At 52.8% G+C, this 115343-nt stretch carries 109 protein-coding genes and 1 riboswitch (1 of these 110 running past the window's edge); of the genes, 81 read left to right on the top strand and 28 right to left on the bottom strand.

The annotated features are described in order from the left end of the window. The 7 genes from CHH75_RS14475 to CHH75_RS14505 form a co-directional block, all read left to right on the top strand. Positions 1 to 219: hypothetical protein (locus CHH75_RS14475; RefSeq protein WP_217989078.1), on the top strand; the 219-nt coding region annotated here is incomplete at its 5' end. A gap of 67 nt (positions 220 to 286) precedes the next feature. Continuing rightward, positions 287 to 538: a hemolysin XhlA family protein gene (locus tag CHH75_RS14480; protein WP_255223036.1), complete on the top strand. Its 252-nt coding sequence runs from the start codon at positions 287 to 289 to the stop codon at positions 536 to 538. A gap of 9 nt (positions 539 to 547) precedes the next feature. Then, positions 548 to 832, top strand: coding sequence for a phage holin family protein (locus tag CHH75_RS14485; protein ID WP_095398524.1), 285 nt, complete (start codon positions 548 to 550; stop codon positions 830 to 832). Then, positions 813 to 1541 (top strand): N-acetylmuramoyl-L-alanine amidase family protein, encoded by a 729-nt coding sequence (locus CHH75_RS14490; RefSeq protein WP_095398525.1) that lies wholly within the window; start codon positions 813 to 815, stop codon positions 1539 to 1541. The genes CHH75_RS14485 and CHH75_RS14490 overlap by 20 nt, the downstream gene beginning before the upstream one ends. Before the next feature lie 400 nt (positions 1542 to 1941). Beyond that, the gene (locus tag CHH75_RS14495) at positions 1942 to 2301 is read left to right on the top strand and encodes a hypothetical protein (protein ID WP_141235849.1); all 360 of its coding nucleotides are present in this window, start codon (positions 1942 to 1944) and stop codon (positions 2299 to 2301) included. A 4-nt stretch (positions 2302 to 2305) separates the two neighbouring features. Continuing rightward, positions 2306 to 2767: a hypothetical protein gene (locus CHH75_RS14500; RefSeq protein WP_095398527.1), complete on the top strand. Its 462-nt coding sequence runs from the start codon at positions 2306 to 2308 to the stop codon at positions 2765 to 2767. A gap of 2 nt (positions 2768 to 2769) precedes the next feature. After that, the gene (locus CHH75_RS14505) at positions 2770 to 3333 is read left to right on the top strand and encodes a hypothetical protein (RefSeq protein ID WP_095398528.1); all 564 of its coding nucleotides are present in this window, start codon (positions 2770 to 2772) and stop codon (positions 3331 to 3333) included. Positions 3334 to 3482: 149 nt separating this feature from the next. Here the strand turns inward: CHH75_RS14505 and CHH75_RS14510 are convergent, their stop codons facing one another. Then, the gene (locus CHH75_RS14510) at positions 3483 to 4271 is read right to left on the bottom strand and encodes an ATP-dependent DNA ligase (protein WP_369680149.1); all 789 of its coding nucleotides are present in this window, start codon (positions 4269 to 4271) and stop codon (positions 3483 to 3485) included. A 415-nt stretch (positions 4272 to 4686) separates the two neighbouring features. Beyond that, positions 4687 to 5748, bottom strand: a complete 1062-nt coding sequence (locus CHH75_RS14515) for a hypothetical protein (protein WP_095398529.1) — start codon at positions 5746 to 5748, stop codon at positions 4687 to 4689. A 270-nt stretch (positions 5749 to 6018) separates the two neighbouring features. Here CHH75_RS14515 and CHH75_RS14520 point away from each other — a divergent pair, with 270 nt between their 5' ends. After that, the gene (locus CHH75_RS14520; RefSeq protein WP_255223037.1) at positions 6019 to 6249 is read left to right on the top strand and encodes a hypothetical protein; all 231 of its coding nucleotides are present in this window, start codon (positions 6019 to 6021) and stop codon (positions 6247 to 6249) included. Positions 6250 to 7317: 1068 nt separating this feature from the next. Then, complete coding sequence (locus tag CHH75_RS14530) at positions 7318 to 7776, top strand: SAM-dependent methyltransferase (RefSeq protein ID WP_095265912.1); 459 nt, start codon at positions 7318 to 7320, stop codon at positions 7774 to 7776. 104 nt (positions 7777 to 7880) lie between these two features. Here the strand turns inward: CHH75_RS14530 and CHH75_RS25320 are convergent, their stop codons facing one another. Together CHH75_RS25320 and CHH75_RS14535 are read right to left on the bottom strand one after the other, a co-directional pair. Next, the gene (locus tag CHH75_RS25320) at positions 7881 to 8003 is read right to left on the bottom strand and encodes a hypothetical protein (RefSeq protein ID WP_255223038.1); all 123 of its coding nucleotides are present in this window, start codon (positions 8001 to 8003) and stop codon (positions 7881 to 7883) included. 161 nt (positions 8004 to 8164) lie between these two features. Continuing rightward, the gene (locus CHH75_RS14535) at positions 8165 to 8623 is read right to left on the bottom strand and encodes a DinB family protein (protein WP_095265913.1); all 459 of its coding nucleotides are present in this window, start codon (positions 8621 to 8623) and stop codon (positions 8165 to 8167) included. Between the two features lie 312 nt (positions 8624 to 8935). On the opposite strand from CHH75_RS14535, the gene CHH75_RS14540 reads away from it, so the two are divergent. From CHH75_RS14540 to CHH75_RS14585, 10 genes are all read left to right on the top strand, one after another. Beyond that, positions 8936 to 10681: an ABC transporter ATP-binding protein gene (locus CHH75_RS14540; protein ID WP_095398590.1), complete on the top strand. Its 1746-nt coding sequence runs from the start codon at positions 8936 to 8938 to the stop codon at positions 10679 to 10681. Continuing rightward, positions 10678 to 12513: an ABC transporter ATP-binding protein gene (locus CHH75_RS14545; RefSeq protein ID WP_095398531.1), complete on the top strand. Its 1836-nt coding sequence runs from the start codon at positions 10678 to 10680 to the stop codon at positions 12511 to 12513. Before CHH75_RS14540 ends, CHH75_RS14545 begins: the two co-directional genes overlap by 4 nt. A gap of 387 nt (positions 12514 to 12900) precedes the next feature. After that, positions 12901 to 14475: a catalase gene (locus CHH75_RS14550; RefSeq protein WP_095265915.1), complete on the top strand. Its 1575-nt coding sequence runs from the start codon at positions 12901 to 12903 to the stop codon at positions 14473 to 14475. A gap of 326 nt (positions 14476 to 14801) precedes the next feature. Then, positions 14802 to 15827 (top strand): LacI family DNA-binding transcriptional regulator, encoded by a 1026-nt coding sequence (locus tag CHH75_RS14555; RefSeq protein WP_176475573.1) that lies wholly within the window; start codon positions 14802 to 14804, stop codon positions 15825 to 15827. Positions 15828 to 15903: 76 nt separating this feature from the next. Continuing rightward, a complete protein-coding gene (locus tag CHH75_RS14560; protein ID WP_095398533.1) occupies positions 15904 to 17913 on the top strand; it encodes an ABC transporter substrate-binding protein in 2010 nt (669 codons plus the stop codon). Between the two features lie 124 nt (positions 17914 to 18037). Beyond that, positions 18038 to 19036 carry an ABC transporter permease gene (locus tag CHH75_RS14565; RefSeq protein WP_095265918.1) on the top strand — a complete coding sequence of 333 codons (999 nt, stop codon included), beginning with the start codon at positions 18038 to 18040 and terminating at the stop codon, positions 19034 to 19036. Between the two features lie 2 nt (positions 19037 to 19038). Beyond that, complete coding sequence (locus CHH75_RS14570; RefSeq protein ID WP_244908204.1) at positions 19039 to 20283, top strand: ABC transporter permease; 1245 nt, start codon at positions 19039 to 19041, stop codon at positions 20281 to 20283. Continuing rightward, positions 20247 to 21368, top strand: coding sequence for an ABC transporter ATP-binding protein (locus tag CHH75_RS14575; RefSeq protein ID WP_255223039.1), 1122 nt, complete (start codon positions 20247 to 20249; stop codon positions 21366 to 21368). The genes CHH75_RS14570 and CHH75_RS14575 overlap by 37 nt, the downstream gene beginning before the upstream one ends. Next, a complete protein-coding gene (locus tag CHH75_RS14580) occupies positions 21361 to 22389 on the top strand; it encodes an ABC transporter ATP-binding protein (protein WP_095265919.1) in 1029 nt (342 codons plus the stop codon). Before CHH75_RS14575 ends, CHH75_RS14580 begins: the two co-directional genes overlap by 8 nt. Before the next feature lie 229 nt (positions 22390 to 22618). Next, positions 22619 to 22894, top strand: coding sequence for a phage holin family protein (locus CHH75_RS14585; RefSeq protein ID WP_095398534.1), 276 nt, complete (start codon positions 22619 to 22621; stop codon positions 22892 to 22894). 60 nt (positions 22895 to 22954) lie between these two features. Here the strand turns inward: CHH75_RS14585 and CHH75_RS14590 are convergent, their stop codons facing one another. Then, the gene (locus tag CHH75_RS14590) at positions 22955 to 23185 is read right to left on the bottom strand and encodes a hypothetical protein (RefSeq protein WP_095398535.1); all 231 of its coding nucleotides are present in this window, start codon (positions 23183 to 23185) and stop codon (positions 22955 to 22957) included. A 3-nt stretch (positions 23186 to 23188) separates the two neighbouring features. Continuing rightward, complete coding sequence (locus CHH75_RS14595) at positions 23189 to 23758, bottom strand: 5' nucleotidase, NT5C type (RefSeq protein WP_095265922.1); 570 nt, start codon at positions 23756 to 23758, stop codon at positions 23189 to 23191. A gap of 134 nt (positions 23759 to 23892) precedes the next feature. Here CHH75_RS14595 and CHH75_RS14600 point away from each other — a divergent pair, with 134 nt between their 5' ends. Together CHH75_RS14600 and CHH75_RS14605 are read left to right on the top strand one after the other, a co-directional pair. After that, positions 23893 to 24432, top strand: a complete 540-nt coding sequence (locus CHH75_RS14600; protein WP_095265923.1) for a GNAT family N-acetyltransferase — start codon at positions 23893 to 23895, stop codon at positions 24430 to 24432. Between the two features lie 121 nt (positions 24433 to 24553). Further along, positions 24554 to 25615, top strand: coding sequence for an NAD(P)-dependent alcohol dehydrogenase (locus CHH75_RS14605; protein WP_095398536.1), 1062 nt, complete (start codon positions 24554 to 24556; stop codon positions 25613 to 25615). Positions 25616 to 25731: 116 nt separating this feature from the next. On the opposite strand, the gene CHH75_RS14610 is transcribed toward CHH75_RS14605, so the two are convergent. From CHH75_RS14610 to CHH75_RS14620, 3 genes are all read right to left on the bottom strand, one after another. Then, positions 25732 to 28641, bottom strand: coding sequence for a WIAG-tail domain (locus CHH75_RS14610; protein ID WP_095398537.1), 2910 nt, complete (start codon positions 28639 to 28641; stop codon positions 25732 to 25734). A 489-nt stretch (positions 28642 to 29130) separates the two neighbouring features. Continuing rightward, a complete protein-coding gene (gene tatC, locus CHH75_RS14615) occupies positions 29131 to 29907 on the bottom strand; it encodes a twin-arginine translocase subunit TatC (protein WP_095265926.1) in 777 nt (258 codons plus the stop codon). 31 nt (positions 29908 to 29938) lie between these two features. After that, entirely contained in the window at positions 29939 to 30190 is a 252-nt protein-coding gene (locus tag CHH75_RS14620) for a MerR family transcriptional regulator (protein ID WP_095265927.1), read from the bottom strand. A gap of 274 nt (positions 30191 to 30464) precedes the next feature. On the opposite strand from CHH75_RS14620, the gene CHH75_RS14625 reads away from it, so the two are divergent. The 4 genes from CHH75_RS14625 (at position 30465) to CHH75_RS14640 (ending at position 33495) form a co-directional block, all read left to right on the top strand. Next, positions 30465 to 32075 (top strand): flavin monoamine oxidase family protein, encoded by a 1611-nt coding sequence (locus tag CHH75_RS14625; RefSeq protein ID WP_095398538.1) that lies wholly within the window; start codon positions 30465 to 30467, stop codon positions 32073 to 32075. A gap of 101 nt (positions 32076 to 32176) precedes the next feature. Beyond that, positions 32177 to 32722, top strand: coding sequence for a RidA family protein (locus CHH75_RS14630; protein WP_095398539.1), 546 nt, complete (start codon positions 32177 to 32179; stop codon positions 32720 to 32722). A gap of 87 nt (positions 32723 to 32809) precedes the next feature. Further along, positions 32810 to 33019 (top strand): twin-arginine translocase TatA/TatE family subunit, encoded by a 210-nt coding sequence (locus CHH75_RS14635; RefSeq protein WP_095265930.1) that lies wholly within the window; start codon positions 32810 to 32812, stop codon positions 33017 to 33019. A 272-nt stretch (positions 33020 to 33291) separates the two neighbouring features. Next, complete coding sequence (locus CHH75_RS14640; protein ID WP_095266048.1) at positions 33292 to 33495, top strand: CsbD family protein; 204 nt, start codon at positions 33292 to 33294, stop codon at positions 33493 to 33495. Positions 33496 to 33548: 53 nt separating this feature from the next. On the opposite strand, the gene CHH75_RS14645 is transcribed toward CHH75_RS14640, so the two are convergent. Continuing rightward, positions 33549 to 34040, bottom strand: coding sequence for an AraC family transcriptional regulator (locus CHH75_RS14645; RefSeq protein WP_095398540.1), 492 nt, complete (start codon positions 34038 to 34040; stop codon positions 33549 to 33551). A 415-nt stretch (positions 34041 to 34455) separates the two neighbouring features. Here CHH75_RS14645 and CHH75_RS14650 point away from each other — a divergent pair, with 415 nt between their 5' ends. Together CHH75_RS14650 and CHH75_RS14655 are read left to right on the top strand one after the other, a co-directional pair. After that, complete coding sequence (locus CHH75_RS14650; protein ID WP_095398541.1) at positions 34456 to 35127, top strand: NAD(P)H-binding protein; 672 nt, start codon at positions 34456 to 34458, stop codon at positions 35125 to 35127. 84 nt (positions 35128 to 35211) lie between these two features. Beyond that, positions 35212 to 35592 carry a RidA family protein gene (locus tag CHH75_RS14655; protein WP_095265933.1) on the top strand — a complete coding sequence of 127 codons (381 nt, stop codon included), beginning with the start codon at positions 35212 to 35214 and terminating at the stop codon, positions 35590 to 35592. Between the two features lie 107 nt (positions 35593 to 35699). On the opposite strand, the gene CHH75_RS14660 is transcribed toward CHH75_RS14655, so the two are convergent. Then, complete coding sequence (locus CHH75_RS14660) at positions 35700 to 35894, bottom strand: PLDc N-terminal domain-containing protein (RefSeq protein WP_095398542.1); 195 nt, start codon at positions 35892 to 35894, stop codon at positions 35700 to 35702. A gap of 221 nt (positions 35895 to 36115) precedes the next feature. Between CHH75_RS14660 and CHH75_RS14665 the strand changes: the two genes are divergently transcribed. From CHH75_RS14665 to CHH75_RS14675, 3 genes are all read left to right on the top strand, one after another. Continuing rightward, positions 36116 to 39217 (top strand): DEAD/DEAH box helicase, encoded by a 3102-nt coding sequence (locus CHH75_RS14665; protein ID WP_095398543.1) that lies wholly within the window; start codon positions 36116 to 36118, stop codon positions 39215 to 39217. Between the two features lie 88 nt (positions 39218 to 39305). After that, positions 39306 to 40052, top strand: a complete 747-nt coding sequence (locus CHH75_RS14670; protein WP_095398544.1) for a hypothetical protein — start codon at positions 39306 to 39308, stop codon at positions 40050 to 40052. A 366-nt stretch (positions 40053 to 40418) separates the two neighbouring features. After that, the gene (locus tag CHH75_RS14675) at positions 40419 to 41273 is read left to right on the top strand and encodes a M15 family metallopeptidase (RefSeq protein WP_095265936.1); all 855 of its coding nucleotides are present in this window, start codon (positions 40419 to 40421) and stop codon (positions 41271 to 41273) included. Between the two features lie 174 nt (positions 41274 to 41447). Here the strand turns inward: CHH75_RS14675 and CHH75_RS14680 are convergent, their stop codons facing one another. Then, a complete protein-coding gene (locus tag CHH75_RS14680; protein ID WP_095265937.1) occupies positions 41448 to 41828 on the bottom strand; it encodes a hypothetical protein in 381 nt (126 codons plus the stop codon). A gap of 391 nt (positions 41829 to 42219) precedes the next feature. Here CHH75_RS14680 and CHH75_RS14685 point away from each other — a divergent pair, with 391 nt between their 5' ends. From CHH75_RS14685 to CHH75_RS14710, 6 genes are all read left to right on the top strand, one after another. Further along, the gene (locus CHH75_RS14685) at positions 42220 to 43002 is read left to right on the top strand and encodes a zinc ribbon domain-containing protein (RefSeq protein WP_095265938.1); all 783 of its coding nucleotides are present in this window, start codon (positions 42220 to 42222) and stop codon (positions 43000 to 43002) included. Between the two features lie 91 nt (positions 43003 to 43093). Next, on the top strand, positions 43094 to 43942 hold the full coding sequence (locus CHH75_RS14690) for a TrmB family transcriptional regulator (RefSeq protein ID WP_095265939.1): 849 nt from the start codon (positions 43094 to 43096) through the stop codon (positions 43940 to 43942). Positions 43943 to 44130: 188 nt separating this feature from the next. Then, the gene (locus CHH75_RS14695) at positions 44131 to 44433 is read left to right on the top strand and encodes a hypothetical protein (protein WP_095266050.1); all 303 of its coding nucleotides are present in this window, start codon (positions 44131 to 44133) and stop codon (positions 44431 to 44433) included. Positions 44434 to 44488: 55 nt separating this feature from the next. Next, positions 44489 to 45592: a metallophosphoesterase gene (locus CHH75_RS14700; RefSeq protein WP_176475574.1), complete on the top strand. Its 1104-nt coding sequence runs from the start codon at positions 44489 to 44491 to the stop codon at positions 45590 to 45592. A 242-nt stretch (positions 45593 to 45834) separates the two neighbouring features. Beyond that, a riboswitch (purine riboswitch) is annotated at positions 45835 to 45935 on the top strand. 146 nt (positions 45936 to 46081) lie between these two features. Continuing rightward, positions 46082 to 46651, top strand: a complete 570-nt coding sequence (locus CHH75_RS14705; protein ID WP_095265941.1) for a xanthine phosphoribosyltransferase — start codon at positions 46082 to 46084, stop codon at positions 46649 to 46651. Between the two features lie 34 nt (positions 46652 to 46685). After that, the gene (locus CHH75_RS14710) at positions 46686 to 48050 is read left to right on the top strand and encodes a nucleobase:cation symporter-2 family protein (RefSeq protein ID WP_095265942.1); all 1365 of its coding nucleotides are present in this window, start codon (positions 46686 to 46688) and stop codon (positions 48048 to 48050) included. 178 nt (positions 48051 to 48228) lie between these two features. Here the strand turns inward: CHH75_RS14710 and CHH75_RS14715 are convergent, their stop codons facing one another. From CHH75_RS14715 to CHH75_RS14730, 4 genes are all read right to left on the bottom strand, one after another. Continuing rightward, a complete protein-coding gene (locus CHH75_RS14715; RefSeq protein WP_095265943.1) occupies positions 48229 to 48567 on the bottom strand; it encodes a DUF4870 domain-containing protein in 339 nt (112 codons plus the stop codon). A 111-nt stretch (positions 48568 to 48678) separates the two neighbouring features. Continuing rightward, the gene (locus tag CHH75_RS14720; protein WP_095265944.1) at positions 48679 to 50631 is read right to left on the bottom strand and encodes an electron transport protein; all 1953 of its coding nucleotides are present in this window, start codon (positions 50629 to 50631) and stop codon (positions 48679 to 48681) included. A gap of 71 nt (positions 50632 to 50702) precedes the next feature. Beyond that, positions 50703 to 50978 carry a transposase gene (locus CHH75_RS14725; protein ID WP_095265945.1) on the bottom strand — a complete coding sequence of 92 codons (276 nt, stop codon included), beginning with the start codon at positions 50976 to 50978 and terminating at the stop codon, positions 50703 to 50705. Between the two features lie 96 nt (positions 50979 to 51074). Then, a complete protein-coding gene (locus CHH75_RS14730; RefSeq protein WP_095398545.1) occupies positions 51075 to 52097 on the bottom strand; it encodes a serine hydrolase domain-containing protein in 1023 nt (340 codons plus the stop codon). Positions 52098 to 52438: 341 nt separating this feature from the next. Between CHH75_RS14730 and CHH75_RS14735 the strand changes: the two genes are divergently transcribed. From CHH75_RS14735 to CHH75_RS14835, 20 genes are all read left to right on the top strand, one after another. After that, the gene (locus CHH75_RS14735) at positions 52439 to 52627 is read left to right on the top strand and encodes a hypothetical protein (RefSeq protein WP_095265947.1); all 189 of its coding nucleotides are present in this window, start codon (positions 52439 to 52441) and stop codon (positions 52625 to 52627) included. Positions 52628 to 52813: 186 nt separating this feature from the next. After that, the gene (gene map, locus CHH75_RS14740) at positions 52814 to 53569 is read left to right on the top strand and encodes a type I methionyl aminopeptidase (protein WP_095398546.1); all 756 of its coding nucleotides are present in this window, start codon (positions 52814 to 52816) and stop codon (positions 53567 to 53569) included. Positions 53570 to 53957: 388 nt separating this feature from the next. Next, a complete protein-coding gene (coxB, locus tag CHH75_RS14750; protein ID WP_095265950.1) occupies positions 53958 to 55007 on the top strand; it encodes a cytochrome c oxidase subunit II in 1050 nt (349 codons plus the stop codon). A gap of 83 nt (positions 55008 to 55090) precedes the next feature. Next, the gene (gene ctaD, locus CHH75_RS14755; RefSeq protein ID WP_176475580.1) at positions 55091 to 56938 is read left to right on the top strand and encodes a cytochrome c oxidase subunit I; all 1848 of its coding nucleotides are present in this window, start codon (positions 55091 to 55093) and stop codon (positions 56936 to 56938) included. After that, on the top strand, positions 56935 to 57558 hold the full coding sequence (locus tag CHH75_RS14760) for a cytochrome (ubi)quinol oxidase subunit III (protein ID WP_095398548.1): 624 nt from the start codon (positions 56935 to 56937) through the stop codon (positions 57556 to 57558). The genes ctaD and CHH75_RS14760 overlap by 4 nt, the downstream gene beginning before the upstream one ends. Before the next feature lie 3 nt (positions 57559 to 57561). After that, on the top strand, positions 57562 to 57882 hold the full coding sequence (locus CHH75_RS14765; RefSeq protein WP_095265953.1) for a cytochrome C oxidase subunit IV family protein: 321 nt from the start codon (positions 57562 to 57564) through the stop codon (positions 57880 to 57882). A gap of 98 nt (positions 57883 to 57980) precedes the next feature. Further along, positions 57981 to 58886, top strand: coding sequence for a cytochrome c oxidase assembly factor CtaG (gene ctaG / locus CHH75_RS14770; RefSeq protein WP_095265954.1), 906 nt, complete (start codon positions 57981 to 57983; stop codon positions 58884 to 58886). A 24-nt stretch (positions 58887 to 58910) separates the two neighbouring features. Beyond that, complete coding sequence (locus CHH75_RS14775) at positions 58911 to 59375, top strand: DUF420 domain-containing protein (protein ID WP_095265955.1); 465 nt, start codon at positions 58911 to 58913, stop codon at positions 59373 to 59375. Between the two features lie 200 nt (positions 59376 to 59575). Continuing rightward, complete coding sequence (locus CHH75_RS14780) at positions 59576 to 60307, top strand: hypothetical protein (RefSeq protein ID WP_255223040.1); 732 nt, start codon at positions 59576 to 59578, stop codon at positions 60305 to 60307. A gap of 70 nt (positions 60308 to 60377) precedes the next feature. Beyond that, complete coding sequence (locus CHH75_RS14785; RefSeq protein ID WP_095265956.1) at positions 60378 to 60779, top strand: GntR family transcriptional regulator; 402 nt, start codon at positions 60378 to 60380, stop codon at positions 60777 to 60779. A 2-nt stretch (positions 60780 to 60781) separates the two neighbouring features. Beyond that, positions 60782 to 61684, top strand: coding sequence for an ABC transporter ATP-binding protein (locus tag CHH75_RS14790; protein ID WP_095398549.1), 903 nt, complete (start codon positions 60782 to 60784; stop codon positions 61682 to 61684). Positions 61685 to 61700: 16 nt separating this feature from the next. Then, positions 61701 to 62603, top strand: coding sequence for an ABC transporter ATP-binding protein (locus tag CHH75_RS14795; protein WP_095398550.1), 903 nt, complete (start codon positions 61701 to 61703; stop codon positions 62601 to 62603). Further along, on the top strand, positions 62596 to 63900 hold the full coding sequence (locus CHH75_RS14800; protein WP_095398551.1) for an ABC transporter permease: 1305 nt from the start codon (positions 62596 to 62598) through the stop codon (positions 63898 to 63900). Before CHH75_RS14795 ends, CHH75_RS14800 begins: the two co-directional genes overlap by 8 nt. Positions 63901 to 63999: 99 nt before the next feature. Next, positions 64000 to 65208 (top strand): TraB/GumN family protein, encoded by a 1209-nt coding sequence (locus tag CHH75_RS14805; RefSeq protein ID WP_095265960.1) that lies wholly within the window; start codon positions 64000 to 64002, stop codon positions 65206 to 65208. Between the two features lie 224 nt (positions 65209 to 65432). Beyond that, positions 65433 to 65792, top strand: coding sequence for a hypothetical protein (locus CHH75_RS14810; RefSeq protein WP_176475575.1), 360 nt, complete (start codon positions 65433 to 65435; stop codon positions 65790 to 65792). Positions 65793 to 65897: 105 nt separating this feature from the next. After that, the gene (locus tag CHH75_RS14815) at positions 65898 to 66272 is read left to right on the top strand and encodes an ArsR/SmtB family transcription factor (protein ID WP_095265962.1); all 375 of its coding nucleotides are present in this window, start codon (positions 65898 to 65900) and stop codon (positions 66270 to 66272) included. Between the two features lie 197 nt (positions 66273 to 66469). After that, positions 66470 to 68668, top strand: coding sequence for a heavy metal translocating P-type ATPase (locus CHH75_RS14820; protein WP_095398552.1), 2199 nt, complete (start codon positions 66470 to 66472; stop codon positions 68666 to 68668). A gap of 312 nt (positions 68669 to 68980) precedes the next feature. Beyond that, on the top strand, positions 68981 to 71650 hold the full coding sequence (locus CHH75_RS14825; RefSeq protein ID WP_095398553.1) for a Tn3 family transposase: 2670 nt from the start codon (positions 68981 to 68983) through the stop codon (positions 71648 to 71650). 221 nt (positions 71651 to 71871) lie between these two features. Next, on the top strand, positions 71872 to 72996 hold the full coding sequence (locus CHH75_RS14830; protein ID WP_425320447.1) for an acyl-CoA dehydrogenase family protein: 1125 nt from the start codon (positions 71872 to 71874) through the stop codon (positions 72994 to 72996). Between the two features lie 212 nt (positions 72997 to 73208). Then, positions 73209 to 73976, top strand: a complete 768-nt coding sequence (locus CHH75_RS14835) for a MerR family transcriptional regulator (protein ID WP_095398555.1) — start codon at positions 73209 to 73211, stop codon at positions 73974 to 73976. A 117-nt stretch (positions 73977 to 74093) separates the two neighbouring features. Here CHH75_RS14835 and CHH75_RS14840 read toward each other — a convergent pair whose 3' ends face one another. Next, positions 74094 to 75524 carry an NAD-dependent malic enzyme gene (locus tag CHH75_RS14840; RefSeq protein WP_095398556.1) on the bottom strand — a complete coding sequence of 477 codons (1431 nt, stop codon included), beginning with the start codon at positions 75522 to 75524 and terminating at the stop codon, positions 74094 to 74096. A 189-nt stretch (positions 75525 to 75713) separates the two neighbouring features. Between CHH75_RS14840 and CHH75_RS14845 the strand changes: the two genes are divergently transcribed. The 7 genes from CHH75_RS14845 to CHH75_RS14875 all read left to right on the top strand — a co-directional run bounded on the left by CHH75_RS14845 (position 75714) and on the right by CHH75_RS14875 (position 84365). Continuing rightward, complete coding sequence (locus CHH75_RS14845; RefSeq protein ID WP_095265968.1) at positions 75714 to 76013, top strand: hypothetical protein; 300 nt, start codon at positions 75714 to 75716, stop codon at positions 76011 to 76013. A 471-nt stretch (positions 76014 to 76484) separates the two neighbouring features. Then, positions 76485 to 77522, top strand: a complete 1038-nt coding sequence (locus CHH75_RS14850) for a lytic polysaccharide monooxygenase (RefSeq protein WP_095398557.1) — start codon at positions 76485 to 76487, stop codon at positions 77520 to 77522. 419 nt (positions 77523 to 77941) lie between these two features. Then, positions 77942 to 79909 (top strand): methyl-accepting chemotaxis protein, encoded by a 1968-nt coding sequence (locus CHH75_RS14855; RefSeq protein WP_095265970.1) that lies wholly within the window; start codon positions 77942 to 77944, stop codon positions 79907 to 79909. 331 nt (positions 79910 to 80240) lie between these two features. Next, entirely contained in the window at positions 80241 to 81107 is an 867-nt protein-coding gene (locus tag CHH75_RS14860; protein ID WP_095265971.1) for a transporter substrate-binding domain-containing protein, read from the top strand. Between the two features lie 198 nt (positions 81108 to 81305). Then, complete coding sequence (locus CHH75_RS14865) at positions 81306 to 82526, top strand: ABC transporter substrate-binding protein (RefSeq protein ID WP_095265972.1); 1221 nt, start codon at positions 81306 to 81308, stop codon at positions 82524 to 82526. Between the two features lie 154 nt (positions 82527 to 82680). After that, complete coding sequence (locus CHH75_RS14870; protein WP_095265973.1) at positions 82681 to 83547, top strand: carbohydrate ABC transporter permease; 867 nt, start codon at positions 82681 to 82683, stop codon at positions 83545 to 83547. After that, positions 83547 to 84365 (top strand): carbohydrate ABC transporter permease, encoded by an 819-nt coding sequence (locus CHH75_RS14875; protein WP_095265974.1) that lies wholly within the window; start codon positions 83547 to 83549, stop codon positions 84363 to 84365. The genes CHH75_RS14870 and CHH75_RS14875 overlap by 1 nt, the downstream gene beginning before the upstream one ends. 148 nt (positions 84366 to 84513) lie before the next feature. Here CHH75_RS14875 and CHH75_RS14880 read toward each other — a convergent pair whose 3' ends face one another. The 6 genes from CHH75_RS14880 to CHH75_RS14905 all read right to left on the bottom strand — a co-directional run bounded on the left by CHH75_RS14880 (position 84514) and on the right by CHH75_RS14905 (position 90573). Then, the gene (locus CHH75_RS14880; protein ID WP_095398558.1) at positions 84514 to 85353 is read right to left on the bottom strand and encodes an undecaprenyl-diphosphate phosphatase; all 840 of its coding nucleotides are present in this window, start codon (positions 85351 to 85353) and stop codon (positions 84514 to 84516) included. Positions 85354 to 85414: 61 nt separating this feature from the next. Next, positions 85415 to 86026 carry a DedA family protein gene (locus CHH75_RS14885; RefSeq protein ID WP_095398559.1) on the bottom strand — a complete coding sequence of 204 codons (612 nt, stop codon included), beginning with the start codon at positions 86024 to 86026 and terminating at the stop codon, positions 85415 to 85417. A 55-nt stretch (positions 86027 to 86081) separates the two neighbouring features. Beyond that, a complete protein-coding gene (locus CHH75_RS14890; RefSeq protein ID WP_095398560.1) occupies positions 86082 to 88022 on the bottom strand; it encodes an ABC transporter permease in 1941 nt (646 codons plus the stop codon). Further along, on the bottom strand, positions 87997 to 88767 hold the full coding sequence (locus tag CHH75_RS14895; protein WP_095398561.1) for an ABC transporter ATP-binding protein: 771 nt from the start codon (positions 88765 to 88767) through the stop codon (positions 87997 to 87999). The genes CHH75_RS14890 and CHH75_RS14895 overlap by 26 nt, the downstream gene beginning before the upstream one ends. A gap of 112 nt (positions 88768 to 88879) precedes the next feature. Continuing rightward, positions 88880 to 89875 (bottom strand): sensor histidine kinase, encoded by a 996-nt coding sequence (locus CHH75_RS14900; protein WP_095265979.1) that lies wholly within the window; start codon positions 89873 to 89875, stop codon positions 88880 to 88882. Beyond that, positions 89872 to 90573: a response regulator transcription factor gene (locus CHH75_RS14905; RefSeq protein ID WP_095265980.1), complete on the bottom strand. Its 702-nt coding sequence runs from the start codon at positions 90571 to 90573 to the stop codon at positions 89872 to 89874. The genes CHH75_RS14900 and CHH75_RS14905 overlap by 4 nt, the downstream gene beginning before the upstream one ends. Positions 90574 to 90832: 259 nt before the next feature. On the opposite strand from CHH75_RS14905, the gene CHH75_RS14910 reads away from it, so the two are divergent. The 3 genes from CHH75_RS14910 (at position 90833) to CHH75_RS14920 (ending at position 93553) form a co-directional block, all read left to right on the top strand. Further along, positions 90833 to 91615 carry a pirin family protein gene (locus tag CHH75_RS14910; protein WP_095265981.1) on the top strand — a complete coding sequence of 261 codons (783 nt, stop codon included), beginning with the start codon at positions 90833 to 90835 and terminating at the stop codon, positions 91613 to 91615. 424 nt (positions 91616 to 92039) lie between these two features. Continuing rightward, complete coding sequence (locus tag CHH75_RS14915; RefSeq protein WP_230875603.1) at positions 92040 to 92798, top strand: C40 family peptidase; 759 nt, start codon at positions 92040 to 92042, stop codon at positions 92796 to 92798. 203 nt (positions 92799 to 93001) lie between these two features. Next, positions 93002 to 93553 carry a hypothetical protein gene (locus CHH75_RS14920; RefSeq protein ID WP_244908206.1) on the top strand — a complete coding sequence of 184 codons (552 nt, stop codon included), beginning with the start codon at positions 93002 to 93004 and terminating at the stop codon, positions 93551 to 93553. 108 nt (positions 93554 to 93661) lie between these two features. Here the strand turns inward: CHH75_RS14920 and CHH75_RS14925 are convergent, their stop codons facing one another. Together CHH75_RS14925 and CHH75_RS14930 are read right to left on the bottom strand one after the other, a co-directional pair. Next, the gene (locus CHH75_RS14925; protein WP_095265984.1) at positions 93662 to 94027 is read right to left on the bottom strand and encodes an AMP-dependent synthetase and ligase; all 366 of its coding nucleotides are present in this window, start codon (positions 94025 to 94027) and stop codon (positions 93662 to 93664) included. A gap of 76 nt (positions 94028 to 94103) precedes the next feature. Next, positions 94104 to 94595: a GAF domain-containing protein gene (locus CHH75_RS14930; RefSeq protein ID WP_095398562.1), complete on the bottom strand. Its 492-nt coding sequence runs from the start codon at positions 94593 to 94595 to the stop codon at positions 94104 to 94106. A 208-nt stretch (positions 94596 to 94803) separates the two neighbouring features. On the opposite strand from CHH75_RS14930, the gene CHH75_RS14935 reads away from it, so the two are divergent. Next, the gene (locus tag CHH75_RS14935; protein ID WP_095265986.1) at positions 94804 to 95109 is read left to right on the top strand and encodes a hypothetical protein; all 306 of its coding nucleotides are present in this window, start codon (positions 94804 to 94806) and stop codon (positions 95107 to 95109) included. A 97-nt stretch (positions 95110 to 95206) separates the two neighbouring features. Here the strand turns inward: CHH75_RS14935 and CHH75_RS14940 are convergent, their stop codons facing one another. Beyond that, positions 95207 to 96211: an alpha/beta hydrolase gene (locus CHH75_RS14940; protein WP_095398563.1), complete on the bottom strand. Its 1005-nt coding sequence runs from the start codon at positions 96209 to 96211 to the stop codon at positions 95207 to 95209. A gap of 373 nt (positions 96212 to 96584) precedes the next feature. Here CHH75_RS14940 and CHH75_RS14945 point away from each other — a divergent pair, with 373 nt between their 5' ends. The 11 genes from CHH75_RS14945 to CHH75_RS14995 all read left to right on the top strand — a co-directional run bounded on the left by CHH75_RS14945 (position 96585) and on the right by CHH75_RS14995 (position 110848). After that, a complete protein-coding gene (locus CHH75_RS14945) occupies positions 96585 to 97166 on the top strand; it encodes a GNAT family N-acetyltransferase (protein WP_095265988.1) in 582 nt (193 codons plus the stop codon). A 19-nt stretch (positions 97167 to 97185) separates the two neighbouring features. Continuing rightward, positions 97186 to 97944: an energy-coupling factor transporter transmembrane component T family protein gene (locus tag CHH75_RS14950; protein ID WP_095398564.1), complete on the top strand. Its 759-nt coding sequence runs from the start codon at positions 97186 to 97188 to the stop codon at positions 97942 to 97944. 189 nt (positions 97945 to 98133) lie between these two features. Next, positions 98134 to 98664 carry an ECF transporter S component gene (locus CHH75_RS14955; protein ID WP_095398592.1) on the top strand — a complete coding sequence of 177 codons (531 nt, stop codon included), beginning with the start codon at positions 98134 to 98136 and terminating at the stop codon, positions 98662 to 98664. Between the two features lie 6 nt (positions 98665 to 98670). Continuing rightward, positions 98671 to 100311 (top strand): ABC transporter ATP-binding protein, encoded by a 1641-nt coding sequence (locus tag CHH75_RS14960; RefSeq protein ID WP_095398565.1) that lies wholly within the window; start codon positions 98671 to 98673, stop codon positions 100309 to 100311. Positions 100312 to 100480: 169 nt separating this feature from the next. Further along, the gene (locus tag CHH75_RS14965) at positions 100481 to 102019 is read left to right on the top strand and encodes an MDR family MFS transporter (protein ID WP_095398593.1); all 1539 of its coding nucleotides are present in this window, start codon (positions 100481 to 100483) and stop codon (positions 102017 to 102019) included. A gap of 276 nt (positions 102020 to 102295) precedes the next feature. Next, complete coding sequence (locus CHH75_RS14970) at positions 102296 to 104068, top strand: sensor histidine kinase (RefSeq protein ID WP_095398566.1); 1773 nt, start codon at positions 102296 to 102298, stop codon at positions 104066 to 104068. Continuing rightward, positions 104065 to 105696 (top strand): response regulator, encoded by a 1632-nt coding sequence (locus tag CHH75_RS14975; protein WP_095398567.1) that lies wholly within the window; start codon positions 104065 to 104067, stop codon positions 105694 to 105696. Before CHH75_RS14970 ends, CHH75_RS14975 begins: the two co-directional genes overlap by 4 nt. 102 nt (positions 105697 to 105798) lie before the next feature. Further along, a complete protein-coding gene (locus tag CHH75_RS14980; protein WP_095398568.1) occupies positions 105799 to 107487 on the top strand; it encodes a type 2 periplasmic-binding domain-containing protein in 1689 nt (562 codons plus the stop codon). A gap of 347 nt (positions 107488 to 107834) precedes the next feature. After that, complete coding sequence (locus CHH75_RS14985; protein ID WP_095265994.1) at positions 107835 to 108725, top strand: ABC transporter permease; 891 nt, start codon at positions 107835 to 107837, stop codon at positions 108723 to 108725. 23 nt (positions 108726 to 108748) lie between these two features. Then, the gene (locus tag CHH75_RS14990; protein ID WP_095265995.1) at positions 108749 to 109627 is read left to right on the top strand and encodes a carbohydrate ABC transporter permease; all 879 of its coding nucleotides are present in this window, start codon (positions 108749 to 108751) and stop codon (positions 109625 to 109627) included. 165 nt (positions 109628 to 109792) lie between these two features. Further along, the gene (locus CHH75_RS14995) at positions 109793 to 110848 is read left to right on the top strand and encodes a glycoside hydrolase family 53 protein (RefSeq protein WP_095398569.1); all 1056 of its coding nucleotides are present in this window, start codon (positions 109793 to 109795) and stop codon (positions 110846 to 110848) included. 27 nt (positions 110849 to 110875) lie between these two features. Here CHH75_RS14995 and CHH75_RS15000 read toward each other — a convergent pair whose 3' ends face one another. Beyond that, the gene (locus CHH75_RS15000; protein WP_095265997.1) at positions 110876 to 111337 is read right to left on the bottom strand and encodes a MarR family winged helix-turn-helix transcriptional regulator; all 462 of its coding nucleotides are present in this window, start codon (positions 111335 to 111337) and stop codon (positions 110876 to 110878) included. A 259-nt stretch (positions 111338 to 111596) separates the two neighbouring features. On the opposite strand from CHH75_RS15000, the gene CHH75_RS15005 reads away from it, so the two are divergent. Next, positions 111597 to 112328 carry an ABC transporter ATP-binding protein gene (locus tag CHH75_RS15005; RefSeq protein ID WP_095265998.1) on the top strand — a complete coding sequence of 244 codons (732 nt, stop codon included), beginning with the start codon at positions 111597 to 111599 and terminating at the stop codon, positions 112326 to 112328. Between the two features lie 19 nt (positions 112329 to 112347). Then, positions 112348 to 113640: an ABC transporter permease gene (locus tag CHH75_RS15010; protein ID WP_095398570.1), complete on the top strand. Its 1293-nt coding sequence runs from the start codon at positions 112348 to 112350 to the stop codon at positions 113638 to 113640. Between the two features lie 35 nt (positions 113641 to 113675). On the opposite strand, the gene CHH75_RS15015 is transcribed toward CHH75_RS15010, so the two are convergent. Further along, positions 113676 to 114950: a BaiN/RdsA family NAD(P)/FAD-dependent oxidoreductase gene (locus CHH75_RS15015; protein WP_095398571.1), complete on the bottom strand. Its 1275-nt coding sequence runs from the start codon at positions 114948 to 114950 to the stop codon at positions 113676 to 113678. Between the two features lie 214 nt (positions 114951 to 115164). Between CHH75_RS15015 and CHH75_RS15020 the strand changes: the two genes are divergently transcribed. Beyond that, positions 115165 to 115343, top strand: the beginning of a protein-coding gene (locus tag CHH75_RS15020; RefSeq protein WP_095398572.1) for a two-component system sensor histidine kinase NtrB. The gene runs 1561 nt beyond the window's last position; only the first 179 of its 1740 coding nucleotides appear in the window; its start codon is at positions 115165 to 115167; the stop codon falls past the right edge of the window.

A 115343-nucleotide genomic window follows, 5' to 3' on the forward strand; every position in this document is an offset into this window, starting at 1 on the left:
CGCCTTGAAAGGGGGTGCCCTATGGCAAGTATGACAAGAGTGGAACTGCTTATCGATCTGACGACTCCGGTTGAAGAAATTACAGCGGTGATTAACATCATGCTTCAAGCGCATCCGGACAAGCAGCTCGAAATCTTACAAGCAGTTGATCAAAATATCGGCGAGGCTCTTGCTACTTTGCAAGCGTCCGAACCAGAAACGGATCCAGTATCCGAATAATTTCATTTTACTGTCTGTTGTTTGCTGTGGAGTGGTCCACAGTTTTATTTGGATAGGGGGAAGGACGATGGTGGACAAAGTGCAATCTGAAATGCTTCAGCGCATTACAAGAGTCGAAACTGAAGTCGTCAGTATGAATGAGAAATTGGACAGAGCTTTAAACGTTAATGAAACGGCGGTGAAGGCATTATCATCTGCAAGCTCGGCACAAAAAAGACTCGACAAAATCGAAGATGCTCAGAAGTGGCTCTGGCGTACATTCGTCGGGGCTTTTGTTTTGGCCGCAGCCGCCTTTATTATTTCTGGCGGTCTCAAATAATGATTTTAAATGGACTGGAGTATGATTTTTGAACTGATTGATCCGCGACTGCTTATTGTAGTCGCCGCATGTTGGGTGCTTGGATACATCATCAAGCAGACGCCACGGGTGCCGGATTGGAGCATTGTGTATATTGTCCTGATCATCGCTGTTTGGCTGACAATCGGCCTGCTCGGGTGGTCGGTTGAGGCGCTGATCCAGGGCATACTCGCCGGGGCCTTTGCTGTATTTGGTCATCAGGCAGTGAAACAACCAGTGAAGGCGGTGAAGGATCATGAAGAAAGTATGGATTGACGGCGGGCACGGCGGTAAAGATCCTGGAGCAGTCGGGAACGGCTTAAAGGAAAAAGATATCGCCTTGAGGATATCCCAGGGCGTCAAACAACGACTCGAGGCCGAATACGAGGGCGTACAGGTGCAGCTCTCCAGGTCAACGGATGTATTCCTTGAGCTCAAGGAGCGGACCTATGCGGCCAACAAAGCCGGCGCGGATCTCCTGGTATCCATCCACTGCAATGCCGGCGGCGGGGAAGGGGGCTTCGAGTCTTTCAGGTACACGTCCGCATCGTCCGCCTCGCGATCTCTTTCTCTTCAAAATGTACTGCATACTGAAATCATGGCGGCGCTCAAGCCGTATAACGTTAGGGATCGTGGTCAAAAGGCAGCCAACCTGCACATGGTAAGGGAGTCAAAGATGCCTGCAGTCTTGACCGAGAACCTGTTCATTGACGTTGCTTCCGACGCGGCCAAGCTGAAGCGACAGGATGTCATTGATGCATTGATCACTGGCCATGTCGTTGGGATCGCTAAGTATCTGGGACTCAAACAGAAGGAGGGAAAGTCGATGGACAAAGAAAGAGATATCAACGTTGTCAGCCCTTGGGCAGCGTCTGCATGGGAGGCTGCCACCAAACAAGGGTATTTTGACGGGAGCCGCCCGGGGGCGGCTATAACTCGTGAAGAAATGGCGGTTGTAATCATGCGGATGGAAAGCAAAAAGTAATTTGAGTTACTGAAGAAATCTGTAAAAACGACCCTGCTGGATTAGATTGGCAAGGTCGTTTTTTCTTCCGAAAACCATCCGAAAACCATCCGAAAACCATCCGAAAACCATCCGAAATAACCTCTTCATGGTGGTTAGATTGATCTAAAATATATTTAAATCAAACAAATGTTCGGCAGGAAACTGCAATGCTTCCGAAGAAGATATTTTAAGGCGAAAAAAATACTTGTTTTTTCTATCCATTTTAGATATATTATAAAAGTTTGTTGAAAAGTAACTACATACGGTTATAATAAGGATATCAATTATAGTGAGAAATCGCATTATAACTAGAGAGGTCACTATGACGAAAAATTTACCGAAATTAAGGTATGTTATGGTTATTGAGGATGCAACTGTGATGACCACAAAAAATGATCCAAGGTTAATGTTGGTTCAACCAGTTTTGAATTTTACTGTTCCTTTTGTGCCCACCCAATTAAGTTTCAGCATAGCTACGGCTATTTCTCATTTTGATCGAGGGGAAAAATACCACATCGCTCTTTTTGTTAAGAATAGTAAAAGCGAAAAGTATTTGACTTCTACGACATGGGAGGTTCATGAGATGGGGCCGGAACGTGACATACCATTAGCCGGGGTTGTAATTACTAACATCAAAAACATGCTGATCGAAAATGAAGGCGAGTATGTAATAGAAATTTTCGCTGATAATCAAAAGATTGGCGAGGATTATTTTGGGGTTTATAGAGTGGAGGGGTGATCTTATGCCAGCTTTAGAGGAAATGGTCTTTTCTGGGAATAGAAGAGCTGACATTTTTACTGAAAGAAAAGATGTTCTTCCTAGAGCGTTGAAAATCGGCCTAGGAGCAGCTATCTTCTTTTCCCCTGTTGTACAAGCCCAAGGGAATTCCTCGCAAATAAATGTCGTAAGTGCTGTTAACACTGCGTATAATGTACGGACGACAGTTTACACTAATAAAGAATTTAGTGATGATTCGGAGGCGATTCTTAATATGACAAATGAACGCCAGAATACCGTTACTGTCCAGATACGTAATGCAGGAGTTAAAAGCCACGCATTGGTTATTCCTGAAGACGATTTTTACGAAGATGATGATGTTATTGAGTTGATCCCTTCAACGTCTAAGTCAGTCACTGTTAATGCCATCATTCATCGCTCCAGTTACGGTAAGAATAATACTCTCGATTTTAAGGATGAGGTATAGATATGAGCGGATGGTTTGATTTTGTTCCTCCAGGAAGCATGCTTCAACAGGGTGATATTCTTTATGAATGCCCTGTTTTTTTTCCGAATCCAGATATTGATTATCGAACCCTATCTGACCCTGCATCAGTTGAGTTTAAACTCGAGTATACGGACGTTATCGTCATGACTCAATCATGTGACATTCAACAAGGTTCGCCTGAACTAAGTATTCTACTTTGCCCTATAGTAGGGATTGAGCAAATTAAGAAGGAAGGGCATCTTGGGAATTTGGTAAACGATAAAATTGGCTACTTACATTTACTTAATAAACATGAGTCCGGTAACAACTTGATAGACTATAAGATAGTTGATTTTAGACATGTTTTTACAATTCCTCTTGGTGTCCTGAATAATTGGAAAATATCTAAAGGGACGGAAATCCCTCGTTTACGAGCCCCATATGCGGAGCTCATGGCCCAGCGTTTCGCTATAAAACTAATGAGAATTGGAACTGATGATAATTTGAAAGTAGATTTATCTGAGCTAAAGGCGAGATGGGCTACTCTAAGATCTGTTCCCTCCTAGAATGATGAAAAAAAGCTCCTTGGTTATATAAAGGAGCTTTTTATTGTTTAGCGAACCGCTGCACATTGATAATTGTACTAAATACTAGCCGATAAACCCTGTAAGTACTGGCGTCCGGAGTCTACCGGACTTTGTCCAATTCCGGAACTTCACCCGCCCATACAACTTCGGATCCAAGAAGACAAACTTTTATCCTCGCCTGTTACAAACTCCCGACTCTTCAAATAAAACTCACTTTTGGTCATTTGTGTTACATACTCCACAATTCCAGCTGGCCGGAGCCGACCAGACTCATCAAGGACAGCTGTAAGCAATCCAAATTCGTCTTTACGATACCCTGTGATCATCACGTCGGTATATGACCAGTTGATTACCTTTTGCCAGTCTGACGATCGCCGGCTCACGTAAAGACTGTTTTTTCGCTTGCCGACCATTCCTTCAAGTTTCCGAGACACCATCTGTTCAAACAAAGCCTCGCCTGCGCCTTCCACAAAAGGAATAATACCAAAATGGTGGTTCGGCATTTTTATGCCGGCAAGGATCTCTTTACGGTGCATCAGAGGCAATTTCCGAAGATCCTGCCCTTTGTATCGCAGGATATCAAAAACGACATATGTCACGGGCGATATGCCCATGAGCTGCCGGATGCGCTGATCCTTCTTGGTCTGGAACCGAGCCATAACTTCCTCAAAGTCCACCAGCCCCGTATCCGAATCGGTACAAGCCACTTCACCGTCCAGAAGGATATCATCTTCAAACGGCGTCAGGAGCTCAGGGTATTGCCGTGTACAGTCCGTCTCATGCCGGGTATATAACCGGATCCGATCACCCACCTGAGAGAACAGGAGGCGGTGACCGTCAATTTTGGGCTCATAGATGTAATGCGGATCGGAATACGGTCTAAGGGGCGGTCGCAAGTAGCATGGTTCGATGAACATAAAACACCTCTTTACCGAATTATAGCGCTTGGCATACGGCAAGGAGATGGTAAATGTCGGCAAAACTTTATTAAGCACAGACCTAAGCCTGATGTATACTTCAGCCCCTTATTTTTGAGGCTTCATCTTATTCACATTAAATTACTGTTGAATATTACCAAAATAATATGCATAATATGAGTATTGAATAAGGAGGTGTCAAAAGTGAAGAGGAAAAATGAAGTGAGAAGAAAAAATAATCTCCTCCATTTCATATCTAAACTTGGCACCTACATGTTTTTATATGGTTCTATACACTTGTTACTTCAACTAACAGTCGGACAGATACCAGTGATTAAAAGTGCAATTATAACTGATGGAGTACCTGTCACTCTTCCAATATTTATAGTGGTTACTATCTTAATAATCTTCAAATTCATTCGGATTTCTTCTCCGTATCAGAAAAATCGTTAATCATCTCTTCATTTGAAGGGGGTTTTTCATTCGGAAACTGTAATGCTAATTTATCCTTCAAGTAAGAAAGATCATGCTCCAATCTAAGTTTTTCTAATTCGTGTTGTTGATCTAATTTTTTCATCTTTAATTCATGACGTTGTTGGCTAATTTTATCAAAGTATCCCTTAACACCATCTGTTTTTATTTTTTGTCCAAGAATTGAAAAATCAACACCAAAAATTACACCGATAAGTCCACCCGCAATAAGCATAAGAAGCCAATGATTAGTTAACAATTCTATAGTTCCTGGTGATTGAACATTTATTTTTAACTTAATATCATCATATGTGTATTTAACATCTGAAATACCCATTTCATTTACAATGTCGATTGACTTATTAATTCCGTCAATCAAATCCCTAAACTCTTCTAGTGATAAATTATCTTCTGTTTTTACATCAATTATGTAGTGAGTATTATCACCTTTAATATAAAAATCATGAATTGTTCTGTCGATAAATGAACCATATTGGTCAGCGTTACTAATTGTGTTGTGAGGTCTTACCATTGGATACAGTCTTGGGTCCATTTGGTTTCTGCTAACTTCTTTTACCCAATCCACTTTTCGGCGTTTTTGAAATAAGCAGGTATCGTTTTCTTCCTCTTTTTTAGTATAAACTTCTGATTTAATTATACCGAAGGCGATTGTGTTTGAACTTATTCCAGGAATCATTACCACATCGTTGATAGACATCTGGTTATAGAATCTCTCAATTTGATTGTATATTTTTCCTGGTTTTGTTACATCATACAAATTTAAGATGAATTCATAGGCTTTTTTTCTCTCTAAAGATAGTAATTCCTGTACATTATCAATTTCATTGTAACCTATAGCTATGAAGTTATTATGAAAAAAATCGCTATAGTATTGACCACCTTCTGTTCTTAAGAACCAGTATCTTCTGTTTTCTGGAATTTGAACAACTGGTAAATTAAATTCTTCAATCAATGAGCGAATTTCCTGTTCCATTTCATTCTCCATTCGTTCCTCATCGGTTGAGGGATTTGCTGTAAAGTTTAGTCGAAATCATTCTACTACAAAAGTCTCCTTTTGGCGATATGTGGAAGTCTAAGGACCCTACCGAGTCTTCATGGTAGGGTCTTTGATATAATATATTTTCTTTATCATTCGATAGGCTCATTTGAGGGTTCTCTAATCGATGCAAGGTTATTTCCTTCTCTTTACATTGATTAACGAATTAATGTTCGTATACAATACAAACAAACATTCTTGTTTCGGAGGCGAACAGCGATGAATAAATACGTTGGGAATGTTGTGGAAATCATTTACATGGATCGCAAAGGGAGAATAACTCATCGTAAGATTGAGGTGCTTGCTGTTAAAGATGGGCGGATACGTGCGAAGATGCTTGCAGAGTGGGGGACCGAGATTGTTCCTGGCGGAGAATATCTTGGCCGTGCAGCCGGCGGGAGGAAGTCGCTATGCTTCCTGACCGGGAACGGAAGCTGCTCCGGATCCTGATCAATTATCCCAGTCCACTACATCAAACGCGCATGCCGAACTGGGATCGGTTAGAGACTATGACTGGACGAAGTCAGCAGGAGATAAGAGCGTCGCTCAACTATTTGGAGGAGCATGGTTATATTATCTGGCCGGATAAGTCCACGACTAAAGAGATCCAAATCATCAAAATTGACGTTCTAAAAAAGTCGCGGCCGAAACAGAAGAATACAGAATACTGGACCAGGTATTAATGCATGGAATAACCTGCAGCCTCTTGCTGGCGGGTTTTGCTCTTCTAACAGAACTTCTAAAAAAACTTCTAACGTCCACGAAATATTTCAAGAACCTTAAACGTACCTAGACGCATAAACACCAATAATTTAAAAACTACGGGAACCCTGAAAAACCTTGCCGAAACCTACGGTGTCGCACTCGTAATGCGTAGGTCGGGGGTTCAATTCCCTTCACCAGCATTGTACGTTAATACCGCGCAAAGTCAGCGTTGAATGTACTGTTAGGGTTGTCGGTAGGGCTACGCACTCCCCGCCATAAAACGGACGAACGTCGGTGCTAATTTGCGTCAAAATACGGAGCCTTCTACGAATAACGTAGAAGGTTTTTTATTATGGGGACAGACCCGCGTGAAGGGTTCTTTTTCGTTTTATGCTCAGAGGAAGTATAGTAAAATATAGCCATTATCTAAACTGTTCACTGTGCGAGACGGAGAATCCTCTGCCAAGTTTATAGGATTTCTTAACGGCATCTTTATACAACTCCCACTGTAATATCAGAAATGTGAATTCTACGGAAAATAGCATGGGATGGGAGACTACGGTATCATCACGCAGCGTGTACGTTTAAATATGCGGAGTAAAATCTGCGGTCGATTACATGTATTGGGGAACTTTTGAATATGATTCGGCTCAATTCTGCCTAAATGGTCACATTGTATGTGATTATATTTACCAATCGTATCCACCCCCAAATAGAACCTCAATTCATGTTATAATCTGGAAGAGTCGGATCCCCGATTCTTTTTCCATGTATCATGATAGTAAATGCTAAGTGACTGAAGGAGGACGCGTGATGTTTGAAATGCAGCCGATTGGAACGGTCTACAATGAAAGAAAAGCGGTAGAGGATGATCACTGGGGAAATATCATTTCCGAGATCAAACTTGATGATCATTGGGAGGAAAGCTGTCTGGATGGCATTGAAAGCTTTAGCCATTTGGAAATTTTCTATAGGTTTCATCTTGTGAAAGACGAAAGCATTCAATACACGGCCAGACATCCGAGGAATAACGAAAGTTTCCCCAAGGTGGGCATCTTCGCACAACGTGGCAAGAACCGTCCTAACAAGCTGGGGGCAACGATGGTGGAAGTGGTCAGAAGAGAAGGGCGCTCGGTGTTCGTGAAGGGGCTTGACGCGATTGACGGCACCCCGGTTGTGGACATCAAGCCTGTGATGAAGGAGTTTCTTCCGAAGGGCGACATTAGACAGCCGGACTGGGCTACCGAAATTATGAAACGCTACTGGGAGTAACCACAGGGATATAGCAGGGTGCGACATTACTCTGAGCATGACAGTAAAAAAAGTGACCGCTACAGCTACAGAGCTTTAGCGCGATCACTTTTTTTGCTGATGCCTCATTTCAGCAGCTTCATAATCCACCGCGGTATATAGGTTACCGCTTCTAAAATGATGGTGGTGTAATCGCCCCATCGTTCCACCCACGCTCTGTTAAACTTTCTCCAGTTCCACTTCATCATCTCATCCCCTTGCTTTGAATTGGATGCAGCAGGTTCGTAGAAGATTGACATTATTCTATTCATATCCATACGTAGATTCAAATAGAAGGTGGCGGAAAAAAGACCGCTTCGTCCTCACCCAGCCTGAAGAAATGTTTACGACTTACAGCACTGCTATACAGCTAGAACAGTGGACCGCCAAAGCCATTTAACCGGGCGATGAGGCCGATTTGACCGATGTGATACGTCTCATGGTCATAGATATGATGGAAGATCCAGCGCATCGTTGGCGGGGATGGCGGCTGCCATCCATCTGAGTAAGTCGGCAGGGGGAGGACGGGATCGGATTCGCTGAACTTGAGTGAGTCAAGCACACGATCGGTTCGATGCCGGATATCGATATAGGCTTGAAGCAGCTGCTCGGGGGTGTCCAGTTTTCCGGGTAGCGTTAACTCCCCTTGCAGCCCAATGACATGAATCCAATCGTCCTCGCTGCGAGCGATATGTTCGATGATCCATGCAATGGAGTTCGGATGGTCGCGATGCACCGCATACCATTGGTCCTCGCTGAGCAGCTGCAAATAAGGAATAAGCACTTTACGAGCATCGTTGCGATAAGGAAAGAAACTTGAAAGGTTCATCTTTAGTCTCCTGGGAATATGATTTGAGTCTCATTCTATCAAATGAACACGGCAAAGTCACATAGCAAGATCACTTCTACAAAACCGAACGTATGTGCTATAATGAATGGAAACCACTGGGGGGCGGTATGCCCTCCGCTCGGTAAAGGCTTCAACAGTCTCGCTTTAGCTGGAGCATCGATCGGAGAAAATGTTCATAATTATTTTTTACCTATTCAATGTTACCGGCTATCGTGTAGACTGATCATAATTTCGGCTTTATGACAACAAGGAGAGCCGGCACTATTTTGCATACATATGGGGGTGGGCGATATGCCCAAACAAGAGAAGCTGTCGATGTCATGGCTGCTTCGGTATTTAAAGCCGGTTAAGGGCAGGCTGACGATCCTGCTCATTCTGCTGCTGTCCTCCACCGGACTTCAGCTGATTCATCCGCAGATTATTCAACGCTTTATCGATTCGGCTGTCGGCGGGGATGGGATGCCCATCCTGCTTCGTCTTGCGGGCCTGTTCTTGATAGTGGCGGTGGTGAACCAGCTGATCACGGTAGCGGTCAGCTATCTCGGCAACGACGTATCGTGGCGGGCAACGAACCGGCTTCGCGGTGATTTGCTCAGGCACTGCCTGAAGCTGGATATGCGGTTTCACAACGTGAAAACGCCAGGGGAAATGATTGAACGGGTTGACGGAGATGTTACGAATATTTCGAACTTTTTTGCGATGTTTATTGTTCAGGTCATCGGAAGCTTTGTGCTGCTTGCAGGCATCCTAGGCTTCATGTTTACCGTTAATGTGCCGATCGCCCTGGTGATGACGGTATTCACACTTGCGGCGGTGCTGTTCATGATGTTTATCCGCAATCTGGGAGTGCAGTCCTCGAAGTCGGAGCGCGAGGCGAGCGCTTCACTCTTCGGGCTGATCGAGGAGCGCATTGCCGGAATTGAGGATGTTCAGGCCAACGGCCATGTGCCGTATGTGATGAATCGATTTCATCGCCTGATGCGTACGGTATTTCTGCGAGGGCGCAAAGCGTGGATGCTGCGTGTGGTGCCGTGGAATACAACCGTCGTGCTGTTTGCGCTGTCGGTGACGGCCGTGCTACTGCTCGGGGTGCACAACTACATTATTGGAGAACTCACGCTGGGCACCTTGTTTCTGATCTACCAATACACCCAGATGCTGAATGATCCGATTGAGATGCTTGGCGATCAGGTTCAGGAGTTCCAGAAGGCGAAGTCGGGCATGCTTCGTTCCAGAGAGCTGCTGGCGAATCGGAGCGAGATTGTGGACGGGGAGCTGGATGAGCTGCCGGAGGGTCCACTTGGCCTGGAGTTTGAAGGAGTTCACTTCCGTTATAACGAGGATAAACCGGTTCTGCAGGACGTTACGTTCGCTGTGAAGCCGGGTGAGCGCCTGGGCATTATCGGGCGCACAGGCAGCGGCAAGTCAAGCCTCAGCCGGGTGCTGCTTCGTCTGTATAACATCGATCGCGGAGTCATTCGGGTCGGCGGAACGGATATCACGAAGCTGAAACTTCCTGCCCTGTATAAACGGGTGGGGATGGTGACGCAGGACGTGCAGCTGTTTGATGGGACACTGCGCGACAATCTGACGCTGTTTAACAGCGACATTCCGGATGCGTATATATTGGAAACGACAGAGCAGCTTGGCCTGCGTCACTGGATTGACGAACAGCCCGAGGGCTTGGATACTCATCTGGCGGCGGGCGGCGCCTCGCTGTCTGCCGGGGAAGCGCAGCTGTTCGCCTTGACCCGGGTCTTTCTGACCCAGCCGAGTCTGGTCATTCTGGATGAGCCGTCATCCCGGCTGGATGCAGCTACGGAAAGCGTGCTTCAGGAAGCGGTGGAGCGATTGCTGAGCCAGTGCACAGGGATCGTGATTGCCCACCGTCTTGCGACACTGGAGCAAGTGGACAAAATTATGGTGCTTGGCGATGGGCGAATTCTCGAATTCGGTGACCGCAAGGCGCTTGCGAATAACCCGGATTCACATTATGCCAGATTGCTGGCCAGTGGAAGAGAGGAGGAGCTTGCATGACGGTTGCCGGTTTTATCGGCCGTTTATTTCGGTTTCGGCCGCTGTTGTTTCTGATCAACGGCGTGCTGTGGTGCATATTCCATTCCCTGCCGCTGGCGATCGGCCTCGGGATGCAGTGGTTTTTCGACCGAGTCGCGGCGAGCACAGATACGACGCCATACATGTGGCTGGCTGTGCCGCTGATTATGATCGCTGCTGTGAGGCTAGTACGGGTCGGTGCGTTTTTTGCGGCGTTCTATAAATGGGTGACCTATATCTATCATATCCAGGCCATTCTGAGAACGAATATGCTGGCCGGCATTATGCGCTGGCCGGGACGCAACCTGCCGGCTTCGCCGGGGGAAGCGATGAGTCGGTTCCGCGATGATGTCGAGGAAGTGGTAGAGTATGTGGAATCATGGGTGGATTTCTGGGGGCGGTTCGTGTTTGCGGTCGTGTCCGTGATCATTATGGCTAATATTAACTGGCAGATTATGCTCGTGTCCGTTCTGCCACTCGTCATTGTTACAATGCTGAACAATCTGTCCGGCAACCGGGCGCGGCGTTATGGGCAGATGAACCGGGAAGCGACGGGGCGGATCACCAGCTTCATCGCGGAAACATTCGGTGCGGTACAGGCGCTGAAGCTGGGTCAGGCGGAGGATCGGGTACATGACCGTTTTGCCAAGCTGAACGAAGACCGGCGGCAGGCGGCCCTCAAGGACAATCTGTTCAAGCAGTGGATGAGGTCGCTCAATCAGCATGTGATTGCCATCTCTACGGGACTTATCCTGCTGATGTGCGCATCCGAAATGCAGGCCGGGCGGTTTAGTGTCGGGGATTTCGCACTGTTCACGACCTATCTGGCCAACATCGGGTTCAGTATCTCGCTGTTCGGTTACATGGTGTTTCAGCACAAGCGGCTCAAGGTGTCGTTTGACCGGATGCGGAAGCTGTTCCGGCCTGGCGAAGAGGACATGATCATGGAATTCAGGGAGACCTATCTGTCCAAGGAGCCGCCGCAGCCTGCGGTTTCCGTCAGGGAGCCACAGGACCGACTGCAAAGTCTGGAGGTCAGCGGACTGTCCTACCGCTACCCGGGATCGGATAACGGGATTACCGATATCAGCTTCCAGCTGGAGCGGGGCAAGTTCCTCGTAGTAACCGGGCGCATCGGCTCAGGCAAGTCGACGCTCGTGCGGACCTTACTCGGCTTGCTGCCGAAGCAGGAGGGCTCCATTCGCTGGAACGGACATGAGGTGGATCCGGCGAGGTTCCTGATGCCGCCGAGAGCGGCTTATACTCCGCAGGTTCCGCGTCTATTCAGCGATACGCTCAGAGAGAACATTGTGCAAGGGAAACAGGGCGATGCAGAAGCGGAGCTTGCACGCTCGATCCGCCTGTCCGTCATGGATAAGGATATTCGCGATCTGGACCGGGGGCTTGAGACGTTTGTCGGGCCGAGGGGCGTTATGCTGTCAGGCGGACAGATCCAGCGGTCGGCGACAGCGCGGATGCTGATGACAGGCGCAGACTTGTACATTTTCGATGATCTGTCCAGCGCGCTGGATGTGGAGACAGAGCAGCAGGTGTGGGAAGGGCTGTTTCGGGAGCAGGACGTCACCTGTATTGCCGTATCCCACCGCCGGGCGGCATTGTCCAAGGCGGATCATATCATCGTCCTGAAGGACGGCCGGATCGAAGCGGAAGGCAGCCTGAATGAGCTCCTTGCCTCAAGCGAGGAGATGCGGCTGCTGTGGGACGGCGAGCTGTCGGACGAGAAGACGTCCGGTGAAAGCACGCCTGGTGTCCCGGACGCGCAAGATCCAGGCAAGGTGAAAGTGAATAGCTAAGTGAATCATTATGTGAATTATGAACGGCACCATATCCTATCATCATCAGTATATGACGGATCTAGCGGCCTTTCCCCGAGCCCGGGGGAAGGCCGCTTTTTAGATATGACAGGAGGTGATAATCCAAGTCAGAAGTATACCGGTTCGGAAGGGCGTTCTCTTCCGCCTCGAGATAGCCCCCGATCACTCCTGCTTAGGCAGAAAGGGTCGGGGCTTTTTTAGCTGCTGGTGGTTGATCCAAGCCTCCCTGTCCTTCGTGTTTATGGGCTGCCATCAACGATTGTCATGGGAAGGTTTAAATTTCGGACAATTAGTGTACTACTTGTAGTATAGATGCTAATAAACATAATCTAACAATCGAATCCCAAATGAGAGGAGCATTTTCACGTGGATGGTAACAAACCAAAGCAGGATGAGGACAATCTGACATTAACCACGAGACAGGGCCATCCGGTACGGGATAATCAAAATATCCGGACCGTTGGCAATCGGGGCCCAAGCACGCTGGAGAACTATCACTTTCTGGAGAAGATGTCGCACTTTGATCGCGAGCGTATTCCAGAGCGGGTGGTCCATGCGCGGGGCGCGGGTGCTCATGGCGTGTTTACCGCCTATGGTAAGGTAGGGGACGAACCGGTCTCCAAATACACACGTGCAAAGCTGTTCCAGGAGGCGGGCAAGGAAACGCCTGTTTTTGTGCGTTTTTCGACCGTAATTCATGGGGGGCATTCCCCGGAAACACTGCGTGATCCTCGCGGATTTGCTACCAAATTTTATACGGAGGACGGAAACTGGGATCTGGTTGGCAACAACCTGAAGATTTTCTTTATCCGTGATCCGCTCAAATTTCCGGATATGGTGCATGCCTTTAAACCGGACCCGATTACGAATGTTCAGGATATGCAGCGCTTCTTCGATTTTGTTTCAATGAGCCCGGAAGCGACCCATATGATTACCTTCCTGTTCTCGCCATGGGGGATTCCGGCCAACTATCGGCAGATGCAGGGTTCCGGCGTCAACACTTACAAATGGGTCAATGCGGAAGGTAAGGCCGTGCTGGTGAAATACCACTGGGAGCCGCTCAAGCAGGGCATCAAAAACCTGACTCAGGCCGAGGCGAATGAGATTCAGGCGAAGAGCTTCAATCATGCTACGCTTGATCTTTATGAAGCGATTGAGCGCGGCGACTATCCGGAATGGGAGCTGTGCGTTCAGATTATGGAGGACGGAGAGCATCCGGAGCTGGATTTTGACCCGCTGGATGACACGAAGCTGTGGCCAACGGACAAGTTTCCGTTCCTGCCAGTCGGCAAGATGACGCTCAACCGCAACCCCGAGGACTACTTCACGGAGGTGGAACAGTCTGCGTTCGGTACGGGCGTATTGGTGGACGGTCTGGACTTCTCGGATGACAAAATGCTGCAGGGCCGCACATTCTCCTACTCGGATACACAGCGTTACCGGGTAGGCGCCAACTATTTGCAGCTGCCGATCAATGCGCCGAAGACGCATGTGGCCACGAACCAAAGCGGTGGACAGATGCAGTATAAGGTCGATCGCGCGCCAGGCCAGAACCCGCATGTCAACTATGAGCCGTCTTCTATGGGCGGGCTTCAGGAGGCGCCTAAGCCAGGCAAAGACCATGAGCCGGAATATAACGCCAGACTTGTGCGTGAGCCGATTGACCGTCAGAACAACTTCGGTCAGGCGGGTGAGACGTATCGCTCCTTCGAGCCATGGGAGCAGGATGAGCTGATTGCGAACCTGGTGGATGCGCTCAGCCAGTGCAAGCAGGATATTCGCGAGCGGATGATTTCCTACTTTACCCAGGCCGATCCGGAATACGGACGCCGTGTAAAGGAAGGCCTGGAGAACGTGGGCGATATCGAAAGCGGCCAGATCGACCCGCAGCAGGGTGTCGATCTGTCGCATGAGAAAGGCAAGGAAGCTGATCCGTATTAAGCATCGGCTTAAATGAAGCGTGAACCGGTACCGGTGATCATACCAACCCCGCCGTCAGGGATATTCCCTGGCGGTTTTTGTCGTTTGCGGGAAGCACGGCGTTTACGTTTGTTTTCGTCATGGAAGCATCTGGATAAACCTTTGTTGCAGCAACGATTCCACCTGAGACCGTGCTTTTCTCAATGAAACTAGTTTACAAACTGAAGCAATAGTTATGCTGCAAATTTTACGGTGAATTGAACTAGATAAACATTCTGAAAACACGGGATTTACAAAACCAGTTTAATATGGAATGCGAAGTGGAGGAAAATAATGTTATGGCAAACATGGGTGACGTAGCAAAAGATGCCGGTGTATCGAAGAGCACCGTATCCAATGTGTTTAGCGGGAAACGTTCGATCAGTGAGGCGGTGAGACAGCGGGTGCTTGAATCGGCCAATCGGCTGAATTACAGGCCCAATTACTTTGCGAGAAGCATGGTGACGAAGGAAACGCGAATTATCGGGCTGGTCATGGACAGCCGAAAGGTCAAGTTTAACCAGTACAACTTGTCGTTCATCAACGGCGTGCTCCGGGAATGCAGCTCGCAGGGCTACAGACTGTTGATCGATACACTCCCCAGCTCGTTCCGCAACAAGGTGACGCAGATGACTTCGGAGCCGGTAGACGGGGAGATCATTCTGGACCCGCTTACGGTGGACGAGCGTGTGGAGGAGCGGGTGAAGTCCGGACGGCTGATGACGATCATCGGGAAACCGCCGCGTAAATACGAAGCCGCGCTTCCTTATGTGAACAACGACAATGTTCAGGCAGCGGAAACGGCAACATCCTATCTGCTGGAGCTGGGGCATCGGAACATCCTGATGATTAATGCCGTGAAGAAGCATACCGTGAGCCAGGACCGCAAAGCCGGATTCATGCTGTCATACAGCAAGCGCGGCTTGTCGCCGGACGAGGAACTGATCGTGTATCGCGATGATGCTGTAAGCTCGGCAGAATTCGGATACCGCACGGTGATGAAATGGATGGAGAAGTTCCCGGATATTACGGCGGTGATTGCGGACACAGACCAGATTGCCCTTGGCGTATACCGGGCGGCGATGGAACTGGGCCTAAGCATACCGGATGACCTGTCGGTGATTGCGTTTAACAACGATACCGTATATCCTGGCGAATTCCATCCCCCATTAACGAGCGTGGAGCTCAATGGCGAGATTTTGGGGCAGGAGGCAGCCAAGCTGCTGATTGAGCAGCTGGTGGCCAAGAACAAGCTGGTGAAGCAGGTAACCATTCAGAGCAGGCTCGTGCTCCGGGCGTCCTGCGGCCCGATTAAGCAAGGTTTTCCCGTCTGACTTACCCTGCCCTGGTGGAGCAGCTCGACGTGAAAATAGATAAGTTCAATCAATGCATATTGGGAGGGAGATTCAATTGCGTCAAAAGTTAAGCTTAATCGGTTTGGTTGTACTGCTGATGCTTTCCACATTGACTGCCTGTATGGGCGGAGACAGCGGAACGGCAGGCAACAACAGCACGGTGGAAAGCCAGCAGACTGATAATACAACCGCTACGGCGGAAGCTGCCACAGCTCAAATTCCGGACATTAAGAGCGCGGCGGAGCTGACAAGCTTCCAGGAAGCTCCAATGCTGGCCGAGCTGGTCCAGGCCGGTACTTTGGAGCCGGTTGAGGCACGGATGCCGGTTAAAGAGGACATTATGATCGAGCCGGTATACGAGGAAATCGGAAAGTACGGCGGAGAGTGGAACTTCCCATGGAACGGGCCGGATGACAAGTGGGGAATCGGCATGGCCACCGAGGAAGCGATGTTCCGCTTTACGGAGGACGGCAGCGGCGTGGAGCCGAACGTAGCGAAAGGCTATGATGTCAATGCGGATTCAACCGAGTTCACGATCTATCTTCGCGAAGGCATGAGATGGTCCGACGGCGTGCCGTTTACGGCCGATGATGTCGTGTTCTACTGGGAGCATATGCTGATTCCTGAGACGTTCAGTAAAGCGCTGTATGACTGCTACTATTCGGTGGATCCGGTGACGGGCGAGAAAGCGCGCGCTGACGTAACTAAAGTGGACGATTACACGGTCAAAGTGACGTTCAAGCATCCGAATGTCATGTTCCTGGAGCGCCTGGCAATTGATAACAAATGGTTCTTTGCTCCGGCGCATTATTACAAAACCGTTCTTCCTGAGTTCATCGGGGAGCAGAAGGCGCTGGAAGTGGCCAAGGAATACGGGTTTGAGGACCTGAACACCCTGGGCATGTGGACAGGCTACTACTACTGGCTCTACCCGCAGCGTCCAACCCTTCGCGCATGGGTAGCCAAAAACGATATGAACAGCGACCGGTTTATTATGGAGCGCAACCCGTATTTCTTCAAAGTGGATGCCGCAGGCAATCAACTGCCGTATATGGATCGCATTGTCCTGACGAAAATGCAAGATCCGAGCCATAAGCTGCTTGAGACGATGGCCGGCAAGATAGAGATTACAACATTTGGCTTTACGGATTTCACGGTGCTTAAAGAAAATGAGCAAAAAGGCGACTATCGGGTCATTCAATGGACCACCCCAAGCTGGTCCAGCACGGGCGTGCAATTGAATCAGACGACAGAAGATCCGAAACTGCGCGAGCTGTTCCAGGACATCCGTTTCCGTGAGGCGCTGTCGGTAGCGGTGGACCGCAGGGAAATTTCGGAGATGATCACTAACGGTCTCGGTGAGCCGATCCAGGCTTCGGTGCCGGAAGGGCTGCCGAACGAGCAGGCAGGATGGGCGCAGCAGTGGGCGGAATACGACACGGCGCGTGCAGAGCAGCTGCTGGATGACATCGGATTGAAATGGGATGCGGAGCGCAAATTCCGCACATTCGCGGACGGATCGAACCTGACGTTAACCATCTATCAGGAAGATACGGCAGATGATCCGCGGTTTATCGAACTGCTGCGCAAGTACTATCAGGCGATTGGGATTCGCACAGATGTCAAAATTGTGGATCAGGGAAGTTATTTTGATCTGAAATATGCCAATAAAATTCCGGTATCCGTCAAGTCGGTCAACATTGTCAGCCTGGCTTACCGTCCGGACGAGCTGGTTCCGCTTCGCGTCATTACGCCTTGGTTCGGTCATTACGGACTGTTCACGTCTTCCGGAGGCAAGGAAGGGGTTAAGCCTGAAGGCGATGTTGCGAAGATTCTGGAACTGTGGGATAAGGTCAAGGGCTCCAAGACGAGAGAAGAAGTTCAGGAATGGACTGACGAAATCGTCAAGCTGCATCAGAAGAACCAGTGGGTCATCGGCTACAGCGGCCCTACACCGGTGCTCGTCGTGGCTAAGAACAACCTGAGAAACGTGCCTTCGCTTGTGTTCTCGGATGAATTCCGCGGCATCGGCCATGCGCATCCGGCCCAGTTCTTCCTGAAGTAATTCGTTTTGTCTAACCGAATAACTACAAGCCAGGGAGAGCTACAGCTTAGGCGGCTGCATGTTCTTCTCCCTGGCTGATTTTTTTGAAATACGAGATGTAAGGAAAGGAGCGGCATAGCCCCCTATGATTCGGTATATTGCCAAGCGCACGCTGGTGATGATCCCTGTGTCACTTGCAGTTTCCATGATTGTTTTCTTCATCATTCAGCTCCCTCCGGGAGACTTTATCAGCGGTTATGCAGCGAAAATGTCGGCTAGCGGAGAAGTGATGGACGCGCAGGCGCTCGCGAAGCTCCGTGAAAACTATGGGCTGGATCGGCCGTGGTATACGCAATATTTTTCCTGGATATGGGGGATTCTGACCAGCGGTGACTTTGGATACTCCCTGAGCTATAACCGTCCGGTGTCGGAGATTATCGGCCAGTACATGGGCATCACCGTTATTATTTCTTTGGCAACGATGATTTTTACGTACGTGGTTGCTATTCCGATCGGCATTCTAAGTGCTGTTAAGAAGTATTCCTTTTTTGATTATTTCGCAACCGGGGTCGGATTCCTGGGCATGGCGACGCCAAACTTTTTGTTTGCGATCATTCTGATGTTCCTATCCTTTCAATGGTGGGGCGATCCGATGCTTGGACTGTTCTCTCCCGAATTTGCCGATGCGCCGTGGACGGCCGCGAAATGGATGGATTTGCTGAAACATATGATCATTCCGGTCATCGTGATCGGAACGTCCAACACATGCGAGCTGATTCGGGTCATGCGGGGGCAGATGCTGGATGAGATGTCCAAGCCGCATATCGTGACCGCGCGTGCCAAGGGGCTTCCCGAGTGGAAGATCCTGCTCAAATATTCGATGCGTGCAGCGGTGAATCCGGTGATCAGCACGATCGGGTGGTCGCTGACAACGATCTTTACAGGCTCGACGATTACGGCTATTGTGCTGAATCTGCCGACCCAAGGGCCGATTATGCATCGGGCGCTGCTCAGTCAGGATATGTATCTGGCGGGAAGCTGGCTGCTGTTGATGGCGATATTCACCCTGATTGGCACCCTGTTGTCAGATATACTGCTGGCCTGGCTGGACCCACGAATCCGGCTGGATCGGAAGGAGGCATAACGGTGGCACAGTTGAAGTTGATACAACGCTGGCAGGGCAGACATCACCGCAAGACCGGACAAGACGGCTTGAACGGAAAGCCGGGCGAAGAACTGGGCAACGCGTCCCACTGGAGGCTCATGCTGCGCGAGCTCAAACGCCACAAGCTGGCCCGCATCAGTCTGATCGTGCTGGCTGCGCTCTATACCGTGGCGCTGTTCGGCGCATTTATCGCACCGCAGGGACTGGAGAGCTATAACAGCGAGTATATGAACAGCCCGCCGACCAAGGTCCGGTTTGTGGATGAGCAAGGCAAATTTCATTGGCAGCCTTTTGTGTACGGCCTGAAATCCGAGCGTGATCCGGAGACGCTTCGCAAGCGATTCGTTGAGGATACAGCCGAGAAGTACAAGATCAAGCTGTTCAGCAGAGGGGAAAGCTATTCCTTCCTCGGCCTGTTCCGGACAGATATCCATCTGTTCGGCGTGGAAGAACCGGGAAGAATCTTTCTGTTCGGTACAGACGGCATGGGCCGCGATCTCTTCTCCCGGGTTGTGCTCGGCAGTCAGGTCTCGCTGACGGTACCGCTCGTTGGCGTCAGCATCAGTTTTATACTCGGTCTGTTGATCGGGGGCATATCGGGCTATGCGGGTGGGCGCGTGGATGCGGTCATTCAGCGTTTCATTGACATCGTGCGCTCTTTCCCGACGTTGCCGCTGTGGATGGCGCTGGCTGCGGCGATTCCACCCGGCGTTGGGGTGGTGGAGATGTTCTTCTATATCACCATCATTATGGCCTTTATTGAATGGACGGGGCTTGCGAGGGTCGTGCGAAGCAAATTCATCGCGCTCCGGGGTGAGGACTATGTGGCCGCAGCGAAAATTGCGGGTGTCAGCGATATTAAAATCATTTTTGTGCATCTGATTCCAGGCTTCATCAGCTATCTGGTCGTAGCGGCTACGCTGGCCATTCCCGGCATGATTATCGGGGAGACGGCAATGAGCTTTCTCGGCCTGGGCATTCGTTCTCCGGCTACGAGCTGGGGGGTGCTGATGCAGGAGGCACAGCAGATTGAAAATGTGGCCCTGTATCCGTGGAAGCTGATTCCGCTGCTGTTCGTAATTATGACAGTGCTGGCGTTCAACTTCCTCGGGGATGGGCTGCGCGATGCGGCCGACCCGCACAGCCACAGTCATAGGCCGGCATCCGTCAAGGGAAAGGAGAAGCGCAGATGGTTCAAACGGAAGCACAACAATCAGGCAGCCTAATGCGGGCAGCATCGCCCCTGCCTGGAGCAAGGAAGGCGCTGGAAGTAAGAAACCTCCGGGTGGGCTTTCCTACGGAGGAGGGCATGGTTCAGGCTGTCGGCGGCATTGATCTGGAGATCGAGCGCGGGCGTACGCTGGCGCTGGTAGGGGAATCGGGCTGCGGCAAAAGCGTGACAGGGCGGGCGCTGATGGCATTGCAGCCGAAGCATGCCGAGGTGTCGGGAGAGATCTGGCTGACGCCGGGACGGCAAGAAGCACAGCTGGATAGAAGGCTGCGTGCCAGCAGCGAGAACGGCTCCTTCAACCTGCTCCAATTCAAGCCTGGCGGCAAGGAGATGCGCCACGTGCGCGGAGGCTTGATCTCAATGATCTTTCAGGAGCCGATGACGGCGCTGTCCCCGCTGCATACGATTGGAGAGCAGATCATGGAGAATATTCTCCTGCATCGCACGAAGAACCGCAAGGAAGCGCGGAGCATTGCCCTGGAAATGATGGAGCGGGTCGGCATCGGCAATGCCCAGCGGCGGCTTGATCAGTACCCGCATGAATTCTCGGGCGGGATGCGCCAGCGGGCGATGATTGCGATGGCGCTGTCCTGTCAGCCGGCGCTGCTGATTGCCGACGAGCCAACCACGGCGCTGGATGTGACGATCCAGGCGCAGGTGCTGGAGCTGATGAAGCAGCTTCAGCATGAGCTCGGCATGGCGATTCTGTTCATTACGCATGATCTTGGCGTTGTGGCGGAAACGGCGGATGAAGTGGCTGTCATGTACTTGGGACGGATTGTGGAACGCGCTCCGGTGCGAGAGCTGTTCCGCAATCCGAAGCACCCGTATACGAAAGGGCTGATGCGTTCCATTCCTCGCATCGGCGGCGTCGGAGGCCGGCTCGCCTCGATTGAGGGCACGGTGCCGCTTCCGCTCAATCGCCCGCCGATGTGCGGCTTCTATGAGCGCTGCTCCGAGCGCATCGAGGGGGTCTGCAACCGGCAGGATGTGCCGGAGAGCGATGCCGGCCCTGGACATAAGGTCCGTTGTTTCCTGTACAGCGAACCGGAGAAGAAAGGGGACAATCCGCATGAATGATAGGATGCTTCAAGTGGAAGGGCTGACGAAACAGTACCGGGGACAGCGCAGATCCGAATGGATTCGGGCGGTATCGGACGTATCCTTCGATATTAGACGAGGGGAGGTCATCAGCCTCGTCGGAGAGTCCGGCTGCGGCAAAACAACGCTTGGCCGCTGTCTGGTCCGCGGGCTGAAGGCGAGCGAGGGCCGCTGCATGTATTATCCGGAGGAGGGCGCGCCTGTCGATATTGTGTCTGCAGGTCATCGGGAATTCAAACGGGTGCGCAAGGATATCCAGCTGATTTTTCAGGACCCGTACTCTTCGCTTAACCCGCGAATGACCGTCTTTGATATTATTAGCGAGCCCTTGCGGGCCAATTTCAAGCTGAGCCGCCGCGAGCTGGAGGAGCGGGTCGCCTCCATCGCCGAGAAGACCGGCCTGAATCCGTCCTACTTGCAGCGGTACCCGCACGCCTTCTCCGGCGGTCAACGGCAGCGCATCGGCATCGCCCGGGCGCTCGTGACCAATCCGAAGCTGGTCGTGTGTGATGAAGCGGTATCGGCGCTGGACGTCTCGATCCAGGCTCAGATTATGAATCTGCTCAAGGATCTGCAGGAGCAGCTTCAGATGACCTACCTGTTCATCTCGCATGATCTGTCGGTTGTAGAGCATCTGTCCGACCGTGTTGCGGTGATGTATCTCGGACGGATTGTGGAGCTGGCCCCGAAATCGGAGCTGTTCACAAGACCCCGACATCCTTATACCGAGGCGCTGCTGTCGGCGGTGCCGATTCCGGACCCAGACGGCAAGCGCGAGCGGATTCTGCTTGACGGGGAAGTGCCCAATCCGGCCGCTCCCCCGTCCGGCTGTTCGTTCCATCCGCGCTGCAGCTACCGGACCGAGCGCTGTGCGCTGGAGCAGCCGAAGCTGCGGGAGATTGCCCCAGGGCATCTGGCAGCATGCCATTATGCAGAGGAACTGATGCTTCGCAGCACCCATGAACAAGTCAAAGAGAACGTGACCTCTGAAGCAGGATAAGCTGTAATAAGGCAGCCGGTTACGTTGTATTCGGACTGTATGTTCGCCGGGTGGCAACCATGAGGAAACGGCTCGATGGCCGGTCCAGCGTCCTGTTTCTATCAAAATTCGGAATAATCCCGCCAAGGTTCCGCATACTCTACTAATAGTCTGATATCTATTCGGACAAACGATAGTTTTGCCGCATAGAATATGAAGAGACTCAAGGCATAGAAGGGCAGGGATACCGATGGAATGGGGCATTATCTTTCAATTGATTGATCCTCGGCTGTTCATGGTGGTTGCCGCCTGTTGGGTTATCGGTTATGTGCTGAAGCAGACACCGAGAGTTCCGAATTGGAGCATCGTTTATGTGGTGATCATCGTATCGATTCTGCTTACAGTCGAACTGATCGGCTGGAGCGTGGAGAGTATTATACAAGGCATTCTTGCGGGGGCTTTTGCGGTGTTTGGTCATCAGGCGGTGAAGCAGACGGCGGAAGCGATTACCCGACTAAGAAAATAGCACCGGCAAGCACAAAAAGCGCGCGATCCTGCAGGGATCTGCGCGCTTTTTGGACAGGGGCTAGATGCGCTGAAACATGACGGTGTCACGGTTATAGCTTGTTCGGGAGCCGGATGCCACATTTCGTACATGCACGACTTCGGGGGAATAGCCTTCGATAAAGCCGCGTTCGATTTCGATATATACACCTGCGGGATCTTCCTCCCAGACCGTAACGAGCGTCTCCGACAGCGCGGCGGTAAAAAAGTGAATATCCTGCGAGAGGTATTGGCCATTGCGCTCTATAGTCATCGCTTACTCCCTCCCGTCCGGCTTCTCGGACAGCAATTCCCCGACCAGCTCATACATGCCGTCCCACGAGTCTTTGAGCACATAATCCTTCTGGATATGCGCATTCCACGGCCTCGGAATCAGGATAGTCTGCTTGCCGGCCTCTCTGGCGGCGATCACATTATGAGGACCGTCGTCAATGAGAAGATCGAAATCAACTAAATATTTGCGTTTGGCTACAAAAAAATTGTCATACGGAATAAATGGCAGGTGCTGCTGCATCCATTTCCACTTCTCGGGAACCGAGGACGGGCGCGCGGCGGTGATGACGATCACATCATAGTCGGTCATCATCTTCCGAATTTCCTCTACGGTATGCTCATCAAATATATCGAGCTCCTCATACAGTCCGGGTCTGCCGAAAAACACATCCTCGGTGCACTGCGGATGCCAGATGCCATGCAGGTTGAAGCTTGTAATGTGTTCCATGGCCAGCTGAGGCTGATCGTACTGGGCATTGTGATAGCTGATCGCTTTCGGGATGAGGTGGCAGATCGTATCGTCCATGTCGATGGCCACGATTTTTTTACTCATAATTACGCTCCTGTAATAACTCAACATAATGGTGATTTTCCGTTATTGTAACGGATGGAAGAGACCAAAGGCAAACGTTGTCTGATATAATGAAATACATGAGTTGAGAGAATAGCATATCTAAAGGAGAGTTCATGTATACAGATCAAGAATTGACTATCCGCCCGATCGGCGAGCCGGATTTATATCATCTATGGACCTTAATCTATAAGGAAGAACAGCCGGAGTGGAAGAAATGGGATGCTCCCTATTACCCGCATAAGACGATGAGCTATGAAGAATTTCTGACCTCTGCCGACAAATGGGTACAGGCCGACGATTTCTGGGTTATTGAAGTGGACGGCGCAGTCAGGGGGACCGTCTCTTATTATTGGGAGCACGAGCCCTCCCGCTGGCTGGAGATGGGCATTGTACTCTATGAGAATGAATCATGGGGAAGAGGACTGGGAACCCGGGCGTTAAAGTTATGGATGGCTCATTTGTTCCGGACATTGCCGCTGGTTCGGGTTGGCATTACCACCTGGTCAGGCAATGAGCGAATGATGCGGGTTGGAGACAAGCTGGGCATGCAGATGGAGGCCAGAATTCGCAAAGTCCGCTATTACAACGGACATTACTATGACTCGATCCGGATGGGGATTTTGCGGGAGGAGTGGCTTCAGCTGCAAGGATAGGATAGAACGTTCCGATGCCGGGGCGTGATTTCGCAAGACAAGCCGCAAGTCTGACGAAGCGAGCCCGAATCGTGTAGAATGGAGGAGTAAGCGATTACTTTATCGAGAGGTGGGGGAATGTATGTCACAAAAACCGATGATGTCAGCAGCGGTGCTTGATCGTCCGCTGTCGATCGAAGTCAAGCAGGTCCCTGTCCCTGAACCGAAGCCTGACGAGGCTCTGATCCGGGTCCATTGTATTGGCATCTGTGGCTCGGATGTCCATTATTACGAGCATGGACGAATTGGAAGATATGAAGTGAAGGAGCCGCTTATTCTAGGGCATGAGCTGGCCGGGGTCGTTGTGCGGACAGGAGAGAACGTGACGAACGTCGCGCCCGGGGATCGGGTGGCCGTCGAGCCAGGTGTTACATGTGGACGATGCTCATACTGCAAAAGCGGAAGATATAATCTGTGTCCCGATGTTGTCTTTATGGCTACCCCGCCCGTGGATGGGGCTTGGGCCGAATATGTTGCGGTTCGCAGCGATTTCCTGTTCCGCCTGCCGGATGAGATGAGCTTTGAGGAAGGGGCGCTGCTGGAGCCGCTCTCGGTAGGCATTCATGCGGTGCGGCGGGGCCGTATACGCCCTGAGGATCGGGTGCTGGTGCTTGGCCTAGGCCCGATCGGTCTGCTTGCCATTCAGGCTGCCCGGATGGCTGGCGCATCAGCCGTGTACGGCAGCGATGTGGTGGAGTTCCGCCGCAAGCTGGCGCTGCAGATGGGAGCGGCCGGCGTCATCGATCCGCAGCAGGATGATGTGAGCGAACGGATTCAGGAAGTAACCGGTGGCGAGGGCATCGATCTGGTTATCGAGACATCGGGCAATGCAGGAGCGGTTGCAGGCTCCATCGGTTATGTCAATCGCGGAGGGCGGATTGTGCTGGTCGGCTTGCCAACCCGGGATGCCATTCCAGTGGATATCGGCGCACTGGTTGATGCTGAGCTGGATGTGTATGGCGTGTTCCGTTATGTGAACACGTACCCTGCTGCAATTCGGATGCTGGAAGGCGGTAGTCACCGGATTCGAGATATCATAACACATCAATTTTCGCTGAACGAGATCAAGGAAGCGATCGAGCTTGCCAGAACCCAGAAGGACAGCAGTGTGAAGGTGATGATCTATCCTCATTCAACTTCTTGAGGGAGAGACGAACGGAAGAGGTTCGATACGTGAGCTTGCTAGCGATTGCTGAATCCTAGATATAAAAGTAACAGGCATGCTTCCAAAAAAGGAAGCATGCCTGTTACTTTAGGATGTCATGAGCAGGGACCGACAGCGATCCAGGAGATAAACCCATAGGATAGATTGCAGTCCGGCTGCCGTACAACCTCCAGTTCTGCGGTGTGCTTGTGTTGAGATTTGATAGAGAACTGGAAGCCAAGACTATTGCTCATCCCAACGATAACATAATTGATGTCTGCAAAAGGCTCATCAAAATTCACGTTTACGTTGATCTGAGTTTCTGTTCCAGTCAGAACAAACGGTGTAATGCCGAACTGCTGGAGCTTTGCCTGCCCCCCAGCTGTACTGCGGATAGGAGGGAAGGTTAGGTGTTCGAAGGAAACGATACCCTTGTTCAGATGCTGGCCGGATACAGCACCTTCTGCCAGATGCTTGCTGTCGACAGCTCCTTCGGATATATGCTGCGACGTAACGGTACCTGTTGTCATGTGATGGGCTTGGATCGCCCCGGCTGCAATATGGTTATCCTTAATCTCCCCGTCTTGCACATGCTGAGCCATAATGGATTGGTCTCCAATATGCGGGGAGCGCACACTGCCTGCTTGCAGATGCTCTGGGGCAATCGAGCCCGGATGGATCTTGCCGCTGCTGACAGCATGGTCCTGCAGATTGTCCTCAGCCACCGATCCAAGGGAAAGGTGGTTGTTCGAGATCGACTGAGGTGCAAGCTTGATTCCTTGTATGCTGGCATCGGCATAATGCTCTGGAGAACGAAGTTCATCGGCAAGGTGCTCCAAAGTGATGGCTTGCTTTTGTAAGTGGGAGCCGCTGATGGAGTTCTGTGCAATATGCGCTCCGCTGATGGCTTCCCTTTCGATATGGCTGCCGTTCACGGCTTGAGGAGCGATTTTATCCGAGCTGATTGCACCGTTCCGAATCGCTTCTCCAGCGACAGATTCCGCAGACAGGTGAGTGCCTTCGATCGCATGGGCGGCTATTTTGTCTTTAGTAATGCTGCCTTCTGCCAGCTTGGAGGACGTAACGGCCAGATCGGCAAGCTTGTCGGTTGATACGCTTTCCGGGGACAGCTTCAAGGAAGTGACTGCATAATCTGTTAGGTGACGCGGAAATACAGCACCCTCCCCAATCAGGGATTCCGTAACCGCGCCAAGCGAAATCTTCTCTGAGGTGATCGAGCCGTCGGCAAGCGCACTGGTCTTCACGCTCCCCTGCTGCATATGCCGGCTTTCAATGGTCTCGTCTGCGATATGCCACCCTTGCACAGCCTGCTCCTGAATCGAACCCGAGCCGACACTGCCGATGTTCAGATGATGTTCCTTGATGGATTGCTTAGTGATGTGCTCTGAGGTGACGCCTTCTGGAGCGATATTAGTTCCACCGACGGATCCGAAAGCCAGCTTGCTGGCGGTCACACTTCCCGAGGCGAGCTTATCTTCGCTGACGGCCCCTTGTTTAAGGTGCTGGTCGGCTATAGCTGCATCCGCGATGTGGCGCTCTTCAATCGCCTTTGGCTGAATGGCGTTCCTATTGACGCTATTATTTCCGAAGTGGGCCGGAAGAAGGCTTCCCTCGGCGATATGGGCAGAGCCGATTGCGTTTACTGTCAAGTGCTGAGTCTGAATCGATTGCGGCGCTATATGGGCGGCCTCGACCGATCCTTTGGCCAGATGTCGGGCTTGAACCGCTTCGTTAGCAATTTTCTGCGGCAGAATGCTCTGGTCGGCAATTTTCGAAGCTGTTACCGCATGCTCCACCAACTTAATGGTTCCGACGGACTGATCCGCCAGCTTCGGACTCGTCACGCTGGCATTTCCGAGATGACTGCTGAGTATGGCCTCGTTGCTGATTTGCTCCGAACCGACCGAGCCCTTCTGAATTTGTTCAGGTCCGATGGATCCTTTGGCCAGGTGGACGGATTGAATGGCTCCGTTCTGGATGTGAGGGGATTGCACGGCTTCCTCGGCTATTTGCGCCGGACCGATGCATTCGGGAGCCAGGTGCTCGCGGTTCACGGCGCCATGCCCAAGATGGTCTCCATGGATGGATTGAGCCGTAATATGGCTGCTGCCGATAGCTCCCGGTTCGATTTTGTCCCCGGTTACGGCGAAGTCGCGAATTTTGGAGGTCGTTACCGCCTGTTCTGCGAGCTTGGAGTTATGGACCGCCCCGTTTGCCAGATGGCGTGTCTCCACTGCGCTCGAAGCGATTTTGTCGTTGGTTACGGCTTGATCATCCAGAATTTCGCTTGTAATAAGCAATTGGCTGATATGACGGGCGGTAATGCTGCCGTCAGCGATTTTGTCCCCCGTGACGGCGCGGTCTGCCAGCTTCTGAGAGGTGATGCTGCTATCCTTTATTTTACTTGTGTTAATCGAGTTGTCCCGAAGTTTGCGAGTGGATAGGGATCCGTCAACGATATGTTCACCCGAAATGGACAAAGGAGCGATTTTCCCGGATGTTATCGTGCCTTCGGCTAAATGAACGCTGGTGATCGCATAATCTTGGATTGCTTCTGAGCCAATGGCCCCGGGCGCTAATTTTGACGCAGAAATTGCATGGGGAGCGATTCGGCTCTCGGTGACGGCAAACTCGCCGATATCCTCGGTGAATATGAAAGCTTCCTTCAGCTCTGGCATTTGTTTCTCAGCCAGTATCTTTTGGACCGGCTTCTCTCCTTCTACCGCGGATTCCGCCTCCTGGTTCAGAACTGATTTGGATTCGCTCCGGTCTCTGTCTAGTATACTTACATCGAACCCAATACCCGATTCATTGTCGAAATGTTCATGCTCGACAACCTGCTCTTCGGCTACGGCCGCTCCCATAATCTTTGCAGGCTTCTCCTGTCTATGGACCGGTGTCATTCCATTGCCCAGAAAATCCAACTCCCTTGTATTGGCATCGACGATATATCGTTTATCTGGCGTTGAGGCCGAAGAGGGCTTCTGCTTTTTTCTTTTTTTCAAGGCTGCTCGCTCCTTTTCGAAAATACGGTTATCTTCGGTATCATATGCACGCTAGTGGGCCGCTGTCACCGTGAGGAACTCGCATATATTCATAATTTTCCACTTATAAAATGAAAGGACCCGGCGAATTCGCCGGGTCCAGCATGTTGCGCTTATCCATGCGCTATGAAATTTAACCCCTGCCCCTCCCATGACGGGTGTTCAGACGGTTCCGTGTTAGAAGTTCATATCAGGAAGACAGCTTCCAAAACAACAAAAGCCCTGCCTCTCTTTCGTCCTTGCGGCTCCGATGACCGCTCCAGTGTGAATCAGAAAACGTTCCAATAAAACTCATACTTGTTGGGTTATTAAATAGGAATTTTACACTTCGTGATAGTTATAGAATTAACCTTGTTGAGGAACTTACGGGGTTAAACTTCGGATAACAATTACTTATTATACACTATACTCTGCTCAAAAAGCAAATCGGGGTCTTATGCTCCGCTGAATCTATGCGGTTTGACCCGCGTGATCGGCCGGATCCGGCTGCAGCTGCAACTGCTCCCGTGCGATCTGCCTGCGGTGCATTCTGTGTGCCAGCCAGGCGCTCAGCTCGTACAGGGCGATTAGCGGTATGGCGACGAGCAGATGAGATACCAGGTCCGGTGGCGAGATGAGCGCGGCGATGATGACAAGGACCAGGTAGGCGTAACGGCGCATCGTTCTGAGAAGCGCGGGCTGAAGCAGACCGATCCGGGTGAGGAACAGCACGACGACCGGCAGCTCAAACGCAAGGGACAGCGGAATCACAATGCTGATCATGAAGCCGAAGTACTGGGACACCCCGTACGTTTCAGCTAGGTTCAGCTGGGCGTTGATGCTGCCCGTGAAGGCAAGACTCATCGGGAAAACGACAAAGTAAGCAAAAGAAATCCCGGCCACGAAGCACACAGCCGAAAACGGAACAAAGCGCAGTGTTGCGGACTTCTCCTGCCTGCTCAAGCCCTCCTGTACAAACCGCCAGGTCTGGTAGAATGCAAACGGAAGGGTCGGGGCCAGCGAGAGCACCATTGCAATGCTCATATAGATCCGAAGGCCGTCCCAGGGGGAGAAGGCATTCCAATTCACCTGAAAGGCGGGCGAGTGCAGCTTGAGAAAGCTCAGAAGATGCGGCGCGGCAGCCAGCCCGATGCCCATCGACAGCACGAATACCAGCAGGATTAGCAGGATCCGCTTTCTAAGCTCGGCGATGTGCTCCAGGATCGTCATCGTTTTGTTGTGCTCCATCAGGCTCTCCCTCCTCTATCATTTTCAGTTTTCAGCGGTACGCCGGCGCACAGCGCTTGGTTTTTGGCGAGATTATTTCTTTCAGTTCAAATGTATTAAATCCCTCCTGCATCTTTTGGTGGATTTCCTGCAATTTTTGTACATCCTCAAAGGAATAGCGCCGATTCCCTCCTTTCGTGCGGGCTGGAAATACCAGCTTTCGCTCCTCGTAGTAACGAATTTGCCTTTCCGACAGTCCGGTTAACTCACACACTACCCCGATGCTCATGACCTTACTTTCCATTCATATTACCTCCTGTGTAACTATTATTAACCCAAACGGAAGCGTAATGCTTGGGGAGTACACCGAATTGAAAGCTGGTTGATAAGGATGTGGATGTCAACGCTTGTTAGCGGAAGATTTTATGACATTGATTTTATGAAAAACGGTTAAAAAAAGCAATTGTTTTTCAAAAAATAAAAATTGTGTAAGAAATCCTGACAAGATTTAAGTCAAAACCCATTTTCTTTGTTAATATCGGCTCATAACCTGACTACATAGCCGAGGAGTGATCGCGATGGCAACAAAGGAACAGTCAAAAGAGATGACCCGCAGACAGTTTTTGAACACCGTGGGCAAGCTGGGCGGCTCCGTCGCTGTCTTCAGCCTGATGGGCACGATGGGCCTTCTCACTCCCCAAACGTTGAAGGCGGCTGAATTTACGCCTCCCGGTCGAAATGATCTTCAGCTAAGCGGACGCACCGGCCAGAAAATTATCATACTCGGGGCAGGTATTGCAGGCTTGACCGCCGCCTATGAGCTGGGACTGGCTGGTTACGACTGCACGCTGCTGGAAGCGAAAGGTCATGCCGGCGGACGATGCTGGACCATCCGGAAGGGAACGGCCGCCAGTGAGATCGGCACGGGTCTTCAGATCGCCCGCTTCGACAATGACCCGGGACTGTATTTCAATGCCGGGCCGATGCGGATTCCGCAGTTTCATGTCACGATGGAATACTGCCGCACTCTAGGGGTGGCCATCGAGCCGTTCAACAATGTGAATGAGAGCGGCTATTACTATAACGAGAATGCAGGGCCTCTGTCCGGCCAGCGTGTGCCCAAGCGTGCAGCCAAGGCGGATATGCGCGGGTATGTCGCGGAGATGCTCGCCAAGGCGGTCGATCAGAAAGCGCTGGATCTGCCGCTTGGACCCGAGGAAAAGGCAAAGCTGGTGGAGTATTTGCGGGCGGAGGGAGATCTGAGCCCGGACCTGTTCTACAAGGGGTCATCCCGCGGCGGCTACAAGACCGAGCCGGCCAGCCGGCTCGATGCCGGTGTGCGTCGTGACCCGTTCGATCTGAAGTCCATTGTGAATTCAGGCTTCGGTAACTATTTCAGCAACGAATACAGCTACGATCAGCAGATGCTCATGTTCCATCCCGTTGGCGGCATGGATGCGATTGTTAAAGCCTTCGAGAAGCATGTCGGGGACCGGATCAAATACCGGACCGAGGTGCAGGAGATTCGCCAGTCTGCATCCGGCGTGCGCGTCGTATACAAGGATCTGGCGACCAAGCAGGAGCATGAGATTGCCGGTGACTACTGCATTTGCACCATCCCGTTATCTGTCCTCAAAAAAATCCCCGCTGATTTCTCCCCGGACATGGCCAAGGCCATTAACAGTACACGTTATGCCTCTGCAGGCAAGATCGGGTTGCAGTTCAAACGCCGGTTCTGGGAGGAGGATGAGCATCTGTACGGCGGCAGCAGCCTGACCAATATGGACATTACGCAAATCTATTATCCGTCCAACGATTATTTCAGCAAAAAGGGAATTCTGCTCGGTTACTACGCTTACGGCGGCATTGCAGATAAGCTTGGCGGGATGTCCTATCAAGAGCGCGAGAAGCTTGCGCTGACCCAAGGAGCGAAGATTCATCCGCAGTATATGAAGGAGTTTGACGCTTCCTTTTCAATTGACTGGAAGCGAGTGCCGTACCAAGAAGGCGGATGGGTGTCCTACTCCGCAGACGATCGCCAGACCTTCTACAAGACGCTGTGCAAGCCGGACAACCGGATTTATCTGGCAGGCGAGCATATCAGCTACATTACTGCGTGGCAGGCGGGAGCCATGGAGTCGGCAAGGGTGGTGGTGAGCGATCTTCATCAGCGCGTCATGCAGGCTTAACAGCAGGCTGTCGTTACTGGACCGGATAAATCGGTGCAGAGGCGGCGCATGGCGGCGGGCATCCTACCCTGGTTTAATGAAGAGAGGAGTGTTTTTTTATAATGAAACGTAAATGGAGATCTATAGCCCTTCTGACCTTGATGTTCAGCGCTGTCAGCATGGTCGCTTATGCTGATTCGCCTTCCGATGTGGCGGAGAAGCCGTCGATTGCGGCAGGTTCGCCGCCGATATTTTATGGCAGCCCGACCTCATCTATCGCAAGTGGTGTGATCGTTCCTGAAGGCGCAGCCTATCTATACACGAGCGGCACCGTTCCGCCTGTCATTAACAGGAATGGGAAGACGGTGTACGGGCGGTATGGCGATACGAAGACACAGGCCATCGGGACGTTGAAGGCGATTGAGCGGCAGCTCAAGGAGCAGGGGCTGTCCATGAAGGATGTGGTGTATTTGCGGGCCTATCTAACGCCTGATGCTGCGATGGATGGTGCTTTTGATTACAATGGCTGGTTTGAGGCGTATGCCCAGTTCTTCAACAATGAACAGAACCCGGTGAAGCCTGCGCGCTCTACGGTGGGCGTGGCAAGCCTGGTTAATTCAGATTGGCTGATCGAGATCGAGGCGGTTGCGGTGTATTCGAGTAAATAAGAGAGAACCTCACTTTAGCTGTGCAGGCAGGCTGTCGCATGATGTGTGGATCAGATGTTTCGGAAATGGTGAAAGGAGAGGATAGCGATGTTTCAAAATGTTGGCTTCGTCGGCATCATGATGATCTTGGTGGTCGTGCTCATTCTGTTCGGTCCTTCCAAGCTCCCGGAGCTGGGAAGAGCGGTGGGGCGCACCCTGTCGGAGTTCAAGTCCTCGGCCAGGGAACTGGTGGGCGATGATAAGGAGCAGGAGAAGGAGAATGAGGGCGAGTCGTCGGTCCTTAAGTTGAAAGGGTAATGTTTGAAAGGCGCAGGCGGTCAGGGGAAGCTCCCCGGGCCGCCTGCGCCTGTTCTGCCTGTTCGATGTCGATTCAGAACGGGGAGATGCGGGTAAAGACGTGTAGACGCTGATCAGCACAAAAACAGCATAGGCATCGATGTTGCCCATAACGAACATGGACCATCAGGGATGGTCATGAATCGTGGCAATAGACATGCAGACTTCCCCGGAGGCGCACAAGAGATCTCTGATGAGAGGTACACCATCTTCTACAAGGAGGACTGATGATCATGGATAACAACGTGTTCAAAGGGAAATGGAAACAGATGAAGGGTGAAGCCAAGAAACAGTGGGGCAAGCTGACGGATGATGACCTTGATGTCATCGACGGTGAGAGAGAAAAGCTCGTAGGCAAAATCCAGGAGCGCTACGGCCGCTCCAAGGATGCGGCAGAGCGTGAATATATGGAATGGACCGATCGCTATCGCGATTAACCGGTTGATGTGGCCGGGCTGAGGTGCAGAGATGCCCCTCAGCCCGGCTGTTTTTATCCGGTAACCGGGACGCATAGCTCACAGTAGCCTTCGCTCACGAGATCCTCAGAATAACGTTCAATAACTGGTTTATGATCCATACGGTAACCATGATGCTCCATGGCTTGAAAGATCCGCTTCCAGGCCTGTTCGATGTGTTCGGCCGTATGTTTGATTTTGCACACCAGATATTCTCCTTCCGCCAGCTTTCCTTGGTGAATGTGATCATCCCACGGCATCGGAATTTCCTTTGAAAGAAGACGGCCTTCGTCTGAATCTGCGTCCGGAAGAATTATCCCTGCATCATAGCGGCAATGTTCCGGTGGCGTGATGTCCGGATTGTCCTGCGCGATTCCAAGTATCGCAGTCGAATGATGAAGCAGTTTGTGCGCTCGGGCCCACCCTTTTAACGCCTCCATGGTCTGGATATTTCCAGCGCCATAAGGGCCCCTGCGCCGAATGTAGGCTATGCGCCAGGAAGGCCATCTTTCGAATCGAATCTCCATGATTTTCTATCCCCTTTTCCCCAGTAAGTTAACGTTCCTCTGTAAGTTAACATGTTATAAAACCAAAAACGACCTTAATTTTTAAAATTATCCACAATTATTCATTTCAATGACAGGTGCGAGGTAATGATGACTTGCCTGCCATTAGTTTATCGCGCCCCCCCTCTTCCAGGCAGGTGATCTTCCGGGTTAAGGCGAATAGTATGGGATGGGCAATGAATAGCGGATAGGCAGACAGATGACCTGGGCGTAGCCTGACATGCCAGGTCATGTTTGTTGTAGCAGGGGATGCGGTGTAGAATGAGTCGGAGAGCAAGATGCAGGCCATGCTGATTCCGTGCTGATGATACATAGGGCCTGCTTGGCGGTGGTGACCGTGTTCGGAACGATTGGGGAAAGGGGGATGCTAGGCGCTATGGGGCAAATTGCACTTGTGGTGGGAGCGACAGGACTTGTCGGCGGACTTGTTGTCAAGGAGCTCTTGCAGCAGGAGGAAATTGTGGAGGTGCGCGCTCTGGTTCGCAGGCCGTTTGAGATGACGCATCCCAAGCTGAAGGTGATGCAGATCGACTGGGATCGGCTCGAGATGTATACTGCGTTTTTTGCGGATGTTCATAGTGTGTACTGCTGCCTCGGAACGACGATTAAGCAAGCGGGTTCTCAGGAGCAGTTCCGCAAGGTAGATCTGGACTACGTCCTGAAGACGGCGCAGCTTGCCAAACGAAGCGGGGTGCGTCAATTTATGGCGGTTAGTTCGGCGGGCGCAAGCCCGAAGGTCCGCAATTTCTATCTTCGCACGAAGGGCGAGATGGAAGAGGGGCTCGCCAGCATCGGATTTAGCGGGCTGCATCTGTTTCGGCCGTCGCTGCTTCTGGGGGAGAGGACGGATACGCGATTCGGTGAGCGACTGGCAGCTGTGCTGATGACGTCGCTGGATGTCGTCTTTCGAACGCCGAGGCTGGCGCCTTATCGGGCGATCCCTGCAAGCAAGGTTGCCCGGTCGATGGTGGTGATCGGTCTGTCGAATGTGTCCGGCAGCCATGTATATACGAACGAAGTGCTGCATGTGCTCGGTTCGGAAGGCTAAATGTTCAAAGTCGTTTGCCAAGGTATGCCGATGGGATTACAATGAGAATACGTACAAGTTGTTGAATAGGGAAGGGGAATACGGATGAGCAAAAATATAATCTCGACCTCAAGTGCGCCAGGCGCTATCGGGCCTTACAGCCAGGCGGTGGAAATCAACGGGTTCGTCTACACATCCGGTCAGCTTGGCCTGAATCCGGAGACGGGCGAATTTGGAGCCGATGTGCAGGAGCAGACCAAGCTGTCGCTGCAAAATGTGAAGGCCATTCTCGAAGCGGCCGGAGCAAGCCTGGACCAAGTGGTCAAAACGACGGTGTTTTTGAAGGATATGAACGATTTTGCAGCGGTGAATGAAGTGTACGGAAGCTTTTTCTCCGAGCCGTATCCGGCGCGCAGTGCCGTGGAAGTGGCCCGTCTGCCGAAGGACGGACTCGTGGAGATTGAGGTAATTGCCGTTAAGAAGTAATGATCACACGCATGATCAAGAAGCTCTTGGCGTTAGGCTTATAGCCGCGCGGAGAGCTTCTTTTTTTGTGCCTGACGGGCGATTCTGCTGCATGCCATATCCTGACGCTAGCTGTTGCGAATCAGCAGATAGATAATGGGGCCGACGACAGGGAAAAACAGCATGCCGAGAACGACCAGAAGAGCGAACTCCGGGCTCCGTCCCATCCGGCGTGCATCGTTATAACCCCAAATACAAATGGCAATGTGAAGAAGAAATAATAAAGGAATAATCAATAATCCCAAGCTAAACATAACCGCCATGTTACATTCCCCCTAATCCTCTCGTTCATATCTGTAAAAGGATACGTATCATCCCACATCAGGTTGCATTTGTAACCGAACAGCACGGCGCCTTTGTTGCTGCGGAAGACGGTCTTTATCATCTTTTTATCGGCAGAATGTCCTGGAATGTTTTGAAAATAGGCGGTGATCGTATAAGATAGTAATAATATCTAAAAAGCAGGAAAAGACGGGAGACTATCATGAATCAACCGCTTTATGGCGTATGGTTAGGTGACGTATTCTTTTGTTTTTCGGGCGAGGTGTCAGAGCCGCGGGTCGATGCATGGAGCCGGGTGGTGAAGGCCCTTCGCCTTCAGGACGGAAGCCGTCCTTATACAGGCGCTGTTCTCCGGCTGGCCGAGCTGAGGTACCCGCTGCAGACCATGGAGCCCAAAAACGGAAGGCGGCCGGAACGTAAGCTGCTGGGCGGACGCATGCTGGAAGGACTGGCGCTTTCGCCTGCCGATGCATTCCGGATGCTGCTGTTCTTGGACAGCGATCACTATAGAAGCCAGGGCCTGGAGACGGGGGAGGAGATGCGATTTTGGGTCAAGGCGAGCCAATTTGCGATGGAGCTGCTGCTGCGCGGCAAATTGGCGCCGTCCTCGGCGGAGGTGCGCCCTACCGGCCGGCGCCGAACATCAACCGAGAGCATTCGGGCGGTATGGAGACCGCAGCTTGATGGGGAGGATCGGGAGCGGTTCCTGCAGCTTGCAGCCAATATGCCGCCGATATGCTTGGGGGCCCCGGCGGCCTTTGCGGGTCACGAGCCGGCGAGCCGGGAAGAAGCGGGGGCCATCGTGCTGCATTCTTTCCTGAGCGCGATCATCGACAGTGAATCCAGGCAATCGGTGCAGGAGCTGGAGAGCAAGCTGTCCGCTCATCTCGCTGCCTACAGGCGGGGACAATCCCCGCTGGTCGAGCTGTGGTGGAACAGTCTGCTTACGGTCAGCCGGGAAATTCCCGTTCAGGGAACGCCGGAAGAGATCGGCGGTCTGGTCAGCAGCGTGGAGGCAGTAAGCCAGGCGGGCATGCCTTATATGGAGGGAGAGGAATTGCCTCCTGAGGACGGAACCCTCCGGCTTGGTCTGAGGCTGGAGCCTCCGCTTGAACCTGGGGCCGAGGAGTGGCGGATCTCGTTCTGGGCTGGCAGCGTGGAGGATGAAGGCGTCTGGCTGCCTGCCCGAAGCATATGGGGCGGGAAGGAGCCGGATCGGATGATTCGGGGACGGGTGTACCGCAGCGTGCGCGACCAGTATTTAATGAGGCTTGGCGAGGCGGCAGAGCAGGCCCCGGATCTCGCGGAGGGCCTATTCGGACCGGCACCCGAAGGTGTCGTTATTCCGCTTGGCCGGCTTGCGTCTTTCATGAAGGAATCAGTTCCGCAGCTGACGGCCGGGGGAGTGAAGATCCAGATGCCTTCCAGGTGGACCAGAGAAGGCCGCCGCCGCGTCGGACTGTCCCTGAAGATGCAGCCGGATGCCAGGCTGACCGGGGAGGAAGGCGCAAGGCCGGTGCTCGGAATGAAGCATCTCGTGGAATTCCAGATCTCGGCCTCGATGGGCGGGCAGCCCATCACCCGGGAAGAGCTGCAAGCGCTGGTGCAGCAAAACCTGCCGTACGTGCAGTTCCGGGGAGAATGGATTGAGGTGGACCTGAAGGAGATCAACCAGGTCCTCCGGTTCATGAAGCGTCATGAGCAGGGGGAAATGGAGCTGGCCGAATGGGTCCATCTCGCCGCCGAACAGGACGGGGAGCGAATCTGGAAGGGGCTGCTGATCGAGGAGCTGGAGACGACAGGACTGCTGTCTTCGCTGCTGGCCGGCGATGGCTTGCGCGAGCTTCCGGAACGACCTGTTCCGGCTTCCTTGCACGGGGAGCTAAGGCCTTATCAGGAACGCGGCTTTCAGTGGCTCAGCCTGATGCGCGATATGGGATTCGGGGTCTGTCTGGCAGATGATATGGGACTTGGAAAGACGGTTCAGGTTATTACCTGTCTGCTGGACAGTACAAGGACTGCTGCAGGCCGGGGACCGGCGCTCATCGTATGTCCGACTTCGCTGCTTGGCAACTGGCAGCGGGAGTTCCAACGTTTCGGCCCGGATTTGTCGCTGTATATCCATCATGGGACCCGCCGCCTGAAGGGGGAGGCGTTCCAGGAGGAGGTCCGGGAGTACGACGTTGTGCTGACGACCTATCATTTGGCAGGGCGGGACGGCAGTGATCTGGCAGCCGTATCCTGGTCGAGCATCGTGCTGGATGAAGCGCAGTACATTAAGAATTACCGGACCAAGCAGGCGCAGAGTGTCATGAAGCTGTCAGCGCCTCACCGGATCGCCATGACCGGTACGCCGGTGGAGAACCGGCTGGCCGAGCTGTGGTCGATTTTTCATTTTCTCAACCCCGGTTATCTCGGCTCCTTCAACGGATTCCGGCAGCGTTACGCCGCAGGCGACGGGCAGCAGGAGCGGCTGCGTGAACTGCACAGGCTGATCTCGCCCTTCATGCTGCGCAGATTGAAGAGTGATCCGGACATCCGCAAGGATCTGCCGGAGAAGCTGGAGGTAAAGTCCTACTGCAGGCTGAGCGAGATGCAGGGGGCGATGTATCAGGCGGTCGTCGACGAAATGCTGGGGCAGATCGAGAATCGGACAGGTCTGGCGAGGAAGGGGCTGGTGCTGTCCTCGCTGACCAAGCTGAAGCAGATCTGCAATCACCCGCAGCTCATTCGCGGGGAGGACAGCCGCACTGTACGCATCGAGCAGTCGGGCAAGCTGGAGCGGATGCTGGAGATTCTGGACAGCATTGCCGATGTAGGCGAATCGGCGCTTATATTCACCCAGTATGTTGCGATGGGAGAACTGCTGGTCAGCGTGCTCACCCGGAGGTACGGGAAGCAGCCGCATTTCCTGCACGGCGGCGTAGCCAAGCGGGACCGCGACGAGATGGTTCGGGCCTTTCAGGCGGGCGAGGGCTCCGAGTTCTTCGTGTTGTCCCTGAAGGCCGGCGGCGTCGGGCTCAACCTGACCCGGGCCAACCATGTGCTTCACTATGACCGCTGGTGGAATCCGGCGGTGGAGAATCAGGCGACGGACCGCGTGTTCCGGATCGGGCAGCATCGTGATGTGCAGGTGCACAAGCTGATTGCCCAGGGAACGCTGGAGGAAAGAATTGATGAGCTGATCGAGCAGAAGAAGGCGCTGTCTGAGCAGGTGGTCGGGTCAGGCGAAACCTGGCTGACCGAGATGTCGGACCGTGAACTGCGCGAATTGATCGAGCTGCAAAGTCAGGATTGGCTGTAGCTGCAAGTGAAGGCAAGAGCCTTCTGGCAGCGGTAGAACCCAGGCCCCGAGAGGAGTGCCTGGAAGCTTAAGAGGAGGTTGTGCCACCATGGAGCAGCAGGAAGCCCCTGAGCGGGGACAGGTGAGGCTGGATTTCACCCCAGGTCTGATCAAAGGGGCAGTTCAGCGCGCGGATGATGAAACCGAATCGGCGCTGGTGGAGGTTCCGGTGGACGTGCTGACACCGGAAGCCAAGCAGGCGCTGGTGGAGCGTCTCGGCCTTCGGCCGCTGACGCTGTACCGCCTGCTTGCCGGGCGTCCGGCCGCCGAGGCGGACGCCGGGCTTCCATCGCCTTCGCTTGAAGGCGATGGATCGGCCGCGCGCTGCTCCTGCGGGCGCGCTGCCTGCAGCCATGCCGCCGCCGTGCTGGATGCCGCACGGCAGCGGCTGGCAGCGGAGCCGCTCCAGCGGCTGGCGCTGCTGGGGCTGCCGCGTGAGGCGCTGCTGGCCGGCGTCTACGACGCCTGGGGCCAGACGGCCGGGAACGCGGCAGGCGGCTCCGCCGACGAGGCGGCCGCACGGGCCAAGGAGAAGGGAGCGCCGCTCCCTTCTCCAGGCGAGTGGCTGGCCGAGGCGGCGGCCGAGGGCCGGCTGCACCGGCCCGGCCCGCAGCTGGATGAGGTGGAGGTGCGGCTTTCGCCGCCGCCTCCACCGGAGGAGCTGCGCCCGGCCGGGGACTGGGCCGGGCTGCTGCCGGGCGTGCGCGGCGCCTCCAAGGCGCTCGGCCTGGTGGTCCGCCAGACGGCGGCCCGGGCCGAGCAGCTGCGCCGCCAGCTGCCGCGAAACGGCGACTGACCGCCGTTTCGCGGTCCGCGCCGCGAGGGCCGGGAGCGGCGCCCATGCCGCAGGAGTGCCCGGCGCCCATGCCCCGGCAGGGCGGCCCATGCCGCAGGAGTGCCCGCGCCCATGCGCTGGCAACGCGGTCCCATGCCGCAGGTACGCCCGGGGCTGAACGGCCTCGGCAACGCGGCCCATGTGCACTCGGCGCCCATGCCGCAGGTGTGCCCGGCGCCCATGCGCTGGCAACGCGGCCCGCGTGCCCCCAGCCTCTCCCCAGCCCGCTAGAGCCCATCAATGACATGAAATGATGGTTTGTCCTCACATTTCGATATGAGGTACAATGGGGAGAGGAAACAATTCATTTGAAGGGAAGAGCGGCAGATGAGCGCAAGAAGAACAAGTTGGACAACCCTGCTGCTGTCATCGCTGCTGGTAGCGGGAATGGTGCTGGCTGGCTGTCAGTCGAAGGATGCCGGGTCAGGGCAGGAGCAGGGACAGGAGCTTCAGTCGCCTGCCGGGGAGCAGCAGGAGAATACGATCCCTGAGGGTGAGGCAGGAGCGGACGATGTGCCGTCCGATCCGGTGATGGCGAAGCGGACCGAGAATGCGCTCCAGGCTACCGTGAAGGAAGAAGGCGGCAAGCAGGTCGTTATCAACGCTGAAGCGATCCCGGTCGTGGTGAACAAGCAGCGGAGCCTGCCGGACGGCTATGCGCCGAGCGATCTGGTAGAGCCGAATGTGCCATTCTCCTTTGACGAAGCGCATGAGAAGCGCCACATGCGCCGGGAAGCGGCGGAGGCGCTGGAGGAGCTGTTTGCAGCTGCCCAGGCCGACGGCATTGAACTTCGCGCCGTGTCCGGCTATCGCTCCTATGAGCGCCAGAAGGTGATATATGAGAACAATGTGCGGACCAAGGGTGAGGAAGAGGCGTCGCGCGTCAGTGCAGTTCCGGGGACGAGCGAGCATCAGACGGGACTTGCCATTGATGTATCCAGCCCGAGTGTCGGCAATGCGCTGGAAGAAGTATTCGGACGTTCAGCGGAGGGCCGGTGGCTCGCCGAGCATGCGGCGGCATTCGGATTCATTATTCGTTATCCGGAAGGCAAGGAAGGCATTACCGGCTACGTGTACGAGCCTTGGCATATACGGTATGTCGGAAAGGACCTTGCGCCGGATATTGCCGACAGCGGATTGACGCTGGAGGAATATTTCGACGAGTCGAATATCAAACTGTAATTCCAGGTCCGAAGAACTGTATGGAAAAAGGGACTGAAGTCTACCCTCATCAGGGACTTTATGTACTTGCGGTCTCCTTGTTCAATCGCTAATGTTGAATTGGAATCCGCAAGGTTCGGGCATATGAACGTGTTGAACTGTCATAAATCCCGGAGCATCCGCTCCGGGATTTTTTCAATTCTCCGGCGGTTTGTTCGTCGGTGAGCCGGCGTAGCCGGGATGGTCATAGCCGGTATCGTTCATTTTGTCGATGATGTTCATATCATTAATCAGTTTGCGGCTGTTCTCATCGCCATGCTCATAGAGGAAGCTGTACAGCTCGATCGTCCGGTCGTCGAACTGCTTGGCCGCATCATCATGATCTGCGGACTTATAGGGGACAAAGGTGCGCCGAAAGGCGTATTTGTCGCTTTTTGCCACATCGTTCAGCAGATCGCGAAGCCTGGTCAGCTCATCCTCGCTCAATCGGACGACAAATTCAACGGATTCATGCGGAGTTTCTTGGATTAAGTTATGTTTGACCGAAACATAATAGGTCGTTTTCTCGTAATTCATATCAAATCCCTCCATTTCCGCATCTGTCGATGGGTTTGTATATGTTTACACGCAATCGCGCAGGGCTGAATCAGCGAAAGTGGCACGGGGATGCTTGTCGGCTTGCCTGGGAATCCCTCCCTTTTTCCAAACGGGAAGCAAATTTGGTATGATAGGTACACGGAAAAGCCCCGCAGCTTCGGGTCTGGCATTTTTACGGGAAAAATGACGGATGATGACCAGTGGGCTTCCCATCGGCAGCGATAGGCGAGGCGATTCAGTACGTCTGTCTGATCTGGCCTGAAGCGGCCCGAATCGAAATTGAAGTGATTGCCTGGAATATGTAAATAAGACCGAACATATATCGGAGAATATTGGAGAAACGGACTAGCGATAGAAAGGGATGAGACGGATGAAAATTTTGCAAAGACTGAAGGATGGAGCCAATAAAGCGACGGAGAAAGCGCAGCATGTGGTGGAAATCAACAAAATGAACAGTCAGATCGCTGAAATAGAGCAACAGAAGAACGCTTATTTTCAAGAGATGGGCAAAGTGTTTTATGAGGGCTACCGATCCCAGGATATGTCGGTCGCCGAGAAAGAAATGGTTGAACTGGCACAGGTCTGTGACGGTTTGCAGGAGCAGATTCACACGCTGCGCAACCGGATTGCCATTATGAAAAACGAGCGGCTGTGCGAGTGCGGGCGTGTCGTTGGACTGGATGCCAACTTCTGCCCATACTGCGGGAACAAGCTCGAGAAGCTGACGAGAAACGAGCCTAAGCCTGAGGCGCAGCCGGTGCAGAGGGAACGGGAGCGGGTGCTTCCGTTTGAGGATGAGCATGAGCATGAGGAAGAACATGCGGTGCAGGAGCGATTTGAATACCGTCCGGTGTCAGGGCCGGCAGAGCCGGAAGCCGAGATCGATCCGGAGGTTGAGGTCGATCCGGAGCAGCTCTTCAGAGAAGAGGAAGAACGCGAACGGGAACGCCGTCACCTTGAGGAGCTTGAGCGGGAGCGGGAGCGGCAGCTGGAATTGGATCGCCGCATCCGTTTCTGGCAGGAGAACAATCAGTTTCAGGACCAGAAGCCGGACGAGGAGAGTGCGCGCGATACGGTGAAATGCCAGATTTGCAGCGTTGATCTGGCCAAAGGCTCCAAATGGTGTCCGCGCTGCGGGGCGGAACAGATCTGAGCGGTAACGGGGACTGCCATATTGCGCAGCTAGCACGAGCGGTGTGTGCGGGTGAAGTTGGCGTTCAAGCATCTTTGGGGGGACTGGGTTAATGGAACAACTACTGCATCATTTGCGCAATCTGGGTTTTACCGAAATTGAGTCGAAAATTATGGTCGATCTGGCTGAGCATGGACCGGCCGGAGGCTACGAGGTAGCCAAGCGTCTTGGCGCTTCCCGCTCGAATGTATATGCGGCCATGCAGCGCCTGGAGCGTCAGGGAGCGCTGGAGCGCATGTCCGGGGAACCGCTTCGTTACCGGGCGCTCAAGCCCGAGGAGCTGACCCGGACGATCTCGATGCGGGTGGAAGCGTCGCTCGCATTCGTGGAGAAGAGCCTGCCCCGGGGAGCCGGAGCGCCGTTTCTGAGCATGGAAGGGGACAAGGCGGTGCTCGATATTTTGTCCCGCGAGATTGGACGTGCCAAGCGGGAAATTATCGTGGACGTATGGCGGGAGGAAGCGGAGCTGCTTCGCGAACCGCTTGCCGAGGCGGAATCCCGGGGGGTTAGGGTGGTTTGGGCCTGCGACGGTCCGGACCACGGACTGGCCCGGACGCTGGCTTGGTCCGGCTGGGATGACCTGGGTGCGCGGAGCCGCGGCGGGCGAAAGTTCTCGTTCGTTGTGGACCGCAGCTGGTGCATGCTCGGCATGCGCGGCGGAGAACAGGAGACCGGCGCGGTCATTACCGAGCATCCGGTCATGGCGGAGATGCTCCTGCATCACTTCACGCAACAGATGGTGCTGTTCCATCTGGAGCAGGATATGGGAGAAGAGCTTGAAGAGCGCTACGGCCCGAATTTTGAAAACATCCAGCGCGAGTATATCTCGTCCGGTTTTGTGGAGGACCGCGGTATCGATCAGCGATCTGATAAACCGGCAGAAACAGAATCTGAGGAATGAAGTGTGGAAGTGACTTTTGTCACTTCCAGTTGCTTTTTTATAGCGTATGCTGGGTATAGGGGAATATAGCTGGGAACCGGTCCTGGCATTGTGCGGGATTCGCCCCATGTTCCCTGAATGAACGCTGCTCCGGCAGGAGATCATGAATAGGGATGGACACTGGAAGAGGAAGGGAGCTGTTATACAACATGGAATGCATCGTCCGTTTTACAGTGAACCATGCAGAAGGGCCGAAGAAGCTGCGCGGACTTATTTTCGTTGATGAGGGAAAAGCGCCGAGCACGGACCAGCTGCTGGATATGTTTCGCGATTTGGAATATGAGGTCGTGCCCGATGAGCAGGACGAGCTGTTGTTCAAGCCTGTGAATTCGAACGAGACCTACCATTCGATTCGGGTGAACGAGCTGGATATGGGTCAGGAGAAATACACGGAAGACCGCAATCTCAAAGCGATATTGAATAATCTGCTGCCGAAGCAGAGAGGATTGTAAAGATGATCTCCTCCGCCTTCTTTGATATAATATTTATTGGCGGAAGGAGATGGAGATGTTTATATTTATAGCGATTGCAATGCTTGCTGTTTACGGTCTGCTTGTCTATTATGTTGGTCGAAGCGTATGGAAGTGGGTGAACCCGCGTCCATCCCTGGTGTTGAAGATCATTTATGCGGTGGTTCTGGCCGTGGTGGCGACCTCGTTTATTACAGGCCGCTTTATCGGGAGCGTACCGCTTCTAAGCATGATCGGCTCGTACTGGATGGCGGTGTTCTATTTGCTGATCATTCTGATACCGGTTATGCATATTGTGCTGCTGCTGCTCAAGCTGACCACGTTGCCAAGACATACGGTGCAGAAGGCCGCAGGCTACGCCGTGCTGGTGCTGCTGATCGGCCTGATCAGCTACGGATCCTACAATGCCTACAGCCCGGTCGTGCGTACATATGAAGTGAAGATTGAGAAGAATGCAGGGGGGCTGGACAATCTGAACGTTGTCCTTGCTTCGGACATGCACTTTGGCCTGCTCTCGGGCAAGAGCCATGCAGAGCGGATGGTGAAGGAAATCAACGCCCTTCAGCCGGATCTCATCCTGTTTCCCGGGGACATTATCGACGATGATCTGGACGCGTATTTGCGCCAGGGCATTGACGAGGTTCTGACGGGTCTTGAGGCCCGGTACGGCGTGTATGCTTCTCTGGGCAATCACGACCGTGATCCGGTTGGAATGCAAGCGTTGATTGACACTTTGGAACGCAGCGGGATGACGGTGCTCTATGATGAATCGCTTGTGGTGGAAGATCAATTGACGCTGGTCGGACGCAAGGACTACTCGGATCGTAACCGGTCTGATATGGCGACGCTGATGCAGGATGTGGACCTGTCGAAACCGGTGATTGTGCTCGACCATCAGCCGAATGCGCTGCAGGAGGCCAGAGAGCAGGGCGCCGATCTGATCGTTTCGGGCCATACGCATCGCGGCCAGGTCTTCCCGGCTCATCTGATTACCCGAGCCTTGTTCGAGAACGATTACGGCTATATGCAGCAGGGATCGTTTCATTCGATTGTCACTTCGGGATACGGCTTCTGGGGACCGCCGATTCGGCTCGGTTCGCAATCGGAGATTGTCATGATCCAGGTTGCGTTTGAAGGATAGCGTTGAAGTATAGAACGGACCGATTGTTTATCGGGAAGATAAGAAATCGTTTCTTTGGCCTGGGGGCTGTGCTCCTTTATGGCTTAAGAAGCGGTTTCTTTTTTTGTGTGGAATAGTTTGGAAAGATGGTTTTCGCAAATTTTCACTTTATTTATTCATAGAGAAGCGGTATACTTCTTTCATTCGGATATAACACGTTCTGTTACTTTAAGCGATGAGAGCAAGGTTGTAATCTAAAGCTCTATCATAATAGTACATCTTCTCGTATATGTGCAGGGATTGGCCTGCATGTTTCTACCCGATCACCGGAAATGATTGGACTACGGGATATTGCAGCGCGGCGATCAGCAGCAGCCTTGTATTTCGGGCTTCGTGTGGATCAGCCGTTGTGTCTGCTTTAGCCCATGGATTCCTTTTTTCGGAGACGGAGAGGATGAAGATGGGCTTTTTTGCTTTTGGGAATGTGGACAAGGATGAAGGGGGAGCATCATGCAATTACTGCAAAACAAAGTTAAAGAGGAAGGTATTGTGCTTAGCAATCAGGTTCTGAAGGTCGATTCGTTCCTGAATCACCAGATGGATCCGGTGTTGATGCGGGAGGTGGGCAAAGAGTTTACACAGCGCTTCAAGGAGCACAACGTCACGCGGGTATTGACCATTGAGTCCTCGGGTATTGCACCGGGCATCATGACCGCGCTTGAGCTGAACGTGCCTCTGATCTTTGCGCGCAAGCAGAAGTCGCTGACGCTCCGTGAAGATATATATGTCGAGAAGGTGTACTCATTCACCAAGCAGGAGAGCAACGAAATTACCGTCTCCAAGAAATTCATCAATCCCGGCGACAAGGTGCTGATCGTGGATGACTTTCTTGCCAACGGCGAGGCAGCTTTCGGTCTGGCCCGGATCGTGGAGCAGGCGGGCGCTGAGGTTGTGGGCATCGGGATTGTCATCGAAAAAGCATTTCAGCCGGGCGGACGTCTCTTGAGCGAAGCCGGTTATCGTGTCGAGTCCCTGGTCCGTATTGCATCGCTTGAGGATGGGAAAGTGACATTTGCATAATCCAACCATTTCATTCAGAAGGAGTTAAGAAATCATGGAAGAAGCGAAGCAAGCGGTGACAGAACCGATTTTTGATAAGAATCGTGCACCGGGCAAAACCATTTCCCTCGGGATCCAGCACGTGCTGGCCATGTATGCCGGAGCGATTATCGTTCCGATAATTGTAGGCAATGCCCTCGGACTGACGACCGAGCAGCTGACCTACCTGATCGCGATTGACCTGCTTGCCTGCGGGGTAGCGACCCTGCTGCAGGTGTTTGGGAACAAATATTTTGGCATCGGGCTTCCCGTGATGCTCGGCTGTGCATTCCAGGCGGTTGGTCCGATGATTATCATCGGCATGCAGTACGGAATGTCGGCGATTTATGGCGCGATTATCGCATCCGGATTGTTTGTGGTGTTATTCTCCGGCTTGTTCGGGAAGCTGATTAAGGTGTTCCCGCCGGTCGTGACCGGATCGGTCGTGACGATCATCGGTTTGACGCTCATTCCGGTGGCCTTGACGGATCTTGGGGGCAGCCAGAATGCCGGCGATGAGTTCGGGAGTGCCTTGAATCTGTCCCTCGGCTTTGGCGTGCTGCTGTTTATCATCCTTATGAATCGTTTTGCTAAAGGGTTCCTGCGCTCGATCTCCGTCCTGATCGGACTGATTCTGGGGACGCTCGCGGCTGCTGTGTTCGGGGGGCTGGATCTTGCTCCGCTGAAGGAAGCCGGATGGTTCCGCGCTCCGCAGCCGTTCTACTTCGGAACGCCGACATTTGAACTGATGCCGATCGTGACCATGATTCTCGTGGCGATTGTCAGCGTGGCAGAGTCGACAGGCGTATTTATGGCGCTTGGCAAAATCGTCGGTCGCGACATCAATTCGAAGGATCTGACCCGCGGCTATCGCGCCGAAGGAATTGCCATTGTGGTGGGCGGCTTGTTCAACTCGTTCCCGTACACCACCTATTCGCAAAATGTCGGGCTTGTACAGATGAGCCGCGTAAAAACGCGCGACGTCATCGTGGTGGCCGGCGGCGTGCTGGTGCTGATCGGACTTATCCCGAAAATCGCTGCGCTGACGCACCTGGTTCCACCTTCGGTTCTGGGCGGCGCGATGGTTGCCCTCTTCGGGATGGTCGTGTCCTCCGGAATCCGGATGCTGGGCGATCAGGTGGACCTGAACCGTCATGAGAATCTGTTCATTATCGCTTGTTCCGTCGGCGTCGGCCTGGGTGTGACCACCGTGCCGGAACTGTTCGCCAAACTGCCGGATTGGATTCGCATTCTGGCTGATAACGGAATTGTGGCAGGAACGGTCACAGCGATCGTGCTGAACCTGCTCTTTAACGGCCTCAAATCAACGCCGCCTGTCCGCAAGGAAGATGAGGAAGCGCTGGAGGGGAAAGTAGCCTGAAGGCACGAGCAGGCACTGTAAGACATACCGGTTCGGCGAATCCTGCCTAACCGGAGAACGGCCAGAAGCCGGCAGAATTCGTTCTGCCGGCTTCTCTGTGTTCACCCGGGTGCATTCACCCTGAAGAGGGAAGAAGAAAGTGCTGTTTGTCCATCGCCGCATCCTGGGCATGCGGCTGCTATAACCGCTGGATCTGCTGCTCGGCGAAGGGGCCGATCCAGGGCAGCTTGAACCATTTGCCCTGGAGCGCATTGAAGATAAGGATGAGCCACATTAATACGCCAAGCAGGGCGAGCAGCGCCGAGGCCAGCAGGCCGATAATCGGCACGGCGCCGGCCAGTACGTGGGCCATGCCCAGTATGCCGTAGGCGAACAGGGATTGCAGGGCATGGAACATGACGTAGCGGCTTCTTTTTTCAAGGGAAAGAAACAGTATCCCTCCGACCATCGGGAACAGATAGCATAGTGCAGCCGCCAGGTTTTCGGGAAGCCCTGTGGACGATTTAAAGGGTGACATTCATACCAGCTCCTTGTCTTTAGAACACTTCATAGGGCAAGTCTTATACCTTAACCATATGAGCGTGTCGGACAAAGTATGATGATATGCTGAAGGCCTATGCTCCCTGTTCTACTTGAGCTTCAGGTTGAGCAGGTATTGAATGAGCGCATCCTGCTGCTCCTTCGTGTACCCCGTGGATTCATCCACCCAATATTCATGCCCCTGCCCGGTGACACTCGTATCCTTCAGCCGTTGATCCTCACGGTTGGCTTTCACTACGAGCTCGCGCAGGTTTCTGTCCACCATCGCTTTGAGGCTGTTGTAGGGATCGGGGGAGATTCCTTTCATCAGGGTTGCGGAAACCCCCACCTGCGTCAATTCCGGACCGACCGCTACGCCTCCGTCATGAAGATAGGGTGCGGACCAACGCAGTCCGATCAGGCCCTTGACTTTATAGCCACCGCCGGTGTTCTTGTGTCCGAGCCCCAGCGTCAGCTGATCCGGTTCGACATCGCCGGATGGCACCTCAACCACTTTGGCATCCTTTGGCAGAGGCACCGGTGTGTCCGGAGGATAGAACAGGGACTTGCCGAAATCGTTCTCTGTCGGAAAGAATGCCCGCGCACGGGCGGGTTCCGTGCCGATTTCCTTGACCGGCAATATCCGGTGGTTGTTGAAGGCGTCTCCTGCGTGGCAGGTGATGCACTGCGCTTTCCGGAAAATTTCCTTGCCAAGCGCCAGCGTCTCAGGCTTGGGTGTTTGTTTCGGCACAGGAGGTCTGATGACGTTCTGGTAGGCGGACATAGCGTTCACCTGCTCGCCGACCTTGTAGCCGGGCGTGTTGACGTACAGACCATTGGGGGCAAACGCCGATACTTTCGGGTAATTCGGAATTTTGATGACTTCATTGGCCCCGGCGGTGCCCGGGTTGGGGTCAAGCGTATCAAAAAACACCGAAGGCTTCATACCGCTTTTCGGATCGTATCGGTATTTCGGATTGGCGGCATTCTGCAGAATCGTGCCCACATAGACCTCTTTATCTATGCCAAAAAAGCTGTCGCTGACATCCATCTGGCTTAGCGAATCGGTGTTCTGGGCATGCACATTGTTCGTGAACGAGCTGAGCCCCTTGAACGGGCCGATCGCGGCAAATCCGCTCCAACTGTACGGATAGTCGCCCTTGGTGAACATATCGGGAATTTGCGTAATATCGCTGATCAAATCCACCGTTGTGTCAAAGTAACCCGGCGCCCATTTCACGAGATTGTCGTCAACGGCCTTCTCCAGCAGCTGGGCATCCGGCAGCGCTTCCTTCCCGCCTTTGGAGTTGGGAATTAAAGGGCTGGAGTCCTTTACATACTGGACCAGATTGTCAACATCGGTATGCGTGAAAAAAGCGGCGCTATTCGGTGCCAGTGCAAGAACGAGCCCCAGATTCAGATCGGCGTTGGGGGCGCCTTCGACCAAGCGCCCTGTCTCGTCGTTCACCGTCGCATGACAAGCCATGCAGGTGACGCCGACCTTGACGCGGCCTTCCTGATACTTTACGGTCAGGCCGACCGGCATATAGGAGCCTTTTGCCACATCGAATCCGGTCTTGATGATATCTCCTTTTTTAAAGGAAAGGCCTCCAACCGTAATATCTTCTTCCAGCGCTACCTCCAGGTTGCTCGTTCCCGCCCCCTTCAGCTTGGCAATCGCCTTCGAGATGCTCTTGATCGTTAACGGACCGCTGACGATGCCAAGCACATCGGAGAGAAAGATCTCATTGCCGAATGATTGCTCGTACAGTGTCTTTCGGCCAAGCTCAAGCATATCGGGGGTGATTTCAACGGCGCCATCGTCGGGAGACAGTGAGGAAGGAGAGGGCTGCCGGGAGTCCGCGTGAAGCTTGACCGACTTGCCCCACACATCGAATTGCCTAACCGGGCCATGCTGCGATGAGCGAAGCTCAGGCTTGTTCTCCAGCTTGCCGATAGGAGGGGTGTAGGAATATTCAGGTTCCAGCAGATAAAGAGTGAGCCAGACTGCGCTTATAGCCAGTACCGGGACGATAAGCCACAGCCATCTGGATTTTCTCATATCGGATCATCCTTTGTGAGCAGGCTTATGCGTATCGTGTGAACGCTCTGCTGTTCCTTGATCGAGAAGAGCTAGTCCACTTCAACATGACGCATTGGAGATTCTGCGTTGACTTGCGTATCCGGTCCTTTTTCTTTGCGGACCAGACGTTCGTCGGTTCTTCCTTCATGGTGGTTCTCAAAATCGTATTCGGTCAGATGCCAAGCGGTTGACCCTCCCTGTGGATCAAACGGGAATCTCTCCCCGCGCTTCAAATATTGTTCCCGGCCCCACTCATTCGTGTAGGTGCCGTCAACTTCAACCTCATCTCGTGAAATCGGGGGCAGATCTTTATCTTTACCGGACATGTTATCAAACTCCTCTCATTCATTTATAAAGAAATCATATATGGCATAAAGTAACCATAATGGAGCATTAATATCCGCTCAAAGCCATGCCGGAGCTCAATCAGGCTGCATGGCTTTCAAAATATACCGCTCCAGCAGCATTCTCGGATTTCTCCAGCGGCTGACCCTGCTGTCGGCTGTGAAAACAACAACAGCGTCCAGCTCCGGAAAGAGATACATTTGCTGTCCGCCATGCCCGTGGGCCAGGGCATAGCTGAACCCTGAGAGCTGTCCGTTCCACCATTGATACCCGTAATCGCCGAAAGCGCCGTACCCTTTGGTTTGAGGCGCAAGGGCTTCCTCGAGCCAGTCGGAGGGGATGACGGCCTGCTGATTCCAGCGACCGCCCTCCAGGCAGCATACACCGATTTTGGCCATATCTCTTGAAGTCAGATACAGGCCAACATGACCCATCGAGTGCCCTTCCGGGCTCGGGGACCAGACGGCGTGGCGAATGCCGAGGGGGCTGAACAGATGCCGGGTCGCATAGGCGTGTGCGGGAATGCCTGTGCTCTCGCTAATGACAACGGACAGCAGATAGGAGTCGATGCTGCGGTACTGGAACTGGCCGATCTCCGCTTCCTGGATCGGGAGGGACAGAGCGAAGGCTGTCCAGTTCCGGGAGCGGTGAAAGCGGCGGATGAGCGGCTCGCCGAGTTTGGTGCCCGTCTGCCAGGCGAAGCCGGAGGTCATGGTCAGCAGGTGGCGGATCGTAATCCGGCCGAGCATGGGCGAGGCGTGCGGCGGCACAAACCTTGATAGTACGGAAGAGACGGATGTTTCCAGTGGCGGAAGCTCTCCGCGTGCATTTGCAATACCGGCAAGCAGGGATGTCACGCTTTTGGTCGCTGATCGGAGATCATTCAGGGAAGCGAGCGCATGACCGCCATAATAGCGCTCATAAATCAGCTTGCGGTGGCGGATGAGCAGGAAGCTGCGCATACGGGGATAACGCTCATGGATGAGCGCATCGGTCTTGTCCAGCATGCGGCGATCGACAGCGCATTCCTCTGGATCCGCACACGAAATAGAGGGGACGGCCTCCGGAGGGCAGATGAATAAAGAGCTGGGAGCATCCATGATGAACCTCCTTTCCGATTGCAGGCTTGGGCAATTCTTAGCCATATCTTAACCAGAAGACGGCTGAATGCTTGCATAGGATGCCGATCTAAAAAAATCAGCCTGGAAAAACATTTTTTGGGAAAGATGAAACAATCCGAAGAATATGATACAATAAATTAATGATTCAGCTGTTTGCTTTCAGGTTATTGTAGTGTCAGGTGCATTGGTAAGTTGCTGAATATCAACCTAATCGTTCACCACAAGAACTGCAGTAAGGCTTCACAACTCAATTTAAGGTAGATCTTTTCGGCATTCTCTAAACGGAGCAGTTTATTTCCACGTTTTGGGAGGGATCCATCATGGCAACGAAAGGTCACAATGAGGTAAAGGAAAGTCTGCGGGAAATGACACGAATTTTCCGGCCTAAAGATCCGAAAAAATTTGTAAAGGAGTACGTCCGGAAATATCATATTATGGGAGGGTACGAAGAAGAGCTCACTCTCGTCGTGGAGAACGAGTTGGGTAAATTAAATTCCTCTGTTTCGTAATATTGATTGCACCTGGATAAGCATCGCTGAAAGCATCATGTAGACATTGATTTTATGGTTTGAACCATTTGGTCTTGAATATGGTTAACCGTTTTTGGGGTGAATGCCCTGGAAACGGTTTTTTTGCTTTTTCCTTGCATATATTGGTTAGAAGTCAATTCAGAAGGCGAGGGGAAGCAAGTCAACATGGGAAAAGTAACGCTGAAGAGTGCGGAGGAGATCGGCTATATACGGCAGGCAGGTTCCTTACTGGCGGCATGCCATCAGATGATCGCCAAGCGAATCAAGCCGGGGGTGACAACACTGGAAATCGACCGGCTGGTGGAGCAGTACCTGGAGCGTGAAGGGGCTTATCCGGAGCAGAAGGGATATAAAGGGTATCGCTTCGCGACCTGCGCATCGGTCAATGAAGTGGTGTGCCACGGTTTTCCGGATGATCGCCCGCTGGCGGACGGGGATGTCGTAACGATAGATATTGTGGTGAACAAGAACGGCTGGCTGGCCGATTCGGGCTGGACCTATGAGGTTGGACAGGTGGCACCGGAGGTTAAGCGGCTGATGAACCGGACCAAGGAAGCGATGTACAAAGGTATCGAGAAGGTGCGCCACGGCGTTCCGCTGGGTGATGTCGGTCATGCAATGGAGACCGTGGCAGAAGAGGAAGGCTACGGTATCGTTAAAGCGCTGGTCGGACACGGCATCGGTCGAAGCCTGCATGAGCCGCCGGATGTGCCGAGCTTTGGAACACCGGGGAAGGGGCTCATGCTGAAAGAGGGGATGGTCATCACCGTGGAGCCCGTATTTACGCTCGGTCCGACAGGAGCTGTATACTGGGGCGATGATGGCTGGACGATCACGTCCGCGGACAGAAGCGTCGGCGTTCAATATGAGCATACCGTCGCCGTGACGAGAAATGGCCCCATCATCTTAACGGGATTATAAGATGATGAAAAATATAGCATAATGAATAGGAGGATCTTCAGTGCCGATTATGGGGCGAGAAGACCCTCCTTGCTCTATGATTGCTGGAGCGAAAGTTCGGGTAAACAGTGAAAGGGCAATCAAAGGAAGAAACGAATGTCGAAAAAAGGCGAAAAGGGGGTTGGATCGAGGGTGGAAGCGATTGCAAACCCGCGTCTGGCGCGACTTTGACGACTTTTCGAACAATTTGTGAATTCCCTGTGAATGATTGACAAAAGTTACCCATGAACTTATATTTAATAAGTGATTGTTTTAATTGACAGGATTACTTCATCCGTGATTGTGCAGGTAGATTACCGCTGTTTGCGCCGGATGGTAGTCTACGAAAATCGAAAAGTGGGGTAGATCAATGATGAAACGGTGGCAGGCAGTAAAGCGTCTTCTTCCCTTGTTAGCCATGTTTGCTTTGGTGTTATCCGGCTGCGGTCGCGAGGATCTGTCGGTCTTGAGACCACAAGGCCCGGTAGCGCAGGGCCAGCTGGATTTAATTAAGCTCTCCATTTCGATCATGGTTGTCGTTATGGTTGTGGTATTTGCAATTGCTGCTTACGTACTTGTAAAATTCCGCAGAAAAAAGGGACAAGACGAAGTACCTGAACAGGTTGAAGGGAACTTCAAACTGGAAGTGATTTGGACGGCGATTCCGCTGCTTCTCGTGCTTATCCTTGCAGTTCCTACCATTCAAAAGGTATTTGCATACGACCAGATTGATTGGAACGATCCGGAGGCCGTGAAGGTAGAGGTTACAGGACACCAGTTCTGGTGGGAATTCTATTATCCTGACCATGATATCAGAACAGCGCAGGAGCTTGTTATTCCTGTAGGCAAGAAAATTGCATTTCAATTGAAAACAAACGATGTGCTTCATTCCTTCTGGGTTCCATCTCTTGGCGGTAAGAGAGACACGAATACGGAGGGCACAGTGAACTACCTGACGCTGATTGCCGATAACGAGAATACATACATTGGCAAGTGTGCGGAGCTGTGCGGTGCGTCTCACGCTTATATGGAATTCCGGGTGAAAGCGGTTGATGATGCTACGTTTGATGCATGGGTTAATGCATTCAAACAGCCGGCCGTGCTTCCTGCAGATACGGAGCTTGCTGAGAAATTCAGAACCAACTGTCTTTCCTGCCACGCTGTGGGCGACCAAGGTGGTCCGATTGGACCGAGCCTGACCGGCATCGGATCGCGTGAGACCATAGCAAGTATCTTGCTGAACGATATAAGCGGCGCAGAGGGCAGCAAGCCGGTAAAAGACAACCTGGTGGAATGGCTGATGGACCCACAGGCTGTTAAACCTGGCAACACGATGCCTGATCCTAAGGATCTCGGATTCAGCGACGAGGAAATCGAGCAGATTGCTGAATACCTGGCCAATTATAAGTTGGATTATTAATACAGCAAGAACTTTTAAAGGGGGTACACACCTTGGCTCATGCTCATGCTCACGGCCATAGCGTAAAACGCTACACGGGGTTGATGGACTGGATTACGACCGTCGACCATAAGAAAATCGGAATACTGTACCTGCTTGCGGGAGCTTTCTTTTTTGGCATCGGCGGTATCGAGGCAATTCTGATCCGGATCCAGCTGATCAAGCCGATGAACGATTTCGTCTCCGCACAGGTATTCAATGAATTGATTACGATGCACGGAACAACGATGATCTTCCTGGGCGTCATGCCGATCATCTTTGCATTGATGAATGCGATCATACCGCTTCAGATCGGCGCGCGGGACGTTGCGTTTCCGTTCCTGAACTCGCTCGGCTTCTGGACATTCTTGTTCGGCGGACTTCTGCTTAACCTGAGCTGGATTATGGGCGGTGCACCGGATGCGGGCTGGACGGCGTACACGCCGCTCTCCTCCACGGAGTATTCGACGACACGAGGGGTCGACTTCTATACGATCGGCTTGCAGATTGCCGGTCTCGGCACCCTGATCGGCGGTATCAACTTCCTCGTGACCATCATTACGATGCGCGCACCGGGAATGTCCTTCATGAGAATGCCGATGTTCACTTGGACGGCGTTCATTACATCGGCGATGATTTTGTTTGCTTTCCCTGCAATTACGGTAGGACTTGTACTTCTCAGCTTTGATCGTTTGCTTGGCGCGAATTTCTTCGATGTCGCATCTGGCGGTAACCCCGTATTGTGGCAGCATATTTTCTGGATTTTCGGCCATCCTGAGGTATACATTCTGATTTTGCCGGCCTTCGGTATTATTTCAGAGGTTATTCCGACCTTCTCGCGCAAGCGTCTGTTCGGATACAGCTCCATGGTGTTTGCAACCATCCTGATCGCCTTCCTCGGCTTCATGGTATGGGCTCACCATATGTTCACAACTGGTCTCGGACCTGTTGCGAATGCGCTCTTCTCCATCGCAACGATGCTGATTGCCGTTCCGACAGGGATCAAGATCTTCAACTGGCTGTTTACGATGTGGGGCGGTCAGATTCGTTTCACAAGCGCGAACTTGTTCGCGATCGGATTTGTCCCAACATTCGTCATGGGTGGTGTAACCGGGGTTATGCTTGCTTCGGCTCCGGCTGACTTCCAGTTCCATGATACGTATTTCGTTGTTGCTCACTTCCACTACGTTATCGTAGGTGGTCTGGTGTTCGGCCTGTTCTCGGGTCTGCATTACTGGTGGCCGAAGATGTTCGGACGCATTCTGGATGAAAGACTTGGTAAATGGACGTTCTGGACGTTTGCAATCGGCTTCCATCTGACATTCTTTGTACAGCATTTCCTTGGTCTTCTGGGTATGCAGCGGCGGATTGTATCCTACTTGCCGAATCAGCACTTTGATACGCTCAACTTGATCAGTACGATCGGCGCATTCCTGATGGGTGTCGGTGTCATTCTGTTCCTGGTGAACGTGGTGCTGACAACGAAGAAGCCAGCCGGTGTTGCGAACGACCCTTGGGAAGACGGTCGTACCCTGGAATGGAGCATTCCATCTCCTCCGCCGGAATATAACTTCAAGCAGATTCCGCTCGTGCGCGGTATCGACGCATTCTGGAAAGAGAAGATGGCTGGCAACAAAGGCATGACGCCTGCTGAACCGGTAGGACCGATTCATATGCCGTCTCCGAGCATCCTACCATTTGTGATGTCGGTGGGGCTGTTCATCGCGGGTCTTGGCTTCATGTTCAGTACGGAGGACTTCTCCAACGCATTCATGAGCCTGATCTTCAATAAATACATCGTTATGATTGTCGGACTTGTAATCACCTTTGCGGCTATGGTTGCACGTTCCCTGTACGATGATCACGGCTATCATATTGAAGTTGAAGAACTGGAAGAGGAGGGGAAAGCATGACATCACACGCTGAACATGTAAACGGCGAACTTCCTCATGAGCCCGAAAAAGCAACGCTGGAGGGCCGTAATAAGGTCCTGGGCTTCTGGCTCTTCCTTGGCGGTGAAGCCGTGCTCTTCGGAACACTGTTCGCAACGTTTCTGGCGCTTCGCAACCAGAATAACGAAGGGCCGACGGCGGGTGAACTGTTCTCGCTGCCGATTACAGCCGTTGCAACGCTGATCCTGCTTGTCAGCAGTTTGACCTCGGTGTTCGCGATTCAGGCGATGCATCGCCATAATGTGAAATCGTTGATCAACTGGCTGATCGTAACCGTTGGTCTCGGCCTCGCGTTCCTGGGTCTTGAAATTTATGAGTTTTACGAGTACATCGTTCATGAATCCTTTGATATGAAGACAAGTGCTTTCTCGTCCGCATTCTATACCCTTGTCGGATTTCACGGCGCTCACGTAGCATTCGGTGTCGCCTGGATTGGAATTTTGATCGGCCAGCTGTATAGAAAAGGATTGAACGTTGTTACAGCGCCGAAGGTATATGTGTCTGCGATGTACTGGCACTTTATCGACGTTGTGTGGGTGTTCATCTTCTCGGTCGTATACCTTCTTGGAAAGGTGGCCTAAGAAATGACTGCAAATCAACAATCTAATGAAGTTACTGTGAAGCATCGTCATCGTCCGGAAGGCCCGGAAAAGCACATTTTGGTGTTCATCTTCTCGATCATTCTGACTGCAATCGCATTTGCGGCGGTGATGGCTGGCGGAGTAAATGCCACGTTTGCTGTAATTCTGCTGCTCGTGATGGCAGTTCTGCAGGTGTTCGTGCAGATGGGATACTGGATGCACTTGAAGGATAAGGGGCATCTGATGCCGATCCTGTTTATGATCGGCGGCTTTTTCGTAGCGAGTACGGCGATTGTCATGGCGTTGTTCTGGGTTTGGTGGTAAAATGAAAAAGAGGAGGCTAATAAGCCCCCTCTTTTTTTAAATCGTGGACATATGTCACAATATCGACAGAATTTAACCCGTTTCGGGGAGGTTTTCGAATGCTGGGCTTAGAATATTTTACTTTCGCAGATAAATGGAGTCCGCTGTTCCTGGCTTTCATGCTGGTTCTGACGGCGGTCTACTTCCTGATTGTTGGACCGCTCAGCAGCCGCTTTGAAGGCAGCGCTCCGGTATCGGCGGGCCGCAAGGTGCTGTTTGTCAGCGGCATGGCTGCTTATTACTTGGCCCAAGGCGGACCGATTGAACTGCTGGGGCACATGATGTTCTCTTTTCATATGATCAGCATGGCCTTGTCCTATCTGGTAGCGGTACCGCTGATCATTTTGGGTATTCCTGTATGGTTGTGGCGGGCCTTTGACCGGGTGAATCCGTTCAGGAAGCTCGGGTTCCTGGCGCGGCCGATTGTGTCGGCTGTGGTGTTCAACGGCTTGTTCTCGTTCTACCATATTCCGGTTGTACATGACTTTGTCATGCTCAATTTCACGGTGCACAGAATATATTTCCTAATTCTGTTCATCACCTCAATGCTCATGTGGTGGGCGATTCTGAATCCGATCCCGGAAAAGGACAAGTCGTCGGGCCTGATGAAAATGGCGTACATCTTTCTGAACATGGTGCTGTTAACGCCAGCCTGTGCGCTTATTATTTTCTCAAGCCATCCGATGTATGCGACTTTCAGCGATCCGGCTGTATGGGCGAAAGCGATGGGGTACTGTGTTTCGGATACTTCTACACTTCTGACAAGCTTCAGCGGTCCGCAGGATTTCGGATATCTGGATCCGCTCATTGATCAGCGGGTAGGAGGTATTATTATGAAGTTTTTCCAGGAGATCATTTTCGCTTCGATGCTGGCTTATGTGTTCTTCCATTGGTATAAGCGAGAGAACAAGGAAGATGATCCATTGCCGGGAGACATCCCGCCTGGAAATTTGAATCAAGCGTAAGCGGGTTACTGAAGGAGGACAGGCATGGATATTTATACGATCTTTCCCACGATTAGTACAGCATTTATCGTCATCAGCGCTGTGCTGGTGGCGATTGGCTGGAGACTGATTATTCAGGGAAAGCGCGAGGCTCATAAGAAAGTGATGATATGGGCGGCAATCGCAGCGATTATTTTCTTTATTATTTATTCGTCCCGTACGATATTCGTAGGGAACACGACGTGGGGCGGGCCGGATGATCTGAAGCTTTATTATCAGATTTTCCTTGTCTTCCACATTATATTGGCTACAGTGGCAGCTGTGTTCGGGATTACAACGCTTGTCCTTGGGTTCAAGGAGAAATATGCGAAGCACCGGAAATGGGGCCGCGTGACATCGGTCATCTGGTTCTTCACTGCCATTACAGGGGTGGCGGTATACACACTGCTGTATGTGCTGTACCCTGGCGGACATACGAAGCCGGTATGGGAAGTCATATTCGGGATATAAGTAACACAAGCACTTGTCAGAGGAATCTGACAGGTGCTTTTTTTTCTTGCAGAGGAAAATTTTATGAGGGGAATTGACAGTGGAAGAAGCACACTATATACTGTGTATAAAGATATACACAGTGAGCACAGTAATCACACTAAGCACAGTGTTTCTTATATGCAACAACTTCGATTAGATAACGTTAACGACCAGGGAAGGTGAGTAGCTTGCATAACATTCGAATGGCGATGAACATCATTGAGAAGGACTTTCGCAGTGATAAGTTTCAAGTATTGTGGACGCTCCTATTCACGCTGTATATGGTTCTCGTCACCGGCATTACAATCGGGCAGCAGTTTGAGGATTTGGGCAACGTTTTTCCTTTCGTGGACTTTATATTGTTTTTCTATGTACCGATGATGGGCCTCTGGTTCTCCAGACGTTCATTCCGTTATCTTAACGAGGATTCATACACCCAGATGCTGTATTATTATCGGACACTTCCGATTCCGGTGCCCGTCATTGTTTATAGCCGTCTCATCATGGGGCTGATGGCATTTCTCTTTAACGGGTTGATCTACTATGGCAGCATCTATCTGATTTCGCCCGCCACGAGAGCGATTATGGACATTCCGAGTTACCTTGCATTTGTAGGGATATGGCAGGGGATAGGATTTCTCGTCTCAGGCTTCTACATTTACTGGGAGTTCATGGTTAGCGGCAAGGCATATTTCCACAGGGCGTTGCTGCTCATTCTGATAACCTCGATTGCAGTTGTATCGATGAGCATGATGGGATTTAGCCTTTTCAAATTCTCGGCCGAATCTGCCATGCGCTGGAAGCTGTTATCGCCAGTGATGTGGGGATCGCTGATTATCGGGTTGGGGACTTTCCTGCTGTTAGGGAGACGGACGCTGCATATGCTGAAGAACAAGCGAGATTTGGCATGAACGAATCTGGAAGTTTGGGGAATGAGAGAGGTTCCCATCGGATCGTTTCTGAATAAGTGAGGTGATAGAGGTGCGAATTCCTATTCAAATTAATGAAAACAGTGCAGAGCCCTTGTATCACCAGATTGAGACACAGCTGCGTTCGCTCATTATTAGCGGTCAGATCGAGGAGGGGACACTTTTGCCATCGATTAGAGAATTCGCCGGAAATCTGAACTGCAGCGTCATCACGGTTCGCAGAGTGTATCAGGATCTAGAGAATGAGGGGCTGCTTCGCACAAGGCAAGGAACCGGCACTTTTGTCGCCGGTGTCGGAGCAGAGGAAAGAGAGCAATACAAGAAGAAAGAGGTTGTTGAGGCGCTGACAGCCGCTATTGAGAAGGGACTGGCCGTCAAGCTTGAACAACACGAGCTGATTCAGTTGTTTAACGAGATTGTGCAGAAGAAATATCAACCGAAGGGGGATGTATGATTATGGAACCGGATGTGATTTCATTCCGTAATATTCATAAGCGACGGCGAACCAAAACCATCGGTCCTATCGATATGTCGATTCCATCAGGATACATCGTGGCTTTGGTTGGGCCTAACGGATCGGGTAAGAGCACGCTGCTTAATATGATTATGCAAACGGTGTTTCCTGACGAGGGAGAAATCAGCTGGTTCGGTCAAGCCTATCCGGATGGACTGCCGGTGTCGGTCAGACAGCAGATCGGCTTTGTTCCTGAACAGTTGAGCCTGGAAGAGAAGAATTTGACGGTAGATGAGGCAGCGGCCTTTCGATCGATCTGGTATGACAATTGGGACGGGTATTTATTCGATGAGCTGCTGTCACGCTTCGATGTTCCGAGGGGAGTCCGGCTGACCAAAATGTCGAAGGGCGAGCGGCGCAAGTTTGAAATTGCTGCTGCAATGGCCCCGAGGCCGAAGCTGCTCATACTTGATGAACCGTCATCGGGGCTTGATCCCTTTGCCTGGAAATTGATGATCGAGCAGCTCCACAAATGCATGCGAACAGCGGATACGAGCATCCTGCTGTCCACCCATATTGTGGATGAGATTCGGCGCTTGGCGGATTATGTGGTGCTGATGCATCACGGAAAACAGCTGGGTATGGTCGAGAAGGATTCCTTGCTGGATAACTGGAAGGAATGCTGGGTCGCTCAGAATGCAGCAATCCTGCAAGATTTGCCAGGCATCGTAAGCAGCAGACAGGAGTCTGCAGGCACGATCTCGTTCATAACGACCGAATGCTTGGAAGTGGAACGAATTCTGCATTCCGCCGGGATCGGATTTATTCAGACCCGGTCGCTCGAACTGGATGAAGTGCTCGGATTGTGGATTGATGGCTATAGTCCTGCCGGTATGAGGAAATAAGAGAGGAGATTGACGTATGCTGCGATTGCAATTGGAAGATGTAGTGAAGATTTATGCTGACAAAACCGCGGTCAACCGGATTTCGCTTGAAGTGGAGGAAGGGGAGATCTACGGCTTGCTGGGGGCCAATGGTGCGGGTAAGACCACAACGATGCGCATGGTTCTCGGCCTGATCTACCCTGACGAAGGAAAGATTCTGTACAATGGCAAGCCGTACAACAAGGAGCTTCGCCGTCTGATGGGATATCTCCCGGAAGAACGCGGACTGTACCCGAAGGTGAAGGTAAGCGAGCAGATCACGTATCTGGGTCAGCTGCGGGGAATGTCAGCCAAGGAAGCGGACAAGAGTCTCAAATATTGGCTCGAGAAGTTCGAAGTACCGGATTACTATGACAAGAAAATCGAGGAGCTGTCCAAAGGGAATCAGCAGAAGATGGGCTTTATAGCCGCGGTCATACACAACCCGCAAATTCTGATTCTGGACGAAGCCTTCAGCGGTCTTGATCCGGTCAATGTCGAGCTGCTGAAGTCCACGGTGAAGGAGCTGCGGGATAACGGAGCCAGCATTCTATTCTCGACTCACCGGATGGAGCATGTGGAAGAGCTGTGCCGGAACATTACGATTCTGCATCGTTCCAACACCGTGGTGAAAGGGAACCTGAAGGAGATCAAGTCCCGTTATCCGCGTGAGGAGGTTGTGCTCGGCACGGAAGGGGAAGTGCAGGGCCTTGACAAGCTGTCAGGCGTCACGGAAGTGACGCGCACCGAGGGAGGATATTTGATCCGCATCAGCAAGCTGGAAGCGGCCCAGAGCATTCTGAATACAGCGATGTCCCAAAGCGTCATTCATAAGTTTGAAGTGAAGGAACCGACATTGAACCAAATCTTTATTAAAGCGGTAGGTGAATCCAATGAATAATACATGGACCGTAATCCGATTTACATTCATGAACAAGGTCAAGACGAAGTCCTTTCTTGTCACCACCCTGATATTTGCCATACTTCTCTCCGTCGGCATCAATCTTCCATATCTGATCCAACTGTTCACAGGAGACGGGGATTCGGGAAGCAAGGCAGCTGAGCGGATCGGACTCGTATATAGTCAACAGCAGGAGCTCGCGACGGAGCTGGAGTCTTCCTGGGGCCAGCTGACTACCAATTATGAGCTTATCCCTTATGAGACAGAGGATCAGCAGCTTCTGAGCCAGGATATGGACAATGGCCTTATTGAGGGGTATCTGAAGTTCGAGGAGCAGGAGGGCGGACTGTTCCCGGCGGTTGTCTACACAGCAGGCGAAGACAGAATGGAGCTGGAGCTTCAATCCAATCTTCAGGCCGCGCTCCAGATTATTAAAACGCGCAGCATCGCGCAAGGGTTAAACTTGACGGAGGCGCAAATTACCGAGATTAATACCCCGGTACAGATCGAATCGCGGAGTCTCGATGCAGGCAATGCTGGCGATGCCGAGGGAGAAGGTGCAATCCCGGGCTCTTCCGCTGAAGCGATGGATTATGTGCTGGTATACGCACTGGTGATTCTGTTCTTCTTCACGCTGATGAGTACAGGGAATATGATTGCTTCCGAGGTAACGACGGAGAAGAGCTCCCGGATTATGGAGATTCTCATTACCAGCGTATCGCCGCTCAGCCAGATGTTCGGCAAGGTCATCGGCATGCTGCTGCTCGGATTGTTTCAAATCTTGTCCTTCGGTGTGGTCGTGGCGATTAACCTGATGCTGCCGCATAATATTGAGGTGCTGAAGGACCTGAATCTGGATATCTCGGCGATCGATCCAGCGCTCTTGATTCTGGGGCTCGTGTTCTACATCCTGGGTTACTTCCTGTATGCGGTACTGTATGCAGCCGTCGGCTCAATTATTAGCCGTACGGAGGATCTCGGGCAGGCAATCATGCCGCTGACGATGGTCTCGCTGGTTGCGTTCTATATTGCGATCTTCAGCTTGTCGACACCGAACTCCACCTTGCTTAAGGTGTCCTCCTTCATTCCATTTACCTCGCCGACAACGATACTGGTGCGGGTAGGACTTGGCGATGTACCGATGTGGGAAGTAGCGGCATCGTTGGTCATTTTGATCGTATCAATTCTAGCCTTTGGCTGGCTCTCGGCCAAGATTTACCGGACTGGCGTTCTGCTGTACGGCAAGCGTCCATCCTTCAAGGAACTGATGAAGGCGATGAAGGCATACAAGATGTAAATGACGGCAAGACAACAGACAACAAGACAGACATCCCGGTTAGCTTTTTCTTAGACGCAGCAATTCATCATTATTCTATATACCAAAGGAGATATGAACATGAAAAAATGGACACGGGTACTGCTATCTGTAATGATTTCCGCAGGGCTGCTGGCTACGGCTACGCCAGTGATGGCTGGTCCAGCCCAGCCGGACATCAAGGTCAATGATCAGCAGGTTGAATATGCTGGAGGCGCTCCGCTCATTGAGAAAGGCACAACCTATGTTCCGCTGAGAAGCACGCTGCAGGCGCTGGATGGGCAGCTGACAAGCGCGAAAGACGGCATCATTCAGGCTGTTGTCAACGGGCAGACCATCACGCTGAAAAGCAGTCTGAAAGTTATCAATGGCGTGACCTATGCGCCAATCCGGGTTGTTGGGGACGCAGCAGGCTATGAGGTTCGCTGGGACGCTTCATCCCGTACGGTAGTTCTGTTCTCCAAGGAAGCGGCGGAGACAGGCGCGCGCGGTTTCCTCTGGCAAGTGGAGCATGACGGGAATACGGTATATCTCGTAGGCTCGATGCATGTGGCTGATGACAGCTTCTACCCGCTGCGTGCAGAATTTGAAGAGGCGTTTGCCGAAGCGGATTATCTGGGCGTGGAAATTGATCTGACCAAAGCTGAGGATGAGCAGCAGCAGAGATTGATGCTGGAGAAGGGCATGTACACGGACGGTACGACTTTGAAGGATCATATCTCGGCTGACACCTATGCCAAGCTTGGCGAAGCGTTGGAGAAATTCGGTCTGGAGCCCAATGCACTGGATATATTCAAGCCTTGGGTAGCGGAGGTCATGATCAGCAACCTGCAAATGACGGTGTCCGGATATGATGCGACGGCAGGCATCGACCTGTATTTCTCTCAAAAGGCGATCGAGCGAAACATTCCAATTCTGGAGCTGGAGTCCTACGAATCCCAGTTGGGAATGCTCAGCGGGTTCTCGCTTGAGCTGCAGGAGAAGAACCTGAATACCATTCTGGAACACTTCGAGCTTCTGGATCAGGAGATTCATCAGATGGCCGAAATGTGGAAGACAGGTAATGAGGAGCAGCTGCTGGAGCTGACTGGCAGCATGGAAGAGGAGCCTGAATATCATCAGGCGATGCTGGTGGACAGAAACATTGAGATGGCCGAGAAAATCGACGGCTACCTGAAAAACGGTAACAACGAAGAATATTTCATCGTTGTCGGCGCTGCTCACTACCTTGGCGACTATGGCATCATTAAGCTGCTTGAGGATAAAGGATATACAGTGGTAAGGAAGTAAGGTTTAGAATTAAATAGGAAACGTTTTGGCACTTACAAGCGTTAACCATATGAGGGCAGATTATTCTGCCCTTTTTTGTTTGTAGTAAATCAGCCAACAAGATGGATTTGGCCCTGAAGAAGAGAAGCTTGAAAAAAACGAATATTATAGGGGGAGAATGAACCATGTATACGCGATGTCGATCCCTCATGCTGCTTTGCGGCATTTGTGCAATTTTTCTTCTGATGGCATGTAACCATGAGAACGATAAGTATATTGAAAAATTGAACTTTGCCACAGCAAATCCGTCGTCGGAATACAGTGAATTTTTATACTTTAATGGCAGGCTTTATGGAATAAGTTCAGAGGTAGTGGACGAAGAGGTATTTAAGAATAGAATCGGAAAACAAATCGGAGAAATCAAAGGCATTGATTCGATGGTTAAAGAAGATGGAGATGTTGGTGTTGAAAATCAGGATGCTGAATTTTTATTCAAACCCGGAGATGGGATACACGAAATAACAGATACCTCCAACAAACTACTTCTACTCATTAAAACGTCCAAAGGATATCTTCACACGAAACTAATCATGAGTGATGACTAGAGAAAGAATTTTCATGGCCCTCTCCTTAATCGTAATCCTTTCGTTTTTGGTGCGATTGCTATACAATAAATAGTAATTGCGTAAAAATAGGATGGTGATTACGGAATGGAGCAGAAAGGACCGTTGACTGAAGATTGTGATACATCATGCGCGGGCACAGAAACGGATCTGAAGCCGGTGAAGGCGGCGCTGATTGATGAACATGCGGCTGTGCAGGTGGCCGACTGGTTCAAGGCATTTAGCGATCCTACCCGGGTAAAGCTGATTCATGCGCTTCTGCAGCGCGAGCTGTGCGTTCACGATCTGTCAGAGCTGCTGGGCATGGGGCAATCCGCGATCTCCCATCAACTGCGGTATCTTCGCAATATGAGGATTGTAAAGCGGCGCAAAGTCGGCAAAACCGTCTATTATTCGTTGGATGATGCCCATATCGAGCAAATTTTTACCCAGACGCTTCAACATACGATGCATGGTGAATAATATGAAAGCACCGCAGCTCGCGCTGTAGGTGTTTTTATTTTTTTGGCATCCAGTTGATTTCAATGTCCATGCGCGCGATGGAATACTTATATTTCATGATTGACAACAATCTTGGTACGTGCATATAATGGATGTAGATAATATATGAACAATTGCTCATATGTTGATGCGATGGTTATGGGGAAGGAGAGCTGGATATGCAAGCACGGCAGAAAGTGAAGAAAGAGCTTATCCTGGAAGGGCTCGATTGTGCGAACTGTGCCATGAAAATTGAGAACGGCGTTAGTAAAATTGAAGGTGTTGCTTCATGCTCCGTTAATTTTGTAACCAAAACGCTGACGATGGAAACCGACCCGGATCGAGATACGGACATTGTAACAAAGGCCAAGCAGAAGGTGAAGCAACTGGAGCCGCACATTCGCGTCCTGGAAAAAGGAAGCTCCAGATCGAAGGTGGCTCATCAGCAGGATAACCACGGGGAAACTCATAATCAGCACGAGTCCCATCATGACCACGACCATGCTCATGGGCATGACCATGGCGCCGGCAGTACGAAACGGTTGCTGACCCGGCTGCTGCTCGGGATCGGCATCGGCGCTGCCGCCATTCTAACGTCGATATACTATGATTATGCATATATTGAACTGGCACTCTTTCTCATTGCATACCTGATCATAGGTGGAGACATTGTGCTGCGGGCAGCTCGGAATATCATTCGCGGCAAGGTGTTTGACGAGCATTTTCTGATGACCATCGCCACGCTCGGGGCGTTCATCATTGGCGAATATCCCGAAGGGGTAGCAGTCATGCTGTTCTACCAGGTCGGGGAAATGTTCCAGAGCATCGCCGTCAATCGTTCTCGTAAGTCCATTAGCTCGCTGATGGATATCCGGCCCGATTATGCGAACCTTAAGGTGGGCCATGAGACGAGACGGGTAACGCCCGAGGAAGTGGCAGTTGGCGATCTTATTCTGATCAAGCCGGGTGAAAAGGTGCCCCTGGATGGCAAAGTTATAGATGGCTACTCTGCCATGGACACTTCGGCGCTTACCGGCGAATCGGTGCCAAGGGAAGTGGGGCCGGGGCAGGATGTGCTGAGCGGTTTTATTAACAAGAATGGTGTACTTACCGTCGAGGTTGCCAAGGAATTTGGCGAGTCCACCGTATCGAAAATTTTGGATCTGGTACAGAATGCAAGCAGCAAAAAAGCGCCAACCGAAAATTTCATTACGAAATTCGCCCGCTATTATACGCCGGTTGTCGTCATTGCTGCGGCACTGTTAGCGCTCGTTCCCCCACTCTTCATCAGTGGTGCGACGTTCGCGGACTGGGGTTACCGCGCGCTTGTATTTCTTGTCATTTCCTGTCCTTGTGCGTTGGTTGTCTCGATTCCGCTCGGATTTTTCGGCGGCATCGGTGCTGCATCCAAGCGAGGTGTGCTGGTGAAGGGCAGCAATTATCTTGAAGCGCTGAACGACGTGAAATATGTTGTCTTTGACAAGACCGGAACGCTGACGAAAGGCGCATTTACGGTTACCCGAATTCAGCCGGCAGGTGCGGTTTCGGAGGAGGAGCTGCTTGAAGCTGCGGCTTATGCAGAGCTGCATTCCGCCCATCCGATTGCCGAGTCGATCCGGGCGGCCTACGGCAAGGAGATCGACGAAGCGTTGCTATCGGATTATAACGAAATATCCGGGCACGGCATTCAGGTGAACGTGAACGGAACCGAAGTGCTGGCAGGCAATGCGAAGCTGATGAACCGTGAACGTATTCCGTTTGAACAGCCGACAGATCCGGGAACGATCGTTCACGTTAGCATCAACCGGGCGTATGCCGGATATATCGTGATCGCAGATGAAGTGAAAGAGGATGCTGCGGAGACGATCCGTGCGCTCAAGGAGCTCGGGATCAAGCAGACCGTCATGTTGACGGGAGACTCGAAGACCGTGGGCGAAGCGGTTGGACGCCAGCTCGGAATCGATCAGGTGCACGCCGAGCTGCTGCCGCAGCATAAAGTCGAGGAGATCGAGAAGCTGGATCAGCAGAAATCACCGAAGGAGAAAATCATCTTCGTCGGTGACGGCATCAACGATACGCCGGTGCTGGCGCGGGCCGATGTCGGCATGGCGATGGGCGGACTCGGATCGGATGCGGCCATTGAAGCTGCGGATATTGTTATCATGACCGATGAGCCGTCCAAGATCCCGGCAGCCATTCAGGTGGCCAAGTGGACAAGACGCATCGTATGGCAGAATATCGTGTTTGCACTAGGAGTGAAAGCCATATTCCTTGTGCTGGGCGCATTCGATATCGCTACGATGTGGGAGGCGGTCTTCTCGGATGTGGGCGTCACACTGCTGGCCGTGCTGAATGCAGCACGCATACTGCGGAGCTAACTCCGGTATGATCCAACAACAGAGAGTCACGCGATCATCGAAAGCAACTTATAAAGAGCCGGTACCGGCTCTTTTTTACGTCTAGACTGGCCGATGGACACGGATGGTCACCTGTTGATTTGTATATTGTGCCAGCATCGGCTCCGCTGTAATATCCTGTAGTCATTTGACAGGTTTAGCAACTGGTTTTACAATATCACGAGGGGAATTTTTACATTTTTACCATCTTAAAATTATGGTTTAGCGGCCTTGTTGATTTGTTGTCAGCTGCATCAGGGGAGAGGCCCGCCTGCGGACAGGAGAGTGGGATACATGAACGCTAAGGAAGTGTTAACCCAGGAGCAGCGAAGACGATTTAAAAGCATACCCGAAGCAAACGATCCGAAGGCTGTGCAATACTACACGTTCACTCAGGAACAGCTGGACCATATTCTACACCATCGGCGAGATCATAATCGCTTAGGGTTCGCTGTGCAGCTGGCCCTGGTCACCTATCCAGGCTGGCCGCTTCTGCACTACGAGACGATTCCGCAGTCGACCCTTGCCTATATAGCCTCGCAAATTCACGTATCGCCCGATGTATTTTCCGATTATGCTAAACGAGAGCCGACCCGAAGGGAGCATCTGGAGGAGATCCGCAGAACGTATGGCTATGCGAGATTCGCGAAGCAGCATCAACACACACTTGCAGACATGCTGTATCACCGTGCATGGGAAGATGACAATCCGGTTGTGCTGATGACGGCAGCGGTTGGCTGGCTTCGCGAGCACAAGCTCATATTCCCGGCGATCTCTACGATCGAGGGCATGATATGGGAGGCGATGCACCGGGCAGAGCATCATATGTATGCCATGCTGGGTGCCGCTGTTACAGAAGAGCAGAAGAGCTTGCTTGACGGCATTATGGAAGGAAAGATGCGCAAATCGCTTAGCTGGTTGAGGGATGGGGCGGGAGTTTGCTCGCCAGAAGGATTTCTGAAGGTGGCAGAACGTATACGTTGCCTCAGCGAGTTCGGTCTCCGTGTAGATACAGAGAGCATCCCTGCGAAACGTTTGCAGAAAGTGACCCGCATGGCCAGCTCGTATGACTCCCATCTGTACAAAAAACTTCGCCCCGAGAAAAAGTATGGGCTGCTTGCCCTTCATCTTCAGATGCTGCGATCGGCTTATATCGATGAGGCCATTCGTATCCATGACGGCTTGATTACCCGATTTATCGCCGACATGAGACAGCACCGCAAGAAGGAGAAAGAGAGGACGCCGGCTGAGGATGCCGCCCTGACTCCGGCGTTCCGTGCACTCTTCAAGAAGCGCTTCTTCCGTTTGCGCAAGTACGCGCCGGTGCTGCTAGAGCTGCTGGATTTTCAAGGGAGCGACTCCGCTGCGCCGCTGCTGGAAGCAGTGCGGATGCTGCGCCAGATGAATGAGAACGGGCAGCGTCACCTTGATCCTACCGAAGCGATGCTCAATTTTGTTCCGAGAAAAAGACGGAGGCTGCTGCTGAATGATCGCGGCGGGGTGTACGGATACATCTATGAACTGGCGGTGTTGGTGGAGCTTCGCAACCAGCTTCGCTCCGGCCATGTGTGGGTGGATGGCAGCGTGCTGCACAAGCCTTACACGGCATACCTGCTTCCCGATTCCGGAAGGGGTTCAACGGATTGTCCCGAAGGCAACCGAATGAATACATATTTGCAAGACCGTCAACGGCTGTTGACGGAAAGCCTGCCCCTGGTCTCCCACAGCACCGGTATCCCGCATGGTTACGTGATCCGCTCCATGCCGCTGCGTTCCCGGCACCCGGGTCAGTCCGGGCGTTTGAATCCCTATCTTCACAGCCGTCTTCCGGCTATTTGTTTGTTGGATTTGCTCAAGGAAGTGGATAGCTGGATTGGGTTTACGGATCAATTCGTGCATGTAACGACCCGGCGGGAGCCGGAGCAAGAGGAGAAGGACCGGATATTGTCCCTTCTGGTCGGACTCGGTACGATGACCGGCGTGAAGCCTATCGCCCAGCTACCCTCCGGAACGTACCGCCAATATATGAATACGCTTCAATGGCGGGTGAACGAAGAGGCGATCGCGCAGGCGCAGCGGGAAATGATAGCGTTTCAGAAGCGCTTGCCGCTTGCAGCTATCTGGGCGGAAGCCTACGGAACCTCCTCCGATCTGCTTCGCGTACCGGTCACCCGGTCTTCGGAAGGCGCCTTTCAGGGGGCTGACACGACGGATCGATACTATTTGTACCGTTGTATGAACGAACAATCGATGATTGTCTCCACCCGCATAACCGATTATGCGCAGCCAGGGTTCCTGCTTGAAGGAACGACGGGTCAGGATTCCTCTTATGCGCGGCATTACTGCCATTATTCTGGATATGTGGATCGGCTGTTTGGATTTTCCCATCTGCTTGGCATTCCGCTCATCCCTCGACTGGACCGTTTCCAGAGCACCCGGTTATATCAAATTGACAAGAAGAAGATGCTGCCTTTTATGAGAACCGGGCTTATCAACACGCGTGTAATCCGTGAAGCGAGTACGGCGCTCCGGCAGGCGAGGGATGCCGTCAGAGCGGGCGGCGTTCCGCCCAGTCTATTATATGAAAAGCTTCGTTCACAGCAGGATGCGGATGAGGCGTTGCGCGATATTGGCCGCATTGAGAAATCATTGTTCTTCATCGAGTTTCTTCGGTCCAATGAGCTGCATGCAGGGATCGAGCGGGATTCACTCCGCTGGCAGGAGATGAATGCGCTGAGCAAGCAGCTGATACCGGAGCAGGAATGGAGTTATAACGGCAGAAGCGCCGAGGAATATCCTCTATTCGCGCTGGCGAACAGTTTTATCGTGAATGCCGTTATCGTGTGGAATACGGTCTATCTGGAAAAGTCCGCCCAAGAGCTTATGGCATCCGGAAAGCTGGATGAAGCAATGCTTAGCCAGGTGTCCCCCCGGTATGGCGGGCATCTGATGCTGCAGTCGTAACCTTGATCGCGGAGAAGCGCCATGAGGAGGCTGCCGGCGAACGTTGCCCGGGAACGCCCCGGGGCCTTCCCCTTCATTGACACTCCGAATGATCGCTGCTACAATCGGTTAAAACATGATCGGAATACAGGTGATTGATGAAGAAGGGGGAGTCGGACTTGGATCAGTCTGGAATCATAGATCCGTTTATCCGGAATGAACGCGAAGCAAGCATTGCAGCAATGGCCGACAAGCTGGCTTCCGTGTTTGCAGACAGAGCCCCCTTGCATGATGCAGAGGGCTCGTTTCCGTTTGAGAACTTCGATGACTTGAGCGCAGCCGGTTATTTGAAGCTGACCGTACCCAAGGCTTATGGAGGGGATGAAGCCTCCGTATATGAGATGGTGTTGGCTCAGGAACGGCTGGCGAGGGGAGATGGTTCCACGGCGCTGGCGGTCGGCTGGCATATCGGAATGCTGCTTCAGCTTCGTCTGTCCGATGCCTGGCCGAAGCCGTTGTTTGAGCAGCTGTGCAGAGACATCGTTGAGCAAGGTGTCGTCATCAATGAGCTGGCGAGTGAGCCGGCAACCGGGAGCCCCAGCCGGGGAGGGAGACCGCAGACGACCGCGACCCGGGCGGAAGGGGGCTGGATCATTCAAGGCCGTAAAACCTTCAGCACATTAAGCCCTATTTTGAAAATATTCACGGTCACAGCAGCGATTGAGGGCTGCGACAGACCCGGGCTGTTTCTCATCCGCCGCGGACCCGGGGTTCGCATAGAGGAGACGTGGAACACACTCGGGATGCGGGCAACGGGGAGCCATGACGTCATTCTTGATCACGTATTTGTACCGGATGACGAGGTGATTCGGGGGGCGGATGCTGCTGAGAAGAGCGCGCCTGTTCCTACCGAAGCGGCGCTGCTTCACATACCGGCTTGTTATCTCGGCATCGCTTATGCTGCCCGAAGCTTTGCTATTGATTTTGCCTGCCGTCACCAGCCGAATTCCACAACGGTCCCAATTGCGGAATTACCGAACGTCAAACGGCAAATTGCCCAGATGGAGGTCGATTGGATTACGGCTCGAAGTTATCTGTACCAGGTGGCTGACCGATGGGATCGGGAGGTCGGGCAGCGCGCGGCCCTCAAGCCGGAGCTTGGCCTGGCGAAATATATGGCCACCAATGCGGCAATCCGCATCGTAGATCAGGCGATGCGGATCGTGGGCGGCCTCAGTCTGTCCCGTAAGCTTCCGCTGGAGCGAATGTACAGAGATGTTCGGGCCGGGCTGCATAACCCGCCGATGGATGACATCGTGCTTAACAATCTGGCTGACCGGGCGATTCACGAGATGCGGGGCGATTGAGACAGGCCGCTCAGCCTTGTCATGCTGTTCGGTGCAAGAAGGGAGGCATCACTCGCTCGCTGCTCGCCGAGCATGATTGCCTTGTACGTGAAGAGCGTAGATGAACTGCCCGATCGGGCAGTTTTTTTGTAGAATTCGAATGATTTGTTTGAAAGCTGTTGACCTTAACGTTGCGTCAAGGTGTACAGTGAGTTTGTCAGGAGGTGAAAGGAATGGAATATACGGTGCAGAAGCTTGGACGTCTGGCAGGGATCAGTACTCGCACGCTGCGATATTATGACGAGATTGGCCTTCTGAAGCCGGCCAGAGTCAACTCGTCAGGCTATCGGATATACAGCCAGCAGCAGGTGGATCAGCTTCAGCAAATTTTGTTCTACCGGGAGCTTGGCCTGCAGCTCGAGCACATCAAGGAAATCATGTCTTCGCCATCCTATGACCGGGTTCAAGCGCTTAAACAGCACCATTCGCAGCTCCTTGACCGCCGACAACAACTGGAGGCGCTGATCGCAAATGTTGAGAAGACGATCGCCTCCGCTGAAGGGAGAATGACGATGACTGATCAAGAGAAATTTGAAGGTTTCAAGCAGAAGCTGATTGCGGATAACGAACAGCGATACGGGGCTGAAGTTCGTGCGAAATATGGGGATGAGACAATAAATCGTTCGAACGAGCTGGTAAAGAACATGACCCAGGAGCAGCATGACGAGGTGACCCGATTGTCGGAGGAGCTTCAGCGCACATTGGCGCAGGCTTTTGTCGAAGGCGATCCCGGGAGCGAACTGGCTCAGAAGGCGGCCGAGCTGCATAAGCAATGGCTGACTTATTTCTGGAACGATTACAGCAAGGAAGCCCATGCGGGGCTGGCACAAATGTACGTGGATGATGAGCGGTTCACTGCTTACTATGATCAGGAGCAGCCGGGAACTGCCCGCTTCCTGCGAGATGCTATCGTGATCTACACACAGACCGATAAGGCGTAAACGAACAATGCCTCCCGGCGACGAATGATGTCTGCCGGGAGGCATTGGCATATTATGCGAGTATGCGCTTTCAAACGATGCGAAACCCAAGCGACCAGAACGGCGTCTATAGCTTGGCTATTCGCGAGGGATTTTTCTGGCTACGCCGGAATCGATCGCAGCTTTGACAACAAGCTCGCGAATGGCTTTCACTACATTCTGATTAAATACACTCGGAATAATATAGGACGGATTCCGCTCTTCATCCGACACGGCCGAGGCGATTGCTTCCGCTGCGGCAAGCTTCATCTCTTCATTGATCGTTGTCGCTCTGCAGTCCAATGCGGCGCGGAAGATGCCAGGAAAGCACAGGACGTTGTTGATCTGGTTCGGATAGTCCGAACGCCCAGTAGCCATCACCGCGACAATATCCTCAACCTCTTCAGGCTTGATCTCCGGAACCGGGTTCGCCATGGCGAATACGATCGGCTGGTCAGCCATGCTTTGCACATCCTCGCGGCTCAGAATCCCGCCGGCGGACAAGCCGATGAACACATCTGCTCCCTGAATTACATCCTTCAGGGATCCTTGCAGCCTTTCCGGATTCGTATGCTCTGCATACCACTCCCACATGGAGTTGGCATAAGAATTGCCCGCAACAAGCGCTCCCTCTCGGTCAACACCGACGATGTTCTTCACGCCCGCGGCCAGCAGAATTTTGCTGCAAGCGACCCCGGCAGCTCCGATTCCGCAGACGACAACCTTGATGCTGTCCAGCGATTTGCCGACGATTTTCAAGGCATTGATCAATGCGGCGTACAGTACGACAGCGGTGCCGTGCTGATCGTCATGAAATACGGGAATGTCGAGCTCATCGCGTAATCGGGCTTCGATTTCGAAGCAGCGAGGGGAGGCGATATCCTCCAGATTAATGCCGCCAAAGGCTGGAGCTAACGCTTTGATGCAGGCGATGATCTCTTCCGTATCCTGCGTGTCCAAGCAGATCGGGAAGGAGTCTACCCCGGCCAGTTCCTTGAACAGCATCGATTTGCCCTCCATGACCGGCATGGCCGCGTAAGGACCGATATTCCCAAGCCCGAGCACTGCGCTGCCGTCGGAGATGACGGCGACCGTATTTCTCTTTATGGTCAGGGTATAGGCTTTCTTGGGATCTTCCTGAATGGCTGCACACACCCGGGCCACGTCAGGTGTATATACCCGTGACAGGTCATCGCGGTTATGAATCGGCACCTTCGGCTGAATTTCGATTTTGCCGCCCAGGTGCATCAGGAAAGTACGATCCGAGACGTTGACCAGACGAACCCCTTTCAGACTGCGAATGCGGGAAGTCACGTTCTGCACATCGACGCTGTCTGTTACGGTGATCGTAATATCGCGAACCGTCACATCGCCGCTGGCTTGAATGACGTCAATGGCGACCATGTCCCCGCCAGCCTCGAAGATGGCCGATGCCACTTGCCCAAATTTGATTTCCTTGGTGTTCATCTCCAGTCGCAGAATGATGCTTTTGCCCCCGAGCCCATTTCCAAGACTACTGTTTTTCTCCATGAGGTACCTCCGAAAAATGGTTTATGTGGATATAGCCAAGAGATTTAAGCGTGCCCGTGTAACATTGTTCTAGGCAGGCAGTTCATTTTCCTGTTTCATTCAAAAAAATAAAGGCTTTTCCCACGATGGTTAAACTTAATGGCAGTGGGTATAATTGATGTTGATTACAAGGTGAAGGGATGATGATACATGAATGCCAGAATCGAGGCGCTGGAGAAGCGGCTGGCCACACAGCAGCACAGGGATTTATTTCTTCAAATGAAGCATACTCTGAAAGCCATTGATGATCTTGCCGAGCATCATCGGGTATATCAAGCTATGCAGGCACTCAGCGGTGTTCGGATCATCGGACAGGAAGAAAGTGTGTTTTACGATACCTTAGCGAAAGCCAAGGAAGAGGTTGTCCGGACGCTGGAGCTGACCGTCGAGGATTTGGAGCATAAAGGGGATAAGCATTACAGCAAGCACTTCAAGGATGGCGTTGAATAGCGTCAGGTCATGTTCCTTATCCATCAGGTGTTAATATTATTTCGAGATTTGAAGCCTCACTGCAGAAGGCCGCACGCGATTGTTAGGCGGTTAACTTGCAGGGGGCTTTTTTATGTAGTATCAAGCTTGTTTGTTAGAATTAATATCATTATATGAATCTATTAATTACGGATTATGTTATATATTTTTTGAACGTCATTGAAATGTGAAATAAATCGTTGTTTTGTATTATGGGAACTGTGAGAATGATCTTATACAATAATGATAGAACTGGTAAATGTTAGGTCCAGTTCTGGGTGATTGGTTTTTATGTGAATGGGTGGAATGCAGAGCTGGACCTCTGTAGGGCGAGACGATCATGAATATCTGCTTTCCGGGTCTGCAAGGAAGGGAGGTGGGAAACGGGACGAATGAAGCTCGAGCCGTCTTGGTTTTTGTCACAACCCATATCCAAAAGGAGGAGAGTATTATATGACGTTAAGGTTGCCGAATCAAGCTTGGATGAAGAAACTTGTGGCCGTAGGTTTGATGACGATTCTGATGGGTGTAATCATGGTCATTTTTGCGGACAAAGTGTCCGCCCACGGATATGTTGAATCGCCAGCGAGCCGTGCATATCTGTGTAAGGAAGGGCAGAACTCGGATTGTGGAAACATCATATATGAGCCGCAGAGCCTGGAAGCCCCGAAGGGCTGGCCGAATGCAGGCCCTGCTGACGGACAAATTGCGAGCGCAGGCGGCTTGTTCCCGAAACTTGACGAGCAGTCCTCGACACGCTGGGCTAAAGTGAACATCACCCCGGGCACGACAACCTTCCAATGGAGACTGACTGCTGCACATGCAACGGCCAGCTGGAAATACTATATTACGAAAGACGGATGGAATCCGAATGCACCGCTGAGCAGAGCTTCATTCGATCTGACGCCGTTCTGCTCCATTGATTACGGCGGTGTAAGACCACCGGCAAACTATGCTTCGACTTGTAATGTACCGGCCAAAACCGGCTATCATGTGATCCTTGCCGTATGGGAAGTCGCAGATACCGCGAACGCCTTCTACAACGTGATTGATGTTAACTTTGTTGGCGGCGGCGGCAATCCGGATCCGGGTCTGCAAGCGCCGACAGGACTCACTTCGACTGCCAGAACGAATTCCAGCATCTCCCTGGCGTGGAATGCTTCGTCCGGAGCAGCCAGATATGAAGTTTATCGCGGCGGTTCGCTCGTAGGAACGTCCACATCGACTTCCTATACGGACAGCGGCCTGACAGCGGGCACATCTTACACCTATACCGTGGTGGCGGTCAACAGCGCAGGCAGCAAATCAGCGGCTTCGGCACCGTTAACGGTATCCACGACCGGCAGCTCAACAACCTATCCGGCATGGAGCGCGACAACCACTTACTGGGGCGGCGACCGCGTCACCTATAACGGCCTGAATTATGAAGCCAGATGGTGGACGCTTGGCGAAACACCAGGCAGCGCTTATGTGTGGATGCAGATTCCATAACGATGAGAATAGAAGAACGAACCGGCAGCCCTCGGGCTGTCGGTTTTTTATGCTGTCCGTTTCTGTATGTAGTGGATCATGATATCTTTAAAGGAATATATAGTAAAACAGGACTAAAGGTAGTGTGTAAAACATTTCATAGCATGCCTTAAAGACTATTTATTCAGGAAATCTCTATGTATAAAAGACTATGTAAATCAATGGCGAAAAATATCGAATTTGCTACTCAAAAACTATAACTATGCTGCCGATAATGTAAGAGGGAGCCTTACCGACCTGAAATAGCCAACATTTTTCAAAATTTTGTTTGTTTTTTGATGTAAGCATCCAGACTCTTACAGAAAAAAAGAGACCTGAAAAAGAGAGAGGCAGGAAAAGCGGATAGGACCCTAGGACCATCTTCGGGGAGGAATTACGGCATGCTAAAAAGTCTTAAGCTGAAAATGATTTTCATGATTTGCCTTGTGCTGCTGCTAAGCCTTGGCTCCGTATTCTTGGTTAGCTACAGCGAATCGTCGGATCTGCTGAAGAATAGCCTGAATAAGGAAGCGATGCTCAGTGCAGAGAACCTCGCGAGTTCGATTAACGATTTCATGGAATCGGAAATCGCCAAACTGGACGCCGTAGGTAAATTCCTTACAGGAAACAAGGATGAGGACCTGGCCATTATTAAGAAAGCACAGGAACAGCATCCTGAATTCGAGACCTTCTTCTTCTCACATGATTTAACAGGCAAGAATGTCATTAACTTTCTGGGAGAAGTGACGGACGTATCTGACCGGGTTCACTACCAGGAAGCAGGCAAAGGGGAAGGAAAGATTGTAGTTTCCGATCCGGTATTGTCCAAGCGTACAGGTAACAACATCGTAACGATGATTCTTCCGCTTATGAAAGACGGCAAGCAGTATGGATATATGGGATCCACACTTCCGATTAACGAGGTTCAGCAGAAAGTGTCTGACCTGACCTTCGGAGATTCCGGATTTGCATTCTTGCTCAGTGCTGCCGGAACCATTATGTGGCATCCGAATGAAGAGCTCGGCCTTGAACAGAATGTCTCGGATCTGGATAACGCAGAGATCTCCAATGCTTTTGAGAAAGTTAAAACGGGTGAAACCGGCTATTTCGATTATGTTATGGACGGAAATCAATATACCGCCGCCCACGCGACCTCGAACCTGAATTGGGGTGTGTTCGTAACAGCCCCAACGAAGGAGCTCCACGCTCCGATCAATGAGCTTACGATCACGCTGACACTGATTTCAGCAGCAGCTCTCGTATTGTCCATCTTGGCAGCCTCCTGGCTGACGGCGACAGTGCTGAAGCCGATCCGTCAACTGAATGAGGCAGTGAAGGACGTAGCGGCAGGGGATCTGACGAAAACGATCAAGGTAGACGGCAAGGATGAAATCGCCGTGCTTTCTAGCGACTTTAACCAGACCGTATCTCACTTGAAACATCTGGTAGAGGGTGTGAACAGCTCCTCAAGTGAAGTCATGAAGGTCACCGGCGTTGTAGCCAGCGGCGTGGAAACGGCGAAGGACAGCGTGGACCGGATTGGTTCTTCCATTAAGCAGATTGCAGAAGGCGCGAATGCGCATGCCTCGAGCTCCAACGAGATTGCAACCTCGATGAGCGATATGGCAAGCGGCATCGTTAAAATTGCCGAAACCTCTTCCATGGTATCTGAGGCTGCTCAGGAAGCGGCAAGCCATGCAGAGACGGGGTCTGTCGTTGTGGAACAGGCCGTGAAGCAGATCGGCAGCATCGGGGAAGGCACCGAGAAAGTGGGATCGGCGATCGAGCGTTTGAATGAGCGGTCGATGCAGATTGAAGAAATATTGAATTTCATTACCGAAATTACATCCAGAATCCGTCTTCTGTCGCTGAACGCGTCGATTGAAGCGGCGAGAGCGGGCGAGCATGGACGCGGCTTTGCGGTTGTTGCAGAGGAAGTGAAGAAGCTGGCAGGTCAATCGGAGAGCTCTACCGACCAAATCGCACAGCTGATCACGGAGATCCGTCAAGACACACTCAATGCGGTGGAAGTGATGGATGTCAGCCGTCAGGACGTGCGCGAAGGTGTGGCCCTTATCGAGGATGTACGGGAGAAATTCGCGAATATTCTCCAGGCTACCCGCAATGTAGCGGATCATATCCTTGAGGTTTCCGCGGCATCTGAAGAGATGTCAGCCGGTTCCGAGCAGGTCACTGCCTCTGTCGAGGAGTTGAAGTCGATTGCGAATCTGACCTCGAACGATGCGAAGAACGTGGCCGAGGCTGCCGAGGAACAGGTAGCAACGATCCAGCAAATCTCCGGTTCTGTAAGTCAGCTGGAATCGGTTGTGAGCGAGCTTCGCAAAGAGCTTGCCAAATTCAAGCTGTAATCACCCTCTATACGTTGATCGTCTCGCCTGCAAGCGAGCCTGATTCATCGCAACTGGAGAGGGGGGATGCCACCAGGAGAGAAAGCCGGAGCTGTAATCAGCACGATGACGCATGGTTCATCCTGAGCATGTAACAAGGAGAATACGATAACGCTGCCACTTCTTGTTGTCCATGCTTCGAATGCACTGTTCATCAGGGGGGATTCCCCGTCGCGGGTTACGGCTCCCATCGGAACATCAAGAGGTGTAAGAGTGAGGTCTGACATGGACCAGCTCAAGGCGGCGTTAGGAAGCTTCGGATTTACAACATGAAATACGGGAGGAATTCTAAATGGCTAAAAATTGGAAAAAAGGACTTATTGCTGGGGTTTTGAGTTTGTCTCTGGTAGCAACAGGATTTGCTGCAAATGAGGTTCTGAGAACGCCAGACGTAAGTGCAAAATCTGCAGCATCCCATGCACCGGGTCAAGTAAAGAAGCAACAGCAGGAACAATCTCAGCTTGATGAAATCATCAAAAGAGGTTACATTCGCGTAGGTATGACCGGCGACTACAAGCCATTTACATACCTGAATCCTGAAACGAATGAATATGAAGGCTATGATGTAGACGCTATGCTGGAGCTTGGTAAGGATCTGGGTGTGGAGGTTCAATTCGTGCAGACTTCCTGGTCTACAATGATGAAGGATTTGCTGGATGACAAATTCGACATCGCGGTGGGTGGAGTTACCCGTAACACGGACAGACAAAAAACAGCTTATGTATCTCAAGGCTACATGTCCTTCGGTAAAGCTCCATTGATCCGTCAAGAAGACAAAGACAAGTATTTGACCATTGAAGATATTAACAAGCCGACCGTTCGCATCGGTGTGAATCCGGGCGGAACGAACGAAGTCTTCGTTCGCCAGCACCTGACCAAAGCTAACGTAACAGTCGTTCCGAACAACCTGGACATTCCGCATCTGGTAGCTGACGGTACATACGATGTGATGATCACCGATACAATCGAGGCGATCACGTATGCCAAAGCTGATTCCAGACTGTATGCTGCATTGACAGACGCACCGTTCACCAACAACGAGAAAGGCTACATGATTCCTCGTGGAGACTTCGCCTATGCGAGTTTCCTGGAAATGTGGATGGACGAAATGAAGCTGCAAGGCAGATTTGCAGAAATCGAGAAAAAATGGCTTGAGTAGGCCGTAAGCTTACTCACCTATAGCAAGAGCCGAAGCAGATCAGGAGATAACGCCTGGTCTGCTTTTTTTAATGCCTGCCCGTGCGGCTTGCTGATCGGGTGCCGTGATCTCGGGCGTTTACCAACCAAGCGTACAGGGTATTACATACTACAGGCGTCAGCATTTGCCGAACTTAGACATGAAACGGAGGTTTTGCTGATGAGACTCGGAGTAAGGATCATAAGCGGCTTGCTGCTGCTCATCGCACTGACTGCCTGCAGCAGTCAGGCGGACACCGGCCGGGTGCAGATTGAATTTTTTCAGAACAAGCCGGAAGCGAAGGGGACGTTCGATGCGCTGGTGGATAAATTTAATCAGTCCCAGTCCGACATTACCGTCATTCAGGTTAATCCGCCGGATGCGGAAACTGTACTGAAAACGAGGGTTGTCAAGAATGATATTCCAGACATTATTGGCATGGGAGCTACGGATACATATTCGCTGCTGGCGCAAAGCGGCATTTTTATGGATGTGACGAATAGCCCGCTTCTGGAACAGGTTGACGCCACCTATGTACAAATGCTCAAGGATGTGTCAGGCATGGAGGAGGTCACGGGAATCCCGTTCTCTACGAATGCAAACGGCATTATGTATAACAGACAATTATTTGAAGAGATGGGGCTGACGGTCCCGGAGACATGGGATGAACTTCTCGCCGTTGCCCAAAAGGTAAAGGATGAGGGGAAGATCCCGTTTTATTTTACGTACAAGGATGACTGGCAGACCGTGCTTCCCTTTAATGCGCTGGCTTCGAATCTGGAGGGGATCGAGTTTTATTTGCAGCGGCGTGAAGATCAGGTGACCTTTGCAGACCGCTATCGCGAGGTGGCCGAGAAGCAGCTGGCGCTGATGGATTACGGCCATGGAGATAACTTTGGGAAAAGCTATGCCGATGGAAACCGGGACTTCGCCAGAGGAGAGTCGGTGATGTACATCCAGGGCACCTGGGCGATTCCGGAGATCAGGAAGTCGAATCCGGATATCGAGATTGGGTTCTTCCCGTTTCCGACCGGCAATGACCCACAGCAGAACAAACTGATCTCAGGTGTTGACACATTGCTGGCAGTAGCGGAGGATTCGCCTCATCAAGAAGAAGCGCTGCGGTTCATCGAGTTTCTGCTTGAGCCGGAAAATAGTGAGCAGTACATTACGGAGCAGACATTGTTCTCCACCGTGAAGGGGGTCAAGCAGGATGACCCGGCGGTAGCGGAGCTCCAGCCGTACCTTGAACAGGGACGGGTTGTGGATTTTGCGGATCACTATATTCCCGCAGCCGTTCAGCTAAGCTCAATTGTCCAATCCTTTTTGCAGAACGGAGATATTGACGCCTATTTGAGAAGGCTGGACACCGAATGGGACAAGGTGGCTGACAGGCGTTGACGGATGGGAGAAAACACGGTTTGCGCTTCCGAAGCGAGTTTTCTCGCAGTAGTTTCATAGTAGTTACCCTCGAAAACTTGGTTTGTGCTTTCGAAGCGAGTTTTCTCGCAGTAATTCCAAAGTAGTTACCCTCGAAAACTTTTAGGAGGTTCCCATGAACAAACGGCTCACGACATTTTATCTCATGACGATACCGGCGGTCGTGCTGTTCTTTGTCTTTCTCACGCTGCCGGCGCTGCAAGGGGTGTATTACTCCTTCACGAACTGGAACGGCTTTGGCGACCGCTTTGATTTCATCGGGATCAAAAACTATGTCAACCTGTTTAAAGACAATAACGTTGGCAACGCTTACTGGTTCACGTTCAAGTTTGCGGTTGTGGTAACGATTCTCATTAATTTTTTCAGTCTGCTGATTGCGATGGGGCTGAATGCCAAGATCAAAGCGAGAAATTTCTTTCGGGGCATATATTTCCTGCCCAATATTCTCAGTGTGCTGATTGTCGGGTACATATTCAATTATCTGTTTTCGAACGTATTCACAATCTGGGGGCAAAATCTCGGTATCGGCTGGCTCTCCACCAATATTCTCGGGAGCGAGCAGCATGCCTGGATCGGGATTGTCATCGTGGCGGTATGGCAGGGCATCGCGTATAACACGATTCTGTATCTGGCCGGGCTGCAGACGATCAACCAGACGTTGTACGAGGCCTCGAACCTCGACGGGGCTAACCGATGGCAGGAATTTTGGAGAATTACGTTTCCTTTGATTGCACCGTTCTTTACGATCAACATGGTGCTGGCGATGAAAAACTCGCTGATGGTGTTCGATCAGATCGTGGCTTTGACTAATGGCGGTCCAGGCCGGGCGACTCAATCGATATCGCATTTGATCTATACCGGTGGCTTTGAAGGAGGAGAATTTGCCTACCAGTCTGCGAACTCGGTGCTTTACTTCGTTCTGATCGCGGGCATTTCAATCCTTCAAATCCGGTTTCTGCAGAGAAGGGAGGCGGAGATGTAATGCGAACCAAAACGAACTGGATCGTTATGCTTCTGATTGCACTCGGCACCATTTTCATTCTGTTTCCGCTATACATGACTATGACCATCGCTCTGAAATCGCCGGAGGACATGCTGGTTTCCGTCTTCGGCCTGCCAACAGAGCTTCGGTTTGAGAACTTTGCCAATGCGGTCAGAATGACCAACTTCTTCAATGCCCTGGGCAACAGCGCGGCTGTGACAACCGCCACAGTGATTCTGACCCTGCTCACGAATTCGATGGTGGCTTACGCCATCGCGCGCAATATGGATCGCAAGTTTTTTAAAGGCCTGTATTTTTATTTTATTAGTGCGATGTTCATTCCGTTTCCGATTATTATGCTGCCCTTGGTTAAGCTGGCGGCGGGACTAAATATGACCAATCTGGTCGGACTGACCATTCTGCATACGGTATATGCCTTGGCGTTCAACGTATTTGTGTATGTAGGTTATATCAAATCCATACCGGTGGCGCTGGAGGAAGCGGCGCGGGTGGACGGAGGCTCGACCTGGGGCACATTCTGGCGCATCATCTTCCCGATGATGGCTCCGATTAACGCCACGATCGGCATCCTGATCTGCCTGTCGACCTATAATGATTTTCTGCTTCCGCTCATCATCATTAGCGACACCGACTCCTATACACTGCCTTTGGTGCAGTATATTTTCCAGGGGCAATTCAATACCGACTTCAACCTGGCGTTTGCCTCTTATTTGATGGCGATGCTGCCGATGATTATCATCTATCTGTTTGCCCAGAAATGGATTATTAACGGGATTACGCAGGGGGCTGTGAAGTAAACAGAGCGTGGATTGACCAAGGTCGTGGTGGCGTTAAGCTGATCATGAGGAAGCGGAACTGGATGCGCTGATTTCCGGGTCGAAATTCATCCTGTCGATCCCGGGAATAACGTCTTCCAGTTCCGTTATTGTTGAAGTGTCCCATCGTTTACAGATAGATCACTATAAAAATGACGGCCGCCAGCACGATCCGATAGATAGCGAATGGCACCAGCTTGATCCGGTTAATAAGCTTCAGGAGGAACCGGATCGAGATGAGGGCAAACACAAAGGCGGCCACAAAGCCGGCGATGAAGAACGGCAGAGCCTCCAGCGTGAAATACTCCCAGTTCTTCAGCAGAGACAGGAAGCTTGCCCCGAACATGATCGGCACCGCCATAATAAACGTGAAATCGGCCGCCACGCGGTGGCTCATCCCGAGCAGTACCCCGCCGGATATCGTCGAGCCGGAGCGGGAGAAGCCGGGCCACAGTGACAGACACTGAATCAGTCCTACCATAAAAGCCTGCCGGTACGTAATCTGGTCAACCGAGGACACCTGCGGCTTCTTTCTGCTGAGGAGGTCGGCAATGATCATGAAAATGGCACCGAGCACAAGCCCGATCAGCACCGTTCCGGTGGAGAAAAGATACTCGTCAATATAGTCCTCGAACAGCAGGCCGAGCACCCCGGCCGGAATGAGGCCGACGATAACCTGAGTCAGCTTGAGCCTGCTGCCCTGCACGGGCTGCCCTTGCTCCTGCTTCAAGTGCTTTAGCCCGAGCAGATCGAGAAAGCGGTCCTTAAATACAACCAGCACAGCCAGAATGGAGCCGAGCTGAATGACGACCTTGAATGTGTTAGCCACATACTTGGTCAGAAATTCCTCCGATTGCAGCCACATGTCATCCACGATGATCATATGGCCGGTTGAGGAGACCGGGGCGAATTCAGTCAGGCCTTCCACAATGCCGAGAATAATCGCCTTCAGAATCGTTAGAAAATCCATAGCCGACATACTCCTTCATTCATAAATTCAAGTGAGCGCGAAAAGCGGCGTAAACGAAAGGCTATGCCGAGTTCTTCCGCTTGCGGAAGAACAGGAACAGCAGCACGACGAGAGCCACGGCAATAACCGCATACGTAAGATGGGAGTACACATCCATAAAGGCGACAATATCCTCCCAGGATTCGCCCAACATGGCGCCTACGGTGACGAGAATAACATTCCAGATCAAGGTTCCGATCGTCGTGAAGAGCAGGAACATGCCAAATTTCATATTGGACATCCCGGCAGGGATGGAGATCAGGCTGCGAATGAGCGGCACCATCCGTCCAAACAGCACCGTCCAGTACCCGTATTTATCAAACCAGGCGTCCGCCTTGCTGATGTCTTCTTTTTTCACTCTGAGGATATGTCCCCAGCGCTCGACAATCTTCTCCAGCCGCTCAACATCGAGCAATCGGCCGATTCCGTACAGGATGACGGCGCCGACTACCGATCCGAGCGTTGCCGCAGCGACCACGCCGGGCACGGTCATGGATGTGTAGGTGGTCATAAATCCGCCAAAGGTCAGTATGATTTCAGAGGGGATCGGCGGAAAAATATTTTCGAGTGCAATCATGAGAAAAACACCGATATAGCCAAACTGCTCCATGATATCTGTAATCCAATTCTCCAACGATAACACCTCAATTAGATAAGCTTAGCGATTTAAGCGATCGGAAACTCGACGATTATACCATCGACTTTCTCAGCTTTCGCAAATATTGGCTCCGTATAAAAAAGAAATAAACAACCTGCATCATCAGAAAACTGACAAGCACCACGCCCATTTCGGCCGCTATCGATAAGTAAAAGTAGCTCTGGAGGGCGATAAATGCAAAGATGCTGTGTACAATCGCAAGCCCGATCGGGACAAAAAAGAGCAGCGCGAGCTGACCGGTCACAATCCGGCTGAATTCGCTGTCCGTAATACCCAGCCTCGATAACGTTGCGTAATGCCGCTGATCCGCATCCAGATTGGCATATAGGCGGAAGTAGAGAAAGCTCCCGGCGGCAATGAAGAATACGGTGCCGACGAGCAGTGCTGCAAACAGCAGAATGCTGTACAGGCTGTCCCTCATGGAATAGAGGGTTCCGCTGACGGTCAGTGCGTAAGGCAGCCCTTCAGTGTAACGGACGCTTCCACCGGGTGCCAGCTCGGGCACGAGCGCCTCGGTCTGCCTGTAATCCTCCACATAAAATCCGGTATAGAGATCGGTTTGCAGCGTGTGAGACAGCTCCGCAAACACTTCGTCATGAACGACCAGACCGCTAATATGCTCGTCCTCCAGGTCCGGCAGCAAATATTCGGGAACCGCCACATGCTTCGTGTACCGGGTTTCTTGAAGCGTCAGACCGGATGTGAGCACATGCGAAGTCAGCTTCCTTCCCCGCAGGTAGGTTCTGTCGTTCTGCGAGGCCACCAGCACAAGCGCTTCCTCCCGGGCGGGGGGCTCGTCGATCAGAGGCTGACCGGACATGAGCACCGCCTGCTTGTAGTCGGAGTATGACATCAAGGTGAGCAGATGGCCGGGCTGGCTGTCAGCCCTTGAGGGCTGCGCCTGCACATACTTGATCGGAAGCGTCAGCGCTTCAAATGGAATGCTTCGGCTCCCAAGCTCCTGGCTGATCTCGGACAGATGCGCAGCATCCAGCGAGCTTCCCTCCTTGGACATATAACCGACCGCGGCGGGAAAGTCCTCTTCGAACTGCTTGCTAAGCACCGGAATAGAGACGAAGACCCCGACGGAGCAGAAGGAGATCGCCAGCACGACCGTTACGATCGAGAACAGCTGGGCATGATCCCGGAGCCGGTAATGGAGGCCTGCCAGCGAGATCAGATTCGTTTGCTTCCAGGCAAAAGGGCGGCTGCGGGCGATCCGTCCGACGAGCTTCACCCCCAGCTGGGTGTAAAACAGATAGGTGCCGGCAATGGTTATCAATGTCACGGGAACCATGCGGTATGTCAGTGTGGAAGCAGTTGATGTCGCTGCAAGACCATAACCTAGCAGAAGCAGAACGACGGCGAGGACCGACAGGCCCCGGGAAGCACCCGGCTCCGGGCGAAGCGGCTGTCCGGACTGAACGAGATCGATCAGCTTCTTCGACCGGAGCAGCCATGGAATGCACAATGAAATGATGATGAACAAGACGGCGTAGCTGGCGGCGGTCAGGCCGAGCGCGCCGGCTGGCAGACGGAACGGCAGCGGCGAGATGCCGAGAAAGGCCGACCCGGCCATCAGAAACAGCTTTCCTGTAATGATGCCGGACACAATCCCGGTTGCGATGGCGCTGACGCCGATAATCATATTTTCGAGAAACAGCATATTGCTAAGCTGGCGATCTGTCATGCCGTGCATGAGCAGAATGCCGAACTCGCGTTTCCGTGTGTTCATAAAGGCGCCAACCGAATACAGCACGAAGAAAAACGAGAACACATACATGATCAGCGCCGCTCCCGCCATCGCCTGCACCACGACCGGATAGAAAATCTGCTGCCGAAGCTCCGGATGGTATATAAACAACGTGCATATGAAAAAAATCATGACCGAAAACGCGCTGCACAGAAAATAAGCGGCATACGTGCGCTTGTTCCGCAGCACATTGCTAGAAGCGAATTGTCGAAAGGTCATGACTCTTCCCTCCCAGCAGCGCAAGCATATCGATGATCCGCTGGAAGAACGCCTGGCGATGATCGCCGCAGTACAGCTCGTTATACAGCTGCCCATCCTTAATGAACAGCACCCGGTCGCAGTAGCTGGCAGCTACCGGGTCATGTGTAACCATGAGGATGGTGGCGGAAGCCTCCCGGCTTGATGCAGACAGCGTGCTCATCACTTCCCTGGAGGCTTTGGAATCGAGGTTGCCGGTCGGTTCATCGGCCAATATAAGAGACGGCTCCTGGATGAGCGCTCGGGCAATGGCCGCAAGCTGCATTTGTCCGCCTGATATTTCGTAGGTCCGTTTAGGCAAAATCGACCCGATCCCAAGCTGCGCTGCGATGTGCTTCACCTTGTCCTCCATCATGTTCAGCGGAGCGCTCTCCAGCATTAATGGCAGCACAATGTTCTCCTCCACCGTCAAGGTGTCCAGCAGATTGAAATGCTGAAACACAAAGCCCAGCTCCCGGCGCCGGAACAAGGCGGCTTCGTTTCTGCTCAGCAGATGGGGATTGCGCCCGTTGATCATCACTTCCCCGGCGGTAGGCTGGTCCATCGTGGCGATCAGATTGAGCAGCGTCGTTTTGCCGCTGCCTGAAGGCCCCATAATGCCGACAAATTCGCCTTGCTCCACCGTGAATCGGATATTATGCAGCGCTTGATGAGCGACTTTGCCCTCGTAGATTTTTGATAAATGCCTGACATCCAGTATCGGCATCGCTCTTCACTCCTCACGTCCGATGCTTATATTGTAGATCAGCCCTTTCCCCTCGGGCCATGTTGCTAACTTACAGTTGCATTACAACCTTGTAAGGTTTCTATAAAGGGAATCAAGTGTCCTCCGCGAATAGAATCCGGAATGTGGTGCCTTCGTTCACCCGGGACTCCACCTGAAAGTCATGCCCCAGCTTGGTCAATATTTCTTTGACAAGGTACAGCCCCATGCCGGTGGATTCCTGATAACGGCGTCCGTTCTCCCCGGTGAAATAAGGCTCGAATATGCGGGGCAAATCGCTCGGAGGGATACCGATGCCTTCATCCCGCACCTCCAGCACGGTCTGATGCTCCCGCCGAAAGCCTTCAAAATAAATGGTTCCCTGATCATGAGGGGTATAGCGGATTGCGTTCGTGACGAGCTGGGTAAGAACAAAAGAAAGCCACTTCTCATCGGTGGTCACCTTCAGATCAGCGTCTATACGAATCGATGGATAGATGCGTCTGCGGATAAACAGCCGTTTCTGCTCGGAGGTGACCGAACGGACGACGCTCTCCAGGGGCAGGCTCTCCACATAAAAATCTCGCTCGAAGGTATCCAGACGCGCGGTGTAGAGCACCGTTTCCAGCCCTTTCTTGAGCCGGTCCAGCTCATCTGCGATCGCTGCAAAACGGTGATCATCCTCGTCCTGAATGATGAGATGGATGACAGCCAGCGGTGTTTTCATCTGATGCGCCCATTGGTTAATGAAGCGGATATGGTTCTCGATTCGAACCTTGTAGCTGTCCAGCTCAGTCGCATAATAACGGAACTGGCTTCTCAGGAGCAGATGCAGCGCCTCGGCCATCGGCGTATGCGAAGTCTCCGCGCGAGATTCGCCGGTCAGCGGCCCATCGGGCCGATGCGCCTGCTCCAGACGCTTATAGAAGGAGCGATTGGCTACATACCGGAAGATCAGATAACCTGCGAGCAGCAGGATGCTGATCAGCACGGCATACAAGCTAACCGACGTATTCTGGAATCCACCCAGGCGATAGATGAGCGTCACGACAAGCAGTTGACCTATATATACAAGGATCAGCGGACGCTGATCCTGCAGGAATAGCTTCATGGTGTATCCCCCCAGTTCGGCACCAGCCGGTATCCGCGTCCGCGCACCGTTTGCAGACCGTCATGGATGCCGAGCGCGGCGAGTTTCTTGCGGACCCGGGTCACATATACATTGAGCGTGTTGTCATCCACAAAAGCCTGATCATCCCATATTTTCTCCAGAAGCCGGTCACGGCTAACCACCTGCTCGCTTTTTTTCATCAGTTCATCCAGGATGATCGCTTCGGTATGGCTGATCTCAACCCGGTTATCCTTCCATGACAGGGTCAGGCGTTCTATGTCGAGAAGGAGGCCGGCGACTGACAGCGTCCGTTCGTTCTGTCCGGCTGCATAGGAGCCATAGGCGCGCCGGAGCTGGCTTTTGATTTTGGCCATAACGATCTCGTAGTCAAAAGGCTTCGTCATATAATCGTCCGCGCCGTTCTCGATGGCCATCACCTGATCCATCTTGCCGTCCCGGCCAGAAATGAAAATAATCGGACAAGTGGAGAGGCTGCGGAACTGGCGGCACCAGTAGTAGCCGTCATATTTCGGCAGATTGACATCCAGGAGAACAAGATGCGGCTCATAGGCCTCGAACTGTGCACGCACGGTTTCGAAATCATCGATGGCTAGCGTGTCATATCCGAATCTGTGCAGATGCTCTGTCAGCAGACTGACAAGTGCGGCGTCATCCTCAACGATCAAGATTTTGAACATATTGTAAAATCCCTTCTTTATATACATTCAGTACCGATTGTATTGTACCAAATTGCAGAACGAGAGCGTTAAACGGAAATACGGGACGCGTCTTTCCCGGGACGCATCATCCCTCGCCTTCAGCGGCTGATGCAGTGTATGGAGAAGCGATTGCAGAGACGATAATTATGAAACGTTGATATCGTCTTAAGTTAGAGATAAGATGAGAGAGGATTCACAGAATAGTCACAAATGGATGTCCAACCGAAGGAGGCGGAATATGAGGGGGGAAGTATATACACCTGACAAGCAGGGGAGAAGTGTGATGGATGACGGGAGAATAATAGAGCTGAGGCCGATTGCACTCTCCGGCGAGGGAGGAGCGGTGACGCGGGTAGGCCCGCTTTTTTACTGGTCCTGGCTCGGGGTGCCGCTGGAAGGGCATGCCCCGATGCACCGCCACCAAGGTTTTGAAGTCGTGACTTATATGATCCAGGGGAAGACCGTTCATCAGGATGAGTACAGCGGGCATAAGGAAGCGGTGGCAGGCGATCTGCTGCTTATGCGTTCAGGCTCGGGAATACAGCATGAAGAATGGTATACGGGCCCGGACGCCGAAGGCTTTCAGATCTGGCTGGAGCCGCATCTTCGCAATGCGCTGAAGCAGAATCCGGCCTGTCGCCAATATATATCCGACCAGCTGCCGGTCCTTCCGTTCGACGGGGGCTCCCGCAAAATAATTATCGGTGACGGATCGCCGGTAGACGTCTCGGTGGATGTACATATGATCGATCTGCAAGTGCTGGCCGGACATAAGGCTGCTTATGAGCTCAAGCCGGGACGGATGCTGGCGGCCCTTGCTGTAAGAGGCGGCGGTGTCTGGTATAGGGATTCGGAAAATGATGGGAGCATGCTGCCTTTTCTCCATCGTGATTTTATGGTGATCGAGCATGGCTCAGAGGGGCCGGAAGGCTGGAGCCTGCTGGCTTCAGACGATATCCGGATGATTCTGATCGACGTTCCTCGTGATCCGGGCTACCCGCTCTACGCCAAACGCCCCTGAAAATATGACAATATTGTAGTGGAAGTCCGGGCGCAACGTGCGCTAGACTTTAGTCTGTACCTCGGTATTATTAGAGGGCAGACTTTTTTTATGGATTTCCCCGTTGTTTAACCATAATCCCCCAACGAAGGACCTATCATTCTCCGAAGGCTCTGGATTTGTCATTCCCATTTTTCAATTACCTGGAAGCATCCCCCAAATTTTGAATACAAATTAATCTATTTATACTAAATTTATGTTGGAAAAGCGACAAAAGTCCTCCTTCTTGGCAATAGTTGGCATACCCATTTGTGCATATAGTAGCATGCGTCCCGGTGGACAGGCTGGCTATAATGAGTGCGGGATTACGAGATGGGTTCGTAATTCTAATCATGCCAGATGGGGGAGATCAACCATTCTTACGAAAAAAGGTTTCAAAAAGTTGTTGGCTGGGACGCTACTGTCGGCAGTTGTTGTAGGTTCTTACGGCCATGGATTCACAAGTCCGGTCCAAGCCGCTTCCACGCAGTCTGTAACTACAGGAGTTGCGAACTCCAATGTGTATATGAGAAGTCAGCCTTCGACTTCGGGCAAGGTTGTAGCCAGAGTGTACAAGGGTGACAATGTTCGGATTCTGGCCAGCAATTCCAGCTGGTATAGAATTGTCGATTCGAAAGGCAATCAGGGCTATGCTTCGGCGAAATATATTACGGCTCAAAGAACATCTTCCGGTTCCGGCAGTTCTGGCAGCAAGGCTCCGGCCACCAACGCAGCGGTTGAGAGAGTGATCAATGCCGGGATGAAATATTTGGGCACGCCTTACGAGTTCGGCTCTAACCGCAGCTCCACCAGAACGTTTGACTGCTCGGATTTCGTGCGCCGTGCATTCATTGAAGGGGCAGGCATTACACTGCCGAGCAATTCCCGCACCCAAGGTGCCTGGATCAAGGATAAAGGAACGGATGTGTACAGGCTGAGTGAATTGAAGCGAGGGGATCTTGTATTCTTCATGAGCTACAGAGGCTCTTCGGCATCCGCATACGCTGGAGTGGACAAGTCCAAGCAGCGGATTACTCATGTGGCCATTTACCTTGGCGACGGCAAGCTTCTGCATACTTACTCCAAGCAATCCGGAGGCGTTCTGGTTGGAGATTTCAGTTCTTCGTGGCAGCATCGTTTCCTGTTTGGCGGAAGTGTGCTGTAACATAGACAGAATTCGTGAAAGAACGGTTATTCACATACGCAAGCTGCATGTATTATGTACACAAGCTGTCCCCGGAGCTGCGCTGGCCGCCGGGGGCAGCTTTTTGCTTGTCTGAGCGAACGGAATAGCTGCAACCTTGCCTCTCGTTCACTCGTCTGGTAGGTGAGGTGATGAATATGAAAAAGTCACTATGGTCCATATGGATGCTTCTGTTAGTCCTTGCAGGCTGCACAGGCCAGGTCGCGCACGAGGTGCCGTCGTCTGTCCCGGACACGGAGGAGCCCGCTCGCGAGAGCCGCTCGGAGAGGGTCGAAGGAGATTTTGTCTACCGGTTGGTCAGTGAACAAGGAGAATATGCTGCAGGGGAACAGGTGCAATTGTATGCTGAGCTGGAATATACAGGGGAAGAGGACGAAATCACGATATCGCATGCCGCATCTCCATTCTGGTTTCCGATCCGTGAACTGACCCGGGAATATGACATTTCCTATGGGATGAATGAGCCTTTGCTTCATACGACGCTCAAGAAGGGCGAGCCGTTACGCGAATATTACAAGGGCGCGTATGGTTATAATGGCGAGGATAACGATGCGTACAAGCAATTTATTAAGTCGCTCGACAACGGATTTCCGGAAGGGCGTTATGTCGTATACGGGTCTGCCGATTTTCTCGTTCAGGCACCGGAGATAGAAGGGGAAGCCGAAGCGCCCGATGTATACAAGCTGACAACGGAAATCGAGTTCGTTGTGAAGTGAGGCAAGCTCGCAGAGAGAAGCCCGAATCGATAGAAAGAAGAGCGATCATTCGCAGGGTTTTGCTGCGATAATCGCTCTTTTTGTGATGCTGCCGTTCCTCAGTATCGTTTATTGAAATCCGCCGTTGGACGAACCCGGGAATGGCTGATGTGAATTTGGCGAGGTTTGCCCGAAGTTCGGCTGAATGTGCGAGATGTTCTGCGTTGCGGCAGAGCTTTCTACTTGTCTGACGATCTGGGACATTTGCTGATACTGCTGCATCGCCTGCTGATGACCTTGAAGCGCGGTCTGGATAATCTGAACCGCCTGCCGCTCACGTTGAGCCAGCTCCTCCAGACGCATGGCGTTCTGCTGCTCCTGATGCAGAAGCTGCTGATACATTTGGGTCGCTTGCTGCGTTTGCTGGGTCAGCTGCTGGATCATTTGTTCACATTGGCGGATCTGGCTGGCGATTTGCGATTGATTCTGATACATGTGTATTCCTCCTAAGTGATGTTGGGTCAGGCCCAGATTAGTGTGTGGAGGAATACACAAAAACATGCAGGGTTTGTTAATTCTGGACCGAAAGCTGATCTTCGAGCAGGCGCACAAATTGTTCCAGGAAGGCCTGGTCCTCTTCATCAAAGCGTCCTTTAAGCGGGCTGTCGATGTCAAGCACACCGTATAGCTCGCCGTTCACGATCATCGGGACAACGATTTCGCTGTTGGAAGCAGCATCACAGGCGATATGGCCGGGGAAGGCATGGACGTCTTCGACGACCACGGTTGATCGCTGTGAGGCGGCCGCTCCGCATACGCCGCGGTTCAGCGGAATCCGGATGCAGGCTGGCAGTCCCTGGAACGGGCCGAGCACCAGCTCTTTGCCATCGTACAGATAGAAGCCGACCCAGTTAATATCGGATAGAAAATGTCCAAGCAGCGCCGACGCATTGGCCAGGTTGGCAATGGCGCTTGGTTCGTCGTGGATAAGAGCTTTTAATTGACCAAGCACCTGAGCCTGCTGCTCGCTTCGGGTGCCCTCGTAAGGTATATTTTGAAACACGGCGAAATCCCGCCTTTCCGTATAGTATGGCTGATGATATCAGATGTATCCATGCTCCAAGATAGTACATGGTGACGGGTTCGTCAAGCATGGCTCTAACGTACGGAGCCAAGCAAGGAGGGCTGGCCGTGATTCCGGTTGCAGGTGGAAGGGTAATGAACATTGAATGGTCGTTCGCTACACTGAACCGGAAGGGAGAGAAGCAAACATGCGGGCAGACGTGCAAAACTTGTTAATCGGCATCTACATGCTATACCGTGCCCATGAGCAGGATCTTACGATCAGCGGCATGCAGGAGGAGCTGGAACGGGAAGGATACAAGGTGGCAGACCGAGAGGTCAAGCTGGAGCTTGAGCGGCTGACACAGGACAATTTCCTGACCGCCCACGGCGATAGCTACAGCATAACCGGAGCAGGCATTGAGGAATTCAAGGAGATCCAGCGCAAGCTGGGTGAACTCGTCGATCTCGTGCTGAAGCCGGTCAAGATGAAGAAGGCCGATTCGGCGGTCTAAGACGCTAAGATGTGAACAGAATAGCAGCCCTCCCAGGCGGAAGGAAGCTGCATTGGCAGTTACCGTCAGGGAGGGCTGTTGTGTTGGCTGTTGCGATTCAGGCCGGGGCAATGCGGTTCTCGACCGATGTGCCTGAACCTGAGCCGGACGGTTCGGATTCCGATGATGGGACAACGGAACGAACATGATCCGGCGATCCGATATAAGTCCGGGTGAACGATTGCACCTCGGACCGATACAGTGCCGGATCGACATGATAGGCGTTGGCATGAATGGCTCCGTTAATGAGCAGCAGTCGTTTCGGTTCGGGCTTCTGCTCGTACATCTCCATACTCATCCGGGTCGGAACGTAGTTGTCGTCCGTGCCATGGATGAAAAAAACCGGGATGCGGCTGTCCCGCACGGCGCGGATCGGGCTCACCTGCTCTACGCTGAAGCCTGCTTTGCGCCGGATGCGGGAGGCCACCCAGGACAGAAACGGAATGGAAGGGATTTTGTTCAGCGTGGTCAACTGATGCCTTAGCAGCTCGGTCAGATCGGAATAAGGGCAGTCGGCAACGACAAATTTGACTTGAGGGTCGGCGATCGCCAAGTATTCAAGCACTGTTCCGCCGCCCAGTGATTGACCGTGCAGTCCGATGCTGAGATCCGCTCCGTATTCCCGGGTAAGCCAGCGAACCCATGCCTGCACATCATATTTTTCGTAATATCCGTAAGTGGTAAAGCGCCCCTCGCTTCTGCCGTGCCTGCGCTGGTCAATCAGCAGGACATTGCAGCCTTCCTCCACGAACATATCGATAAATTGAGTAGAAAACGCCCTTGATCCAGTGTAGCCGTGAACGACGATAACCCAGCGCTTGGAGCCGGGATGACGCTCCACAGCGTCGCCGCACAGCCTCAGGCCGTCGAAGCTGGTGATCACGACCTCTTGTTTCTCAAGCGCCTCATAACGCTCCCTGCTGTATAACCCGGCTTTTTCCAGAATGGAGAACAGAAGGTGATCATTTCTTACTCTCATTCTCGTAATTTGCAAATATCCGAGTTGTGTAATCGCGGCAGCAAGAATCACAATAACCAGCAGAATGGAGATAGTAATGTACATCTTTACACTTGGCCTCCTTGTTTCGGTTATGCATGCGTGGATGCAGTATTGACGGGAGTGCTTCGGATGAATCAATATAGCTGTAAGGTTGTTTTCAACAACGAGGGTTCCAGGATTAATCGAATAGCAGGCTGTTCATCGATACGAACGCTGCCTATACTCCTCTATATTGTACCCGGAAGCGGCTGGAATCGCATGCTGCGAATAGCTGACAACGGGTAGTATCACCGAAAATAAGGTTTGCCACTCCTGATGATCAAAAATTGAGAGGCCCAACTTCCGTGTAAATGGCCAGTTCCCTCATTCCCCGCAGCGCATGTCTTGCTGGAAGCCAAACACGGATTTCTGATGAGCCGAAAAAGGAGAGATGCCTGTGTACCGCTGTCAAGGCGATATTCCCGAGCTGACAGGGGAGCGAATCAGACTCCGAAGGATGGAGCCTTCGGATGGACGAGCGATGTATGCGTGCTGGGCGGATGCGCAAACAGCTCGATTCCTGGAGATCCCGGCGATCAACGGGGCGGAGGCCGCCGCCGCTTTAATCGCTTCGCTGAACAAGCTGGCTGAAGAGGATGAAGCGCTGCGCTGGGGCATTGAGCTGCGACAGACGGGAACGCTGATCGGCAGCTGCGGCTACAATTTGTGGCAGCTGCAGGGGGCGTATCGCGGGGAGATCGGCTGTGAGCTCGCCAGCGCCTACTGGGGCCAAGGCTATATGCAAGAAGCGCTGTCTCTATGTATCGATTATGGTTTCTCGCAGATGGAATTGAACCGGATCGAGGCATACTGTGACCGGGATAATGGGCGAGCGGCCGCTTTTTTTCACAAAATGGGTTTCGTCCTTGAAGGGACGCTGCGGGAATATCGTTACTCGGACAGAGGCGCTGTGGATGCGGTGGTCCTGTCCATACTGCGCAGGGAGTGGAATGCTCTTCCGCCGCAGACCAAGGCTTAGATGCTAGGAGTTGTTGGATGTGTTGATTCAATTTGAAACCGGAAATACGCTGCTGCACAGAATGGATCCTCTCAGCAAAATGACGGTGCTGTTCTGCGTGGCGGTGATGGCCATGGTGCTGGATCATTTCTCGCATCAGGCCGGGCTGCTGCTATTGTGCATCGCGGCAGCCCGCGGCCTTGCAGGTCTGTCATGGATGCGGATTGCCAGGGGCATCCGGTTGATTGCGATTGTGGCTGTTCCGTATTTTGTACTTACGAGCCTTACGGCATCGGGCGAGACGGTTGTGCTCGCATGGGGGCCGCTTGCATTCACCGCCGAGGCGCTGAATGCCGCCGCTGCAATGTCGCTGCGCATGATTGTGCTGTTCCTGTCGTCGCTGGTGTACATCGTGACCACCGATCCAAGAGCGCTTGTGACAGAAATGGTAGTGAGGCTTCGTTTGCCGTACCGGTTCGCCTTTGGCATCTCGGCCGCCCTGACGTTCATTCCGCTGCTTGAGGCAGAGGGCACCCAGATCCTGGCCGCCCATCAGGTGCGGGGGCATCGTCCGCCGAAAGGGATAACGGGGCGCATCCGCTGGTGGGGGCGGTTTGTCACCGCGGTGCTGCTGAATGCGTTGCGGCGGGTCCAACAGACGGCCGGAGCGATGGAAAGCAAAGGCTTCGGCGCTTTCCCGGATCGGACGTTTCGCAAAGCGGTTACGATTCCTTGGTGGAGCCCGTGGTCGGCTGCAGCTGGCGTGCTATTGACCTTGCTTGTGTGCTGGATTGTCTAAATTGTTAACCTTGAATTAATAAAATAGGTTGACGTTTCGGATCGGAGAAGGCAAAATACTAGAGTAACAAAATTCAGCGAAACACTTCCGAAGAAGCAAGGGAAGTGCAGTCAAGGAGGAGTTCAAGTGTCTTCATCCGCTTCTACCCATCATAAATGGTTCTCGTTTACAACCCAGGAGATTATCCTGATGGCGATGCTGGCTGCGGTCAATGCGGTGATCACAGTGTACATCGGTCCGGTTAACAAGCTGCTCACCAGCCTCGGGGGGCCGATTGCAACCTCGACAACGACCGGAATTTATATGGTTTACGGTCTGCTGGCCTATTACATCATCCGCAAGCCGGGTACGGCCGTGCTGACATTTGCCATAGGAGGAACCATTCAGGCCTTAACGGGAACGGTTTACGGCATCGCATCATGCTTTGTAGCCGCTGGTTGTTATATGGTAGTGTCAGAGGCGATCTTTGCCATCTTCCGTTACAGGAATTGGAGTGCGGGCGTAATGATGCTGACAGGAGGCGCGATGGTGCCGCTGTGGTTCCTGTTTGCTTCGATCATGTTCGGTTATACCGCTTGGCCGATTGGCGTGCTTGGCGCTGCGCTTGTTGTCCGGATTGCCAGCGGCATTGTGGTGTGCGGCCTGCTGACGAAGGTGCTTGGCGACGCGCTCGTCAAATCGGGGCTGTTGCGGCGGTTTGCGGCCGGGGCGCGGAGTTAACCCGGTATGAAAGGCACGGAGGTCATCTGTACCGAGCTCGGATTTACATATGACGGAGAAGAGCGGCCAGCCCTGGAAGGCGTAACGATGGCCATCCGCTCAGGAGAATGGGTCGCTATTGTCGGCCCCAGCGGCAGCGGAAAATCAACGCTGTGCCAGCTGCTTAACGGGCTTCTGCCCCGAAGCGGGGGCGGAGTTCGGGCGGGTCAGGTACAGCTGGACGGAATCGACCCGAAGGATGCGCCGCTCTCGGCGGTAACGGAGGCGGCGGGGGTGCTGTTTCAGGACCCGGATGCCCAGCTCGTCCAAGGCATTGTCGAGGACGAGGTGGCGTTCGGCCCTGAGAACATGAGGGTCCCGCCGGAGCAAATCGAGCGGCGGGTCCAGGAAGCGCTGCAGGCGGTCCGGCTGCTGGACCGCCGCGCAGACCCCGTCCGCAGCCTGTCCGGAGGACAGCGGCAGCGGACGGCGATCGCCGCGGTGCTGGCGCTTAAGCCGCGGCTGCTCGTCTTTGACGACGCCTGCGCCAGCCTGGACGCTGCGGCGCAGGCGGATTTCCTGCAGCTGTGCCGCACGCTGCAGGCCGAGGGCCGGACGCTCATCACCGCGTCCGGCCGCTTTGACGATGTCGCGCGCGCAGCGCAGCGCGTCATCGTCCTGGACGGCGGCCGCGCGGTGCTGGACGCGCCGCCGGAGGAGCTGCTGCGCCGCTGCGGTGAGCAGCTGGCGCAGCTGGGCGTGCTGCCCCGGGCCGCAGGCTCCCGGGGCGCGGGCCCGGCGGGCGGGCCGATGGCCGCCCCGCCTGCCGCCGGGGCGCGAGCTGCCGCGCTGGAAGCGGCAGCTTCGCCAGCGGCCGCTCCGCCGCTGGCCTCCGGCGCCGGGGCATTGCACGCCCCGGCCACCTCGGCCAAGGGCGGGCCGATGGCCGCCCCGCCTGCCGCCGGCGCATCTTCGGCACTGCTGGACATACGCGAGCTGAGCTTCGCGTATCCCGGCGGCCGAAGGGCGCTTGACTGCGTAAACGCTCGCCTATACCCCGGCGAATGGGTGCTCCTCACCGGGGAGAACGGTTCGGGCAAAACCACGCTCAGCCGCCTCATCATGGGCTTGCTGCCTGCACGTTCCGGCAGCTTGTACTGGCAGGGAGCGGATATGGCCGCGCTGCCGGTTTACCGGAGAGCAGAGCATATCGGCTACGTATTTCAGCAGCCGGAGCATACCTTTACCGCCTGGACCGTATGGGATGAGCTGGTCTATGCGCTCCATGCGGGAGCGCATAGCCGGGACAGAACCGGGCTTGCCGGCGATCAGCTGGAGCGGGCAAGCTTTCTGCTGGAAGCGGCCGGCCTTGTTGGGCGCGAGCAGATATCCCCCTATCTGCTGAGCCAGAGTGAGAAGCGGCTGCTCAGCCTGATCAGCCAGCTTGTCATCCCCAAGCCGCTGTATATTCTGGATGAACCGACCTCGGGCATGGATTATGCGGCGATAGACCGCGTGAACCATCTGTGCCGATTTGTAATCGGGGAAGGCGCCGCCGTGCTCATGATCACACATGATCCCGGCTGGGTGCAGGAAGCGTCCGCGCGTATCCTCCATCTGGAGGACGGAAAAGTCAAGACTCCCCATTCGGCAGGGCAAACAGTATAATAGAAATATTACACAAGTTGGAAGCGCTCCTGTACAGGAGGGCTTCTTATGCTGTAGGCCGCATTTGTGTCCCGGTGGAGCGAGAGCTTCGTCGTCAATCCTTTTGCGGGGCGGAACTTACATAGGGATGCAGCCGCGGCTCGTACAGAATAAAGGGGCGTATATGGACTTGAGTACAGTAAAACATGACAAGCGCGGCTATATATTGGCAGGGTTATTGTTGTCCACGTTTATGGCTGCCATTGAAGGAACGGTTGTCGGGCCTGCCGGTCCGGCCATTATCAGCAGCTTTGGCAGCGTCAGCCTGATGAGCTGGATTTTTACCGCGTATCTGCTTACGATGACCGTAACCACCCCGATCTTCGGAAAGGTCAGCGATCTGTATGGCCGCAAGCCGGTATTCCTCTATGGCTCGCTGGTGTTTCTGATTGGCTCCCTCCTGTGCGGCTTGTCGCAGTCCATGACCCAGCTGATCGTGTTTCGCGCCATCCAGGGGATCGGTGCGGGTGCTGTCATTCCGGTGACGTTCACGATTATCGGGGACATCTATAACCTGGAGGAGCGCGGCAAGGTACAGGGGATGATCAGCTCGGTATGGGGCATCTCCTCGTTGATCGGTCCGCTTCTGGGCGGCTATTTTGTGGACTATTTATCCTGGCACTGGATTTTTGTGTTTAACGTGCCTTTTGCATTATTGTCGATCTGGCTGATCTATAAATACTTTCTGGAAGAGCGCAGCCCGCGCTCAGTTTCGATTGACTATGCGGGAGCTGGGTTGTTCGCGGTAGGAACGACGGCGCTGCTGTTTGCCCTTGCGGTCGGCGGAGAGACCTATGCCTGGACCTCGCCCTTCATGCTGGCACTGCTGTTCGCTTCGATCGCGCTGCTGGGGGCATTTCTATATGTAGAGAGCCGGGTGCAGGAGCCGATGCTGCCGCTCGGGCTGTTCAAAATCCGGGACATCGCGGTGTCCACAGCTGCCAATCTCTTTGTCAGCGCGCTCATTATCGGGCTCAGCACCTACCTGCCGCTCTGGATACAAGGGGTCCGAGGAGGAAATGCGACTCAGTCCGGTCTGGCTCTGGCGCCGATGTCGATCGGCTGGCTGATCGGCTCCATTATCAGCGGCCGGATCATTCCGCGAATCGGTTCCCGCGTGACGGCCATCATCGGCACGATCGCTCTGATCATCGGGGCTGCCGGGCTGGTAAGCACGCAAAAAGACACCCCGATGGGGCTGCTGTTCGTCTATACATTCATATATGGCGTGGGGTTCGGGTATATCTCCACCTTGTTCCAGATTATCGCCCAGTCCTCGGTCGGTTATCAGGTTCGCGGGGCCTCGACCGCGCTGAATTCCTTCATCCGCACCTTTGGCCAGACGGTGGGGGTAGCTGTGTTCGGGCTGTGGATCAACGCCGAAATCGCCAAGGGGATTGCTGCCAGCCCGGAAGCTGCAGCCATTACGAGTGAGGATATCAACAAGCTGCTGTCTCCTCACGAGGCGGCGGAGCTTCCTGAGGGCGCGGGCGGCGTATTGAGCCAGGTGCTGGAGGGAAGCCTGCACTCGCTCTTTATGGTGATGGCAGGCATGGCCGTGCTCACGCTGTTCATTGTTGCGGCCTTCCGCAACCGGCCGCCTGCACCGGAGGAGGGCTGGGACACGGAAACGGAAGTTCAGACTTCTACTTCCGATCCGAAGCGGTAATTGCCATTAGCGCGCCGATTGTCAACGTACGGCCTGCCACGCCATGACCCGATGGGTGATGAATGCTGGCAGGCCGTGCTGCGTGATGAAGCATTTGTGTTCGGGGCTTCTAGCTTCCAGGTTGATCACAGACCTTTTTTCATAAATTCAAGTCAATTGGCTGCAAAAACATCATAAAACCTTGTCATCATGCCGTATGCCGCCAGGACTTGCTCCATTATAATAAACGTATTTGGCATGCTGTCCGCATCCATAGGGGAACAGGGGATGTTTTGAATGTCCGGATTTAATTTGTATCGCAAAATGGTGCTGTTTATTTTTCTGATGCTGATTCCGATTATGGGATTGTATCTATACTCCAACAAAACGACAACCACGGTGCTGAGCAGGGAATTGAGCGCTTCGAATACGAACCAGCTCGTCTTTTTTCAAAATCAGGTGAACACGGACATCGACATTCTGGCTTCATGGCCCAATCTGCTGCTGCATGATCCCGATATTTCAAGCTTCCGGGAAATTTACCTGGAGGACGATGATCTGAACCTCGACGCGATCAATCTGGTCAAGCAGATTCAGACGAAGCTGAGTCTTCAGCAGAGCTCCTCGAATTGGCGCAGCCATCTGGCGGTGTACTCGCCGTCTCTTGGCAGGGTGGTGACAGAGAATGATGCCGGCTATTATTCCCATACGGAGCTGGAGAGCTATTTGACCCCGGGCTGGCAGGTGTCCTCTTATATGGAAGGAAGCGAGCAGCGCTTTCTTTTTTCCTGGTATGCCGCCGCTCCGTATTCCTCGATGTCAGGCCGGTACAACACCGTGACGAAGGTTCAATTCGACAGCACGAACATTCAGGATATGCTGGATCGATTCAAAAGCGACGGAAGAGGTGATCCGTTTTACTACAAGCCGGGCACCGGCGTCATCTATAATCGGACCGCTGACCGGGACCGGATCAGCAGCATTCTGTCAGAGCTGAGCAGCGAGCCGCTGCACAAGGTGGAGAACCGTGTCAAGAAGGTGGACGGTAAAACGTATTCGGTCAGTCTCGTGATGTCGGAGGCGACAGGCTGGTACCTGATCGATTATTTGCCCTTGTCCGATATTATGCAGCCGATTATGACCTCCAACAAACGGTTTTACCTCTCGATTGCAGCCTTGCTTATGATGGGTTGTGTGACCGCTTACTTGCTCTACTCCCAGGTGCAGGTGCCGGTCAAACAGCTGGTTCATGTGTTTCGCAGGCTTCAGATCGGGGACTATTCAGTACGGATGCAGGTGAAGGGGAAGAATGAATTCAGCTTTCTGGCCGCCCGTTTTAACTCCATGGTCGAGCAGATTCAAGAGCTGTTCGAGCGAGTGTACCTGGAGAAAATCCATGTCCGGGAAGCGAAGCTGAAGCAGCTCCAGTCGCAAATCAATCCGCATTTCTTCTATAACTGCTTCTCGTTCATTACGAGCATGGCCAAGCTGAAAAAATACGAGGCGGTCGTGGCCATGTCCCATAGTCTGTCGCGCTATTTCCGTTATACGACCCGGCAGGAGAGGGAGCTTGTGCCGATTGCGGACGAGCTGGAGTTTGTCTCTCATTATTTGAACATTCAGACGCTGCGGATGAATCGTCTCACCTATCGCATTGCATCGCATGCGCTGGAGCAGGCGATAGAGATTCCGCCGCTGGTGATCCAGCCTCTTGTCGAGAACGCGGTCCTGCACGGAATCGAGCCTCAGGCAGGCCCGGGAGAAATCGAGGTTTCCTTTCGGGTGGAAGACGGCAGGGCGGTTGTCATCGTGGATGACAACGGGGTCGGCATGCGTGACGGGCAGCTTGCGGAGCTTGAGGCCCGCATGAACAGGCCTATGGATGAGAATATGGGCTGTGGTGTCTGGAACGTCCATCAGCGAATGCGGCTCAGGTATGGAGAACAGGCCGGCCTGCGCTTCAGCAATTCTCCGCTGGGAGGAACAAGGGCAGAGCTGTACTGGCCGGTTGCGATGGACCATCAGCCCGCTGAAGCACAGCGGGAGCAGAGGAGGTTAGGAAGCGGATGAATATATTGCTGGTTGATGATGAGAGCTATGTCACCGAAAGCTTGAGGGAGACGATTCCCTGGGATGAAATCGGCATTCAGGCGGTGTATCAAGCCTCCTCGGCCTTCATGGCAATTGACAGGCTGGAGGAGCTGGATATTGACATCGTGGTGACGGATGTCCGAATGCCGGAGATGTCGGGCCTGGAGCTGATCGGGACGATTACGGAGCGCTGGCCGCATATCCGCTGCATTTTGCTGACAGGCTACTCGGACTTTGAATATGCGAAGCAAGCCGTCCAGCTGCAGGCTTCGGCCTATATTCTGAAGCCGGTGGATGACCGGGAGTTCATCCATAGCATTGCGGCTGCGATCCGGTCCATTCAGGAGGAGCGGATGGAGCTTGAACGCTATTACAAGCTGCTGCACAGCTGGAAGTCGGATCTTGGCCACTTGAGGACGCGGCTGCTGCAGGACTTGGCACTCGGCAGGGAGCTCTCTGTTCCCATGTTAACAACCAAGCTTAATGAATATGAAATCGCTTTCGATATGAACCGGGATACAGCGATGCTGCTCATTCAGCTAGGCAGCAGATTTACGGGGCTGGATGAGCATTCGGCCGGTTTGATGGAATATGCCCTCGTGAATATGGCGGAAGAGGTATTTAAGGACCGCTTCCACATATGGTGCGGCAAGGCGCCTCATCACTGCATGATTCTTCTGGCTCAGATGAGGCAGGATGGCCAGGGGCTGGCAGCCGGCAGCGGAACACAGCCGGCCGAGGTGCTGCTGCAAGGGTATGCCGAGCAGCTGCAGCACCATGTGAGCAGCTATTTGAAAGGGGAGATTTCGGTGCTCGTTACGCCGATGTTCCGCTTCCCCGGCGGCGTGGCCGATACTTATCGCTCGGCACTGTCATCGCTGTATGTGCTGGACCAGAGCGACCGCAGCGAAATCCGGTTTATGAATGAAGCGGCAGCTTCAAGCGAAGTGCTGATCCAAGCCGTGGCGGAATTGGACCAGCCGCCAGCCCTGTATCAGCTGCTGGAGACGAGGCAATGGGAGGATGCCCGCGGCAAGCTGGAAGCTGTTTTTGCCGTGCTGGAGCAGGCCTGCATCGGACAAGCGCAGCTGTACGGGGTGTTTCTGCACATAAGCAATGCTTATATGTATATCGCACACAAGCAGGGATATTTAATTCACCAGCTTGACCAGGCCGGCTGGGACCCGCTGTATATTCAGCAGCTTATTCAATCGGTGAGTAAACTTCGGGCATGGTCCCTGGACATGCTGGACAAGCTGGTCCAGATCGACTCGGGTCAGGACCAGCGCCACAAGAGCCGCATCGTGCGTCAGGTACAGGACATGGTGGCAGCCGAGAACGGTCATGAGCTCTCCGTCAAAACGATTGCAGACAGAGTCTATCTGCATCCCGTCTATTTATCTAAGATCTACAAAAGCGAGACCGGCGAAGGGCTGGGCGATTATATTATCCGGAAGCGCATGGAACGGGCGCTTTATCTGCTCAAGCATACGAACAAACGAATATACGAAATTACAGCTGAGCTTGGCTACCAGAACCCGCAGTACTTCAGCAAAATGTTCCGCAAGCTGTATGGAATGACACCCCATGAGTACAGGGAGCAATGATGTTGCCAAAGGTGCAGAAATGTTCGATTCGTGACATAGGCTGTGCGGGCCGCGTCCCTCTATAATGAAATTATAAAGTCGTGAGCCAAAGGGGGAGTAGATATGTGGGTAAGAAAGGGCTGGCTGCAGCTGCTGGCGGTGTCGATTCTGCTGGCAGGAAGCCTGGCCGGATGCGCAGGCGGAGGCAGCGGCAGCGGCGGTGAAGAGGGAGCAGCGCCTGAGGAGAACCAACCTGTAAACGCCTACAAAGAGAAATACGAGCCGGAAGTTACGATCACCACCGTGTGGGGCGTTGATCCTACATTGAAATTCAAGAACGGAGAGACGATTGAGAACAATGTAGCCACACGCTGGGCCAAAGAGAAATTCGGCATTAATATCAAGTCGCTGTGGTCGATCACGGATACCAACGGCGCCTTTGCGACCAAGCTCCGGCTGGCCATGTCTTCGGGTCAGGAGATGCCGGAGGTGGTTACGCTCGGCACGGAGAACAACCAGCTTGCCCAGGATCTGATCGATTCGGGGATGTTTGCGGAAGTCGGCACGCTGTTTGACCAGTATGCCTCACAGACTTGGAAGGATGCGATGAACCAGGATCCGAATGTCTGGAATCCTTATACGCGCGATGGAAAGAGGATGGGAATTCCGGTACTGGACTTTGCCTATAACCATGACTATATTTTGTGGATTCGCCAGGACTGGCTCGATAAGCTCGGTCTGAGCGAGCCGAAGACGCTGGATGAGCTGGAGCAGTTGATGGATGCATTCAAGAACCGGAATCCGGATGGGCTTGCCCCGGACAAGGTCATTCCGCTGAGCATCGGATTCAAGACGTCCATGAACACCTGGATGGGAGACCCGTCCTGGGTATTCGGCGCATACGGCACGCTGCCGCAGCAGTGGAATGAATCCGAGGATGGCACATTGGAGTACGGCTCCGTTCATCCGGGGATGAAGGAGGGGCTCAAGAAGCTCAAATCATGGATGGATAGCGGCTACATTCCGAAGGAAGCGGCGCTGTGGGATGAGAACAAGACGGCCGAACCGGCTGTGGCAGGAACAGCAGGCATCATTCCAGGTCCGTACTGGATGAGCGGATGGCCGCTGCAGGACACGGTCAAGAATGCTCCGGGGGCGGTATGGAAGCCAATTCCGATTCCGACCGGTCCGGATGGAACGGCGATGCGGCACGGCACGCACTACACGAACGGAGTCACGCTGATTCATAAGGATATGAAGCATCCGGAAGCCTTTTTCACCTATCAGAACTATCTGTTTGACAACTTCGCTGTCTCCAAGCCGGGCGGGGAATTCGAATACGGCATGTTTGAAGGCTATGATTACGAGCTGGATGGGAACGGTGAAATGGTGCCTAATGATCAGATCGAGGGCGGTTACGTCAATGTCGTCCGTTACTTGCTGGTCCGGGACGGCGCGCGCATTCCTGACCAGCAGATGCAGGCGCTGATGAAGCTGGCGGATGGCGGCACGCCTGAGACGCGCCTGGAGAGAGATGTCGCCGTCAACTACGGCAAGGATACGCCGGCCGCGGCACAGGTTCTCTTGACCCAGGAGGACATCTCCAAGAAGGACATGTTCACAGGGCCTGTCACAACAACGATGAAATCGAAATGGGATTATCTGAACAAAATCGAGAATCAGGCGCTGAATGAGATCATATACGGAAAGCAGCCGCTGGATTCCTTTGACGCCTTCGTCAAGTCGTGGAAAGGCGGAGGCGGGGATCAAATCACCCAAGAGGTGAACGAGTGGTATCAGAGCGTGAAATAACGGTAGCAGGGCCTTAGCGTTCCGCAGCGATGCGGGCGTTATAGGCCCTGTTCTGCCTTTGGCTGTCATGCCGACCGCCTGGGGCTGGTATTGCTAACGGCCCTTATTTTATCGCCAACCGCCCTTAAACGGAACGTGAACCGCCTTATGACTGTAACGCTATCTGCCTTCGGCGAGGTGGTGACTGCATCACGCTGCATCTGCACGACATGCTCGGAATCGGGGTGTTTCCGAGGCCCCGGCAATTTTGATTGGGATCGTGCCATGAATGTTGGTTTTGTGAGCTACTGCGCGGCAGGAGGGGCCCCTATAATGAGGTTGTAGATCGATTTAACGGGAGGAACCGCATGAAAAATTTACGAAAAACGTGGCCGTTTCACCTCATGCTGCTGCCGGCGCTGATCTGCCTGGCGCTGTTCAGTTACCTGCCGATGACGGGGATCATTATGGCATTTCAGGATTACAAGCCATGGGAGGGCATTCAGGGCTCAGCCTGGGTGGGGTTGGACAACTTCCGCTATCTGTTTGAGAGGGAGGACAGCCTCCAGGTGATCTGGAACACCCTGGTTATCGCGGTCCTCAAAATTGTGTTTAATCTTCTCGTACCGTTCAGCTTTGCGATTCTGCTCAATGAAATAAGAAAGCGGGCTCTGCAGCGGACGATTCAGACGATGGTGTATTTGCCGCATTTTCTGTCCTGGGTCATTCTGGGCGGAATTCTGATCGAAATGCTGGCCGTGGACGGATTTGTGAATCGGGTGCTTGCCTCAGTGGGCGTTCAGCCGATCTTCTTCCTGGGGGATAACGACTGGTTCCGGTTTACGGTCATTGTATCGGATGTATGGAAGGAATTCGGGTACAACACGATTGTGTTTCTGGCCGCGCTCGCCGGGGTGAATCCGACGCTGTATGAGGCGGCCGAAATCGACGGTGCTGGCAGGTGGAAACAGACGCTGCACATCACGATGCCGTCGCTGCTCCCGATTACGGTCGTTGTCGGCACGCTGGCGCTGGGCAACATCTTAAACGCCGGGTTTGATCAGATTTTTAACCTGTATAATCCGCTTGTGTATGAAAAAGGAGACATTATCGACACGTTTGTCTATCGTACAGCTATCTTGAACGGGGAGATGGGATTCGGAACAGCCATCGGATTGTTCAAATCTGTAATCAGCATGATCCTGATTCTGATTTCTTACCGGATGGCTTACAAATGGGCAGGCTACCGTATATTCTAGTCCGCTGAGAGGAGGGTCCGCAGGTGTATCACAAAACGATACCCTATCGCATCTTTAACGTGTTCAATATCGGTTTGCTGGTCTTATTGGCCGTGCTCTGCATCATTCCGCTGATTCATGTGCTGGCCATTTCATTCAGTTCCAAAGCGGCAGCGGATGCTGGCCTCATCGGATTGTGGCCGGTTGATTTCTCGCTTGAAGCTTATAAGAAAACGATGAACAACCCGGCCTTCTTGCGCTCCATCTGGATATCGGTGGCCCGAACCGTGCTTGGAACCGCGCTTACGCTGGCCATAACTTTCCTGGCGGCGTACCCGCTGTCCAAAGAACGGCGCGTGTTCGCCAGCCGCAGTGTGTACTCCTGGCTGTTTGTGTTCAGCATGGTGTTTAATGGGGGGCTGGTCCCTTTCTATATCGTGATCCAGAAGCTGGGGCTGATCAATTCGTTCTGGGTGCTTGTACTGCCAGGTGCGGTGAATACGTTTCTGGTGATCCTGATGCTGAACTTTTTCAGAGGGATTCCGAAGGAGCTGGAGGAGGCGGCATATATTGACGGAGCGGGGCATTTCAAGACGCTGTTTCGCATCTATTTGCCGGTGTCGCTCCCCTCGATCGCCACAATTGCGCTGTTCAGCATGGTGTTTCACTGGAATTCCTGGTTTGACGGGCTGCTGTATTTAAACAATTCCCGCGACTTTCCGCTGGCGACTTTCCTGCAGACGGTGATCATCCAGCAGGATATGAGCACGATGAGCATGAGCCCGAAAGAGATGGAGCTGCTGTCGCAAACAACGGTCAATGCGGCACAGATCTTTATCGGGGCAGCACCGATTTTGCTTGTGTATCCTTTTTTGCAGCGATTTTTTGTGAAAGGGATGACGCTCGGATCTGTGAAAGAATAAGGCTCAGCTTCATGCCGGGGATGCAAAGGCGGGAGGCGCGTCCCACGGGTTACTTTTATTGGGAAAACAGCCTGTTTGTTAACATAATGCCATGTAGATCTGCATGGACGGCGCTTACAATACAATTACCGGCCGGAAAATTGTATTCATTCAGGAGGTAGGGTAATGGTAATCAGGCTGCAGAAAGGGGTATGGCTTAAGATGGTGTTATGTTTGGGTATGCTGGCCTCATCCTTCGGGTTCATGGATGGTGAACGGCTGAACGCAGCGGATGCATTTGTGAAGGGCGCGGACATCAGCTGGGTAGCCGGAATGGAAGCCCAGGGCTACAGCTGGCGGGACAAGAACGGGGTTAGGCGGGATATTCTGGACATTCTGAGACAGGACTATCAGATCAACGCAGCCCGCATTCGGGTCTGGGTGAATCCGAACATGAACGACTATATGAACGGATACATGAATGCAGAACAGGCGGCGCGGCTTGCCCGCCGGGCCCAGGATAAAGGCATGAGAATCATGCTCACTCTGCATTACAGTGACTCCTGGGCGGACCCGGGACAGCAGAACAAACCGTACGCCTGGCGCAGCTTTAATTTTCAGCAGCTGATGGATGCGGTTTACGCCCACACCGTGTATGTCATGAATACGATGCAGCAGCATGGCGTGACTCCGGCGTGGGTGCAGATCGGAAATGAAACGAATGACGGCATGCTCTGGGAGGATGGAAGAGCTTCGAGAAATATGAGAAATTATGCCTGGCTGGTTAATACGGGGCACAATGCGGTGAAAGCTGTAAACCCGGAAACACGGACCATTGTCCATCTGTCCAACGGCTATGATCGCGAATTGTATCGCTGGAATATCGGCGGACTGATCAATCACGGAGCCCATTTCGACCTGATCGGAATGTCCCTGTATCCGGAAGCTGGGGACTGGGCAACCAAGGTGGATCAGACGATTGCCAACGCGAAGGAACTGGCTTCGAATTATGGCAAAAGCATCATGATAACCGAGATCGGGATGGATTACGATCAGGCTGCTGCCGCAAAAAGCTTCATCAGCAGCATCAAAACCAAGGTTCGCGAATTACCCGGAGGCACGGGGCTGGGTGTGTTCTATTGGGAGCCGCAAGCCGTGCCCGGGTATAATGGAGGATATAACAAAGGGGCCTGGCAATCTGACGGCAGACCCACAATGGCGCTGGAGGGATTCAGGGATTAATCGAATCACGGGGCGCAGCTAAAGCGCTCACAATGGATGCGATACCGCTTCAGCCCTATCCCCCAGCTTATTCAGCAGAGTCAGCAGCTCTGACTTCTCCGCTTCATTTAATCCGCTGAGCGCTGTATGGATCTGTTCCGTATAATGAGGGAACAATTGATCCATCAGCGCTCTTCCTGCTTTGGTCAGGTCGGCAAAGATCACTCTCCGGTCATCACGGCACGGCCTGCGCCGTACATACCCTTTAGCTTCAAGCTTATCCACCACATAGGTTACGTTGCCGCTCTGCAGCAGCAGCTGTGCTCCGACCTGCTGGATGGGCTGTGGACCCTGGCTGTACAGAACCTCCATCACCGCAAAGGCTGTCGGATTCAGACCGTCAATTCTAGCTCCGTTTGCCACATGTGTGCTGACACTTTTGAATGATTTGGCAAACACCCGATACAGGTGTAAAGAAAACTGCGTCTCTCTTTCATGTGACACACTCATGCGTTCTCCCGCCTTTTTTCCGGACTTATCGCCCTGAATGATAATTTACTTTAACCTTACGACAGAAGGGCCGGGCGGCAACATGTGATTTGTCACATTCAGCGGACGAATTTACGAAAATCCTGAAAATTAAAAACCGGGGCTTCTATATGACCTGCAAGCGTACCAACGGGTGTCCATAATGCAACCATTCGGCACAGCGAACGTAAATAAGAAGAAGCATCACTCTCACAATCGATCATCCGGGAGGTTTCTATATATGCATGATGGACTTGCAGCAAGCATGTCTGCTGAAACGGTTCTGAAGGTACATATCGATGAGGCTGGCTATGAGCCTGGCAAGCCTCGCATCCATCATATTTCTTTTGATGTCGTTCGCGGTCAGCTGCTGGGGCTGATCGGGCCTAACGGGGCCGGGAAGAGCACCACGATCAAGGCGCTGCTGGGCCTGCTGAAAAACTGCAAGGCCGAGGTCAGCATCGCAGGCGACCCGCCAAGATACGCTTATGTCCCTGAGCATCCGGTCTTCTACGAGGATTTAACGTTATGGGAGCATCTTGATTTGGCTGCCGCTGCATTTGGCATGGGCGATCAGGAGTTTGAGGAGCAGGCGACAGCCCTTCTGCGGCAATTCGATATGGAGAAGGTGAAGCATGACCTTCCGAACGGGTTCTCCAAAGGCATGAGGCAGAAGATGATGCTGATGATCGGTTTTTTGGCCAAGCCCGATGTCTATATCGTGGACGAGCCGTTTATCGGGCTCGACCCGAGAGCGACCCGGGATTTTCTGCGCCTGCTGGATGATGAACGCCGCCGGGGCGCAGGGGTGCTGATGTCCACCCATGTGCTGGACACAGCGGAGAAAATATGCGATTCCTTCATCCTCATATCAGGCGGTCAGATTGCATCCCGTGGATCACTGGAGCACATCCGTGAGGCAGCCGGCCTGCCGCAGGGATCATTGTTTGACTGCTTCGATGTGCTGACATGACGGACGGGGGGAGAAGCGTATGACTACGAACAAGAGGATTGCCAGCCCGAACGCGATCTTCCGGCGCCGGCTTGTATCCCACTGGTCTTACCAGCGCTCCAATATCGGCGCTGTTGTGGATTGGGTCATCATGCTGTACATACTCATTCCCGGGCTGCTGCTCGGGATCGGGCTTTATCGTGACTTTCTGACGAGGCCTCTTCCTGCTTGGATAGAGCTTATTCCGTTCCAGGGGGCGGCAGCGGTCCTGCTGCTGCTGTTCTCCGGACGGCTGCTGCTGTTTATGGAAGAAGCTGATGTCCTGTTTCTGCGTCAACACCCTGCATGGATGAAAGGCTTGATGATTCGGGGGATCATCTACAGCCAGCTGGTGTCCACTTTAAGGGGAATGCTGCTGACGGCGCTTATTCTTCCCGTATTGATGGCAGCCTACGGACTGAGCATCGGGACGTTGATTTCTTTGCTGGCGCTTGCGGCCGTCTGTTCCTGGTGCACCAATGTTGCGTTCCGGATGATTGCCGTCAGCTATAAGGGCTGGAGGCACCGCCTGTGGGCTGGCATCACCCGGATCGTCTCGCTGTGGGGATATATTCTGGTCGCGACGTGGGGCAGCGACCGGCCAGGGCTGATGTGGGGGGCGATTGCGATATTGGTGCCCGTTCTGCTCCTGCTCGTCCGGATGCGGGTAAGGCTTCGCGCCACCTTCCTGACGGATGTCCGTGAAGATGCCAAGGTGCGGGTGCAGCTGACCGAAAAGCTGCTGACCCAGGCGGTCGGAAAACCGCCGAGTATACGCAGCAAGCCATGGCTGTTCCGAAAGTCAGGCAGACTGTATAGCAGAGGCGCGGATAAGCGGCTGGCCAGTGCAGGGATCAAGGCTTTGCTGCGAAATCCGGAAAGTCTGCTCATGTATATTCAGATTACGGCGCTTGGCATTCCGGCTATCTGGCTGCCTCCGCCTATCATTAAGCTAATCGTGCTTGCTGCCCTGCTGCTGATGATGTCGTATTGGCTGAATACGAGCTGGGCGCGTTTTGCCAAATCGGACTTCGTGGCGGTGCTGCCATTCAGCAATGACCAGTTCCGGAGCGCTGGCAAACTGGCAGCAGGCACTCTCCTGGCAATTCCTGCTGCAGTGTATGGGGTTACAGCGGGCATGACGATGTTCTCTCCGCTTCTGGGACTGCTGGCTGGACTTGTTCTTGCCGCCTTGTCGGTGTGGGTCGTTCCGAGTCTGACCGCTTGGCCGCTGTATAAGGAGGAGCGGGGAATCCAATCAGTAAACAAAAGGGCAGCCGAAGCTAATGATTAGCGTTCGGCTGCCCTGAAGCGGCTTGACCTGCTGTATCAGCGACTGCCCACCGCCGCTTCAGCCGCGAATTTGCCGGCGGTGTAGCCGGTGGAGAATGCAGCTGTAATGTTATAACCACCGGTGTACCCGTGAATATCCATAATCTCCCCACAGAAGAATAGTCCCGGCATCAGCTTGGATTCCATCGTTCTCGGCTGGATCTCTTTCAAGCTGACCCCGCCGCCAGTCACAAAAGCTTCCTTTAAAGAGCGCGTGCCCGAGGCGCGAAACATTAATTTTTTTACCGTGGCAGCCAGTGTGGTTATTGAGGCTTTGGACACGTGGCTGCATACGAGCTCCGCATCGACGGAGGCTTTGGACAGGATCAGGGGGATCAAGCGCTCCGGAAGCCATCCTTTCAGCATGTTTTTAAGGCTCTTTCTCGGCTCTTCTTCCAGACGCTCTCTGAGCTCTGTCTCTACCTCGGCCTGCGATTGTTCAGGGAACAAGTCGATGGCCATATCGACATTCACCGTATCAAATTTCCGCTGTACCTGGCGTATGAACTGGCTGCAGCGCAGGGCGATGGGGCCCGATACGCCAAAATGCGTAAACAGCATATCCCCTTGATGGGCGATCACCTTTTTTCCTTTCGGGTTCCATACCGACAGTTCAACATTGCGCAAGGACAGCCCTTGAAGCTCCTTCGAAGCAATCCAAGGCTCTGTGGATACGATCGGGACCTCTGTTGGGTACAGTTCGGTAATGGTATGCCCGGCCGCTTGCGCCCACGGATAACCGTCACCGGTAGAGCCGGTCTGCGGAACGGATTGTCCGCCTGTGGCGACAATGACGCACGCGGAGGACAGCACTTCGCCGGATTTCAGCTCAATTCCTGCCGCGCGGCCATGCTCATACAGCACCCGGTTGACCGGGCTGAGGGTGCGAATGGCGGTTCCGAGCTCTTTCACTTTGCCGATCAGGGCGTTCACGACGCTTGAAGCCTTGTCGGTCACCGGAAACATTCTTCCGTTGTCTTCCTCCTTGAGCGGAATGCCGAGTCCTTCGAAGAAGACCATGATGTCCCGGTTATTCCAGTTCTGAAAAGCGCTATATAAAAATCTTCCGTTGCCCGGAATATTCGCAATCAGCTCATCCTCGTTCTTGGCGTTGGTGACGTTGCATCTTCCGCCGCCTGAAATGCCGAGCTTTCTCCCCAGCTTGTCCCCTTTATCTACAAGAAGCACAGAAGCGCCTCTTTCCGCCGCAGCGACACAGGCCATCAGCCCGGAGGGACCGCCGCCGACAACAATTACATCATAATCAGGCATGTTTGATAGTAGCTCCTTTAAGGGTATATATGTTCATCTATTGTAACTCTATTATATCCACATGCGTATAACATTCCTACCTTCGGACAAGGATGGCCCACGACAGCGTTTCGATATACTTGCCTACACCTCTGGAACATATTGTATTCTCATGTCGCCTGTGTTTTAATCAAAAATAACTGAGGGCATTGACCAATTGAGGTGATGACGCATTGTGCTAGGTCTGTTGAAAGATATTATGCTGCAAGTTCTGCTATCCGCCATTTTGATCTTTCAGGTCCCGCTCCTCCTAGACAGACAATGGAAAAGTCTGAACAGGCATAAAGAGAAGGATATGGATTTCTTCCGTTATCGCAAACATTTTGTCATCACATGCGGAGTCAGCATGCTGCT

Origin of the sequence: Paenibacillus sp. 7541 (genome assembly GCF_002276395.1) — a bacterium.
GTDB lineage: Bacteria > Bacillota > Bacilli > Paenibacillales > Paenibacillaceae > Paenibacillus_AQ > Paenibacillus_AQ campinasensis.

Coding starts and splice junctions, on each gene's coding strand:
- CHH75_RS14975 (WP_095398567.1), top strand. CDS start 104,065: ATGAATATATTGCTGGTTGATGATGAGAGCTATGTCACCGAAAGCTTG.
- CHH75_RS14845 (WP_095265968.1), top strand. CDS start 75,714: ATGAATGCCAGAATCGAGGCGCTGGAGAAGCGGCTGGCCACACAGCAG.
- CHH75_RS14485 (WP_095398524.1), top strand. CDS start 548: ATGGACTGGAGTATGATTTTTGAACTGATTGATCCGCGACTGCTTATT.
- CHH75_RS14480 (WP_255223036.1), top strand. CDS start 287: ATGGTGGACAAAGTGCAATCTGAAATGCTTCAGCGCATTACAAGAGTC.
- CHH75_RS14585 (WP_095398534.1), top strand. CDS start 22,619: ATGGAATGGGGCATTATCTTTCAATTGATTGATCCTCGGCTGTTCATG.
- CHH75_RS14685 (WP_095265938.1), top strand. CDS start 42,220: ATGAAAATTTTGCAAAGACTGAAGGATGGAGCCAATAAAGCGACGGAG.
- CHH75_RS14800 (WP_095398551.1), top strand. CDS start 62,596: ATGAATAATACATGGACCGTAATCCGATTTACATTCATGAACAAGGTC.
- CHH75_RS14645 (WP_095398540.1), bottom strand. CDS start 34,040: ATGGAGATTCGATTCGAAAGATGGCCTTCCTGGCGCATAGCCTACATT.
- CHH75_RS14650 (WP_095398541.1), top strand. CDS start 34,456: ATGGGGCAAATTGCACTTGTGGTGGGAGCGACAGGACTTGTCGGCGGA.
- CHH75_RS14890 (WP_095398560.1), bottom strand. CDS start 88,022: ATGACCTTTCGACAATTCGCTTCTAGCAATGTGCTGCGGAACAAGCGC.
- coxB (WP_095265950.1), top strand. CDS start 53,958: ATGATGAAACGGTGGCAGGCAGTAAAGCGTCTTCTTCCCTTGTTAGCC.
- CHH75_RS14790 (WP_095398549.1), top strand. CDS start 60,782: ATGGAACCGGATGTGATTTCATTCCGTAATATTCATAAGCGACGGCGA.
- CHH75_RS14595 (WP_095265922.1), bottom strand. CDS start 23,758: ATGAGTAAAAAAATCGTGGCCATCGACATGGACGATACGATCTGCCAC.
- CHH75_RS14680 (WP_095265937.1), bottom strand. CDS start 41,828: ATGAATTACGAGAAAACGACCTATTATGTTTCGGTCAAACATAACTTA.
- CHH75_RS14675 (WP_095265936.1), top strand. CDS start 40,419: ATGAGCGCAAGAAGAACAAGTTGGACAACCCTGCTGCTGTCATCGCTG.
- CHH75_RS14850 (WP_095398557.1), top strand. CDS start 76,485: ATGACGTTAAGGTTGCCGAATCAAGCTTGGATGAAGAAACTTGTGGCC.
- CHH75_RS14730 (WP_095398545.1), bottom strand. CDS start 52,097: ATGGATGCTCCCAGCTCTTTATTCATCTGCCCTCCGGAGGCCGTCCCC.
- CHH75_RS14935 (WP_095265986.1), top strand. CDS start 94,804: ATGCGGGCAGACGTGCAAAACTTGTTAATCGGCATCTACATGCTATAC.
- CHH75_RS14695 (WP_095266050.1), top strand. CDS start 44,131: ATGGAATGCATCGTCCGTTTTACAGTGAACCATGCAGAAGGGCCGAAG.
- CHH75_RS14490 (WP_095398525.1), top strand. CDS start 813: ATGAAGAAAGTATGGATTGACGGCGGGCACGGCGGTAAAGATCCTGGA.
- tatC (WP_095265926.1), bottom strand. CDS start 29,907: ATGGAGCACAACAAAACGATGACGATCCTGGAGCACATCGCCGAGCTT.
- CHH75_RS14705 (WP_095265941.1), top strand. CDS start 46,082: ATGCAATTACTGCAAAACAAAGTTAAAGAGGAAGGTATTGTGCTTAGC.
- CHH75_RS14855 (WP_095265970.1), top strand. CDS start 77,942: ATGCTAAAAAGTCTTAAGCTGAAAATGATTTTCATGATTTGCCTTGTG.
- CHH75_RS14590 (WP_095398535.1), bottom strand. CDS start 23,185: ATGACTATAGAGCGCAATGGCCAATACCTCTCGCAGGATATTCACTTT.
- CHH75_RS14545 (WP_095398531.1), top strand. CDS start 10,678: ATGACGGTTGCCGGTTTTATCGGCCGTTTATTTCGGTTTCGGCCGCTG.
- CHH75_RS14795 (WP_095398550.1), top strand. CDS start 61,701: ATGCTGCGATTGCAATTGGAAGATGTAGTGAAGATTTATGCTGACAAA.
- CHH75_RS14700 (WP_176475574.1), top strand. CDS start 44,489: ATGTTTATATTTATAGCGATTGCAATGCTTGCTGTTTACGGTCTGCTT.
- CHH75_RS14555 (WP_176475573.1), top strand. CDS start 14,802: ATGGGTGACGTAGCAAAAGATGCCGGTGTATCGAAGAGCACCGTATCC.
- CHH75_RS14830 (WP_425320447.1), top strand. CDS start 71,872: ATGGCCGACAAGCTGGCTTCCGTGTTTGCAGACAGAGCCCCCTTGCAT.
- CHH75_RS14765 (WP_095265953.1), top strand. CDS start 57,562: ATGACTGCAAATCAACAATCTAATGAAGTTACTGTGAAGCATCGTCAT.
- ctaD (WP_176475580.1), top strand. CDS start 55,091: ATGGACTGGATTACGACCGTCGACCATAAGAAAATCGGAATACTGTAC.
- CHH75_RS14875 (WP_095265974.1), top strand. CDS start 83,547: ATGCGAACCAAAACGAACTGGATCGTTATGCTTCTGATTGCACTCGGC.
- CHH75_RS14760 (WP_095398548.1), top strand. CDS start 56,935: ATGACATCACACGCTGAACATGTAAACGGCGAACTTCCTCATGAGCCC.
- CHH75_RS14870 (WP_095265973.1), top strand. CDS start 82,681: ATGAACAAACGGCTCACGACATTTTATCTCATGACGATACCGGCGGTC.
- CHH75_RS14665 (WP_095398543.1), top strand. CDS start 36,116: ATGAATCAACCGCTTTATGGCGTATGGTTAGGTGACGTATTCTTTTGT.
- CHH75_RS14985 (WP_095265994.1), top strand. CDS start 107,835: ATGAAAAATTTACGAAAAACGTGGCCGTTTCACCTCATGCTGCTGCCG.
- CHH75_RS14660 (WP_095398542.1), bottom strand. CDS start 35,894: ATGGCGGTTATGTTTAGCTTGGGATTATTGATTATTCCTTTATTATTT.
- CHH75_RS15010 (WP_095398570.1), top strand. CDS start 112,348: ATGACTACGAACAAGAGGATTGCCAGCCCGAACGCGATCTTCCGGCGC.
- CHH75_RS14880 (WP_095398558.1), bottom strand. CDS start 85,353: ATGGATTTTCTAACGATTCTGAAGGCGATTATTCTCGGCATTGTGGAA.
- CHH75_RS14510 (WP_369680149.1), bottom strand. CDS start 4,271: ATGTTCATCGAACCATGCTACTTGCGACCGCCCCTTAGACCGTATTCC.
- ctaG (WP_095265954.1), top strand. CDS start 57,981: ATGCTGGGCTTAGAATATTTTACTTTCGCAGATAAATGGAGTCCGCTG.
- CHH75_RS14530 (WP_095265912.1), top strand. CDS start 7,318: ATGTTTGAAATGCAGCCGATTGGAACGGTCTACAATGAAAGAAAAGCG.
- CHH75_RS14980 (WP_095398568.1), top strand. CDS start 105,799: ATGTGGGTAAGAAAGGGCTGGCTGCAGCTGCTGGCGGTGTCGATTCTG.
- CHH75_RS14955 (WP_095398592.1), top strand. CDS start 98,134: ATGGCGATGCTGGCTGCGGTCAATGCGGTGATCACAGTGTACATCGGT.
- CHH75_RS14715 (WP_095265943.1), bottom strand. CDS start 48,567: ATGTCACCCTTTAAATCGTCCACAGGGCTTCCCGAAAACCTGGCGGCT.
- CHH75_RS14735 (WP_095265947.1), top strand. CDS start 52,439: ATGGCAACGAAAGGTCACAATGAGGTAAAGGAAAGTCTGCGGGAAATG.
- CHH75_RS14495 (WP_141235849.1), top strand. CDS start 1,942: ATGACCACAAAAAATGATCCAAGGTTAATGTTGGTTCAACCAGTTTTG.
- CHH75_RS14895 (WP_095398561.1), bottom strand. CDS start 88,767: ATGCCGATACTGGATGTCAGGCATTTATCAAAAATCTACGAGGGCAAA.
- CHH75_RS14805 (WP_095265960.1), top strand. CDS start 64,000: ATGAAAAAATGGACACGGGTACTGCTATCTGTAATGATTTCCGCAGGG.
- CHH75_RS25320 (WP_255223038.1), bottom strand. CDS start 8,003: ATGATGAAGTGGAACTGGAGAAAGTTTAACAGAGCGTGGGTGGAACGA.
- CHH75_RS15005 (WP_095265998.1), top strand. CDS start 111,597: ATGCATGATGGACTTGCAGCAAGCATGTCTGCTGAAACGGTTCTGAAG.
- CHH75_RS14905 (WP_095265980.1), bottom strand. CDS start 90,573: ATGTTCAAAATCTTGATCGTTGAGGATGACGCCGCACTTGTCAGTCTG.
- map (WP_095398546.1), top strand. CDS start 52,814: ATGGGAAAAGTAACGCTGAAGAGTGCGGAGGAGATCGGCTATATACGG.
- CHH75_RS14505 (WP_095398528.1), top strand. CDS start 2,770: ATGAGCGGATGGTTTGATTTTGTTCCTCCAGGAAGCATGCTTCAACAG.
- CHH75_RS14580 (WP_095265919.1), top strand. CDS start 21,361: ATGAATGATAGGATGCTTCAAGTGGAAGGGCTGACGAAACAGTACCGG.
- CHH75_RS14995 (WP_095398569.1), top strand. CDS start 109,793: ATGGTAATCAGGCTGCAGAAAGGGGTATGGCTTAAGATGGTGTTATGT.
- CHH75_RS14835 (WP_095398555.1), top strand. CDS start 73,209: ATGGAATATACGGTGCAGAAGCTTGGACGTCTGGCAGGGATCAGTACT.
- CHH75_RS14960 (WP_095398565.1), top strand. CDS start 98,671: ATGAAAGGCACGGAGGTCATCTGTACCGAGCTCGGATTTACATATGAC.
- CHH75_RS14515 (WP_095398529.1), bottom strand. CDS start 5,748: ATGGAGAATGAAATGGAACAGGAAATTCGCTCATTGATTGAAGAATTT.
- CHH75_RS15015 (WP_095398571.1), bottom strand. CDS start 114,950: ATGCCTGATTATGATGTAATTGTTGTCGGCGGCGGTCCCTCCGGGCTG.
- CHH75_RS14640 (WP_095266048.1), top strand. CDS start 33,292: ATGGATAACAACGTGTTCAAAGGGAAATGGAAACAGATGAAGGGTGAA.
- CHH75_RS14825 (WP_095398553.1), top strand. CDS start 68,981: ATGAACGCTAAGGAAGTGTTAACCCAGGAGCAGCGAAGACGATTTAAA.
- CHH75_RS14625 (WP_095398538.1), top strand. CDS start 30,465: ATGGCAACAAAGGAACAGTCAAAAGAGATGACCCGCAGACAGTTTTTG.
- CHH75_RS14500 (WP_095398527.1), top strand. CDS start 2,306: ATGCCAGCTTTAGAGGAAATGGTCTTTTCTGGGAATAGAAGAGCTGAC.
- CHH75_RS14635 (WP_095265930.1), top strand. CDS start 32,810: ATGTTTCAAAATGTTGGCTTCGTCGGCATCATGATGATCTTGGTGGTC.
- CHH75_RS14710 (WP_095265942.1), top strand. CDS start 46,686: ATGGAAGAAGCGAAGCAAGCGGTGACAGAACCGATTTTTGATAAGAAT.
- CHH75_RS14865 (WP_095265972.1), top strand. CDS start 81,306: ATGAGACTCGGAGTAAGGATCATAAGCGGCTTGCTGCTGCTCATCGCA.
- CHH75_RS14940 (WP_095398563.1), bottom strand. CDS start 96,211: ATGTACATTACTATCTCCATTCTGCTGGTTATTGTGATTCTTGCTGCC.
- CHH75_RS14815 (WP_095265962.1), top strand. CDS start 65,898: ATGGAGCAGAAAGGACCGTTGACTGAAGATTGTGATACATCATGCGCG.
- CHH75_RS14840 (WP_095398556.1), bottom strand. CDS start 75,524: ATGGAGAAAAACAGTAGTCTTGGAAATGGGCTCGGGGGCAAAAGCATC.
- CHH75_RS14920 (WP_244908206.1), top strand. CDS start 93,002: ATGCTTCTGTTAGTCCTTGCAGGCTGCACAGGCCAGGTCGCGCACGAG.
- CHH75_RS14725 (WP_095265945.1), bottom strand. CDS start 50,978: ATGTCCGGTAAAGATAAAGATCTGCCCCCGATTTCACGAGATGAGGTT.
- CHH75_RS14810 (WP_176475575.1), top strand. CDS start 65,433: ATGGCATGTAACCATGAGAACGATAAGTATATTGAAAAATTGAACTTT.
- CHH75_RS14775 (WP_095265955.1), top strand. CDS start 58,911: ATGGATATTTATACGATCTTTCCCACGATTAGTACAGCATTTATCGTC.
- CHH75_RS14565 (WP_095265918.1), top strand. CDS start 18,038: ATGATTCGGTATATTGCCAAGCGCACGCTGGTGATGATCCCTGTGTCA.
- CHH75_RS14690 (WP_095265939.1), top strand. CDS start 43,094: ATGGAACAACTACTGCATCATTTGCGCAATCTGGGTTTTACCGAAATT.
- CHH75_RS15000 (WP_095265997.1), bottom strand. CDS start 111,337: ATGAGTGTGTCACATGAAAGAGAGACGCAGTTTTCTTTACACCTGTAT.
- CHH75_RS14820 (WP_095398552.1), top strand. CDS start 66,470: ATGCAAGCACGGCAGAAAGTGAAGAAAGAGCTTATCCTGGAAGGGCTC.
- CHH75_RS14655 (WP_095265933.1), top strand. CDS start 35,212: ATGAGCAAAAATATAATCTCGACCTCAAGTGCGCCAGGCGCTATCGGG.
- CHH75_RS14520 (WP_255223037.1), top strand. CDS start 6,019: ATGAATAAATACGTTGGGAATGTTGTGGAAATCATTTACATGGATCGC.
- CHH75_RS14860 (WP_095265971.1), top strand. CDS start 80,241: ATGGCTAAAAATTGGAAAAAAGGACTTATTGCTGGGGTTTTGAGTTTG.
- CHH75_RS14605 (WP_095398536.1), top strand. CDS start 24,554: ATGTCACAAAAACCGATGATGTCAGCAGCGGTGCTTGATCGTCCGCTG.
- CHH75_RS14575 (WP_255223039.1), top strand. CDS start 20,247: ATGGTTCAAACGGAAGCACAACAATCAGGCAGCCTAATGCGGGCAGCA.
- CHH75_RS14970 (WP_095398566.1), top strand. CDS start 102,296: ATGTCCGGATTTAATTTGTATCGCAAAATGGTGCTGTTTATTTTTCTG.
- CHH75_RS14540 (WP_095398590.1), top strand. CDS start 8,936: ATGCCCAAACAAGAGAAGCTGTCGATGTCATGGCTGCTTCGGTATTTA.
- CHH75_RS14630 (WP_095398539.1), top strand. CDS start 32,177: ATGAAACGTAAATGGAGATCTATAGCCCTTCTGACCTTGATGTTCAGC.
- CHH75_RS14670 (WP_095398544.1), top strand. CDS start 39,306: ATGGAGCAGCAGGAAGCCCCTGAGCGGGGACAGGTGAGGCTGGATTTC.
- CHH75_RS14900 (WP_095265979.1), bottom strand. CDS start 89,875: ATGAAGCTATTCCTGCAGGATCAGCGTCCGCTGATCCTTGTATATATA.
- CHH75_RS14600 (WP_095265923.1), top strand. CDS start 23,893: ATGTATACAGATCAAGAATTGACTATCCGCCCGATCGGCGAGCCGGAT.
- CHH75_RS14925 (WP_095265984.1), bottom strand. CDS start 94,027: ATGTATCAGAATCAATCGCAAATCGCCAGCCAGATCCGCCAATGTGAA.
- CHH75_RS14535 (WP_095265913.1), bottom strand. CDS start 8,623: ATGAACCTTTCAAGTTTCTTTCCTTATCGCAACGATGCTCGTAAAGTG.
- CHH75_RS14620 (WP_095265927.1), bottom strand. CDS start 30,190: ATGGAAAGTAAGGTCATGAGCATCGGGGTAGTGTGTGAGTTAACCGGA.
- CHH75_RS14910 (WP_095265981.1), top strand. CDS start 90,833: ATGAGGGGGGAAGTATATACACCTGACAAGCAGGGGAGAAGTGTGATG.
- CHH75_RS14720 (WP_095265944.1), bottom strand. CDS start 50,631: ATGAGAAAATCCAGATGGCTGTGGCTTATCGTCCCGGTACTGGCTATA.